Origin of the sequence: Marinobacter pelagius (genome assembly GCF_003315345.1) — a bacterium.
GTDB classification, from domain to species: Bacteria; Pseudomonadota; Gammaproteobacteria; order Pseudomonadales; family Oleiphilaceae; genus Marinobacter; species Marinobacter pelagius_A.
Map to the genome: position 1 here is coordinate 340,057 of NZ_QNRO01000001.1, position 108,094 is coordinate 448,150.

A 108,094-nucleotide genomic window follows, 5' to 3' on the forward strand; every position below is an offset into this window, starting at 1 on the left:
CGAGGCTGGTCAACGCCGTAGCGAGGTTGTTATATTATAACAATTTCGAGGCCCATTACCGATGCCGGACATTTCCCGCCCAATTCCAACCAACCTGATCCTGGGTTTCCTCGGTGTTGGCAAGACCACCGCCATTCTCGATCTGCTCCGGCACAAGCCGGAATACGAAACCTGGGCCGTACTGGTCAACGAATTCGGCGAAGTCGGCATCGATGGCGCGCTGCTGGAGACCGAAGGGGCGTTCGTCAGGGAAATACCGGGCGGGTGTATGTGTTGCGTGGCGGGTTTGCCCATGCAGATCGGCCTGAACCAGCTGATCCACAAGGCCCGACCGGACCGGTTGCTGATAGAACCCACGGGGCTCGGACACCCTTCCCAGATTCTGGACACCCTGACCAGCGAGCACTACCGGGACATCCTGGCGATCGGCCCTGTGATTACCCTGGTTGATCCCCGCAAGCTGGAAGATCCGCGGGTCCTGGACAATGTGCAGTTCCGGGACCAGGTCGCCGCCGCTGATATCCTGGTGGCCAACAAGACTGACCTGTGTACCGACGCCCAGCTTGCGCACTTCGATCAGTGGGCCGCAGCCCTGGGGCCCGCCAAACAGCAGGTGTTGCATACCCGGCATGGGCAACTGTCACCTGCCTGGCTGAATGGCAAGGCGGAGCCCCGGGACGTGAGCGATCCCCACGCCCACCATCACCACCATGGCAAGGCTGCGACGCCGGTACCGGATATCGAAGAGGAACCCTGGCAACTGGTCAGTAACCGGGGGCAGGGGCATTACAGTCTTGGCTGGCGGGTTCACCCGAAACTGGTGTTCGATGAAAACCTGTTGATGGCCCTGGCCATGGATGAGCGTATCGTGAGGCTCAAGGCCGTGGTGCATACCCTGGACGGCTGGCGCGCGATCAACATGGTGGATGGGGCGCTGTCGGTATCGCCGTCCGAGCCCCGTGAGCTGACCCGGATCGAGCTGATCAGCGCGGTTGAGCCCGACCGCCAGGAATTCGATCAGGCGCTCCGGTCTTCAGCGGGGCTGGACTGACCATGACCAGTGCCGAACTGCCCCGTTGCCCGGTCTGTCTCGAGGGTCATCCGGAATTTTTCCGGCAGATCGGCCAGCAGGTCTACCTGCGTTGCCCCACCTGCCTGGCGACCATCATGGCACCGCAATCCCGGCTGACTCCCGGGGAAGAAAAGCAGATCTATGAATTCCATGAAAACGACCCGGAAGACGTGGGCTACCGGAGATTTCTTACAAAACTGGCCGATCCACTGACGGAACGACTGCCACCCGGGGCAGAAGGACTGGATTTTGGCTGTGGGCCGGGCCCGGCCCTGGCCGGAATGCTGGAGGAGGCCGGTTTTGCCATGGCGCTCTACGATCCCTTCTTCCACCCGGACATGGCGAGTCTGGACCGATCCTACGATTTCATTACCTGTACCGAAGTGGTGGAGCATATTTACGAGCCCGCCGAGGTTTTCAATCTGCTGGACCGGTTACTCAGGCCTGGCGGCTGGCTGGGCATCATGACCTGTTTCCAGACCGACGATGAGCGATTCGATAACTGGCACTACCGTCGGGATCCGACCCATGTGGTGTTCTACCGGCAGGCTACGTTTGAATGGCTGGCACGGAAGCATGGCTGGGCGCTGGAAGTTCCCTTGAAGGATGTGGTGCTGCTGAGAAAAGGCCGATAATCACCGGCCTCTTCACTGCGTGGATACCGGGCAGGATGGCAGGGCTGGACAGTTCTCGCTGTCGCCGGTTTGCCCGGTACCGAAGGCTGCCTCTTCCTTGCCAAACCGCTCCGGTGCCAGGCTCCGGGCGCAGGAAAGCGCGGCTGTGGCCTGTACCGGGCAATCCGCCTGATCCAGGGTATACGCCAGATTGTTCCAGCCCTCGGCGTAGTCCGGAAATTGCTCTACCACCCGCCTGAAATGGATCACCGCCCCGGACCACTGCTGTTGCCCGTAGGCCAGATTACCCTGGGCCATGATGGGCGCCGGTTGTTGCGGCCAGGTTTGCTCCGCGGTCTGGTAGGCGCTGAGCGCAGCCCGGCTATGCCCGGTGGACTCTAGGTCATGGGCGGCCCTGAGGAAGGCGAGGGGGTCTGCCGTGGCCGGTATCTGCTCCGGAGGCAGAACCACGACGGCCCAGCGCTCGGCCCGGCTCCAGGTGGCGTGGAAAGCCTTGTAGGGCATGGCGTAGTGCTTGCGGGTATCCGTGTTCAGGATGATGGTTTCATCGTCACGGTCAAAACCCACCACAACGGCAAAATGCCACTGAGGCCACCAGTCGATGAGCAGGTTCTGCATGACCAGCACCGGATTACCGGCACTGACTTCCTCGAGAACGGCCTCAAGATTCGGCTCCAGCGGGTACACGACCATGTTGTGTGAGCGGGCACCGGCCACCATCTCAACCTGCAGCGAGCCCTCACGGCCCGGGATGTATACGAGTTCCCTGAGCACATCCGGGTCGGTTTCGAGCCCATGGCTGTTCAGCATCATGGCCAGGGAAGCAGGGCCGCACTGGTACTTCTCCTGGGCGTAGAAGGGCACATCTTCCAGAAGGACACGGTCGGGTAGTACGGGCTTGCCAGCAGCGGACTCAGGTTCCGGCCAGGGCGGGGTGGAGGCACAGCCTGCCAGCAGGACTAGAACCGCAAGGGCTGCAATCCTGCCGGCATTCCTCAGTCGATACATCAAAACGTTCGATCAGCGGATACAGTTGATGAACGAGAAGAGGTCTGTGGCGCAGAGCATGTCGGTGATGATGAATACCAGCAGGAACAGCACGATAATCCCCACCACGTCCTGGCCGGCGGGCGCTTCTGCCAGCTGTTGTTCGAAATCGGCCAGCTCGGCCGGTGTCAGATTCTGGATCCGATCCGCCACCTGATCCTTGCTCACGCCCATCTCGGCCAGCTTTTCCTGTACTTCCTGCTTTTCCAGCATGTTCAGGAGCTGTTGCCGGTCCAGTTCGACCTGCTGCTGCTGGATGATCTCTCCGGTCCCGACCATGCCGGCATGGGCGGTGGTGGAAAAGGTAGTGGCCATGGCCATGAGTACGGCCATCACCAGTGAAACCTGCTTCAGATAATTACGTATCTCGGACATTCCAGGCTCCTTTCTTGTGTTGTCGACTAAAACAGTAGGTTCAGATATGTATTCATTCAACATACAAAATTGTCATGGTCGCCGGACTTCAAGGCGCCGTTCAGGCCAGTGCAGGATCGCTGACCGGCGAATCATCTTGCTCGCAAGCTGGGGAAAGGCCTCCTCTATCACCCCGGCGGCGAAGTCCCCCAGAAAGTCCGACTTGAGAACAGCACGCGCTTTCTGGGGCCCGGGTTCCGTATAGGGTGCTGACGAGAGTAGTAAAAAACCGTCATCGGGAATCCGGCCGCTGTCCATGTTGTTCTGGATGATGCCGGCGGCCTGGCGGATTGGGTGGGACAGATCCGGGCTCGCGGAACGGGTGAATGACACCCAGAGGTGTCTGTGTCGCGTACGGCAGGTGTATGCGCCCGTCCATGCACTTCATGGCAATGATCAGGGTGTCGTGTTCTGCCAGGTAGCGCTGGCGGGACAGGTAGTTGTCAGGGCTGCAAAAGCTGGCGGAGTGTTTGCGGCTGACCTCCATCAGCCAGTCGATGCGCTCATTGATGGGTCGCGTGTGTATTGCCGTGGTCATTGGCTGGGGCCCTGATGCTCAAGGTTTTTCTAAATTCTACTATACGTGACCCCGCTCTCAGGTAAACAAACCCTTACAAAAAACGCCGGCCGGCAACTGTCCCATCACTGGTTCGCTTTCTAAACTAGTCGGATCAATCATTTACAACGAAGTTGCCTGTGAATCCGTTATCACATCCGTTATCGAGCCTGTTCAGTCTGCGTTCGCTCGTGGTCGCCCTTGCGGCTGTTTTTATCGTGGCCGGCGAACAGATCCCCTGGGTGGCCTGGCTGGACAAGGAGCTCCTTGAATTTCTGGGCTCTGAAGAATCCGGCGGTCTCGATCTGCCGGTCTGGGGCCGGCTTGCGGTTGATGCCGGCCTGGTAGTAACCGCGGGCTACCTGGTCTTTGCCATCCCCCGGATGGGTGCTGCTGTTTCGTTGCCGGTGACACTGCTGCTGGGCGGTGGCCTCCTGGTGCTCCAGGCGGCGCTGATGTTCTATCACAACCTCTGGCTACCCCTGGGAGAGATCAACACCCTGCTGGCGTTCGGGTATGTGATCATGCTGTTCTGGTTGCAGCCTTACCGGCAGATCCGGTCGCTTACGGAAAACGCCAGGGAGGCTCGGCTGAGGTTAGGCCAGCTATTGCTGGACCAGGGACAGACGGATGAAGCCCTCGAGGCTATCGCCAGCTGCCCGGAGGGCGAGGAAAGCCTGGATCTGCGTTACCGTATCGCCCTGCAGCAGGAGCGCAAGCGCCAGTATGACAAGGCGATACAGACCTACCGGGCCATCGTCTCCCGCAAGAAAAAATTCCGCGATGCAGACGAACGGCTGGCCGCGCTGGAGAATCTTGCCTCCGGGTCGGCAGGAGCGGCAGCCGGCAGCTTCGACGCTACCCAGACTCTGGTGATGCCGGACCAGTCGGTCAGCCGGCCTACGCTGGGGCGCTATGAGATCCAGCGGGAACTGGGCCGGGGCGCCATGGGGGTAGTGTACCTGGGCCGGGACCCTGCCATTGCCCGCACCGTCGCTATCAAGACCCTGAGCTACCACGCCTTTGAAGGTGAGGAGTTAAAGGCTCTCAAAAGCCGTTTTTTTCGTGAGGCCGAGGCGGCGGGCCGGCTCAGCCATCCGGCCATCGTCACCGTTTACGATGTGGGAGAAGAGGCGGACCTGGCCTATATCGCCATGGATTACGCCCGGGGCCGGCCCCTGAGCGAGTTTGGCCGGGCCGGCCGGCTGTTGCCGCTGGCGACCGTGCTGGACGTGGTCGCGCAGGTGGCGGATGCCCTGGCCTATGCCCACGAACAGAAGATCATTCACCGGGATATCAAACCGGCGAACCTGATCTACGATCCGGACAGCGGTGATATCCGGGTTACCGATTTCGGAATCGCCCGGATTGCTGATGATTCTGTCACCAGGACCGGAAGCGTGATGGGTAGCCCCCTGTACATGTCCCCGGAACAGTTGAAAGGGCAGAAAGTGACGAGAGCCTCGGACATCTACAGCCTCGGGGTTACCCTGTACAAACTGGTGACCGGGGAAACCCCATACCAGGGGGACACCCTGGCCAACCTGACCTATCAGATCCTGAACAAGCGCCCGCGCAGTGCCCGTTCGCTCAATCCGGATCTGCCCAACGGTGTGGTCAGGCTGATCAACAAGGCGATCCAGCGTGAGCCTGACAAACGTTTCGCCACCGCTTCCGAGATGGCCGAAGCACTCAGACGCCAGGCACAGCGCGAGGCAAGGGAGGTAACCTCCTGATGGACTATGACATTGCCGGCGACTCCCACGTAGGGTCGGTGCGCCAGACCAATCAGGACCGGGTGGAGTGGCGGCGCGGCCATGATGGCCGTCAGGTTTTGCTGGTGCTGGCGGATGGTATGGGAGGCCACCAGGGCGGCGAATTGGCCAGTCAGCTGGCGGCGGCGGCGGTGCTGGATTCGTTACTACCCGCGCTGTCAGCCTCGGTGGTTCCAGATCCGGTGGCTGTCCGGGAACGGCTGGACGCCGCCTTTGGTCTGGCTACGGCGAGAATACAGGAAGAACAGGCCAGGGACGCCCGACTGGAGAAGATGGGCACGACCCTGGTGGTGGCCTGGGTCATCGATAGCACCGCCTTTATCGCTCATATCGGTGATTCCCGCTGTTACCTGATTGCGGACACCGGCCCCCGGTGCCTGACCCGGGACGATACCGTGGTCCAGAACATGATCGAGGATGGCAGCATCAGCGAAGCCGAAGCCCCGAGGGTACCGTTCCGGAACGTGCTCACCCGGGCCGTGGGTGCCTCCGACGACGCCACGCCCAGCTTCCGGGTGCAGGAACTGGCACCGGGGGAGGGGCTGCTGCTGTGTTCCGACGGACTCACCGGAGCGCTGCCGGAGGCCCGGTGGGCCGAAACTATCGGGCAGTGCACGGAGGCAGATGATGCGGTGCAGGCGCTGATCGACCAGAGCCTGGAAAACGGCGCCGGAGACAACGTCTCCGTTGTTTTAATGATGTTGAAGGACTGAGGAATACGAGAATGGCATCACTTTCACAGCTGGTGGACAACGTGGTGGTCCACACCTTTGAGCTGGAGCAATCCCTGACCCGGATCGGACGGCGACCGGACAATGACATCCGTATCGACGAAATTTCCGTGAGTGGGCAGCACGCTGTCATTGAAGCGTCACCCAATGCCTATCTCGAGGGCACGATTGATTTCTACATCGTCGACAGCAACAGCACCAATGGCACCTTCGTGAACGATCTTCGCGTGGAGGGGAGGCAACGTCTCAACAGTAACGACATGATCCGGGTTGGCTGGAATGAATTCCGGTTTATCGATGAGGATGAGAACACTCTGGAGAAGACCGCCTATATCCTCGACTGACCAGCGGTCTTCTGTCCGTCAGGCCTTATTCTTCAAGACCAGCTCGGAGAAGCGCTGCAGAAGCCCACTTGCCTCGGGAGCCGGTGCGACCTCATCGAGCAGGGCCTGCGCATCCAGCCCTTCCCGGTCCAGATCCGGCGCCTGGACTTCCAGGTAGGCCCGCATGATGGTATCGGAAAACTCCGGGTGGAACTGCACACCCCAGGCGCATTCGCGGACCCGGAACGCCTGGTGGGGTTCAAAATCGGACTTGCCCAGCAGCACTGCATCAGGGGGCAGTCTCAGAACCGACTGCTTGTGGGTCAGCTGTGCCCGGAAGCGCTCGGGCATCGAGTTGAACAGGGGATCCTGCCCAGCCTCGGGAAACAGTTCGACGACCCTGGTGCCGGTTTCACGGCCCTTCGGGTGGTAGCCCACCTCTCCGCCCAAGGCATGGGCCAGCAACTGGTGGCCGTAGCATACGCCCAGCACCGGCACGCCGGCGTCCACGGCCTTTGCCAGCCACGCTGCGGCCTTCTCGCTCCAGTCTTCCCGGTCACTGACCATTGCAGGTGAGCCGGTCACCACGATTCCGTTCCATTCTGTTGGATCCCCGGGTTGTTCACCCTCGGGAAGATTCACCACGGTAAGATCGAGGTCGGGAGCCAGGCCCCTGATGAACCAGTCCTCGAAATCGCCAAACCGGGCCCGGATATCGGCGTAGGTGGTCCCGGTTTTCAAAATCAGAACTCGTGTCTTTTCCATCTGTCAGTTCACCGATAGTGCAGGGTAAGTGGATACATGTCGGTTCGGGCAAGCATTGTAAGGAAATGTAGTTTCGTGGATCCAATCCCGGGAACCGTTCGTTAATTTGCGTACTTTTCCATAATTTAACCGGAACGGCGGTCCAGAATTCAATGAGTACATCCTCAAGGTTGTTGTTTTTCGTTCTTTCGACGGTTTTGATTGCCGGTTGCGGCGGCGGATCCGGTGGCGGTGAGTCATCGGCCTCCGCTGTGTCGGACAGCACCGAGAGGAACCGGTCTGCGCCCGAAGAACCGGTCACAATCCTGGTGAACGGTTGCGAGGTACAGGAATACCAGGCGGTGATGCTGGAGTATGTGAATGCGGCTCGCAGTCAGGGCCGCCAGTGCGGAGCCGAGTTCTTCCCCGCGGTCGAGCCGCTGGTCTACAACTGCCCGGTTGAAGGGGCGGCGAGCAAACACAGCAATGACATGGCCCAGAACAATTTCTTCAGCCACACCGGCTCGGATGGTCTGCGGGTCGGGGATCGCGTTACCGAAACCGGCTACGAGTGGTCTGTGGTCGGCGAGAACATTGCCGCAGGCTTTGATGATGTGGAGTCGGTCATGACCGGCTGGCTGGAGAGCCCGGGGCACTGCCGGAACATCATGGACAGCCGGTTCACGGGCGTTGCCGTAGTCAGGGTCGATAGCCGGACGGCTGATTATCCGAATTACTGGACCCAGGTCTTCGACAGGCCCCGGTAACGGGGCCTGAATCCCGCCCGGTTAGTCGCTGACTTCGGCGTTGTGGTAAACGTTCTGGACATCGTCCAGTTCGTTCAGCATGTCGAGGAATTTCTCGAACATGGGCACATCATCGCCCTCTACCGGGGTGGTGGTTTTCGGCAGGAACTGGATTTCGTCCACATCGAACTCGATACCCTCGAAAGCGGCTTCCAGGGCCTGCTTGGCCTTGGCGTATTCCGTGTTCGGTGTGAATACGGTGATGCGGCCGTCCTCGTTCTCGATATCCGTCACGTCCACGTCTGCTTCCATCAGGGCCTCGAGTACTGCTTCTTCATCCTGACCGGTGAAGGCGAAAATCGCGCAATGATCGAACATGTGGGCAACGGCGCCCGGGGTGCCGATCTTGCACTTGGTCTTGGTGAAGGCCAGACGGACATCGCCAAAGGTGCGGTTCGGGTTGTCGGTGAGGCAGTCGACGATGACCATGCAGTTGCCGGGGCCGTAGCCTTCGTACCGGGCGGGGGAGTAGTCCTCGCCGCCACCACCCTTGGCCTTGTCGATGGCCTTTTCAATGACGTGGCTCGGCACCTGGTCCTTCTTGGCGCGGTCGATAAGGCCGCGTAGCGTCAGGTTGGCCTGGGGGTCAATGCCGCCGGACTTGGCGCACATGTAGATTTCGCGGCCGTACTTGCTGTAGACCTTGGTTTTTGCCGCAGCCGTCTTGGCCATGGACTCTTTTCGGTTCTGGTAGGCTCTGCCCATCTGACCTGCCTCTTCTTGCTGTTCAGGAAAACGCCGGATTTTACTCAACAAAACGGTTGGGGAACAGGTTTAATGCCGTTGTGCTGGTTCGAGAGGGGAAACGGGGGGCGACAGGGCCGCCGCCCGGAGGGATCAAATGTAGTCGGTCGGTGGGGTGTAGTTGTCCGGGCTCATCAGGTCGATGCCGCACGGCACATCCGAAACCCAGTTCAGGAACCGCTCCACCATCTCGGGACCTTCGAAACGTTTGCCATGCTGGGGCACGATCATGCTTACTTCCAGTCCCCGAACCATGTCGGCCCAGAGGCGGCAGACTTTCTGGGAGGCGATGTAGCGCTTGTGAAAGCCGATCATGCTGGGAATGTGGCGGTCGAAATCCTGGACCGGTTTGTGATCATCCTCGCCGCCCAGCGACGCACCAAGGTCACCGGAAAAAAGGATCTTCGAGACCGGATCGTAGAACTGCAGGTTGCCGACTGAGTGCATGAAGTGCGCCGGCAGGCAGGTGAGGTAAGTATCACCGAAAGGCACTTTCGCGCCGCCGTCCGGAATGCTCACAATGCGGTCGTAGACGCTGCCGGTGAGCTGGTTGGTCACATAGCTGGAAACCAGATGCGGCAGGAATCGGGCCCACAGCCGAGACGTCACAATCTTGGCGCGGGTGTGGACGATCCAGCGGTCGATGGCGCCGATGATGTCCGGATCCTGGTGGGACGCAAAGACGTAGTCCATGTCCTTGATGTTCATGTAGCGCGAAGCCGCCACCGAGAGTGGGGTGTAGGTCAGGTCTCCGCCCGGATCGATCAGGGCTTCGTGCTTGCCGTCAACGACCAGGAACTGGTTGGACTGGACGCCCTCACCGGTCACCAGGGAATCGAACATCAGGCATTTGTGGTGTCCGTTATCGAACAGGACAATGGGCTCTGCTGCCATTTCGGTCTCCCGCCAGGATTTTGTGTGCGGCTTATTAGCCGGATATTGCAACCTGGCGGGAGATTACAGAATTGATAAATGCAAATTTTTGCCTCAGGTCAATTGTGTGACATTTATCAAGTAACGATTTGTTTTCGACCGGACTCTCAGGCCAGTTCCGGCACCCGTTTGATTCCCCGGCGAATTCCCTGTTCCAGAGCACTGGAGACCACCTTTCCGGTGAACGGCACGATGTCCTCGAAGCTTATGGTGTAATGCACCCGGGTCTGGCCGTCCGGGGTGTCCTCGAAGCGAATCCGGCCCAGGTGATTGCGTATCGGGCTCATGCTGGTGACCGTGTATTCGATCAGCGTTTCCGGCTCGAAGCTGAGAACGGTTTCCTCCAGGCCTATGGGCCCGATGCCGATCTTGCGGACCGAACCGATGCCGTTGGGATCGGCCTGGTCGCTGTCCCGGATCCGTCTGACGGGAGCACCCAGCAGCTTGCCGAAGCGCTGGTGGTCGGCAAACAGGGCGAACACCCGTCGTCGCGGGATGTCGAAGGTTTCGTCGATTTCTATCGTGTACTGTGCCATGGCGCAATCTCTTGTTATTGGCTATGGCCCCAGAGTAACGGTTTGACGTATTCAACAAAAGTCGTAGACGAGCCACTCGATCACTCTGGCCCTCAGTGACGGGCCGTGTGCCGGTAATCCCTTGGCGACTGGCCCATTACCTTCTTGAACAGGCGGGAAAAATAGTAGGCATCGTCGTAACCCAGGCGGCGGCTGATGTCGGCAAAACTCAGGCCGGTGGTATCCAGCATCTGGCAGGCTCGTTCCACTTTCAGGTGCAGAAAATGCTGGATCGGCGAGGTGCCGGTCTGTTCCCGGTAACGGGTGGCAAAGTGCGCCGGGGAAAGGCCGGCCAGATCCGCCAGTTGTTCGAGGGTCAGGCGCTCCTCCAGGTGCTCGCGCATGTAGTTGTGGATGGTGTCCAGTTCAGACTGGCGTTCCTGGCTGGTTTCATCCGCGTTCAACGGCACCGCAGCCAGTAGCTGGCGCAGTCGGTTGGCGGCATGGATCAGACCACGGGTGCGGAAGCCGGTCTGGCGTACCGAGAGCAGACCGTTGAAATCCACCAGCAGCCGGGGCTGCCGGCCCAGGTGGCGGATGCGGGTAGGGCCATCAAATCCCATGTAATTACGGAAGTCCTCGGCCAGCGGACCGGTGTAGTGCACCCAGTGGATGGTCCATGGATTATCCGGATCGGCGGTATAGCGATGGCTGGCCCCGGCCGGCAGCAACAACAGGTCACCGGCTTCCACGGTATAGGGCTCGCCCGCGACGTTCAGGAAAGCCTTGCCTTCCGTGCAATAGATCAAAAGATTGTCGCGATGGTGCTCCCGGTGCATGTGGTGGCCCGTGGCCTTGCGATAGTGGCCAAAGGCCAGGGGGTAGAGTTCCCGGGTCAGGGGATGGCTGGCCAGCAGGCGGACGATGGGCTCTGGTACCACATAGCGGACGCTGTCCGGTGGTACCGGCCACTGTGAGGTTTGCGCTGTGGATTTGGCGTTCTGAAGTTTGCTCATCGAAAAATAATCCATTATGGGCGAAATTTAGTCAATCACCCATTGGCAATCCCCGTGCTAGGATTTTTCCAATCGTGGCCGAACCCGTTCCCGGGCGGCTTTACCCACATAACAACAAACAGGGATACCGACATGAAGAATGTTCCCCAGTACATTGCCGGTGAATTCGTCCAGAGCCAGACCAGCAACTGGATCGACGTTACCAATCCTGCCACCAACGAAGTGATCGCCAAGGTGCCGTGCGCGACTGAAGAGGAAATGCGCAAGGCCATCGACAACGCCGGTGAGGTGTTCAAGACCTGGAAGGAAACCCCGGTATCCGAGCGGGCCCGGGTCATGCTCCGTTACCAGGCGCTGCTGAAAGAGCACCACGACGAAATCGCTGAAATCCTGTCCCAGGAAACCGGCAAGACTTTTGACGACGCCAAGGGTGATGTCTGGCGTGGTATCGAGGTGGTTGAGCATGCCGCCAACGTGGCTTCCATGATGATGGGTGAAACCGTCGAGAACGTGGCCCGCGAGGTGGACACCCATTCCTGGATCCAGCCGCTGGGCGTGTGTGCGGGCATCACCCCGTTCAACTTCCCGGCCATGATTCCGCTGTGGATGTTCCCGATGGCCATTGCCTGCGGCAACACCTTCATCCTGAAGCCTTCCGAGCAGGATCCGCTGACGCCGATGCGTCTGGCCGAGCTGTTCGAGGAAGCGGGCGCACCCAAGGGTGTCCTGCAGGTGGTCCACGGTGCCAAGGAGCAGGTTGATACCCTGCTGACCGACCCGGCTATCAAGGCCATCTCCTTCGTTGGCTCTGTTCCGGTCGGCCGCTACATCTACGAAACCGGCACCCGCCACATGAAGCGTGTTCAGAGCTTTGCCGGTGCCAAGAACCACATGGTGATCATGCCGGACGCGGACAAGCAGCAGGTCATCAACGCGCTGGTGGGTGCCTCCGTGGGCGCCGCAGGGCAGCGCTGCATGGCGATCTCCGTCGCTGTGTTCGTGGGCGAGGCCCAGCAGTGGATTCCGGAACTGAAAGAAGCCATGGCCAAGGCCCGTCCGGGTGCCTGGAACGATTCCGGCGCCAGCTATGGTCCGATCATCAGCGCCAAGGCCAAGGATCGTATCGAGTCCCTGATTGCCACGGGCGAGGCCCAGGGTGCCAAGCTGATGCTGGACGGTCGCGGCTGCACCGTTGACGGCCTGCCGGACGGCAACTGGGTAGGACCGACCCTGTTCAGTGAAGTCACTCCGGATATGGACATCTACAAGGAAGAGATCTTCGGACCGGTACTGTCCTGTGTGAACGTGGACAACCTAGGCGAGGCGATCGACCTGATCAACCAGAGCCCCTACGGCAACGGTACCTCCATCTTTACCAACCACGGTGGTGCTGCCCGTCGCTTCCAGCACGACATCGACGTGGGCCAGGTGGGTGTGAACATCCCCATTCCGGTGCCCCTGCCGTTCTTCTCCTTCACCGGCTGGAAGGGCTCCTTCTACGGTGACCAGCACGCCTACGGCAAGCAGGCAGTTCGCTTCTATACTGAGACCAAGACGGTAACGTCCCGCTGGTTCTCCAGCGAAGCGACCTCCTCTGAAGCCAATTTCTCCATTCAGCTTCGTTAAAGCGTTGAGGGTGAGGTCTTGGGCCGGAATCTTTTCCGGCCCCTTCTTTTTACCCTTTTGACATGACAGGAGCCTGGTAATGGACTTTAACCTGACCGAAGACCAGCTGGCGTTCCGGGATGCGGCCCGGGCCTTTGCCGAGAAATCCATGGCCCCCCACGCCGCCCAGTGGGATGAGGAACACATCTTCCCGGTCGACGTGATGAAAGAAGCTGGCGAGATGGGCTTCATGGGCCTTTACACTCCGGAATCCCTGGGCGGCATGGGACTGTCCCGGCTGGATACCTCGGTGATCGTGGAGGAACTGGCCGCAGCCTGCCCGTCCACCGCCGCTTTCATTACGATTCACAACATGGCGACCTGGATGGTGGCCAGCTTTGCTTCCGATGATCTCAAACAGGAGTTCGTGCCCAAGCTCGCCAGTGGCGAATGGCTGGCCTCCTACTGCCTGACCGAGCCCGGTGCCGGCTCCGACGCGGCCAGCCTGCGCACCAAGGCCGTGCGCGATGGCGACAGCTATGTGATCAACGGCAGCAAGATGTTCATCTCCGGCGCCGGCAGCACCGACATCCTGGTACTGATGGCCCGGACGGGGGATGCCGACAGTGGTTCCAAAGGCATTTCCACCTTTGTGATTCCCGCCGACGCTGACGGTGTTTCCTACGGCAAGAACGAAGACAAGATGGGCTGGCACAGCCAGCCGACCCGTCTGGTCAGCCTGGAAAATGTGCGTATTCCCGTCAGTAACCGGGTGGGCGAAGAAGGTGACGGCTTCGCCATCGCCATGAAGGGCCTGGACGGTGGCCGCCTCAATATCGCCACCTGCTCACTGGGCGGCGCCCAGGCCGCGCTGCTGCGGGCCCGCAACTACATGCACGAGCGCGAGCAGTTCGGCAAGCCACTGGCGGCGTTCCAGGCCCTGCAGTTCAAGCTGGCCGACATGGCCACCAACCTGGTGGCGGCCCGGCAGATGGTGCGCCTGGGTGCGTTCAAGCTCGACAGCGGCGACCCGGAAGCGACGCTGCACTGTGCCATGGCCAAGCGCTTTGCCACTGACGCCTGTTTCGACGTGGTCAATGAGGCGCTACAGCTGCATGGTGGCTATGGTTATATCCGGGAATATCCGCTGGAGCGCTATGTCCGGGATTTGCGGGTGCACCAGATTCTGGAAGGTACCAACGAAATCATGCGCCTGATCATTGCCCGCCGGTTGTTGGACGACGGTGTGGCTGAGGCGATTCAGTGAGTTGAACGTGAAAACGGGGTCAGAAGAAAGCGTTCTTCAGACCCCTCGTGCAAGTTCGAGTCAAACTCGGGGTCAGAAGAACACTTCTTCTGACCCCATGTTCACAGGAAGGAAAAACAACATGAGCGACCTCATCCAGCTCGAAAAACGCGGACACATCGCAATCCTGACCATCGACAACCCGCCGGCCAACACCTGGACGGCGGACTCCCTGAAAGCCCTGACTAAAACCATCCAAGAGCTCAACGAAGATAAACACATCTTCGCGCTGGTGGTCACCGGGCAGGGCGAAAAGTTCTTCTCGGCCGGTGCCGACCTGAAATCCTTTGCCGACGGCGACAAGGCCAACGCCAACTATATGGGCCAGCTCTTTGGCCAGGCCTTTGCCGCCCTGACCGCCTTCCGCGGTGTCTCCATCGCCGCCGTCAACGGCTACGCCATGGGTGGCGGCCTGGAATGCGCCATGGCCTGTGATATCCGCATCGCTGAAGAACACGCCCAGATGGCGCTGCCGGAGGCCAGTGTGGGCCTGCTGCCCTGTGCCGGTGGCACCCAGAACCTGCCCTGGCTGGTGGGTGAAGGCTGGGCCAAGCGCATGATCCTCTGTGGTGAGCGCGTTGATGCCGACAAGGCCCTGAAAATCGGTCTGGTCGAGGAAGTGGTGCCCGCCGGCAAGGGCCTGGAGAAGGCGCTGGAGCTGGCCGAGGGTGCGTGCAAACAGAGCCCGTCTGCCGTGGCTCGCTGCAAGAACCTGATCATGAGTGCCCGGGACGGTCGCAGCCACAGCGATGGCTGGCGCATGGAGCGGGAGCTGTTCGTGGAGCTGTTCTACACCGAGGACCAGCGGGAAGGCGTGAACGCGTTCCTTGAGAAGCGCAAACCGCAGTGGAAGAACCGGTAACCGCCGGGGCGAGGACTGTTATGAGCGATCAACCGATTGTCTTTGAGGAGTGGAAAACCGCCGACGGTTCCATGATTGCCGTGGCCCGGCTGAACACTCCGAAGAATCTGAACTCACTGTCCATGGACATGATTCACCTGCTCAAGCCCCAGCTCCAGCGTTGGGCGAAGGATCCGCAGGTGTGTGCCGTCTGGCTCGAGGCCGAGGGCGACAAGGCGTTCTGCGCCGGGGGCGATATCGTCTCCCTGTACCGCAGCATGACCGAACCGGGCACTGCCAGTGAGGGCGAGCGGTTCTTCACCGAGGAGTATGAACTCGACTACCAGATCCATACCTTCCCGAAACCCCTGATCTGCTGGGGCAACGGTATCGTGATGGGCGGCGGTATCGGACTCATGGTCGGCGCCTCCCACCGGGTGGTGACCGAGAACTCGAAAATGGCCATGCCCGAGGTGAATATCGGTCTCTATCCCGATGTTGCCGGTGGCTGGTTCCTCAACCGCATGCCGGGGCGCACCGGCCTGTTTCTTGGCCTGACCGGCGCCAGGATCAACGCCTCCGACGCGTTGTTCGTGGGTATGGCCGACCGTTTCTTGAAGCACAGCCTTAAGGAGCGGGTGATCGAGGCGCTCACAGCCAGTGAGTGGCGCGATGACAGTGCCCACGCCGTGGTTGGCCGGGTGCTCCGCCAGTACGAGCAGCACAGCCAGGATGCCCTGCCGGAGTCACCGGTTCGGGAGCACTTTGACGAGATCAACAGAGTGACCGATGCCGACTCCCTGGAGCAGGTGGTTAATCAGCTGACCGAGCTGGGCAGCCGCGAGGACTGGCTGGGTAAGGTCACCAAAGGGCTTGGCAATGCCTCGCCCACCTCCCTGGCGCTGGTGTGGCGACACCTGCATGGCTGCCGGCACGACAGCCTGAAGGAAGTGCTGGACAAGGAACTGGTGCTGTCCTGCAACTGCCTGAAGAAGGGCGAGTTTGCCGAAGGTATCCGGGCACTGCTGATCGACAAGGATCTGCAGCCCCGTTGGCGCTACGCCTCGCTGGAAGAAATGGACAGCGACTGGCTCGACGACTTTTTCAACTGATTGCCGGATCGGCCGCGGGGAGCCGCGGCCCACTCATCGGAATACAACAACAAGGGGAAGAGATATGGCAAAGATTACCTTTATCGGTCTGGGCAACATGGGTGGCCCCATGGCCTCAAACCTGGTCAATGCCGGCCACGACGTAACGGTGTTCGATCTGTCCAAAGCGGCGGTCGAAGCCCTGGTGGGCGAGGGTGCCAAAACCGCGGACACCGCTGAAGCAGCCGCCCAGGGCGCGGAGTGCGTGATCACCATGCTGCCGGCCGGCAAGCACGTGGAAGCGGTTTACCTCGGCGACGACGGCCTGCTGGCCAAGCTGCCGGCAGGAACCCTGGTCATCGATTCCTCCACCATCGCGCCGGAAACGGCCCGTGGTGTTGCCGAAGCGGCTTCTGCAAAGAACCTGGATTTCATTGACGCCCCGGTCTCCGGTGGTGTCGGTGGTGCCAAGGCCGGTACCCTGACCTTCATCTGCGGCGGTGAGGAAAGCACCTTCAACCGCGCCAAGCCGATCCTCGAGGCCATGGGCAAGAACATCTTCCACGCAGGCCCCCACGGCTCCGGCCAAGTCGCCAAAATCTGCAACAACATGCTGCTGGCGATCCTGATGGCCGGTACCAGTGAGGCACTGGCCCTGGGTGTGCGAAACGGCCTGGACCCTGCCGTCCTCTCCGAGATCATGAAGCAGAGCTCCGGCGGCAACTGGGCCCTGAACGTCTACAACCCCTGGCCGGGTGTCATGGAAGGTGCACCCGCCTCCCGCGACTACCAGGGCGGCTTCCTGGTCAACCTGATGACCAAGGACCTGGGCCTCGCCTTCGACAACGCCGTCAAGAACCAGGCTTCCATCCCCATGGGCGCCCTGGCCCGCAACCTGTTCCAGCTCCACGCCGGACAGGGCAACGGCGAGCTGGATTTCTCCAGTATCCAGCGGCTTTATAAGCCCGAGTGATTGGGGAGGGTGAACCGGTGAAAACGGGGTCAGTCCAGCCTCAGGGGTCTGATGAAAACCTTCATCTGACCCCAAGTTCACCTTAACCCAAAGCTACCGGGAGAAGTCGGGGTCAGAAGAAAGCGTTCTTCAGACCCCAAGGCCATGCATGCTCAGGGGTCTGATGATCTCGTTCATCTGACCCCATCTTCAATCCCACCCCCAAACTCTGGATTTTCTCCAAACACGCTGGTACCTTTCCCAACTTCGCGGGCTCCCCATCAAGGATCCGATGGCACCATCTCCCGCGGATACAACGGACAACCCCATCTTCAAGGACTGAAGACATGCCCCAGGCAAGCGGACTGCAGTTCACCGCCCGTGTCGGTGACTTCCCCTCTGATCATTTCGCCGTGGTCGCCTTTGCGCTGACCGAGAGCCTCTCCGAGCTGTTCCAGGGCCGACTGGAGCTGGCCAGTACCGACCCCGATGTTTCTGCCGACGCCATGCTGGAACAACCCGTCGACCTGATGGTCTGGCAGGACGGCCAACCCCTGCGCCGCTTCACCGGCGTGGTCAACGAATTCGCCCGGGGTGATACCGGCCACCGCCGCACCCGATACGAAGTCGTCTTCCAGCCCCCGCTGTGGCGCCTGGGCCTGATGCACAACAGCCGCATCTTTCAGTCCCAGGGTACCGATACGATCATCCGCACCTTGCTGGAAGAGCGGGGCATCGTGGAGACGATCTTCGACCTGAAACGTGCCCCCGAGGAACGGGAGTACTGCGTCCAGCACCGGGAAAGCGACCTGGCCTTTATCGAGAGGCTGGCGGCGGAAGAAGGCTGGCGCTACCGCTACCAGCACGGCAGCGTGGACGGGGAAGAGCGACCCGCTCTGATCTTTGCCGATCATCACGGCGATGCCCCGAAACTGGAGTCGGCAACTTACAATAGCCAAGCCGGGGGCAGCATCCGGCAGCCGTGCATCTTCCGCTTCCAATACCAGGAGCGGGTCCGCGCCGCCTCGGTGGCCCTCAAGGACTACACCTTCAAAAATCCCGCCTACGCCCTGATGCACGAACAGGGCGCGGCTAACCTGAACCACCGCGAAGACTACCAGCACTACGACTACCCCGGCCGCTACAAAACCGATGCCAGTGGCCAGCCCTTCACCCGGGCCCGCCTGGACGCCCTGAGAAACGATGCCTCCACCGGCCATGGCGAAAGCAACCGACCGGATTTCACCCCCGGCGCCAGACTCCCGCTCACTGACCACGACAACGAAGCCCTGAACCGGGAGTGGTTAATCACCGCCGTCACCCACACCGGCAAGCAACCCCAGGCCCTGGAAGAGGAGAGCGGCCAGCAACCGACCACTTACCACAACTTTTTCAACGTGGTTCCGGCGGACAGAACCTGGCGACCGAGGAGCACGCACAAACCTCTCATGGATGGCCCCCAGATCGCCATCGTCACCGGCCCGGAGGGCGAGGAAATCCACTGCGACGAACACGGCCGGGTGAAGGTCCGGTTGCCGTGGGATCGGCGCCTGCGGCCAAGCGAGGTAGAGAGCGGGAAGAACGACGAACACAGCAGTGCCTGGTTAAGAGTCAGCCAAGGCTGGGCCGGCGGCCAATATGGTTTCATGGCTCTGCCGAGGATCGGCCACGAAGTGATCGTCAGCTTCCTGGACGGCGATCCGGACCAGCCGATCATCACCGGCCGAACCTACCACGCCACCAATCAGCCACCGTACGAGCTACCGGCGCATAAGACCCGCACCACCCTGAAAACCAAGACCCACAAGGGCGAGGGAAGCAACGAACTGCGCTTTGAGGACGAGGCTGGAGAAGAGCAGATCTACATTCACGCCCAGAAAGACCTGGACCTGCTCACCGAGCACAATCGTACCGAGGTCATCAAGAACGACAGTCACCGTACAGTCGGCAACAATCACTTCAGCCATATTAAAGGCGACAGCCATCTCACGGTGAACGGTGAATTCCGGGAAAGTTTCGGTGCCGACTACTGCCTGACCACCAACGGCAATCACTACAGCAAACAGGGCGGAAATCAGCTGGTGGAGGTGGGCACCGAGATTCACCACAAGGCCGGGCTGAAAATCATCATCGAGGCCGGAGCCGAAGTCACTCTCAAGGCCGGCGGCAGTTTTGTGAAGGTAGACCCAGGTGGTGTCACCGTCTCGGGCCCCCTGGTACGGATGAATTCCGGGGGTGCACCGGGCAGCGGCACCACTGTTGAGGCCCGATCACCGGATTTGCCGGAACAGGTCAGAACGTGAAACGCATCGTTATCTGGGGGTAGTGATTTCCGTCTAAAGGCAAATAATGGATACCCGCAACACTCCCTGACACGCCCGGGAATCTCACCTATCCTGACTGGATACCCCAAATTCAGCAGACCAGGGAGGATTCCCCATCCATGATCCCGAACACCATGAAAGCCATGGTTCTTACCGGTCACGGTGATATCGACAAGCTCGAATACCACGACGTTGCCACCCCTCAACCGGGACCGGGCCAGGTCCTGGTCCGGGTGACGGCAACCGCCAAGAACAACACCGATCGCAAGGCGAGGGAGGGGCTCTATCCCACCAAAAAGGGCGAGATGACCTCCTTCAAGATGGGTGGCAAGCCAACCCTGACCTTTCCCCGTATCCAGGGCGCCGATATTGCCGGTCGGGTAGTCGCTGTCGGTGATGGGGTTGATGAGAATCGCATCGGAGAGCGCGGGCTGCTGGATTTCAACATCTATGCCGATGGTAGACGGGACATCAACCTCACTCCGGACTACTACGGCCATGGCGCGGACGGCGGTTTTGCCGAATACGTCGCATTGCCCTCCGATCAGTTCCATCACATTCCGAATTCTGAGTTGTCCGATGCGGAGCTGGCGGCCATGGGCATGTGTTCCTACCAGACCGCCATGCACATGCTGACCTCGGCCAATATCCGGGCAGGGGAGCGGGTGCTGGTCACCGGCGCCAGCGGCGGCGTAGGTACTGCGCTGATCCAGTTGTGCCGCATCATGGGGGCGATCCCCTATGCTCTCAGCAAGATGGACAAGGCGGACGCGCTAATGGCCCTGGGTGCCGAAGCCGTGCTGGATCGCTCGAACATGGACAGCTTCGAGGAGCGGGTGAAGGAGCAGACCGGAGGCAAGCCCATTGATGCGGTCATGGACCTGGTGGGCGGCGAGATGACCGATCGCTTCATCGACACCATGATCTTCGATATGAATGCCCGCGCCACCTACCCGCGGCTGAGCATTGCCGGCGCCAGCGGCGGTAACATCAGCGAAATACTCTGGACGCGCATCTATCTCTACCAGGTGCAGATTTTCGGTGTCTCCCACGGCACCCGGGAGGAGGCGGAACAGCTAATGGCCTGGATCCGGGGCGGCCAGCTCAAACCGGTTCTGCACGGAGCCTTCCGGCTCTCGGATCTGCATCGGGCTGAGGAGTACTTTGTTAACCGGGGCAGTAATTATCTCGGCAAGATCGTGATCGTTCCCGACGCCCAGTGGGAAGAACACGGTAAACCCTACGCCCTGGAGAACGCCTGATGAAGCCGGAGCTGACCATTCAGTTGATCGATACCCATGCCGGCGGCGACGTCAGCCGGATCGTGACCGGCGGCATTGACCTGTTGCCCGGCGACACCGTGCGTGCCCAGATGGAGTACCTGCGGGATGACGCCGACGGCCTCCGGAAACTGCTGCTCGAGGAGCCCTACGGTATTCCGGAAATGTCGGTGGACCTGCTGGTGCCGGCCACGGATCCGCGTGCGGCAGCCGGTTACATCATCATGGAGGTGATGGGTTACCCGATCTATTCCGGTTCCAACACCATCTGCACCGCCACCGCCGTGCTCGAAGCCGGTATCGTGCCCAAGCAGGAGGGCAAGCAGAGCTTCATGCTGGAGTCGCCGGCCGGACTGGTTCAGATCGAGGCCACTGTGCATGACGGCGTGGTCGAAGCAATCACCTGCGAGGGGCTGCCCAGCTATATTCACACCTACAAAGCCAGCATTGAAGTGCCTTCTCTGGGCAATGTGACCTACAGTGTCGCCTACAGTGGTGGCTTCTACGCCTTGGTGGATGCGAAAGAGCTGGGCTTCGATCTGACCCTGGACGAAGAGCGGAAACTGGCGGAAACCGCCCATGCCATCGTTGAGGCCATCCAGGCGGAGCGGGGTTTCTCCCATTACACCCTGGGTGATGTCGGCCCGCTGCCGTTCCTGCACTTCATGGGGCCGGAGGAGCACGTTGCGGAGGGTTATTACCGGTCTCGCTCGGCTACCTATGTGCATCCCGGGGTCATCTGTCGCAGCACCACGGGCACCGGCACCTCGGCCCGCCTGGCACTGATGAATTACGAAGGCAGGATCCGCCCTGGCGACAAGCTGGAGACTGTCTCCCTGAGGGAAACCGGCTTTATCGGCGAGTTCACCTCGGTGGAAACCGAGGGCGAGTACCAGGTAGTGAAAAACAGCATTACCGGCAAGGGCTACGTGATCGCCCGCTCCGATATCGTGGTGAACTGCGATGACCCGATGGTGGACTGTGACGGCCTCCATCATATCCTTTCAGCCCGCCATAAAGGTGATATTACGCCAAAGTCCTGATCTACCGGCCCGTTTGCGGATGACGTGATAAAACGACCGCAAACGGGCGGGCTATTAGTCTAAGGTTTACCTTTACGTAAAGTGAAGCCTGTGCTAAACCTTGGGCCTGTGCAGTCAAAGATAAAAACAACAGGAGTTCACGATGAGCCTTCCGAAATACACCGATGTGTACAACAACTTTGATGCAGCCGCTCTGGAAGCGGACATCCTGGACGGACGTCTTGATAGCGGCTTGAACGTATGCCACGAGATCTGCGACAAGTGGGCCACCGACCCCCAGAAGGTCGCCCTGTTCTACGAAACTGCAGACGGTGGTGATGGCACCCTGACGTTTGCGGAGCTCAAGGCCGCCTCCGCCCGCTTTGCCAACTATCTGAAATCCCGGGGAATCGGCAAGGGTGACCGGGTTGCCGGCCTGTTGCCCCGAGGCCCGGAACTGCTGATTGTTATTGCCGGTGCCCTCCGGGCTGGCGCGGTCTACCAGCCGCTGTTTACCGCGTTTGGCTCGGGCGCCATCGAGTATCGCCTCGAGCGTGCAGGCACCAAGCTTGTTGTCACTGACCCTGCCAACTACCCGAAGCTCACCGAAGTGAAGAACTGTGCCCCGGTGCTGTGCGTTAATGCCAGTGAGACCGGCGCCGATGTCCAGGATTTCGAGGAAACTCTGGCACAGCAGTCCGACCAGTTCGAGCCGGTGATGATCAAGGGTTCCGATCCGTTCCTGCAGATGTTCACCTCCGGCACCGTCGGCAAGGCGAAAGGTGTTGCGGTGCCCGCGAAGGCACTGCTCGCGTTTTACGTTTACATGAAGTACGCCATCGACCTGCGTGATGACGATGTGTTCTGGAACGTGGCCGATCCGGGCTGGGCCTACGGTCTTTACTACGCGGTGGTCGGCCCGCTGATGATGGGCCACGCCACCCACTTCAACCCCGGTGCCTTCACCCCCGAATCCACCTACGACATGATCCGCAAGTACAAGATCACCAACCTGGCGGCGGCTCCCACGGCCTATCGCCTGCTCAAGGCCAACGATCAGGTGCTGCCGGAAGGCGAGAACCTGGGACTGCGCGTGTGCAGCAGCGCCGGTGAACCTTTGAATCCGGAGGTGGTCAACTGGATCAAGAATCGTCATTTCTGCCCGGTCAAGGACCATTATGGCCAGACCGAGACCGGCATGACCTGCTGCAACTTCCATGGTCTGGAGCATCCGGTGCGCGAAGGCTCCATGGGTTATTCCTCACCGGGCCACAAGGTGGTTGCGCTGAACGAGAAGAACGAGGAAGTAGGCGAGGGCGAGATCGGCCAGCTGGCTGTGGATGTGAAAGCATCTCCGCTGTTCCACTTTGATGGCTACACCTGGGGTGAGAAAGATCCGTTTGTGAACGGTTACTACCTCACCGGTGACATGGTGATCTGCCACGGTGACGGCAGCTTCTCCTTCAGTGGTCGTGATGACGACATCATTACCACCGCCGGTTACCGGGTTGGCCCCGCCGACGTGGAGAGCACTCTGCTTGAGCACGCCGCCGTCGCCGAATCGGGTGTGGTGGCGAAGCCGGATGAGAAACGGGGTGCTATTATCAAGGCTTACGTGGTCATCAAGAGTGGTCAGGAGCCGGCTGATGACCAGGCCCTGAAGGACGAGCTCCAGGAACTGGTCCGTCGTCGCCTGTCCACCCACGCCTTCCCGCGGGAGATCGAGTTCGTGGATGAGCTGCCGAAGACCCCGAGCGGCAAGATCCAGCGATTCGTACTCCGTAACCGTGCCAAGGACGAAGTCGACGCATGATCATCACCTTCGAAGAGCTTCAGGCGTTCCTCGAGGAGCAGTTTCCGCAGGGTGAGGCATTCGGCACCCTGCAGAAGCTCGGGGACGGCTGGGCCGAGATGCGCCTGGAGGTGGACGAGGAGCACCTGCGGCCCGGAGGCACTGTCTCCGGGCCTGCGATGATGGGGCTGGCGGACGTAACCATGTACGCCGCCCTGCTCAGCAAGATCGGGTTGGTGCCCCTCGCGGTGACTACCAACCTGAACATCAACTTCCTCAGGAAGCCGGCGGCCCATGCCGCCATCTGGGCCCGCGCCAACCTTTTGAAGGTGGGGCGGACCATGGGTGTCGGGGAAGTGTTTGTCTATTCCGAGGGGGTGGAGGAGCCGGTGGCGCATTCCACCATGACCTATTCGATTCCCCCGGAAAAATACAGAAATTAGGTATTGACGTTTACGTATACGTCAATCTACTCTGTAGTTAATTCAGAAGTACAACAATAACAAAGGGTATAGTGGCTCATGAGTGAACAGTACGTTCTCGAGACCCGTAACCTGGTCAAGGAGTTCAAGGGGTTCGTCGCCGTCGATGACGTCAACCTCAAGATCCGTAAAGGCGATATCCATGCGCTGATCGGCCCCAATGGTGCCGGCAAGACCACGGTTTTCAATCTCCTGACCAAGTTCCTGATCCCGACCAGGGGGCAGATCCTCTATAAAGGCGAGGACATCACCTCCCTGAAGTCCGCCGCCATCGCCCGCAAGGGGGTGGTTCGCTCCTTCCAGATATCGGCAGTATTCCCGCACATGACCGCGCTGGAGAATATCCGCGTTGCATTGCAGACATTCGAAGGCAACTCCTTCAGCTTCTGGCAATCCGGAGCCCGCCTGAACAAGCTCAACGAACGCGCCATGGAATTGCTGGACGCGGTCGGGCTGACCAGTTTTGCCAATACCACCACCGTCGAGTTGGCCTACGGCCGGAAGCGGGCACTGGAGCTGGCGACCACGCTGGCGATGGAGCCGGAAATCCTGTTGCTCGACGAACCGACCCAGGGTATGGGCAGCGAGGACGTAGACCGTGTGGTCGAGCTGGTGCGCAGTGCTGCCAAGGGCCGGACCGTGCTGATGGTGGAGCATAACCTGAGTGTGGTCAGCAAGTTGTGTGACCGCATTACCGTACTGGCCCAGGGTGCCGTATTGACCGAAGGCGACTATGAAACGGTCTCGGCCGATCCCCGTGTACGCGAAGTCTACATGGGCACCGATGGCAGCGGAGAGCGGGGCGCCGCCGACACCAATCCTGCCAGTGCGGAGGCCGCACAATGAGCCACGGACCGGACAAGGAATACGAACAGCTGCGGGTTTCCGGACTGCACGCCTTCTATGGCGAGTCCCATATCCTGCATGGCATCGACATGGTGGTTCACCGTGGTGAACTGGTGACCCTGCTGGGGCGCAATGGCGCCGGCCGCACCACGACCCTGAAAGCGATCATGAACATGGTGGGTCGTCGCACCGGCTCTATCATGATCAACGGGGAGGAGACCATGTCCTGCGCTCCCCATCACATTGCCAGGTTGGGTGTCGGGTATTGCCCCGAACATCGGGGCATTTTTTCGTCACTCAACGTTCAGGAAAACCTGACCCTGCCACCGGTGGTGCGCAGTGGCGGGATGAGCCTGGAAGAAATCTACACCATGTTCCCGAATCTCTACGAGCGTCGGTTCAGCCAGGGCACCAAGCTTTCTGGCGGCGAACAGCAGATGTTGGCCATGGCGCGCATCCTGCGTACCGGAGCCAACATGCTGCTGCTTGACGAAATCACCGAGGGCCTTGCCCCGGTGATTGTGGAGAAGTTGGGGGAGGTACTGACCGCCCTGAAAAACAAGGGGCTGACAATAGTACTGGTGGAGCAGAATTTCCACTTCGCTGCGCCATTGGCCGACCGCCATTACGTGGTCGAGCATGGCCAGATCGTAGAGGAAATCCGTGCCGATGAGCTAAGTGCCAAACAGTCGGTGCTGGACAGCTATTTGGGAGTGTAACCCGGATAGAACGAGAGTAGAAAAGCAACAACAACCCGAACCAACGCAAGTACAGTAGCGGAGATACAACAATGACAATGATGAAAAAGCTTCTGACCTCAGCCGTTGCCTCAGCCCTCATGGTGGGTGGCGCCCAGGCCGAAATTTCCGGTGATACCGTCAAGATCGGTTATCTTGCCGACATGTCCGGTACTTATCGTGACCTGGCTGGTCCGAATGGTCTCAAGGCCATGGAGATGGCGATTGCCGATTTCGGTGGCAAGGTGAAGGGCGCCGAGATCGAGGTGGTCAGCGCCGATGACCGTAACAGCCCGGATGTAGCCTCCAGCACCGTGCGTCGCTGGGTGGAGAATGAGGGTGTCGACATGGTCGGTGGCCTCGTTGCCTCATCCGTCACCATTGCGGCCACCAAGATCCTGGAAGAGAACGACAAGCTGGGCCTGGTGTCCGGTTCTGCCGCCTCCAGCATCACCAACGAGCACTGCACCCCCAACCACATTCACTACGTATATGACACCTACGCGCTCTCTATCGGTACTCCGACTGCGATCGTGCAGGAAGGCGGCAAGACCTGGTATATCCTGACCGCGGACTATGCCTTCGGCCACGCCATGGAAGCGGACGTGACCCGGGTTGTTGAAGCCAACGGCGGTGAAATCGTCGGCAGCATCCGTCATCCGTTCCCGACTCCGGATTTCTCCTCGTTCATCCTGCAGGCCCAGGCTTCCGGTGCTGATGTTATCGCCCTCGCCAACGCCGGTGCCGATACCACCAACGCCATCACAACCGCTGCAGAATTCGGTGTGACCCAGGCGGGCCAGACCATCGCCGGCCTCGTTGTATTCCTCAGTGATGTACACGCACTGGGTACTGAAGTGGCCCAGGGGCTGCAGCTGACCACCGGCTGGTACTGGGACATGAACGATGAGACCCGCGCATGGGCTGATCGCTTCCTGGAAGCAACCGGCGCCCGGCCGACCATGGTGCACGCGGGTATCTACTCCAGTACCATGCAATACCTGAAGGCGGTGGAAGCGACCGGTTCTGACGACGCCCAGACCGTCCGCAAGCAGATGATGGAAACCCCCATCAACGACATGTTCGCCAAGAACGGTCGTATCCGCGAGGACGGACGTATGGTGCATGACATGTACCTGGCCCAGGTGAAGACTCCGGAAGAGTCCACCGGCGAATGGGACCTCTACGATATCGTTCGTACCATTCCGGCCGAGGAAGCCTACCGCCCGCTCTCCGAGAGCAAGTGCAAACTGGTAAACAACTAAGCAAGGCTGCAAGAACGGAACTCCCCGCCCTGGTGCGGGGAGTACCCGGGAACCTGCAGAGACGAAAAGTCCAATAAAAACGTCTGTGCTGCTTTTGGAGTTAGCAACATGTCCATGATTTTCGGCGTCCCTCTCGCTGTGCTCTGGGGCCAGCTATTGATCGGTATTATCAATGGCGCCTTCTACGCCCTGTTGAGTCTTGGTCTGGCGGTGATTTTCGGATTGCTCAAGATTATCAACTTCGCCCACGGTGCCATGTATATGCTGGGCGCCATGTGCACCGTTCTCCTGTTCGACTACCTGGGGATCAACTACTGGGTCGCGCTGTTTCTGGCGCCGGTGCTGGTGGGGCTTGTCGGGGTCGTGATTGAGTATTTCCTGCTACGCAGGATTGCAGGCCAGGATCACATTTACAGCCTGCTGCTGACATTCGGTGTGGCCCTCATGTTGCAGGGTGTGCTGACCAACTTTTTCGGGGTGTCCGGCCTGCGGTATTCCATGCCGGATACCTTCCAGGGAGGCATGAATCTCGGTTTCATGTTCCTGCCTTATTACCGGGCCTGGGTCATCGTGGTTGCGCTGCTGGTGTGCTTCGGAACCTGGTTCATGATCGAGAAGACCAAGCTCGGTTCCTATCTGCGCGCGGGCACTGAGGATGCGCAGCTGATGCAGGGCTTCGGTATAAACGTGCCATTGCTGGTGAGCCTGACCTACGGTTTCGGTGTCATGCTTGCCGCCTTTGCCGGTGTACTCGCCGCACCCATCTATTCGGTGACTCCGGTGATGGGGTCCCACATTCTCATCGTGGTCTTTGCCGTGGTGGTTATTGGTGGAATGGGCTCCATCGGGGGCGCCATTATCACAGGCGTGCTCATGGGGGTGGTTGAGGGCCTGACCAAGACTTTCTATCCCCCCGCTTCGTCGGCCGTGATTTTCCTGGTTATGGTCGTTGTATTGTTGATTCGGCCCACCGGTTTGTTTGGAAAGGAGGCATAACATGACTCAGCCCGTCAATCAGGCCGAAATCCACCAGGCCATCCTCGAACAGCAAAAAGCGGACGACCGCAAGCGGCTGATGGCAAACGGAGTACTGTTGCTGCTCCTGCTGGTTGCGCCGTTTCTGATGTACCCCGTTTTCCTGATGAAAATCCTGTGCTTCGCACTGTTCGCCGTCGCGTTCAACCTGCTGTTCGGCTTTACCGGCCTGCTTTCCTTCGGCCATGCTGCCTTCCTGGCCGCCGGCGGCTATACCACCGGCTATCTGCTCAGCAATATGCCGGGCCTGACAACCGAAGTGGGGATTCTCGCCGGAACCCTGGTGGCAACCTTGCTGGGGCTGGCCTTCGCGCTGATTTCCATCCGCCGGCAGGGCATCTATTTCGCGATGGTGACCCTGGCCCTGGCCCAACTGGTGTTTTTCTTCTTCGTTCAGTCGGAATTCACCGGCGGTGAAGATGGCATGCACGGTATTCCGCGTGGCGAACTGTTCGGACTGATCAGTCTCGATAACAACCTGAACATGTACTATTTCGTGCTGACGGTGTTCATTGCCTGCTACTTCCTGGTTCAGCGAGTGGTGGGAAGTCCCTTCGGACAGGTGCTCAAGGCCATCAAGCAGAACGAACCCCGGGCCGTGTCCCTGGGTTACAAGGTGGATCGTTACAAGGTACTGGCGTTCGTGATCTCGGCGGCACTTGCAGGGCTTGCGGGCTCCATGAAATCCGTGGTGTTCCAGCTTGCATCCCTGAACGATGCCCACTGGCACATGTCCGGTGAAGTCATCCTGATGACCCTTGTGGGCGGCATGGGCACCCTGCTGGGCCCGGTGGTCGGTGCGACCTTTGTAGTCAATGTTGAATACCAGTTATCCCAGGGGCCATTGAGAGACTGGGTGGATCCCATCCTCGGTGGGGTATTTGTTTTGACGGTGCTCGCCTTCCGCAGTGGTATCGTCGGGGAAATCCAGAAGTTCATGAAGAAGAACCTGGGTTAGTCCTGACGCGGAGTCAGACCAGGGGTCGGGGTCAGATGAAAAGCAAGCTTTTCATCTGACCCCATTTTCATGCCTGTCCATCCTCCTATTCACATTCGTTCCTCCCCATCCCGGTTACAAAACGCTGCAATAAAATGTGCCTGCTTTCTTGACGTGTACACTTGCCTTTCCTATTAGTTTGTATTACCTCACCAATTTATTAACAGAAATACATGTTAATCCCACCAGGTCCAGACGGAGCTGGAAACCCAAGAATCAAGAAAAAGGGGAAATGGCGGGATGGAGAGAGCTACTGTTGTGCTGGTGGACGCCACGCAGTATGGGGCGGACCCGGAGGTCGTCAGGGTAATTGAGCGGCACTTTCCGATAGTCAGAGTTTCCGCGAAGGAAGATCTGGGTTCGGTATATGCCAGCCATAACCGTGTGATCAGCTGTTTCGAGTTCGATTTTCCGGACATATCCAGCCTGTCCTTGCTGAGCGAGGCCAAGCAGGAGCACACCTCTGTGCCTGTGGTGATGTTCACCCAGCAGCACTCGGAGGCCCTGGCGGTATGGGCCCTCCGTAGTCGTGTGTGGGACTACTTTGTCAAACCGGTGCAGATGGACAGCGTGCTGGATTCCCTGCAGAGGCTGGAAAAGCTGGTCGGTAATCGCAGGGATCGCTCCGAACGGACCACAATCCTCAAGTCCCAGCCTCTTCCCGATGACGCCCGCTTCAAGAAACACAATTGCGAAGAAAAGATTGTCGAGTCAGCTGTTGCCTTCATTGAGCAGCATCTCTCCGAAAAGCTGATGCAGGCGGACATTGCCGAGCTCTGCGGCAGCAACAGCTACCAGTTAAGCCGTGCCTTTAAACGGGCCCATGGCATAACCTTCCAGGAGTTCATCGTCCGGCGCCGGATCGAGAAGGCGACCGAGCTGCTACAGAACAACAGTGCCTCCGTAATTGATGTGTGCTGGGCGGTGGGCTTCCATGATGCCTCCCATTTCACCCGGATGTTCCAGCGTCATATCGGCATGACACCCAGCCAGTACCGCCACAAGTGCAATGCCCTGCGAGAAGAGGCGACTGCCTCACCCCAGCTTTCTCTGTACAAATCCCTGGAGCTCTGACAGGCGCGTCCACAAGGCCACGTCTGATTAACCCGGAATTGCCTGTGCGTATTCTTGCGGCTTCCAGGATCCTCCTTTTGCAAAATCCTCCTATTGTTTCGCCGGAATACTCCTAACTGACTTCTGAATAACTTCTTATGCTGAAACTACAGCGCACGGAGATGGCGCTGTGCCATCAAGGAAGTATGTCTAACGACTGCAGGAGTTATGAGATGAAAAACTTCAAGGAAAAAGTAGTTGCGTTTCTTCGGGATGAGGAAGGTTTGGAGCTGTCCGAGTATGCGGTGGCTGGAGCACTCATTGTTCTGGGTGCGGTAGCCGCATTCACGTTGCTAGGTGGGAACGTCGCTACTGTGATCGACACCATTGCGAAGAAAATAGTCGTACCAGCGTGAGTGTGATTGATTTGGCGTGACTTAGACCAGAGGAGGGGGTTTCCCCTCCTCTGATGTTGCAAACGGTTCGTGGGAGGAAGCATGGATCAACTTAGTCTTTTAATAGCGACAACTCTCCTGTTCGGACTGCTTGGGGCGGTTTATTTCGACTTTTCTACTCGCCGTATCCCGAACGTTTTAACCTTATCAATGGTTGTGCTTGGGATAACTTTGCACAGTATCGGAGCCCAATGGCAAGGAGTGGGGTTTGCGCTAATGGGGCTGTTTGTTGGCCTGTTATGTTTCCTTCCACTCTATTTTTTTGCGGCGCTTGGCGCGGGGGATGTCAAGCTTCTCGCCAGTGTTGGTGCTCTGATTGGCCCCAATGCCGTCTTTTTAAGTGCTGTTTTGACACTGCTTGTCGGCGGAGTTTTTGCCTTGGCGTTTATTGCCTGGAAAGGCGGGCTATTTGTGATGGCCCGTCGGTATTGGTCAATGTTTTTATCTCTTGCCTACTTACAACCGACTTACATAGCCCCTGAAGAGGGCGAGGCTGCAGGGTTGCGAATGCCTTATGCGCCCGCAATAGCCTGCGGAACAACCCTGTCATTTCTTTTGTAAGCAGGACAATCAAGGATAGCGAAGGAGCAAGCAATGGACGCCGAACTCTTGTTAACCGACTACAGGGATTTACATCCAACAATGGGTGATAGTGTAGGTCGACCACATGGCCTGGAGGAAACTGGTCTCGATCACTTCTTCGTAGCCGATCTTTTGATAAAGCATCTGGGTCAGGTCAGCAACCAGACCCTCCAACATCTGTCCCGGAATATTTCACTGCCCGGAGCAATTCTGGAACCCGTTATCGCTCACCTGCGCCAGGAAGCTAAGGTTGAAAGCAAAGGCGCCGACTTCTCGGAGGGCGGCGTGCGCTATGCCCTGACAGACCGTGGTCGTGCCGCTGCTCTCGAGGCGCTTTCCCGTGATGGCTACTGCGGACCGGCGCCGGTCACTCTGGAAGCCTATTCCAAACTGGTTCGCCGGCAATCGGTCTCCAAATGCGTGGTCACCGAAGACGATATCCATCGTCTGTTCCAGGACACCGTGATCGATGAAAACCTCTTGGCCCAGCTTGGGCCGGCGGTGCACTCCGGCCGCGCCATGTTCATCTATGGCCCCGCAGGCAGCGGCAAGAGCTACATCACCCGTCAACTGGTGAAGCTGCTCGCGGGCCCGGTGCACGTACCTTATTCGATCCTCGTGGGCGACACAGTCATCAGCCTCTTCGACCCCGAGTTCCATCATCCGGTCCATGGCGAGCAGCAGGACCCGGTGCACCTCGGCAACGGTCACGATCCCCGCTATGTCCTGTGTCACCGCCCGGAAGTGACCACCGGCGGTGAGCTCACCCTGGACATGCTGGACCTGAAATTCGACGAACAGCGCAAGCAATACCAGGCACCCCTTCAGTTAAAAGCCAGCAATGGCATGTTGCTGATTGACGACCTCGGAAGGCAGCGGGTATCCCACGTGGACCTGCTCAACCGCTGGATTGTGCCCATGGAGGAAAAACGGGATTTCCTCAACCTGAGGGCAGGGCAGCACTTTGCGGTTCCCTTCGACATGCTGCTGATCTTCTCTACCAACCTGAACCCGCTGGAGCTTGCCGACGAGGCGTTTCTCCGGCGCATTGGCCACAAGATCGGATTCAAAACCCTGGAGCCAGAGCCGTTCCTGCGGCTGTGGCAACAGGTCTGCCAGACCATGGGGATCGAAGATGATTCCGAAACAACCCGGTACATGATGACAGAGCTTTACCCGACCCAGGGCAATATCCTGTTGCCCTGTCATCCCCGGGATCTGCTGGGTCTGGTCAGTGATTACTGCAGGTACCGCGGGTTACCGGCCCGGCTCACTACCGAATCCATTCGGTGGGCCTGGCAAAACTACTTCGTGCAGCTGGAAAACGTGGGGTGACCGCTATGTTCAAGTCAAGAACCGTTCTGATGCTCTCTTTTGCCCTGATCATGGGCCTGGGCGCCGCCTACCTGGCCAGGGGCTGGGCGCTTGACCGATTTGCGTCCCCGACCTCCGAGGATGGTGTACCTGTAGTCGTGGCAGCCTTGCAGATTCCCTTCGGCAAGAAGGTAGAAGCCAGTGACCTGAAAGTGGCCACCATGCCGAGATCGATGGTGCCGTCCAGTGCGCTGACCGAAGCCGAATCAATTGAAGGGCAGGTGGCGACCACGACTATCTACCCGGGTGAAATGATCCTGAAGGAGAAGGTGGCCGCCTTTGGTGGTGGTAGTGCTCTGTCTGCGGTGATCGCGCCGAACAAGAGGGCCGTGACTGTCCGGGTCAATGACGTTATCGGTGTTGCCGGCTTTCTGATGCCCGGCAACCGGGTGGATATCGTCGCCGCGAAGCGAAACGGTAACTACCGCTACGAGTCCCGGACACTCCTGGAGAACGTCAAGGTGCTGGCAGTTGACCAGACTGCTTCTCCTGAAAAGGACAAGCCGGTCATCGTGCGCGCAGTCACACTCGAGTTGAGCTCAGACGAAGCCGAAGAATTGGTCAAGGCCACCCAGGAGGGCATGATCCAGCTGGCCCTGCGCAATCCGTTGGATGACAGCGTGAGCCCGCCTCCGGAACCGGTCAAGGAAGAAGTGGTGGTTGAGGCCAAGCCGGCTCCAAAACCTGCACCTCGTCGGGTCGTCGCCACCAGTTCAAGGGTGACCATCATCCGTGGGACCGATGTGAGTACCTCGAGGGTTTCCATGTAGGACGGATTTGAATGCAGCGGTTGCCGGAGGAAGGCAGCCGCAAAGGAAGTAACCCAGGGAGAGAGTGACCATGACAATAAACATGAAGAAGCTGTCACTGCAGGGATGCCTGATCGGGCTGTTCCTGCTCTTGTCCGCCATCCCGGTCGCAGTAAAGGCCCAGGTGATGCTGGCAAGCGGAATGGACCGGCAAGTGGTGGAAGTGGCCCTGAACCAGTCCCAGATCCTCTATCTCGAGCAACCCGTCGCCAAAATATCGGTTGGTAATCCCGAGATCGCCGACATCCTGATCCTGCGTTCCCGTCAATTGTATGTGGTAGGCAAGCAACTGGGGTCTACCAACGTGACCCTGTGGGACAACAACAACCAGGTAGTTGCCGCTGTCGGTATTGATGTAACCCACGACCTGGAGGGCCTGAAAGCCAAGCTTCACCAGGTTCTGCCCGGCGAGGAAATCGAAGTTCGATCTTCCCAGGGTGCGATCATCCTCAGTGGTGAAGTCAGCAGCTCTGCACGCATGGCCGCCGCACTGGATCTGGCCCGGAGTTTCCAGGGTGGGGACGACGGCAAGGTTCTGAACATGATGCAGGTGGGCGGTGCTCAGCAGGTAATGCTGGAGGTGCAGGTGGCGGAGGTCTCCCGGGACTTCCTGAAGCGCATTGGTGCCAAGTTCGAAGCGATGAACGCCAACTCCCTGCTCACCATCGGTGCCGGCAACAACGGAACTGCGCTGGCACCGGCAAGTTCACTGTCCGGTGGCGGCACCGGTACCCTCACTCCCTTCGGTCCGCCGGCAACCCAGATTCTCAGGGAACCCCTGACTTTCGAGAGCACCGGGCTGTTCGCCAGCTTCATGGACGGCGATACCCTGTTTGACCTGGTGATCGATGCCGCCCAGGAAAATAATCTGGCGAAAGTTCTGGCTGAGCCGACGCTCACCACCCTGACCGGCCAGGAAGCCACCTTCCACGCGGGTGGTGAGTTCCCGATTCCCGTGGGCAGCGGGCAGGACGACGGCGTCAAGATCGAGTTTAAAGAGTTCGGGATCAGTCTGGGATTCCTCCCCACCGTGCTCGATTCCGGAATGATCAGTCTCAAGCTGAACATCAAGGTCAGTGAGCTCAGCAACCAGAATTCCATCGTGCTGGAGGTGCCGGATACCGCCGCGACCTTCTTTATCAACGCGCTTACCAGCCGCAGTGCCTCCTCGACGGTCGAACTGGCGAATGGGCAGACCATCGGTGTTGCCGGCCTGATCAACGAGAATCTACGGGAGCGTGTGAACAAGTTCCCGGGCCTGGGCGATCTGCCGATCCTGGGTCACCTTTTCCGGAGCCAGGAGTTCGTCAAGGGCAAGACGGAGCTGGTGATCCTGGTCACGCCCCACTTTGCCAAACCGGTGGATCGCAAGCAGTTCAGCCTTCCCACCGATTACTTTGTGGAGCCCTCGGATCTCGAGTTCTACCTGCTGGGTTACATGGAGGGCAGGCGCAAGCCCGGTGCTGAATCCGCATCCGGGGCGCAAGGAAGTGTGGAAGGACAATTCGGACACGAACTCTGAGGTGGAAACCATGGACGCATATCAGCAAACAATCAAAGCGGTAATGACAGGGCTGGCCACGGGCATGCTCCTGGCAGGGTGCGCGTCACCCAGCTCGGAAGATCAGTTCGGCAATTCCGTCCGCCAGATGATAGCCGCCCAGAAGTACGTTCCGCCCGGCCAGGAACCGCCCGAGCTGCCGGTGCTGGATGGCCGGAAGGCTGAAGCTGGATACAACAGCTACATCAAGGATACCGGCAAGCCCGAAAGACTTGGACCGGATATGAGTGGCGGCGTTGGCATGGGGCTTCAGCGCTGATAGGGAGGATGGACCATGGACGCGGTCAATAAGGCAAGGAACTTTCAGCAAGGCGCCATCCTGCCCATGGTCGCCATTTCCCTGGTGGTCATCCTGGGGATGGCGGCCCTGGCGCTGGATATCAGCAATGCCCACCTGGAGAAGACGCGGCTTCAGAATGCCCTGGATGCCGCGGCGCTGAGCGCGGCCAAGGTGCTTGACCAGACCGCAAATACGTTGCTGGCGGATGCAGCCGGGCATACTACCTTCGACGCCAACACGGCGGCGCCGGGTAATGCCGGCCTCGGTGACGCTTCGGCCAGTGGCAATCTCACCCTGGTCCTGGAATTCTCCAATACGCTGAACCCCTTTGTACCGGGCACGACACCGGCACAGTACGTCCGCGCCCGCGTCGACAACTATGACGTGTCCGAGTGGTTTGCGCCGGTGCTAGGGATCAATGACCTGGCCATTGCCGGTACTGCTGTAGCCGGCCCCAGTCCGACCATCAAGACCGCTTGCAACGTGGTTCCCATGATGGCTTGTGGAACACCGGGTGAAGACAATTATGGCTATTCCAGAGGGGAAGTGGAGCAGCTAAAAATTGGCTCCGGCACCAGTTCCGAAGTCGGTAACGGAAACTTCTACCTGATTCGCCTCGACGGCAGTAGCGGCGGTGCAGATGTCCGCGAGGCCGCCGCTGGCAAGTTCGATGCATGTCTGACCACGGGTGAGGATGGTGATATCGAAACCGAGCCCGGTAATACCGTTGGCCCGTTTGCCCAGGGCATCAATACACGCCTGGGCATCTACAACGGCCCCGTGAGTGCGGCCGAATATCCTCCGGATTGGTTTACCGAACATGCTCCCTATAACGAAGCCGATTACATCGCTGAAACGGCCCCGGCATTTAATCTCGACTGGTATTTGGAGAAATACGAGACCGTTAATCCTGATTCACAACTCACCGGCCAACCGGGCCGACGGATCCTGACCATGCCCGTGGGCAACTGCGATGGCCTCGCCAACGGCCAGAGTTCCGTGGAGCTGCTGGGTTTCAGCTGTTTCTACATGATCGACAAGATGAACCAGGCCGGCCAGGCGGTTTTCTATGGCCAGTTCAAGGATGACTGCGGCGGCAGCGGTGTACCCGGACCCGATCCCGGCGCCGGACCAGGCCCCCGGATTATCCAGTTGTACAAGGACCCGGATACCTTCGACAGCTGAGGGTGCCGAAAGCGGGAGGGAAGTGACGACATGGACGCATTGAACAAGATCGGCAAAAAACAGAAGGGTATTGCCACCCTGGAGTTTTGGCTGACCGCGCCGTTTCTGCTGCTGGTCGTGTTTGCGGTGAGTGAGTTGGGTTGGGCGTTCAGCCAGTACCACACCATGACGCGGGCGACCCGTGACGGCGCCAGGCACGTTTCCTCATTGGCCATGAATGGCAGCATTGGTCTCATTCTCCTGGACAGCAACCTGGTGCAGCAAACCAGCAATCTGGTGGTTTATGGCAATACCCTTGGTGCTGGTGACCCCCTTCTGCCCGGATGGTCCGCCGGTGATATCACGGTAACCAAACCGGATGCCGCACACGTTACCGTGAGTGCCACCTACAACTACATCCCGCTGATCGGCCAGATTCCCGCTTTTTATGGGGGAGAGCCGATCAGCATGGCCTTTGAAATGCAGAGCACCGTGCAGATGAGGGCGCTATGAACATCACAAAGCAGTCGGGTTTGCACACCGTGGAGTTTGCCGTTGTCGGGGCCATGTTCTTCATTCTGCTGTTCGCCAGCATCGAGTTCGGCCGGCTGATGTTTGTCTGGAACACGCTGGACGAGATGAGCCGGCGTGCGGCCCGGGTGGCGGTGGTCTGCCCCATAGAGCACAGCGCTATCCGCCGGGTTGCCATGTTTGATGAGCCGGGCACATCCGGTGAGAGCCCGATACTAAAGGGCCTGATGGAATCCCATATCTCCATCGACTATCTCACCTCCACCGGCGGTGTTTTGGCTGACCCGGCGGGAAATTATCTCGATATTGCCTTTATTCGCAGTGAAGTGAGCGGTTTTCAGCACCAACTGATCATTCCGTTCTTCTTCCAGACCTTCGAGCTGCCTCCTTTCGTGACGGTTCTGCCGCGGGAGAGCCTCGGTGTGTCGCGGGAAGGCACCGGTTGTTTCGGGACCATCAGTTGAACAAGCAAGGAAGGGCGAAGCCATGAAAGCACGTATTACCGTTTTGATTGCCGGGCGCAATGCCCAGGAATTGCAGGAGCTTGAAGACATGCTCGGCGACCAGCCGGGCCTTGCCCTTAGCAAACGCCTCATTACCAACGGACATTCTGATCCGCTCTATAACGTCAAGGAATTGCCGGATGCTCTGATCTTCTGCACCACGTCCGCCTGGGAAGACGAACTCCGATCCCTGGACGATCGGCCAGTCACCAGCCGTGTGCCAACCGTGGTGACAGGGCCCGAAAACATGACGATCATGCGTACCGCCATGCGAGTGGGCGCGCGGGACTATTTCAGCTTTCCGGCACCGAAGCAGGAGGTTCTGGAATCCCTGGTGCGGATAGCGGCTGAACTGGCGCCGGATTCTGATTCCAGCGGTGGAACATTTGCCGTGATCAATGCCAAAGGTGGGTCCGGAGCCAGCACCATAGCTGCATCCCTGGCTCATAGTCTGGCAGAGCGGATCGAGCAACGGGTGGCCCTTCTGGATATGGATCTGCAATTCGGCAACCTGGCGTCGGCCTTTGATTTGCACGAGGGTGGCGGGTTGGTGGACGCCATCCTGAGAGCAGACAACATGGACCTGATGGCCCTCGAAGGCCACATGCTCAAGCACAAGAGCGGTCTGCATCTGCTCGGCAATGGCTCTGATCAGCTTGTTGTGCCGGGGGACATCGATGAGGGCCAGCTGCAGAAACTGCTGGCGCTGCTGCGCACCGGTTATGACCACACAGTGATCGACCTGCCCCGTCAGATCGACAGCGTGACCGGGCTGTTACTGGAATCCGCGGACCGGGTGCTGCTGGTACTCCAGCAAAGCATTTCCCATGTTCAGGATGCCCGCCGTTTACTTCACTACCTGACCCGCTACATGGGGGTATCCGCCGATAGGATCGGAATTGTGGTGAATCGCTGGGACAAACGGCTGGCACTCACCGCCGGTGACATCGAAAAGGCCCTGGGTATCGGGGATATGACCTTTATTCCCAATGATTACGCGAAAGTGGCGGAGAGCTCGAACCTGGGTGTTCCGCTGCTTGAAGCCGCACCTGGTTCCCCGGTCAGCCGGAGTATGGTGCGGATGGCGGAAGCGCTGAGTGGCAAGAGAGTGGTTCCACAGTCCGGCCTGGGCCGGATGTGGCGGAAACTGGCAGGAGCCTGAGGAGAGTGTCATGGAACTGAACCGACTGAACGAATTTGGCAAGGGCGAGCCGGAGCCACCACTGGTTCACAACGGCAGTGGCCCCTCACTGGCCCGCAAAGCTGAGGAAGAGCAGGAGCGAGCCTGGAAGCAGAAAATCCATCAGAAACTGATGAAGGTTCTGGACCTTTCGCTCCTGGGTACCCTGGGTAAAGAGGAGGCCGAGCGCCAGTTACAGGAAATCGGCCAGCGGCTGATGGCAGAGGAGTCCATTCCGCTCTCGCTGACCGCTCGCCAGCGCATCATTCGCCAGATTCAGGATGACATTCTGGGTCTTGGCCCCCTGGAGCCGCTTCTGGCTGACAAGTCCATCGCCGATATCCTGGTCAACGGCCACGACAGTATCTATGTCGAGCGCAACGGCAAGCTGGAAAAGGTGGATGTGAGTTTCCACAGCGACACTCACCTGCTGAACATCATTGACCGCATTGTTTCCAGTGTCGGTCGCAGGATTGATGAATCCTCTCCGATGGTGGACGCACGCCTGAAGGACGGTTCCCGGGTCAACGCCATCATTCCGCCGCTGGCCGTGGACGGACCGCTGTTGTCCATCCGCCGTTTCTCCATCGGTCGCCTGTCCATGGAAGCGTTGATGGAAAAAGGCACGCTGACCGCACCCATAGCCGGTCTGCTCGAGAGTATTGTGCGGGGGCGGTTGAACGTTCTGATTTCTGGCGGTACCGGTTCTGGTAAGACCACGCTGCTGAACGTTTTGTCTGGCTTCGTTCCGGATAACGAGCGGATTGTCACCATCGAAGATTCGGCGGAACTCCAGCTCCAGCAGCCACACGTGGTGCGGCTGGAGACCCGGCCTCCGAATATCGAGAACAAGGGCGAAGTGACCCAGCGGGATCTGGTCCGCAACAGCCTGCGGATGCGGCCTGACCGCATTATCGTCGGCGAGGTCCGTGGCGCTGAAGCCCTGGATATGCTCCAGGCTATGAATACCGGCCACGACGGCTCCATGACCACGCTGCACGCCAACGCCCCCAGGGATGCTCTCACCAGAATCGAAAACATGGTGTCCATGACCGGCACCACCATGCCGGTCAAGGCGATCCGTTCCCAGGTGGCATCCGCCATCGATGTGGTGCTCCAGGTGGAGCGCCAGGAGGACGGTACCCGCCGCCTGGTCAGTGTGCAGGAAATCAACGGCATGGAGGGGGACGTGATCACCATGTCCGAGCTGTTCAATTTCCGGCGCGTGGGCCGGGATGAGGAGGGCAAGGTGATAGGTCATTATAAGGCCACCGGCATTGTGCCCCGCTTTCACGAGCATCTGCACCAGCGGGGCATCGCAGTGCCCCTGTCACTTTTCGATCCCGATTTCGAGGACTGAGCCATGGAAGCGTTGGGAGACAAACTCTGGATATTTCTTGCCCTGGTGTTCGTGGCAGTGTTTCTGCTCTCCCAGGGCCTGGTGATTCCGGTTTTCGGTGAAAGTCGGGGTGCCCGCAAGCGGCTTAATGAGCGCATGCATAAAATGACTCAGGGGGATGAGGGCCAGAAACGGCTCTCCCTCATGCAGGAGCAGTACCTTCGGGACCTGTCACCCCTGGAGAAGCGCCTGGAATCCATGCATCTGCTTCAGCCACTGGTCAGTCTGATCGCCCAGAGCGGTTACCAGACCAGAGCCTACCGGGTGTTGTTACTGGCGCTTCTGCTGGCGGCCGTCGCGGCCTTCGTAGGCTTCAGCATGACCAAGGCCTGGTGGGCGCCGATGGTGCTGGCACCACTGGCCGCCAGTGCGCCGTTCCTCTATCTGCGTAACAAACGCAGCAAGCGGATTGCCAAGATCGAAGAACAGCTGCCGGACGTGGTGGATGTCATCATCCGGGCCCTGCGGGCGGGGCACCCGTTTATCGAAGCGATCCGGCTGGTTTCCACGGAAATGCCCAGCCCGGTGAAGGAGGAATTCCAGAAAACCTTCAACGAGATCAACTACGGCGGTGATGTGCGGGCGGCATTGTTCGGTCTGCTTCAGCGGGTGCCCAGCGTTCTGGTGATGGCACTGATCACCGCCGTTCTCGTGCAGCGCGAGTCCGGGGGCAACCTGGCGGAGGTGCTGGAAAAGATCGCCGGCGTGATCCGGGGGCGCTTCCGGTTCCAGCGCCGGGTGCGCACGCTCTCCGCAGAGGGCAGGATTTCAGCCTGGGTCCTGACCATGACGCCGTTTGTGCTCTTTGTACTGATCTCGCTGGTGAATCCGGACTACATGCCCATGCTTATCGAGAGCCCGCGAGGCGCCGACATTGTTCTGATAGCACTCATTCTGATTGTGATCGGCGTGTTCTGGATCAAGAAGATCCTCAATATCAAGGTGTAGGAGAAGCCAGCCATGGAATACGTGATCGGATTGCTCGATACCGTCATTCAGGACCGCCAGATGGCGCAATATGCCTTTATCGGATTGATGGCGGTGGCCGTGTTCTGCCTTGCCCTCGCTGGCATGTACCTGGTCTCCACCATGTTCCATCCGGTGCGCAGTCGACTGCACAATGTGGTCGCTCCGGAGGCGGCCGAAGCGCAGCGCGATGGTCCGGTATCCTCGTTCATGAGATCAAACGCGCCCCGTTTTCTTCCCAAGAAGGAAGGGGACCGTAATCGCACCCGGGAGCGACTGATACACGCAGGTTTCAGGAATGACAGTGCTCTTGCCAACTTCTATGCGATCAAGACCTTGCTCATCGTGGGGCTGCCATTGGCGGTGTTCTTCGGTCTGCGCTGGGTGCCCGGGCTCACCACCATTGAAGTCGTCCAGGCGGCGGCCGGTGCCATGTTGGTTGGCGCACTGGGCCCCAACTATGTACTGGCCAAGATGATCGAACGCCGGAAGCGCCGGTTATACAACGGCTTTCCGGATGCGCTGGATTTGCTGGTGGTCTGCACAGAGGCCGGTTACGGCCTGAAGCCAGCATTGCAGAGGGTTGCCGATGAGCTGGTGATCGGCCATCCGGAGCTTTCCGAAGAGCTGTCCCTGGTAAACAGTGAAATGCGCGCCGGGGTGGATCGGGTCGATGCCCTGAAGAACCTGGCGGATCGTACAGGCCTTGAAGAGATCGGAGGCCTGGTGGCATTGCTCAGCCAGAGCCTGCGCTTCGGTACCAGTATTGCGGAATCCCTGAGGATTTACTCGGAGGAGTTCCGGGACAAACGTATGCAACGGGCGGAAGAGGAGGCCGGCAAGGTGTCCACCAAAATGGTGTTTCCGCTGGTGCTGTGCATGTTCCCCGCCTTCTTCGTGGTGGCCATTGGCCCGGCCGTAGTCGGATTGCTGGATCACTTCCAGGTTTACTGATGTTCATAACAAGAAAGGGAGAATTTGCCATGATCGGACAATGGAAGAATGTCTCGGCTGGTACGAACGAAAGCAGCTTTGCCCGGGCAGGGCTGCGAAAGCTTGCCGATGCCGGGCTGATCACTATGTTGCTGTTCCTGGGTGGCTGCGCCGGCGGCCCCCAGGTAAAAAGCGGAAATGCCTTTACAGACCTTTATGATGGCAAGTCCGAGTTGACCTTTTCCACCCTGATGCCGGTGGAATCCGCTGAAGAAGCCATAGCCCGCGGCGATGCGGCCTATCGGCAGGGGAAACTGGATGAGGCGGTGTTCGAGTACATCCGCTCCCTGGAACTGGATCCGGAGAATGCGGATACCTTCTACAAGGTGGGCGCCATCAATCAGCACAAGGGTGCATCGGACAAGGCTGCCTCGGCATTCCAGCTTGCCCTGCAACTGGAGCCCGACCATGCCGGTGCCCTTGAAGGTCTGGGCCTGATGCTGATGAAACAGCGGCAGCATGACAAAGCCAAAACCCTGCTGGAACGATCGGTGGCTGCAGATGAAAACCGTTGGCAGGCATTCAATGCCCTCGGCATCATGGCCGACCTGCAGGGTGAATTTGCCGCCGCGAGAACCTACTACGACCGGGCCCTGGCGATTTCTCCCCGCAATGCGAGGCTCCACAACAACCTGGGTTACTCCTTCTACCTGATTGGCCACTGGAATCGTGCGGAATACCAGTACCAGACCGCGCTGAACATCGATCCCGAGCACGAGCGCGCCTGGCGCAACCTCGGCCAGCTCTATACCCGGCTGGAGCGATTCGATGAGGCCCTGGAAGCGCTCATCAAGGTGATGCCGGAAGCGGATGCCTGGAATACCATCGGCTATATCCTGATGAACGAAGGCGACTACCGGCAGGCTGAAGAGTTCTTCAGCAAGGCCGCCAAGACCTCACCCAGTTACCACGTGACTGCCAATGACAACCTGGCCCAGGTGAGGCGGTTGATTGCGCGCAGTGGGGATTGAGGATCAGGCGTTGGGGACGGTGAAAATGGGGTCAGATTAAAAGCGCTGACGCGCTTTTAATCTGACCCCTTCTTGGGTTTTGCCCCGGAGTCGTCCCCATTACCGCGAAATCACCAATTTCCACTGTTTAAATTTGTAAACACCATTTGGACCTTACCGCAGGAACTCGCCCACTCAACTCTTCCTCTTGTTCAAAATATAACCATAAAACATGAGATTAAGCCCCGCCTCCCAGCCCTCACCCCTGTAACCTTCGATGTCCCGATGTTACCTACCGTAAGCGCCACTTTCCTGACGAATTCCAGCAGATAAAAAGCCAACCCGATCACATTTTGATCAGAAAAGGACGCAGTATGATTTGCCCAATTCGTCAATAAATTGGTGCAGAAAGATGTCATATTGCGGCAAAAATTTATCGAAGCAGGGGCTGCTGGTTCTTTCGGCGTCCGTTTTTCTTTCGGGCTGCTTCAAGGATATGACGGCCAGCGAAAACAGCTCCGTAGCGCAGATTCAGGAGCCCGGAGTCGAGGTTGCCGGTGCGGCCATGAAGGGTGTTATTCAGCAAGGTATCGTTACGGCGAATCGGTTGCTGGCGGACAAGGACGGTTTTTACACTCCCGACCGGTTGGCGGCCAAGCCTGTGCTTACCGCTGATGACGGCAGTTATGACCTGCGCTTGCGGGGCAAGGCCGACGGCTGGGCTCTGGTTGAGCTACAGGCGGATGGCAGCACTCGCATGATCTGCGACGTGGTCCCCCAATGCGACCAGGCCGGTGCTGAGGCGGTCGCGTTCGGCCAGCCGATGCCGCTGGATAGCCAGTTCAGCTTGCGCGGTGCCGGTGACCTGACCACAGAAACTGTGCACCTGACGCCGCTGACCCATCTGGCGGTCACACTGGCGGAGCGAAGCGCCAACGGTCTGTCTCCGGAAGCCCTGTCTGCTGCCTACCAGACGGTTGAAGGCTGGTTCGGGCTCGCTCCCGGTTCGCTTCGTCTGGCTCCGCCGGATCTGACTCGACTTGACGACCTGGGCAGTGTTTCGGCGGATGCACTGCAGGTGTCCATCGCCAATGCGGCTTTCCTGGCCCTGGTAAATGACAGCGCCCAGTGGAGCACCATCTCTGAGGTGTTGAACAACATGACCTCCCAGATTGCGGCTAGCGGACGGATAGAAATCATGGGAGATGGCGTTAATGTGGCGCTGGCGGACGTGGTCAGTGCCGCAGCGCTGCAGTCCTCGGAGCTCCAGGCCACCGTGGCGTCGAGTGTGATCAGTCAGAAGCTTGTTGTTGTGGAGTATCGTAATGTCCAGCGCTTCAAGACCATTGCTGATGTGTACTCGGACTCCGACACTGCCGTTGCTGATTCAGGAGACAGTGCGGGGAGCAGTGAAGGTACGATTGGTAGTGGTAGTGACACCACCACCGGAACAACCGAGTCACCGGTAACCGAACGCGTCCAGGAGCCGACAATCCCGGCGAACGCCGCTCTGCTGAGCTGGACCGCACCGCTCACCCGCGAGAACGGTGAGAGCCTGACCATGGGTGAAATCGCAGGCTTCGAGGTGGTCTACGGGACCAATCCGGACAGCCTCGACCAGAGCCTCGCAATCGGCGACGCCTCGGTAGATGAGCTCCTGGTGGACGAATTGACCGCTGGCACCTGGTATTTCGCCATCCGCACCCTGGATACCGATGGCAACCGCAGTCGTCTGTCCGAGGTTGTGTACAAACAGATCTGATTGGAACTGAGCGGCTGCCGCGCGCCAAAGGGAAGCGCGGCAGCCGGAGTTTCCCGTCCTGGCGTTTTATTTCGCGGTAATGGTGGTCATCACCAGTTTGCCGTCCTTGCGGACCGGACCGTCTTCCTTGGCCCCCAGGGTGTACTCGAAGGTGCCTGTTTTCATACCGCCATCCTCGCCGTGAACCATCAGCATAAGCATGTCGCCAGGCTTGACCTCTTCGGTCAGTATGGCAGCGACGTCCATGTTTTTGCCTTTCTTCAGGGGCGCGTGGCCGACAACCGGGCCGGGTTTCATGTCTTCACCGGTGCGATGAATTACCAGCCAGCCGTTTTTCCCGGCATTCACTTTCTTCGCGGTGACAGTGCCGGCAGCAACGCTCTGGTCATCCGCCCACACCTGGGCACCGTCCATTTCATGATGGCCGGCCATCGTGGTACCCGCCATCATGGCGCCGGATATCAGAGTGGCTGTCAGCAGGGCGTTTTTCTTACCGTGTTTTTTCATGACGTTCTCCTTATGCTTGGTTTTGACCCACCTGTGCAGAGGGATTCGAGATGGGTGTACATCGGCTACGGGAGAACGCGGCGGAAAGTTGCAGTTGGGAAAAAATATTTTCAATCTGAGCGCCCGAGGTGCTTGCGCCACCGAACCGGCGGCGAGCCGGTCCATCGTTTGAAAGCCCGGTAGAAGGTACTGACTTCGGCGAACCCCAGGGATTCGGCTATCTCCGGGAGGGCGGCGCTGGTCTCGGCGACCGCCTGAAGTGCCTTCTGGCGCCTGACTTCATCGAGCAAACCATCAAAGGTTTGGCCCTGGTCCCGTAGTCGACGGGCCAGGGTCCGCTCGCTGATGCCAAGTACCTCGGCTGCATCAGCCCGACGGGGAAGCATTGGCCCCACCCGGGCGGCCAGCCATCGCTGTAATTCCGCAACCGAGGCACTGTTCATGGTCAGGGCCTCCAGGCGGGCGCTGGTGTAGCGCTCATGAACCTGTGCCAGTTGGGGATCTGCCTGGGGCAGGGGCTGATCCAACACAGTGTTTTCTATCAGCACACCACTGAAGGCCTGCTCGAACTCCACCGGGCAATTGAATACCGTCTGGTAACCCTGAGCCGGACCAAGGCGGGGCTGGCTGAACTGGACGCGGGCCGGTTGCATCCGGGTTCCTGTCACCCAGCTGGCAAAGCCAACCACGGACGCTAGCACCGCCTCGATCTGGTGGGGGCTGAACGCCAGCTTGCCCTGGCGGGGATGGTAGACCAGCCAGGTGGCGGCATTGCCGGCAACAATCTGGAATCGACCGCCATCGGATATCAGCCGTTGAAAGCGCTGAACCATCGCAATGGCCTCGCGCAGGGTTGCGGCAGACTGCAAGGCAAAACCCACCCCGCTGATGCTCATGGGAGTGAACTCTGCACCCACCTTCAGCCCGAAACCGGGGTCGCCGGTGCAGCGCTCCGCCGCATGCCACAGGCGGGTGATGTCATCGATTGGCCAGCGTTCCAGCTCGCAGGCGGACACCGGAATGTCGGCTTCTGCCAACAGGGTATCCGTGTCCACGGTGAGGCGTTCGGCCGCTCCGATCACGGTATTGACCCAGCCCATGGAGACGGTGGCCTCTAGTGTCAATTTTGTTGGCCTCTATTGTCAATTTTAAAGCCATGGTACCGGTATATCGTTGAACCTGACAACTCATTACTAACGGGTCGGGTACGCATTATGGCCAAGGTGATTGCTTCAGACATTCTGGTGGTTGGCGGCGGGCTGGCGGGCATTGTCACCGCTCTCGAAGGCCTGCGGGCCGGGAAAACTGTCACCCTGGCTGACCGTGACACCGAGGAACGCATGGGCGGCCTGGCACTCTGGGCCTTTGGCGGCATGATGCTGGTGGATACACCCTTGCAGAAGCGAATGAAGATTGCGGACACGCCGGAAATCGCCCTGGGCGACTGGCTCAGCTTCGGCGAACTGGCACCCGATGATGAGTGGCCGCTGCAATGGGCTCGCTACTACGTCGAGCACTCCCGCAGCGAGGTCTACGACTGGCTGAGCAACGAAGGCATCAAGTTCCTTCCCGCCGTGAACTGGGTGGAGCGGGGGCGCTTTGGCGATGGCAACCGGTTGCCCCGTTACCACGTTGTGTGGGGTACTGCCCGGGAACTGGTCCGTTGTCTGCTGGCAGCCCTGCACCGTGAGAATACCGCCGGCAGACTCACCCTGTTGCACGAGCACCGCATCACCGAACTGGAGCATGAGGCCGGCAAGGTCAGCGGTGCCCTGGCCATCAACGAGGCTACTGGTGAAGAGGTGCGCCTGGCGGCTTCCTCTGTGGTTCTGGCAACCGGCGGCATCAACGGTAGCCATGAGCAATGCCGGGCCAACTGGCCCGGTGACCGGCCGCAACCCGCCCGCATGCTGAACGGGGCTCATCCTTATGCCGATGGCCGCATGCATCACTGGGTTGCGGACAGTCTGGATGGCCAGATCATCCATGCCGGGGAAATGTGGAATTACGCCGCCGGTTTCCCGCATCCGTACCCGCACTTTCCGGGCCACGGGCTATCCACCATTCCCTGTAAATCGGCCCTGTGGCTGAACCACCGGGGAGAGCGGATCGGCCCGGAGCCCCTGGTGACCGGGTTCGACACCCACTGGTTGTGCCAGCGGGTGGCGGAACAGGAAAAGCCCTGGACCTGGCACCTGCTCAACTGGCGCATCGCCGCCAAGGAGTTTGCCATTTCCGGCGCCGAGCACAACGCCCGCATCCGGGACAAGCAGTTCCCCCAGTTTGTGAAAGAGTTGTTGCTGGGTAACCACGCGTTGGTTCGCCAGATGCAGCACGAAAGCCGTGACTTCCTGGTTGCGGATACCCTCGCCGACCTGGCCGGTAAGATGAACGCGCTGACTTGCTCCAACGATATCGGCCCGGAGACACTCCAGGCCACCGTTGATACCTTCGACGCAAACTTCGCCGCCGGCACCAGTCTGCACAATGATCCCCAGATTCGAATGATTCAGCACGCCCGGGAATGGAAGCCGGACCGCCTGCGTACCTGCAAGCCGGCCCCGCTGCAGAAACCGGGCGCCGGCCCCTACATCGCCATCCGCATGCAGCTGATCACCCGCAAGAGCCTGGGCGGCCTGCAAACCGATCTGCACAGCCGGGTCCTGAACGGGCAGGGTTCACCCGTGCAGGGTCTGTACTGCGTGGGGGAGGCGGCCGGCTTTGGTGGCGGTGGTTCCAACGGCAAACGATCGCTGGAGGGCACCTTCCTGCCCGGCTGCATCATGACCGCGCGGGCGGCAGTTCGGTCGATTGTTTCAGGCAGCTAGATCGAATAACACTGAATTACGAAAGGTTGGAGAAAAACAATGACAAACGGCGCACAAGCCCTGATGAAAACCCTGGTGGATGCCGGCGTGGAAGTCTGTTTCAGCAACCCCGGCACCAGCGAAATGCATTTCGTGGCAGCACTGGATGATGAGCCCAAAATGCGGGCGGTCCTCGCCCTGTTCGAGGGCGTAGCCACCGGCGCCGCCGATGGCTACGCCCGCATGGCCGACAAACCCGCCGCCACGCTCTTGCACCTGGGCTGCGGGCTGGGCAATGGGCTGGCCAACCTGCATAACGCCCGGAAGGGTAAGGTGCCCGTGGTGAACATTGTTGGCGACCACGCCACCTACCACGTGAAATACGATGCCCAGCTGCAGTCTGATATCGAGACCGTTGCCCGCAACGTTTCTCCCGGGTTTGTACGCACCGCCAAAAGCACTGAAACCCTGTGCCAGGATGCCGCCGAAGCCATCGCCGCAGCTCGCACGGCGCCTGGGCAGGTAGCCACACTGATACTGCCGGCCGATGTGTCCTGGGGTGAGGGCGGCGTGCCCAGCGCACCTCTGGCACCGCCGACACCGGAGCCGGCAGACGATGCCACGGTAGAGGCTATTGCCTCCGCCATCCGCTCCGGCAAGAAAACCGCCCTGTTGATGGGCGGCCATTCCCTGCGCGAACCGAGCATGCTGGCAGCCGCCAAACTGGCCGCACACAGCGGCGTTACCCTGCTGGCAGAAACCTTCCCGACCCGTATAGAACGGGGCGCCGGCCTTCCTTACATCGAGCGCCTGGCGTACCTGGCTGAGCTGGCTACAGTGCAACTGACGGATGTGGAACATCTGGTTATTGTGGATTCCAAGGCGCCGGTCTCCTTCTTCGCCTATCCCGGCAAGAAGAGCTACCTGGTGCCGGATACCTGCCAGGTGCATACCCTGGTGGCCCCCGACCAGGACATCCTGGCCAGCTTGAACAAACTCAACGACGCCGTCGGTGCCAGCCAGGCGGAACCGAGGCTACAAACCGAGAAACGGCCGGGCCGGCCACGCGGCAAACTGACGGCCGAGAAGGTCTGCAAAGCAGTAGGTGAACTGATGCCGGAGAACGCCATCATCGTTGATGAGGGCATCACCTCCAGCCTGATGCTCTCGGTGATGACTGCCGGCGCCCCCCGCCACGACATGATCACCCTCACCGGCGGCGCTATCGGTCAGGGACTGCCCAACGCGGTCGGTGCTGCCGTGGCATGCCCGGACCGGCCGGTAATCGCGCTGATCGGCGATGGCACCGCCATGTACACCATCCAGGCGCTCTGGACCATGGCCCGGGAACAGCTCAACGTCACCTCCATTATTTTCAACAACGCCTCCTATTCGGTGTTGAACATCGAGCTGGAGCGGGTAGGTGCGGAAGATGCGGGCGAAAAAGCCAAATCCCAGCTGGACCTGCGCGGCCCGGTGATCAATTTCGCCGAGGTGGCCAACGGTATGGGCGTCCACGCTGTGCGGGTACACACCGCCGAAGAGATGGCAAAAGCCCTGGAATACGCCCAGAAAATGCCCGGGCCACACCTGATCGAGGCGATGATTCCGGAATCCCTGAGCGGCGTGAAGCGTAAGATTCTGCCGTGGATGCTGCGCTCGCTGCCCAGCCTGCCGCTGTCGGTGTCGAGGGCATTGAAGCGCAAGCTGGCGCCGTAAGTGGGAGTGGTTTTTCAGTTCAGTAAAAAGAAGACAGCCCCCGGCTGAATGCCGGGGGCTGTTGCTTTCCGGGGAGTAGAAGACTGACTTACTACTTCAGCCCCATCTCCTCGATCGAGATCTCCCGCATCTTGAACTTCTGGATCTTCCCGGTCACGGTCATCGGGAATTCGTCCACGAACTTGTAGTTCTTCGGGATCTTGAAGTGGGCAATCTTGCCCTTGCAGTAGGCCTGCAGGTCGTCTGCGTCTACAGGGTCCGCATCCGGGCGCAGCTTGACCCAGGCAATCAGTTCCTCGCCGTATTTCTCGTCGGGGATGCCGGTGACCTGTACTTCCTCGATGGACGGATGGGTGTAGAGGAACTCCTCGATCTCTTTCGGGTAGATGTTCTCACCGCCCCGGATGACCATGTCCTTGATCCGGCCAACGATCTGGATGTAGCCGTCCTCGTCCATGGTGGCCAGGTCGCCGGTATGCATCCAGCCGGCGTCGTCGATGGCTTCGCGGGTTTTTTCCTCGTTGTTCCAGTACTTCAGCATCACGCTGTAGCCACGGGTACACAGCTCACCGATCTCACCGCGGGGGACCACGTTACCGGTGCCCGGATCAACGATCTTGGTCTCCAGGTGTGGCTGGGTGCGGCCCACAGTGGTGACCTGCTTCTCGAACGGGTCGAGGGAGCTGGTCTGGGTGGAAACCGGGCTGGTCTCGGTCATGCCGTAGGCAATCTGGACCTCTTTCATGTTCATTTTGCCGTTGACCTTCTTCATCACCTCTGCCGGGCAAATGGAGCCGGCCATGATGCCGGTGCGGAGGGTGGAGAGGTCGTAGGTCTCGAACTCGGGCTCGGCCAGTTCGGCGATGAACATGGTGGGCACGCCATACAGGGCAGTGGCTTTCTCCTGGTGCACGGCCTGCAGGACTGACTTGGGCTCAAAGCCTTCACCCGGATAGATCATGGTGGAGCCGTGGGTGATACAGCCCAGGTTGCCCATAACCATGCCGAAGCAGTGGTACAGGGGCACCGGAATCACCAGGCGATCCTTTGCGGTAAAGCGCTGGCTCTCCGCCACAAAGTAGCCGTTGTTCAGGATGTTGTGGTGGGTGAGGGTGGCGCCCTTCGGGTTGCCGGTGGTGCCGGAGGTGAACTGGATGTTGATGGGGTCATCAAACTGGAGCTGGTCCTGACGCTCGTACAGCTCCTGCTCGGACACCTCGCCGGCAAAGCCCAGGAATTCCTTCCAGGTCCACATGCCGTCGTGTTTGTCTTCATGCACGTTGATCACGGCACGCAGGTCCGGTACGTGGTCGGCCTTGAGTTTACCGGGGGCGCTGCGCTTCAGTTCCGGCGCCAGCTCGTAGATCATTTCCCGGTAATTGGATGCCTTGAAGCTGTCCGCCGTCACCAGCACAGTGATACCGGCCAGGTTGAGGGCGTATTGCAGCTCATGCACGCCATAGGCGGGGTTGATGTTCACCAGGATGGCGCCCACTTTCGCGGTGGCGAACTGGGTCACGGTCCACTCGTATCGGTTCGGGGACCAGATGCCCACCCGGTCGCCACGCTTGACGCCGATGGCCATGAAGGCACGGGCGGCCTCATCGACCTTCTCCACGAACTCTTTGTAGGTCCACCGGATGTCCTGGTGCAGGCACACCAGGGCTTCCGTATCCGGATATTTCTCTGCGGTACGGTCCAGCATTTCACCGATGGTCATGCCCAGCAGGGGCACTTCTGCGGTTCCGCTGGTGTAGCTTGGTAGAGTCTTGCTCATATCTCTGCCTCCAATTGTTGTTGTATTCGAGGGCAAGCAAGTCTGCGTACTTGCTAGCGACTCTGGCTGTGATACTCGGGGTTTGGTTGCATATCGCTGGCAATGGCCACGCGGTTGGACATGTTGTAGAAGCCGACCAGGTTGCTCAGATCCCAGATGCCCCGGTCGCTGAGACCAGCGTCCCGCAGGGCCTGGATGTCGTCTTCGGTGACGGTGGCCGGTGAGCGGGTGAGGTGGGATGCGAAATCCAGCATCGCCCGCTGGCGCTTGTCGAGTTTGGCGCTGCGGTAGTTCATCACCATGTGCTCACCCAGCTGGGGATCGCCGCTCAGTACCCGCACGGCGGCGCCGTGGGCTACCAGGCAGTAGAAGCACTTGTTCTCGGAGGAGACCACCACGGCCACCATTTCCCGCTCGAGCTTGGAGAGTTCGCCTTCGCCGAGCATGAGCTCGTTGTAGAGGCGGGTGAAGCCTTCCAGCTGCTTGAGGTTCTGGCTGTAGGCGGTCAGTACGTTCGGGATCATGCCGAGCTTTTCCTGGCAGATCTGGAAGTACTTCTGGGTGTCTTCCGGCATGTCGCTGATCTCCGGGATGGGGAGATCCAGGGCTACCACGTTTTTATTCTTATTCATTTGCAGGTTCCTCCAAGCGCCTGGCCGACTTTCGAGCCGTTATGGCGATTCAATTGCTGGCAAATCCAGTCACCGGTGGCGACCAGTTTGTCCAGATCGACACCGGTTTCGATGCCAAGACCGTTGAGAAGATATAGCACGTCTTCCGTTGCCACGTTCCCGGAGGCGCCCCTGGCATAGGGGCAGCCGCCCAGGCCGGCAACGGAGGCGTCGATCACGCTCACGCCTTCTTCCAGCACCGCATACAGGTTGGCCAGGGCCTGGCCGTAGGTGTCGTGGAAATGGGCGGCCAGGCGTTCCATGGGAACGTGTGCGGCCACTGCTTCCAGCATACGCTTTGCTTTCAGCGGCGTACCTACGCCAATGGTATCGCCCAGGGAAATCTCGTAGCAGCCCATGTCGTAGAGGGCTTTGGCGACTGTGGCGACCTGTTCCGGGGCAATGTCGCCCTCGTAGGGGCAGCCCAGAACGGTCGAGACGTAACCGCGTACGGGGATGTTGTGCTTGCGGGCTTCCTCGACCACCGGTGCAAACCGCTCGAGGCTCTCGGCGATGGTGCAGTTGATGTTCTTTTTGGTGAAGGATTCGGAGGCGGCACCAAAAACGGCGACCTCGTCGACCTTCGCGGCCAACGCGCCTTCAAACCCCTTCAGGTTGGGGGTGAGGGCGGAGTAGCGGACGCCGGCTTTGCGGTTGATGCCGGCCATGACCTCGGCGGCATCGCCCATTTGCGGCACCCACTTGGGCGACACAAAACTGGCCGCCTCGATGTGGCTCAGGCCGCTGTCGGCAAGCCGGTCGATCAGGCCGGTCTTGATGTCGGTGGCGATGACCGGGCCGGGTTCGTTCTGCAGACCGTCCCGGGGGCTCATCTCCACCAGTCGAACCTGTTTCGGAAACGCCATCACTCAGCCTCCTCGGTTTCGATGGCAATGAGTTCGGCACCTTCGGACACCTGGTCGCCTTCGGCGAAGAAAATCTCGCTCACCACGCCGTCGGCCGGGGCCTTGATGGCGTGCTCCATTTTCATGGCTTCCATGATGACCAGGGTCTGGCCGGCGCTGACCTTGTCGCCCACCTTGGCCTGAACCGCAACGATTGCGCCGTTCATGGGAGCGGCCAGGCTGCCTTCACCGGCCATTTCTTCGAAACCGTAGGTCTCACGGTAAACGGTGCACTTGAAGGTGTCGCCTTCGTAGAACAGGACCAGCTGGTTATCGTGCAGGTTCCCGTGAACACTGATCCGGTGGCCGTTTACCACCGCCTGCAGGTAGTCGTCGTCCAGTTTGGCGTTCAGGTAGTACACGCTGTCGCCCACGAAGACCTGGTAGCGGTCGTCCCGCTCGAGGATCTTGAGCTCGTGGATCTCCTCGCCCACCTGCAGTTTCAGCGGCTGGGCGTATTCCGAGTTCATGCGCCAGCTGTTCTTGCGGCTGAACGGCGACCAGGGGTCCGCGGTCACTGGCTCGGAGGATTTGCGCTGCTCCAGCACGAAGCCGGCGGCCAGCACCAGGGCCTTGTGGGTGTCGAGCCGGGATTTGGGGAACAGCAGTTCCTCGTGGGCACTGATGAAGTTGGTGGTCAGGTCCGCTTCCCGGAATGGCTGGGCGTCGGCCAGGGCGTGCAGGAACCGGATGTTGGTCTTCACCCCGGCAATACGGTAATGCTCCAGCGCCTGGACCATGCGGTTGATGGCCTGGTCCCGGGTTTCGTCCCAGACGATCAGCTTGGCGATCATCGGGTCGTAGTGGATGCTGATCTCATCGCCTTCGGTGACACCGGTGTCGACTCGCACGTGGGCGGATTCGTCCGGGGTGCTCAGGTAGCGCAGTGTCCCGGTGGCCGGCAGGAAGTCCTGGTCCGGGTCCTCGGCGTAGATCCGGGCTTCCAGGGCATGGCCGCGGGTTTTGACTTGATCCTGGTGCAGTGGCAGGGGCTCGCCCCAGGCGACCTTGAGCTGCCATTCCACCAGGTCCTGGCCGGTAACCATTTCGGTAACCGGGTGTTCTACCTGCAGACGGGTGTTCATCTCCATGAAGAAGAAGGAACCGTCCACGTCGTACAGGAACTCTACGGTGCCGGCGCCCACGTAGTTGATGGCCTGGGCGGCGCGCACAGCGGCTTCGCCCATGGCCTTGCGGGTTTCCTCGGTCAGGCCCGGGGCCGGTGCTTCTTCCAGGACTTTCTGGTGGCGGCGCTGGACCGAGCAGTCCCGCTCGGCCAGGTAGATGCCGTTGCCGTCCTGGTCACAGAAGACCTGGATTTCCACGTGCCGTGGCTGGGTCAGGTAACGCTCGATGAGCATGTCCGGGTTGCCGAAGGCGTTCCTGGCCTCACGCTGGGCGGCAGCCAGGGCATCATCGAACTCGGACATGTTCTCGACCACCCGCATACCCTTGCCGCCACCGCCGGCGACGGCTTTCAGCAGCAGCGGGAAACCGCACTTTTCGGCTTCGGCGCGGAGCAGGTCCGGAGACTGGTCCTTGCCATGGTAACCGGGTACCAGAGGCACGCCGGCTTTTTCCATGATGGCCTTGGCGGCGGACTTGGAGCCCATGGCCGCGATGGCGGAAGAGGGCGGCCCGATAAAGACAATGCCGTTGGCTTCACAGGCCTCGGCGAACCCGGTGTTCTCGGACAGGAAGCCATAGCCCGGGTGGATGGCCTGGGCGCCGCTCTGTTTGGCAATCTCGATGATCTTCTCGGCTCGCAGGTAGCTCTCGGAGCTGGGCGCCGGGCCGATATGAAACGCTTCGTCGGCCATGGCCACATGCCGGGCGCTGGCGTCCGCGTCGGAGTAGACCGCGACACAGCGGATCCCCATGCGGTGGGCGGTCTGGATGATCCGGCAGGCGATTTCGCCCCGGTTGGCTATCAGAATCTTGCTGAACATTGTTGTTATTCCTCCGGAACCCAGTTGGCCTTGCGTTTGTTCAGGAAAGCGCTCAGTCCTTCCTGGCCTTCCACGCCCACGCGGATGTCTGCGATGCGATGTGCGGTATCGTCGATCACGGTTTCATCGATCGGCTTGTGGCTGACGGCAAACACCAGGTCCTTGGCGGCTTTCATGGCCTCAGGGCCGTTGATGGCCAGCTGCTGAAGCATTTCGTTGCAGCGCTGCTCCATGGCCTCCACGTCGTCGCACACGATGTGCACCAGGCCATACTCCTGAGCCTGTTTTGCGGTAAAGACCTCGGCGGAGATGAAGTACCGGCGGGCCTGGCGCTCGCCAATGGCGCGCACCACGTAGGGGCTGATGACTGCCGGAATCAGGCCGAGCTTCACTTCGCTCAGGCAGAAGCTGGATTTCTCGGTGGCAATGACGATGTCGCAGCAGGCGGCAAGTCCCACGGCGCCGCCAAAGGCCGCGCCCTGCACCAGGCCGATCACCGGCTTGGACAGGTGGTTGAGTACACTCATCAACCGCGCCAGTTCCCGGGAATCGTCCAGGTTTTCCTGGTGGGTGTTCTCGGCCATGCGGCGCATCCAGCCCAGGTCCGCGCCGGCAGAGAAGTGTTTGCCTTCGGAGCGCAGGATCACCACTTTGGTCTGGCTGTCGGCATTTACGTCGGTCAGCGTATGGATAAGCTGCTGGATGATGACGTCGTCAAAAGCGTTGCGCTTGTCCGGGCGGTTCAGCACAACCTCGGTGACACCGCCTTCGCGGCGTCTCAGCAGAACCGCAGATTCCTGTTCTGACATGATCTTTCTCCTCGGTTACATGCGGAACACGCCGAAGCGCGTGGGCTTCGCGGGCCGGTTCAGCGTGGCGGAAAGGCTCAGGGCAACCACTTCCCGGGTCTGGGCCGGGTCGATCACGCCGTCGTCCCAGAGGCGGGCACTGGCGTAATAGGGGTGGCCCTGGTGCTCGTATTTGTCGGCGATGGGCTTCTTGAATGCCGCCTCATCTTCCGCACTCCAACTCTGGCCCTTGCGCTCGAGGCCTTCGCGGCGAACCTGGGCCATAACGCCGGCGGCCTGTTCGCCGCCCATGACGGAGATGCGGGCGTTCGGCCACATCCACAGGAAGTCGGGGCTGTAGGCGCGGCCACACATGCCGTAGTTGCCGGCGCCGTAACTGCCACCGATCAGCACGGTGATCTTGGGCACTTCGGCACAGGCCACGGCCATGACCATCTTGGCGCCGTGTTTGGCGATGCCCTCAGACTCGTACTTCTGGCCCACCATGAAGCCGGTGATGTTCTGCAGGAACAGCAGCGGGATGTTGCGCTGGCAGCAAAGTTCGATGAAGTGCGCGCCTTTCTGGGCAGACTCGCTGAACAGGATGCCGTTGTTGGCGACGATGCCCACCGGGTAGCCGTGGATGTGGGCAAAACCGGTGACCAGAGTCTGGCCGTAGTAGCGTTTGAATTCGTCGAATTCGGAGCCGTCGACGATGCGGGCAATGACGTCGCGTACGTCGAACTGCTTGCGCAGGTCGGTGCCGACGATGCCGTAGATTTCCTCGGCGTCGTACAGTGGTGCACGAGGCTTCTGGACTTCAACCGGAACCGGCTTGCGGCGGTTCAGGTTGGAAACGCAGCGGCGGGCGATTTCCAGGGCGTGGGCGTCGTTCTCGGCGTAGTGGTCGGCCACGCCGGAGATCTTGCAGTGCACGTCAGCACCACCAAGGTCCTCGGCGCTCACCACTTCACCGGTCGCGGCTTTTACCAGCGGCGGGCCGGCCAGGAAGATGGTGCCCTGGTTGCGGACGATGATGGATTCGTCGGCCATAGCGGGCACGTAGGCGCCACCGGCAGTACACAGGCCCATGACCACGGCGATCTGGGGGATGTCGTCGGCAGACATGCGAGCCTGGTTGTAGAAGATGCGGCCGAAATGGTCACGGTCCGGGAAGACTTCGTCCTGTCTCGGCAGGTTGGCGCCGCCGGAGTCGACCAGGTAGATGCAGGGCAGGCGGTTTTCCAGGGCGATTTCCTGGGCCCGCAGGTGTTTTTTTACGGTGAGCGGGTAGTAGCTGCCGCCTTTGACCGTGGCATCGTTGGCGATGATCATGCATTCGGTGCCGGAGACGCGGCCGACGCCGGCGACGACGCCTGCAGCGGGGACTTCTTCGTCGTAGACGTTGTAGGCGGCGAACTGGCCGACCTCGAGGAACGGGGAGCCGTCGTCGAGCAGGCGGTTGATGCGTTCCCTGGGCAGGAGTTTGCCGCGGTCGGTGTGGCGTTTCTGGTAGTCGGGGCCACCGCCTTGCTGGATCTTGGTGACTTTTTCCCGCAGGTCCGCTACGGCTGCTGCCATGGACTCTTTGTTGACCTGAAACTCTTCAGATCTTGGGTTTATTTTGCTTTGGAGAATGGTCATTTTCCCAGCCTTCTTTATCGGGGCATCCGGGGGTGGCGGGCGGTCCTCCCGGGAACCGCTACGAGCACGTCCATGTGCGCTTGTTTCAGGCCATCCCTGGCCTTCAACATTCCCGGGAGGACCACCCGCCACCCCCTCGGCTTACCGTGGGAGTTATAGTCCGTGAGTCGATCGGATCGGGCGTTTGTTACTTATTAAGGAACAGCTCGCGACCGATCAGCATCCGGCGGATTTCGGACGTACCGGCACCGATTTCATACAGCTTGGCGTCCCGCAGCAGGCGGCCTGTCGGGTATTCATTGATGTAGCCGTTGCCGCCGAGCAGCTGGATGGCGTCCAGGGCCAGTTTGGTGGCCATTTCGGCGGAGTAGAGGATGGCACCGGCGGCGTCCTTGCGGGTGGTCTCGCCGCGGTCGGCGGATTGGGCCACCATGTAGACGTAGGACTTGGAGGTATTCATGAAGGTGTACATGTCCGCGACTTTGCCCTGGACCAGTTCGAATTCGCCGATGGCCTGGCCGAACTGTTTGCGCTCGCGGATGTAGGGGACCACCACGTCCATGGCCGCCTGCATGATGCCCAGCGGGCCGCCGGAGAGGACGAGGCGTTCGTAGTCGAGGCCGCTCATGAGGACTTTGGCGCCGTTGCCTTCACCACCCAGAATGTTTTCCTTGGGAACCTTGCAGTCTTCGAACACCAGCTCACAGGTGTTGGAGCCGCGCATGCCGAGTTTGTCGAGTTTCTGGTGGCGGCTGAAGCCCGGGTAGTCGCGCTCGACGATGAAGGCGGTGATGCCCTTGGAGCCGCCTTTCGGGTCGGTCTTGGCGTAGATGACGTAGGTGTTGGCGTCCGGGCCGTTGGTGATCCACATCTTGTTGCCGTTGAGGACGTAGTGGTCGCCTTCGTCTCGGGCGTGGAGTTTCATGGAGACGACGTCGGAGCCGGCGTTGGGCTCGGACATGGCGAGGGCGCCGACGTGTTCGCCGCTGACCAGTTTGGGCAGGTACTTCTGTTTCTGTTCTTCGGTGCCGTTGCGGTGAATCTGGTTAACACACAGGTTGGAATGGGCACCGTAGGAGAGGCCAACAGAGGCGGAGGCACGGCTGATTTCTTCCATGGCGATGACGTGGGCCAGGTAGCCCATGTCGGAGCCGCCGTATTCTTCGCTCACGGTGATACCCAGCAGGCCCATGTCGCCCATTTTCCGCCACAGGTCCATGGGGAATTCGTTGTTGCGGTCGATTTCTTCGGCGCGCGGGGCGATTTCGGAGGCAGCAAAGCCGTTGACTTGCTCACGCAGCATGTCGAGGGTTTCACCGAGGCCGAAATTCAGCTCTGAGTATTGTGATTTCATCGTTGGCTACCTTCTTGTTAGGAACGCTTCGTGTTTGGTTTCCGTCACTTCTGGGCAACGGCTTCTTCTGTCTCTTTTGAAACCAGTCCCTGTTCTTTTTTCTTCTGCTCCAGGTCGGCCAGGGCTTCTCGGCACCTGGCCTCGGCGGTGTCTATTTCCATTTCCGCCTGGGCTATGTCGTTCTTCTGCTGTTCCAGCATGGCCTTACGGGCTTCCAGGATCTCCAGCATTTTCAGCAGCTGTTTTTCATTGCCGGTCAGGGTCTCGTCCCAGAGGTCGAAAAGTTCCTTGGTTTCTGCAAGGGTGAAGCCCATGCGCTTACCGCGGAGAATCAACTTCAGGCGCACCCGGTCCTTGGTGCTGAAAATGCGTGTCTGCCCGCGGCGCCTGGGTTTGAGCAGGCCCTGATCCTCATAGAAGCGGATGCTTCGCGTTGTGACATCGAACTCCTGGGAGAGCTCGCTGATGCTGAAGGTTCTTTTTTCGACCATGACGATTTCCTTTTTCGACTAAGGTTAGATAAAGTTTACGTAAACGTAAAGTGGTTTTCTGGTCCGATTTCACACAAGCGGATTACAAAAAGAGGAGTGAACGATGGATTTCAATAATGTACCGGCCATTGTAACAGGTGGAGCCTCCGGTCTTGGTGAGGCGTCGGCCCGCGCACTGGCGGCTGCAGGCTGCAAGGTGGCGATCCTGGATGTGAATAAGGAGCAGGGTGAGAAGGTGGCAGCCGAGCTCGGTGGCATCTTCGTTGAGTGCGACGTGACCTCCCCTGAAAGCGCCGAGGCTGCTCTTGGCGCGGCCCGGGATGCACACGGCCCCTGCGGCATCGCCGTCAACTGCGCCGGTATTGCCCCGGCCTCGAAGATTCTGGGTCGCGATGGCGTGATGCCTCTGGAGAAGTTCAGCAAGGTTATCCAGGTCAATCTGATTGGTACCTTCAATATCCTGAGACTGGCCGCAGCGGACATGGCCCAGCGTGAGCCCAATGCCGATGGCGAGCGGGGTGTGATCATCAACACCGCTTCCGTGGCGGCGTTTGAAGGCCAGATCGGGCAATCCGCCTACAGCGCCTCCAAAGGCGGTGTGGTTGCCCTTACCCTGCAGGCCGCCCGTGAGCTGGCCCGGGAAGGCATCCGGGTGAACACCATCGCGCCGGGTATCTTTATGACCCCCATGATGGCCGGTATGCCCCAGGAAGTTCAGGACAGCCTGGCCGCCACCCTGCCGTTCCCGAAGCGCCTTGGCAAGCCGGAGGAATTTGGCATGATGGTGGACCAAATGGTGCGCAACCCGATTCTCAATGGCGAGGTGATCCGCCTCGACTGCGCGCTGCGCATGGCACCCAAGTGATTTGACGAACAGGATCCGCCACAAGCGGATCCTCAATACCCACGTGATCTGCCAAAAGCGATCTGATAACCACAGGTGAGCGACATGACCAATCCTGTCGATCAAGAAGAACTGGCGCTGTTCCGGGACTCTGTTATCAAGGCCCTGGAAACTGAAGTGGCGCCCCATTACGAAGCATGGGAAAAGTCCGGCATCGTCCCCCGGGAACTCTGGAACACGCTCGGCAATGCCGGGATGTTGTGCGTGGATGTGCCCGAGGAGTGCGGTGGCTGCGGCGCGCCTTTCCAGTACTCGGTTGTCGTCGGTGAAGAGCTGGCCCGCATGGGCTTCGGTGCGCTTTCCACCAACGTCATGGTGCATTCCGACATCGTTGCGCCATACCTCAGCCACATCGGTAACGAGGAACAGAAACAGCAGTGGCTGCCGAAAATGGTCTCCGGCGAAGCCGTCGGCGCCATCGCCATGACCGAGCCGGGCGCCGGCAGTGACCTACAGGCCATCCGCACCAGCGCGGTCCGGGACGGGGATGATTACATCCTCAACGGCTCCAAGACTTTTATCACCAATGGTCAGCATGCCGATATGGTCATCGTCGCCGCCAAAACCGACCCGAGTGCCGGTGCCAGGGGCATCAGCCTGTTCCTGGTGGACACCTCCCTGCCGGGCTACAGCAAGGGCCGAAACCTGGACAAGATTGGCCAGCACTCCGGTGACACCTCCGAACTGTTCTTCTCGGACATGCGCATCCCGGCCTCCGCGTTACTCGGCGAAGAAGGGCAGGGCTTCGTTTACCTGATGCGCGAGCTGCCACGGGAACGCCTGGTTATCGGTGCCCTCGGCGTTGCCGCCGCCCGTGGCTCCCTGGATATGACCATCACCTACACCCAGGAGCGGGAACTGTTCGGCCAGAAGCTGGCCCAACTGCAAAATACCCGTTTCGAAATCGCGCGCATGGAAACCGATTACCGAGTGAACAAGGCGTTCGTGGACCAGTGCATCCGGGAATATGAAGAGGGCAAACTCGACGCCCCCACCGCCTCCATGGCCAAGTACAGCGCCACTGAGATGCAGTGCCGGGTGGCCGATGGCTGTCTGCAGCTGTTCGGCGGCTATGGCTACACCACGGAGTACCCGATTTCCCGGAACTTCATCGATGCCCGGGTGCAGCGCATATACGGCGGCACTTCCGAAGTGATGAAAGAAATTATTGCCCGCTCTGTACTGGGCAAAGCCTGACATCCAGGTGTTTAACCCGGATTAGTTGAAGGCAACTCGAAATTCCGGGGTCCGAGCAGGGGGATGCCTTGCCGGGACCGTCCAAAACATGGATGTTTTGGTCGAGCGTACAGGGACGTATTCACAGCGAGTCTCGGCAAGGCATCCCCTTGATCGGGCCCTGCCCCCAATTCAGGAGGATTACCAGATGAACAGCAATGACGTAGTAATCGCAGGATCAGCAAGAACCCCGATGGGCGGCATGATGGGCTCCCTGAGTTCCGTCCGCTCCCCGGATCTGGGTGCCATCTCCATCAAGGCAGCCATCGAACGCTCCGGTCTCCAGCCGGCGGACATCCAGGAAGTCATCATGGGCTGCGTACTGCCAGCCGGCCTCGGCCAGGCACCGGCACGTCAGGCGTCCCGTGCCTCCGGCATTCCTGACAGCTCCGGCTGCACCACCATCAACAAGATGTGTGGCTCCGGCATGCAGGCGGTCATCATGGCCCACGACCAGATCAAGGCCGGCACCAATAACATCATGATTGCCGGCGGCATGGAAAACATGAGTCAGGCGCCGTACCTGTTGCCCAAGGCCCGCGCCGGCATGCGGATGGGTCACGGCCAGGTGATGGACAGCATGTTCCTGGACGGGTTGGAAGACGCCTATGAAGGCGGCCTGATGGGTGTGTTCGCCCAGCGTACCGCCGACAAATTCGACATCAGCCGTCAGGCCATGGACGAATTTGCCATCGGCTCCCTGCAAAAATCCCTCGCCGCCATCGAAAATGGCTGGTTCAAGGACGAGATTGTTCCGGTGCCTGTTTCCGGCCGAGGCGGTGACACCGAAGTGGATACCGACGAGCAGCCGGGCAACGCCAAGCCGGAAAAGATCCCGCAGCTGAAGCCGGCGTTCGCCAAAGACGGTTCCGTGACCGCCGCCAATTCCAGCTCCATCAGTGACGGTGCTTCCGCCCTGGTACTGGCTTCCGCGGCTGAAGCCGACGCTCGCGGTCTGACTCCCCAGGCCCGGATCGTGGCCCACGCCACCAACGCACGCCTGCCGGCCGAGTTCACCATCGCGCCGATAGGCTCCATCGAGAAGGTGCTCAAGAAAGCGGGGTGGACACTGGACGATGTCGACCTGTTTGAAATCAATGAAGCCTTTGCCGTGGTCACCCTGGCGGCGATCAACGAGCTGAAGCTTCCGGCGGAGAAAGTGAACGTCCATGGTGGCGCCTGCGCCCTCGGTCACCCGATCGGTTCGTCCGGCTCACGGATCATCGTCACCCTGATCAATGCGCTGAAACAGCGTGGGCTCAAGCGTGGCGTGGCTTCGCTCTGCATCGGCGGTGGTGAAGCTACGGCTGTGGCCATCGAACTGATCTGATTTGGTTTACTGTTTCTCGTAGCCTGCCGGTTTGGGGGGCGGGCTTGCGGGGTGGCAGGTGGAGTTTGTCCTGGAAAAAGAACTCGCTTCGCTCAGACACCTTTTTCCGGCGAAAAATCCACCTGTCACCCCGTGCCGAGATACCTTGGGCTAATTCAAGCTACTCATCCCTGCTCTGAAACTGTCGTGGTTCGATTTTCAGTTTTTTCAGACGTGAGGACAGGGTGGTCGGTTTGACGCCCAGCAGTGCCGCGGCGCCATCGTCGCCGAATACCCGGCCGCCACTGATTTTCAGGGCCTGTCTGAGGTTCTGTTTCTCCAGCTCTCTGAGTTCCTGTTCCGTCATCAGCTCACCGTTGAAATGCCTCGCCGGCGGTATGTGTTCCGACGTGGATCTGGCCGTGGAATCCGGCCCCTGCAGGTCCAGATCCAGTCGGCCGTCCGCCGTGATCACCTGGCGTTCGATCACGTTTTCCAGTTCCCGAACGTTACCCGGCCAGTGGTAGGCTTTCAGGGTTTCGACGTCCCGCTCTCTCAGTGCCAGTGTTGGCCGGTTGAATTTCTGACAGGCCCGATTCAGGAATTCCTGGGCGAGAATCGGGATGTCTTCCAGGCGCCGGCGCAGCGGCACGGATTCAATCGGGAAGACATTCAGACGAAAATAGAGGTCCTCCCGGAAGGTTTTCTGCTGAACCTCCGATTTCAGGTCCCGGTTGGTGGCCGCGATCACCCGCACATCCACTGCCCGGGTGCGATTTTCGCCCACGCGCTCGAATTGTTGATCCTGCAGCACCCGCAATAACTTGCCTTGCAGTTCCGGGGGGATTTCACCCACCTCATCCAGAAACAGAGTGCCACCGTCGGCCAGTTCAAACCGGCCTACGCGGTCACTGACGGCGCCGGTAAACGCGCCCTTGATGTGGCCGAAGAATTCACTTTCGAACAGATCCTTGGGAATCGCAGCGCAGTTCACCCGGATCAGGGGCCGGTCCCGGCGGGTGCTGGACTGGTGTATGGCGCGGGCGATCAGCTCCTTGCCGGTGCCGGATTCGCCGGTGATCAGCACGTTGGCATCGGTGGGGGCGACCATGCCGATACGGCGCACAATGGCCTTGATGGCGTTGCTCTGGCCAAAGATTTCGTGGAAGTGGTATTCGGCGCTGAGTTCCTCCTGCAGGTAGGCGTTTTCCATTTCCAGTCGGTGCTTGAGGCTCTCCACTTCCTCCAGGGCCTGCTGCAACTCCTTTTGTGCCTGCAGGCGGGGGGAAATATCCCGGAACACCACCACAGCACCCACTGGGTGGCCATTATCCAGGATGGGCGTGCTGGTGTACTCGACAGGAAACCCGGTGCCGTCCTTGCGCCAGAACCAGTCTTCGCCCACCCGTTTCACGCTGGCGTCCCGGAAGGCGGCGTAAATGGGGCACTCTTTCAGGGGATAGAGACTGCCGTCCTCGTGGGAGTGGTGCACCACCCGGTGAATGACCCGGCCCATAAGTTCGTCAATACGCCAGCCGAGCATCCTTTCCGCTGCCGGATTGGCGAAGGTGGTGCGGCCCTCGGCATCCACCCCGTAAATGCCTTCCCCCACGGCGTGCAGGATCAGCTGGTTTTCCCGCTCCATGTCCTTGAACAGTTCCTCTACCCGCCGCCATTCCAGCAGGCCGCCACGATGGTAGTGGTTGGCGTCGTGCCGCTCGCGCAGTGTGCGCAGATGGCGCCGGTCCCGAAGCAATAGCAGCACGTTCTGCGATTCGGCCTCGCCAACCCGGGAGGAGGATATTTCCAGCTCTACGGTGTGGCCGTCCCGGTGCCTGATCACGAAATCCCGGCTCCAGCCATGGCTGCGGAACAGGGTTTCCTCGGTGAAGGTAATGAGTTGTGGTCGCTGGTCCGCGAACAGGTGGGTGCAGGGGGTGTCTGTCAGGGATTGTCGGTCGGTGCCGATCATCCGGCCCATGGCGCTATTCGCGGCGAGGATCAAATCCCGCGCGGCATCCACAAGTAGTGCCGCCTCTGGCAGATGGTCAATCCAACTGGTCGTGCTGATAGGGGCAATAGGGGCAATGGTGGTCTCGGTGTTCATGGGGGTGTCCTGTGCTGTTCCCAATAGGACAGAACAAACCCCGTGCCAACTACGAAAATTCGGTGTTCCCGACACGAAAAATCGTGAATTACGAAAGATCGTAGCTGCGGCTGTTCGTCAGATCTTTGTAAAAAATCAATAAAAACAAAGAAATATAAAAACATCTGTAGTTGGCACGAACCCTGCGATAGCTCTCCCAGAACGCGTAGCCCGAGCCGCATGAGTCTTGCTGACGGTCCCGAGCCGCAACCTTGTCGCACCGTATGTGTGCAAAAACCATCCGAGAGTAGGGAGAGTGCCCCATGACCACGAAGAGCCTTGGCAATCCGTTTGACGGTGACCAGTCACTGATCCACGCCAAAACCTGCGGTTGTCCGGAATGTAAACCCGGACAGGAAACGCCGTCGGTGTCCCTGAACCTTCAGCAATCACCAAGCCAGGATGCAGCGGTCTCTGAAAGCGCCATGGATTCCGAGGCCATGATGGATCGTGCTATCGAAAGCGCCGTCGTCCGTTCCGTGTTCGGTCACAACGACCACAGCCGCCGGAGCTTCATGAAGATGATGGGGGCAGGCACCGCGGCCGCGCTGCTGGGCAGCGTGTTCCACATGGAGAAGGCCAAGGCCGCCGTGAAGGAATCCCTGGGCAAGCTTGAGAAAACCAAACTGAATGTCGGCTTTGTGCCCATCACCTGCGCCACGCCGATCATCATGGCGCATCCCATGGGGTTCTATGAGCGCTACGGCCTGGATGTGACCGTCACCAAAACCGCGGGCTGGGCGGTGGCCCGGGATAAATCCCTGGCGGGCGAGTACGACGCTTCCCACATGCTCACACCGATGCCCCTGGCGATGACCATGGGCGCCGGCTCGATCCCTGAACCGTTCATCATGCCGGCGGTTGAGAACATCAACGGCCAGGCCATCGTTCTGCACGTGGATCACAAGGACAAGCGAGACCCGAAGGAGTGGAAAGGTTTCAAATTCGGCGTGCCGTTCGAGTATTCCATGCACAACTTCCTGTTGCGCTACTACCTGGCCGAAAACGGCATCGACCCGGACAAGGATGTGCAGATCCGTGTGGTTCCGCCACCCGAGATGGTGGCCAACCTGCGCGCCGGTAACCTGGATGGCTACCTGTCTCCGGACCCGTTCAACCAGCGGGCCGTCTGGGAGAAGGTTGGCTTCATTCACATGCTGACCAAGGACATCTGGGAAGGGCATCCGTGTTGTGCCTTCGCCTGCAGCCAGCAGTTCGCCACCGAGAACCCGAACACCTACGGTGCGCTGCTGCGCGCCATCATCGACGCCACCCAGTACTCCAACAATCCGGATAACCGGAAGGAAATCTCCGAAGCCATCGCGCCCAAGAACTACCTGAACCAGCCGGTGCCCGTGATCCAGCAGGTGCTCACCGGCTATTACGCCGATGGCCTGGGCGAGGTGAAGAACGTACCGGATCGTATCGACTTCGACCCGTTCCCCTGGCACTCCATGGGTGTCTGGATCCTCACCCAGATGAAGCGCTGGGGTTATATCGAGGGTGATGTGGACTACAAGGGCATCGCCGAGCAGGTCTACCTGGCGGGAGAGACCGGCAAGCTCATGGAAGAAATGGGCTATAGCGCGCCGGACAAGACCTACAAGACCCACACCATCATGGGCAAGACCTTCGACCCGGACAGCCCCGAAGAATACGCCCGCAGCTTCGCGATCGGGAGGGTGTAATCATGGCTTCCCTGAACGTTCGGGCAGCGCTGCTGTCGGTGTCGTTCCTGATTCTGGCGCTGGGGCTCTGGGAAATGGCAACCCAGCCGCCAGAAGCAGACGCTGCCATGACCGAGTACGAACGCCTGATGGGCGGTGCGGACCAGGAATCACGGGTGCCGCCGCCCTCGGAAGTTATCAAGCTGGCCTGGGCGGAGTTGTCCAACCCGTTCTATGACGCAGGCGCCAACGACAAGGGCATCGGCATCCAGCTGGCCTACTCGGTGTACCGGGTACTGACGGGGTACCTGGCGGCCATGGCTATCGCGTTGCCAGTGGGCTTCCTGATCGGCATGTCGCCGCTGATGTACAAGGCCCTGAACCCGTACATCCAGGTGCTGCGGCCCATCTCGCCCCTGGCCTGGATGCCGCTGGCCCTGTTCATTATCCAGGATTCCGACGCCTCGGCCATTTTTGTGATCTTCATCTGCTCGATCTGGCCGATGTTGCTGAATACCGCCTTTGGTGTGGCCAACGTCCGGCAGGACTGGGTGAACGTGGCCCGGACCCACGAACTGAGCCCGATCAAGACAGCGCTGACGGTGATCCTTCCGGCTGCCGCACCCACCATCCTGACTGGTATGCGCATCTCCATTGGCATTGCCTGGCTGGTCATCGTGGCGGCGGAAATGCTCGTGGGCGGCACCGGCATCGGCTACTACGTGTGGAACGAGTGGAACAATCTGGACCTGGCCAGTGTGATCTTCTCCATCCTGATGATCGGGGTGGTGGGCATGCTGCTGGACCTGGCCCTGGGCAAGGCCCAGAAACTGGTGGAATACAAAGAATGAGCAGTCCGGCACCGGGCAAACCGGTGCCGGCCTCAATCCTCCGAATGGAGACCTGTTATGAGTAAATCATTCCTGGAAGTAGATGGTCTGTCCAAGGTGTACCCGGACGGCCAGGGCGGTGAGCTGACCGTCTTCGAGGATATCCGCTTTGCCCTGGAGAAAGGCGAGTTCGTCTGCATCATCGGCCACTCCGGTTGCGGTAAATCCACCATCCTGAACGTACTGGCAGGCCTGGACGAGGCCAGCGCCGGCAACGTGGTGATGAACGGCAAGGAAGTGAAAGGGCCGGGCCTGGAGCGCGGTGTGGTGTTCCAGAACTACAGCCTGCTGCCCTGGAAAACAGCCCTGAACAACATCGTGTTTGCTGTTCAGGCCCGTTGGCCCAAGTGGTCCAAGGAAAAGGTGAAGGTGCACAGCGAACGCTACCTGAAAATGGTAGGCCTGGACCACGCCCTCAACCGCAAACCGTCCCAGCTTTCCGGCGGCATGCGCCAGCGGGTCAGTATCGCCCGGGCCTTCGCCACCCAACCGGAACTCCTGCTGCTGGACGAACCCTTCGGGGCGCTGGATGCGCTGACCCGGGGCGTGATTCAGGACGAACTGGTCAAGATCTGGGAAGAAACCCGCCAGACCGTGTTCATGATCACCCACGATGTGGACGAAGCCATCCTGCTCTCCGACCGGATCTTTCTGATGTCCAACGGCCCCAATGCCCGCATCGCCGAAAGCGTGAAAGTGGACATCCACCACCCGCGGGCCCGGGCCACCATCTTCCAGAACCCGGCCTACCACAAGACCCGGGACTACCTGGTGGACTTCCTGGTCAACCGAAGCGGGTCGGCGCTGCCGGAAAAAGACGGTAGCCCGAAAGTCGTCGAGCTCGCCAAAGGCGTTACCCAGTCCACACCAGCGTCTGCTGAATCTGAAACCGAATCCGAAACTGCCGCTCGCGCGGTGAATGCCTGAAATCAAGAGCCAAAAGAGGAAATCGACATGATGAACAAAGAACTGATGACCGCCAAAATCCTGGAAGCCAAAGTCTCCAAGGGCATGACCTGGGAAGCCATCGCCGAGGCCATCGGCATGTCCCCGGTGTTCACCACCTCGGCCGCCCTGGGTATGAACAGCCTCACCGAAGACAAGGCCTTCGCGCTGTGTGAAACCCTCGGCCTCGACAAGCCGGTAGCGGAAGCCCTGCAGGTGTGTCCAAAGAAGGCCTGGGACAGCGCCATCCCGCAGGATCCGCTGATCTACCGTCTGTATGAAATTGTCGGTGTCTACGGAGACACCATGAAGGAACTCATCCACGAGAAGTTCGGCGACGGCATCATGAGCGCCATCGATTTCACCATGGATATCGAGAAGGAGGAGAACCCCAAGGGTGACCGAGTTGTGGTCACCATGAACGGGAAGTTCCTACCGTATAAGGCCTGGTGATCGGCGGGTAGTTTTCAGTGAACCTGGTTCCGCTCCCAGACTGGTGGTTTGGGGGCGGGCTTGCGGGGTGGCAGGTGGAGTTTTTCTTGGAAAAAGAACTCGCTTCGCTCAGACACCTTTTTCCGGCGAAAAATCCACCTACCACCCCGCGCCGACGTGCAACACGGGTTCACCGGCTTAAAGACGTTTCGTTTTCCTTCCACTCCGGAAATATCGTTTCTGCCCGTCGGTAGGGGGTGGGGGTATCTTTTCTGACAGGGAAAAGATGTCTGAGCGCAGCGAGTTGTTTTCCCCGAAGAAAAGATACCCCCACCCCCGTACCTGCCCGCCAAACCTCAGGCTAGAGCGAACGCCACTCCCAACTCAGGCCGAACGAGACCGTGCCAAAGATCCCGAAGCGAGGGCAACCTCGGCAACCGTATGAAGCTTCTCCAGCTGTGACTGCAACATGGCAATGGGCCGTGTGCCCTCCAGTGTGAGGGCAATGTCGAGGTGCTCGCCGGCAGTCTCCACGGCCATGGTGGCAATCCGGAACCCGCGGATGCGGACCACCTGGCAGAGCCGCTCCAGGGCCGCGGCCTCCTGGGTCATCCGGCAGTTAATGGTATAGCTGGGTGTTGAAGGCTGGCTTTGCGGGTTCATGCAACTTGCTCCTTGCTGGCTTTGGACGGACGTCGGGTTTCGTCGATCATGTCGGTGTTGCTGGCGCCGGGTTTAACGATGGGCCAGACGTTGTCTTCACGGCTGATAGCCACGTGCAGCAGCATCGGGCCGTTGTAGGCCAGGATAGTCTCGATGCCGCGGCGGATCTGGTCGGTGCGTTCGATGTGCAGGGCCGGGATGTCGAAGGCGCGGGCCATGGCGACGAAGTCGGGGTTGTCGTCCAGGTTTATCTGGCTTTCCCGGTTGTCGTAGAACAGCTCCTGTTGCTGGCGGACCATGCCCAGGCACTGGTTATCCATGATGATCAGTTTCAGCGGCAGGTTGTAGCGGCGGATGGTGGCCAGTTCCTGGGCGTTCATCATGAACGAGCCGTCGCCGGTGACGTTGATCACCGTGCTGTTGCGGTCCGCGAACTGGGCGCCGATGGCCGCGGGCAGGCCGAAGCCCATGGTGCCCAACCCACCGCTGGTGAGGTGGTGGCGCGGGTGATCGAACTCATAGTGCTGTGCCACCCACATCTGATGCTGGCCAACGTCACAGGCAATGACGGTGTCGTCCGGGGCGATGCGTGAGAGCTGGCGGATGAAGGCCGGGCCGGTGATCGGGGCCAGGGGCTCTTCGTTGTCGGCGGCGTGGAAGCCACCGGTGGTGTGCCAGGTGCGGCATTGCTTCTGCCAGTCACTGATGGCCAGCGGTTTGCTCTCCAGGGCGCTGGTCAACTCTCCCAGGATGGCATTCAGGTCCCCGCGGACGGCCAGGTCGGCCGGACGCAGCTTGTTGATTTCGGCAGCATCGGCATCGATGTGGATCATCTTTGCGTTCGGGGCGAAGCCGTCCAGTTTGCCGGTGGCCCGGTCGTCCAGGCGGGCGCCGATGACCAGCAGCAGGTCGCACTCATCGACGGCCCGGTTGGCAGCCCGGGAGCCGTGCATGCCCAGCATGCCCAGGTTGTAGGGATTGTGTTTGCCCGGGTTGCCGATGCCCTTGAGGGTCACAACCGCCGGCAGGGCCGATGTTTCGGCAAAAGCACGGAAGCTGTCCTCGGCGTGGGCCAGGCTGATGCCGCCGCCGCTGTAGAGCAGCGGCTTGCGTGCGGAGTGCAGCATGGCCACGGCTTCAGTCAGGTCCGGGCAGGCTGCTTCACAGGACTCGGGCTGAGAGAAGGGCGCGTCGGCCACTTCGGTCAGCAACAGGTCCTTGGGAATATCAATCCACACCGGCCCCGGCCGGCCACTCTGGGCCAGTTCGATCGCCTCTTCCATGATCGCGGGCAGGGTGTCCGCGTCGTCAACCAGGTAACTGTGCTTGACGATGCCCAGGGTCATGCCCAGAACGTCGGTTTCCTGGAAGGCGTCGGTGCCGATCAGACCGGAGGGTACCTGGCCGGTGATCACCAGCATCGGAATGGAATCCCGGTGGGCGTTGGCAACGCCGGTGATCAGGTTGGTGGCACCGGGCCCCGAGGTGGCAATGCAGACGCCCAGCTTGCCGCTGGCCCGGGCGTAGCCGTCGGCGGCCAGGGCGCAGGCCTGTTCATGGCGACACAGCACGTGTTCCACACCCACATCGTCCACCAGCGCGTCGTATAGCGGCATGATGCAGCCGCCCGGATACCCGAAAACCGTGCTGACGTTGTGGCGGTGGAACGCTTCAAGAATGTGCTGTGCGCCGTTCATGGTCGTTTTTCCCTTTTTTTCTTTGCCGCAAAAAAGAAACCCCCGGGACCTTTCGGTGCCGGGGGTTTCTGGTGTCTTGTCAGGTTTGTCGCTATCTCACCCGCTTGTCCACGCAGAAGCCCCCGGACGGTACCACGACCACCAGGACAAGCTTCACAAGGACAATCACTGCGTTGAGATTCATGAAATCGACAGTCTGCTCTGAATTCGTAAAAGGATTCTGTGTAGAATCTACCCCACGTTTTTGATCGGATGCAACCGTTAATTGCCGGTTTTTTCGTAAGGCTGGCACAAGGTTTCCCATTCCGTTTACCTGTTCACCGTTTTCAGGCACAGCGAGCATTCAATGACGAAAGCAAGATGGGGGTCCCTCGGGTTATCCCTGCTGGTGGTGGTTCTTCTTGTTATCTGGATGATGACCGGCGAAGTCAAAGTCTCATCGGACCAGGCGCCCGAGCGGCAGCCGGATCCGGAGGCGGAGCTGACAAGTGTCCAGGTGGATACACTGCAGGCTCGCCTGCACGAGCCCGGACTCCGCCTCCAGGGGCAGCTTGAGCCCTGGTTCTCCGTCAGTCTGAATGCCCGCGTGGCGGGGACTGTCGAGAAGGTGACCGCCGATCTCGGGCAAACCGTGAGCGATGGGCAGGTTCTGGCGCAGATCTCCGACGATGGCCGTCTGGCAATGGTCACACGTTGGCAGTCGAGGGTGGAAAAGCTCGAAGCGGATCTGGTGGCGGCGCGCAAGCTGCGGTCGGAAAACTTTACCTCGCAATCGCAGCTGCTGGGTCTGGAAAGCGAACTCGCCGCCGCCCGTGCGGAACTGACTGCAGCCCGCCTGGCCGTGGAGTACCTGACTCCCGAGGCTCCCTTCAAGGGCATCATCAATGCCCGGCACGTGGACCCCGGTACCCTGGTGCAAGTCGGATCACCGCTTTTCGAGCTGGTGCGTATCGACCGTCTGAAAGCGACCGGCCAGATTCCGCAGCAGTCGGTCAGCCAGATTGCCGTCGGGCAGCCGGTCCGGATTGATCTGCTGGACGGTGGCCAGCTCCAGGGCGTGGTGACCTTTGTGGCCAGCGCGGCCAACCCCGAGACCCGGAGTTTCGCGGTGGAGATCGCCGTGGAGAACCCGGATCTGAAGCGGGTCGCCGGTGGCAGCGCGAGCCTGCGGATTGCCCTGCCGGAAGTGAAAGCCCTTTTCATTTCTCCGGCCCATCTCAGCCTTGGCGATGACGGCCGTCCGGGCGTCAAATATGTGGATGAGAATAACCGGGTGGTCTTTGAAACCGTCCGATTGCTCAGTGTCTCCACCGAGGGCGCCTGGGTGACCGGTTTGCCTGACGAGATCCGTCTCATCACCCGCGGTGCCGGCTTTGTCAGTGAAGGTGAGCAAGTCAATCCGGTGGAACGTTCGGGTAACAGGGGCTGATCGGTATGCGGGCACTGATCTTTGCAGCGATGGACCGGAGCAGGACGACGCTGCTGACCCTGTTGTTCCTGATACTTGGCGGCATCGCGGCGTTCAACACCATCCCCAAGGAAGCCAATCCGGATGTCACCATCCCGATCATTTACGTCTCCATGACCCTGGACGGCATCAGTCCGGAAGACGCCGAGCGCCTGCTGGTGCGCCCGATGGAACAGGAGCTGCGGTCATTGGAAGGCATCAAGGAGATGCGCAGCACCGCCTCCGAGGGCCATGCCTCGGTGATGCTGGAGTTCGATGCCGGCTTCGATCCGGACATGGCACTGCAGGATGTCCGGGAGAAGGTGGATACCGCGCGGACCAAACTGCCCGAGGAAGCCGACGAGCCGCGGGTGAACGAGATCAATGTGTCCCTGTTCCCGGTGCTCTCGGTGGGCCTGTCCGGGCCGTTGTCCGAACGGGAGCTGATCACCATTGCCCGCCGGCTGCAGGACGCCATTGAAGCCATTCCCGAGGTACTGGAAGTGGAGATCGGTGGCGACCGGGAAGACCAGCTGGAAGTTGTGGTGGATCCCCAGGTGCTGGAGAGCTACGGCATTGATTTTGACCGGCTGGCCTCTCTGGTCGCCCGGAACAACCAGTTGGTGGCGGCAGGTTCCCTCGATACCGGTAACGGACGCATGGCCCTTAAAGTTCCGGGCGTGATCGAGAACATCGAGGATGTCATGTCCATGCCGGTGAAAGTGGACGGAGACACGGTGGTGACCTTCGGCGATGTCGCCATGCTTCAGCGCACCTTCAAGGACCCCACCGGCTTTGCCCGGATCAACGGGGAGCCGGCACTGGTGCTGGAGGTTTCAAAACGTTCCGGGGCCAACATCATCGAAACCGTGGACCAGGTCCGGGAACTGATCGAGCAGGCCCGCCCGCGTTTGCCTGAGAGCCTGGATATCCGTTACATCATGGATCAGTCGGACGAGGTGCAGGACATTCTCTCGGACCTGCTCAACAACGTGCTGACGGCCATCGTGCTGGTGATCATCGTGGTGATTGCGGCCATGGGCCCGCGCTCGGCGCTTCTGGTCGGGCTGACCATTCCCGGTGCCTTCCTGACTGGAATCCTGGTGATCTGGGGCATGGGGTTGACGCTGAATATCGTGGTGCTGTTCAGCCTGATTCTGGTGGCTGGGATGCTGGTGGATGGTGCAATCGTGGTGTCCGAGCTGGCGGACCGGAACCTGTCTGAAGGTGGCACCGTGCGCTCCGCCTGGGCCGAGGCAGCAAGCCGCATGGCCTGGCCGATCATTGCCTCCACCGCGACCACCCTGGCGGTATTCGTACCGCTGTTGTTCTGGCCGGGCGTGGTGGGCGAGTTCATGAAGTTCCTGCCGATCACCGTGATCATCTGCCTGAGCGCGTCCCTGGCCATGGCTCTGGTCTTCCTGCCGGTGCTCGGGAGCGTCAGTGGCGGGCGCCGGGCCCGTGCGTCCCATGCCGATGGCCGTATGATGGCCGGGTACCGGCTGGTGTTGTCCCGTCTGCTGCAATTTCCAGGGCTTACGCTGGTGGGCGTGCTGGCCGTGATCGTGGTGATCTACGCCGCCTACGCCCGCTTCAACCACGGCGTGGAATTCTTCCCCAGTGTGGAGCCGGATTCGGCCCAGGTGCAGGTTCGGGCCCGGGGCGATCTCTCGGTCTGGGAGCGCGACGCTATTGTCCGGCAGGTTGAGCAGCGTCTTCAGGGGATGCCCGAGGTGAAGGCGCTCTACGCCCGCTCCATGCTCAGTAACAATACCCGGATGGCGCCGGATGTCATCGGGGTGTTGCAGTTCCAGTTCACCGACTGGTTCACCCGACGGCCTGCCAGCGCGATTCTGGAGGATTTCCGGGAACGGACGGCCGATATCCCCGGCGTCGAGCTGGAGTTCCGCAAACAGGAGGGCGGGCCGGCCGAGGGCAAGCCGATCGAGATCCAGGTCAGCAGTCGTGATTCCGCCCAGCTCAACGGTTTTGTGGATGCCGTCGAGGAACGCATGCGTACCCTGGACGGGTTCGTGGAAATCGAGGACGACCGCAGCCTGCCGGGCATTGAATGGCAACTGAAAGTGGATCGGGAAGCGGCGGCGCGCTTTGGCACCGACGTGCTCAGTATCGGCAGTGCCGTGCGCCTGGTTACCAACGGCCTGGTGCTGGCGACCTATCGCCCCGAGGACGTCCGGGACGAGGTGGACATTGCCGTGCGGGTCCCCAACAACTGGAGGGAACTGGATCAGTTACAGCGCCAGACCATCAATACCCCCCGGGGCCAGGTGCCGCTCTCGCAATTCGTCACGCTCGAACCCGGGAACAAGACCGGCAGCATCGTACGGGTTGACGGTCAGCGAACGGTAACCATCAAGTCTGACCTGGCGCCGGGCCGCCAGGTGGATGAAATGCTACGGGTGTTGCAGGAACAGATGCCAGAACCCCCGGAGAACGTCACCGTTGCGTTCGCCGGGGAGAGCGAGGACCAGCAGCAGGCGGCGTCGTTCCTGACCACGGCGTTCCTGGTCGCCATCGGCCTGATGCTGCTGATCCTGGTGACCCAGTTCAATTCCCTGTACCAGACCTTCCTGATCCTCTCGGCCATCGTCCTGTCTACTGCCGGTGTCCTGATCGGGTTGCTGCTCAATGGCCAACCGTTCGGCATCGTGATGGTGGGGATGGGGATCATTGCCCTGGCGGGCATCGTGGTGAACAACAACATCATCCTGATCGACACTTACAACCAGATGCGTCGGGACGGGTTGTCACCCTATGAATCGGCACTGGAAACGGGCTGCCTGCGTTTACGGCCGGTCCTGCTGACTGCGATCACGACGGTTCTGGGCCTGATGCCCATGGTGCTGGGCATTAACGTCGATCTGCTCAGCCCGTCCCTGGGCCTTGGTGCGCCGTCCACCCAGTGGTGGACTCAGCTCTCCAGCGCCATTGCCGGAGGCCTGGGTTTCGCCACCATCCTGACCTTGCTGCTGACACCCTCCCTGCTGGTACTGGGTGAGAAAACCGGGCGGAAGGTGCGCCAGATCACCGGCCGGTTGCAGCCGGAGGCGGGGTAGAGCCATGACCAAAGGCAACCCGCTCCTGGAACTGTACCGTGACGAACAGCTGCTGGTGGTCCACAAACCTGCTGGCCTTCTTGTGCACCGAAGCCCGATCGACAAACATGAAACCGAGTTTGCCCTGCAGTACGCGCGCTCGCTGAACGGGGGCGAGCATGTCTATCCGGTGCATCGTCTGGACCGGCCTACGTCGGGGGTCCTGGTGTTTGCGCGGGATCCTGACACCGCCCGCAGCCTCGGCCTGGCCATGATGTCCGGGGAAGTGGGCAAGACCTACCTGGCCATGGTTCGTGGCTGGCCACCCGGCGAGGGCGAGATTGATCACCCGCTGCGGGAAGAGCCGGAAGACCGGCGGCTGAAAGGACAGGAACAGCCGGTCCGGGAGGCACGGACACGCTACCGAACCCTGGCCACCGCCGAGATTCCGGTTGCCATCGAGAAATATCCGTCCAGCCGCTACGCCATGGTGGAGCTGTACCCGGAAACCGGCCGCAAGCACCAGCTGCGCCGGCACATGAAGCACATCAGTCATCCCATCATTGGCGATGCCAACCACGGGCGCGGGCGTCACAACCGTTATTTTGCCGAGCGTTTCGGGGAAGGTCGGCTGATGCTGGCAGCCACCCGGATGGGTTTTGCCCACCCGGTGACCGGCAATCTGATGATTTTCGAGGCTCCGCTTGAACAGAGTTTTCTGCAGGTGATGTCGATATTCCCGGGCTTCCGTTACCCTCCGGCCGACGCGGTTCCTTCCGCCTGAACCTGCTGAGCCTGCTGCCAGAGTCCCGGCCAGGGCTGCTCCGTTTCAAGGGCAAAGGCAAGGTCCAGCAAGGTGGCTTCCCCGCCGTGCCTGCCCATCAACTGGACCGACACCGGCAAGTTGTCCTCCGTCAGCCCCGCCGGCAGTGAAATGGCCGGTGCACCGGTGGCATTGGCCAGAGGGGTGAAGTTGACGTATCGGGTGAGCCGGTCGAACAGGGTCTCGAAGGGCACATCGGGGCTCAGATGGCCCAGGGGCGGCGTGGTGTGGCCCAGCACCGGAGTCAGTACCGCATCATAGCCGTCCATGGCCCGGGCATAATCCTTCGCCGAGCGCCTGAGCCGCCACAGGGCACCGGGTAAACCCCAGAAGTTACGTTTGAACATCGTCGCCAGGCCATTGGTGAGGCCATCCACCTTGCGCTTGTCGAAGGCCGGGTTGAGCAGTTTGTGGCCGTTGGCCTTCACTCCGAAGGCAAGGAGGGCCCAGTACAGGGCAAAATCATCCGGGAAGCTCTCAGGCACCGGCACGGCAACGGGGACCACCTGATGGCCCAGGCGTTCCAGCCGTTGGGCGGTGTCCTCCACGGTGTTCCGGGTTACATCGTCGGTCCGGTGGCCATTGATCGAATCGACCACCAGTCCGATTCGCAACTTTCGGCCGGAGGGTCCGTCAACCCGACCTACGCGAGGCAGTTTCGGGTTTCGGAACCAGAGTTCGGCCTCGGCCAGGAAATTCGCGGTGTCCCGTACCGAACGGCTGACAATGCCATCGCTGATGATGTTGATGGGCAGGGAATGAACCGCATCGTTGTCCACCAGCCGGCCCCGGGTGGGCTTGAGTCCCACCAGGCCACAGCAGGCAGCGGGGATGCGGATCGAACCGCCTCCGTCATTGGCGTGGGCCATCGGCACCACGCCGGCAGCCACCAGGGCGGCGGAGCCACCCGAGGAAGCGCCTGTGGAGTAAGCCAGATTCCAGGGATTGCGGGTCGGTTCGGCGTGGGCCGGCTCCGTTGTGGCGTTGAATCCGAACTCGGGCAGGGAGCTCTTGCCAAGGCAGACATAACCCTGAACCAGCAGCTGCTGGGCAAAAGGGCTGGTGTCCTTTGCGGTGTTGTCGGGGATGGCGGCCGAGCCGTGTCGGGTGGGTAGCCCGGCCACGTTGAGGTTGTCCTTGATGAAGGTGGGCACGCCCCGGAAGAACCCTGGATTGCCGCCCGGGCGTTCATTGTCCAGACGCCTGGCCGCTTCCAGGGCCAGATCATAGTTTTCCGCCACTACGCCATGCAGCTCTGGCTCGACCAGCCGGGCCCGTCGGATCGCCGCTTCGGTTACCTCGGCATTGGAGACTTCCCGGCGGCGGAGTCGTTGCGCGATGCCAGTGGCGTCGTCATGCCCCAGGGCGTCAGCGGAGAAGGCGTGGACACTCTCTGGCAGGTCTGGGCTGGACATGGGATAAGCTCCTTGAGAATTCTTCTGCAACTCTATCCCAATCCCTAACGTGACGACATGTCATTTCAGGTAGTAAAAAGACACTTTTCATCAGTGGTTTCAGATAATAAGCTTGCAGATCAATTCTGCATTAAGCGCACCTGATGGATCTTATCGAACCGCTGGTCAGGCATTTCCTGGGCATCTTTTTCCTGATGATCGGCCTGCAATTCGCCGGCCGGACGCTCGGGCTCTATGACCGGCTCAAGTTTTCCCATATTAGTTATGGCAAGCGTGGCTCCGCGCCCTGGTGGCACCGCCATACCTTCAACCTGTTCCGTGCGGCTATCCTCGGCGTGTGCGTGGTGCGGATGTTTGCGGACATTGATCCGTGGTTGGGAGTGTTTGGCCCGCTGTACCATTGGCCGGTGTTGCTGGTGGGAATGCTGTTGCTGCTGGTGTCCTTTGCCGGCATAAACTACCTGCAGGCCTACATGCATGAGGACTGGCGCTCCGGCATTGACGCCGGGGAAGGGCGCCAGAAACTCATCACGCAGGGCCCGTTTGCCCGCAGCCGCAATCCGTTGTTCCTGGCCGTCATCACCGGCCAGCTGGGTTTCTTTCTGGCATTGCCCAGCGTCTTTTCCCTGGTTTGCCTGATTACCGGGGTCACGGTGATCATGAGGCAGGCGAGGGAAGAGGAGAAGGCTCTGGCACGGCAATTCGGCGAAGCCTACGAGCAGTACCGGAGCCGGGTGCCTCGCTGGTTCTGAGGGTTAACCGGCTTTCTTGCGGGCCTCCTTGATCACATCGTAGGCATGGCTGATCTCGCGGGTCCGTTCCTCGGCCATTTCCCGCATGCTTTCGGGCAAACCCTTGCCGGCGAGTTTGTCCGGATGGTTTTCACTCATCAGTTTGCGGTAGACCTTCTTGATTTCCTCGTCACTGGCGGACGGTGATACGCCCAGTGCCTTGTAGGCATCGTCGAGCTGGTCGCTGGTGGAGCGCTGGCCGGCGCCCGCCTGGCCGGCATGGGCACCGCGCAGCATGGCTTCCAGCTGGTCGACCTGGCTCTCCGGCAGTCCCAGCCGGCGGGCAATACGCACAAGCATCTGGTGCTCTTCCGGATGGACCACGCCGTCGGCAGCCACCGCGGACACCTGTACCTGGAGAAACATCTGCAGCAGGGCCGGTTGGCGGGCACTAACCCGCATGAACCGGTCCAGCTCGGCATCCAGGTCAAAACCCTCTGATTTGCCCCGGTTGAAGGCCTGTTTGGCGGCTTCCCGCTGCTTATGATTGAGCCGGAACCGCGCGAACATGGACTCGGCCATCTGGATCTCGTCCCGGGTGACCACGCCGTCAGCCTTGCACAGCGCCCCCATCACTGCGAACACCGACTCCAGGAATCCACTCTGGATGTTCTGAAGTTTCCCGATCAGGCGGGCCTTGGCGCGGTTGAACAGAAACGCGCCGATGGCGGCACCGATAAGAAATCCGGTGAATTTTCCGAATGCATAGCCAATCAGGCCGCCGATAATGATTGCAAACAGCATCAGGTTGTCCTTGGTCCAGCGAAAATACGACTTGAGAATATACGTGTTTTTCAGTTCCGATTCATGAACTGGCTTTCATCCACCTCATCGATCTGTTCCGGTAGAAGGTGTTGCTCACCATAGCGCCGGTAGGTGCCGGAGCGCACAAACAGCTCAAAGGTCTCGCGATCGATGTGGCCGTTATTCACCATGCCGGCCATGATAGCCAGCGCCTGGGTCAGGGTCTTGCCTTCCTTATACGGGCGGTCGACGGCGGTCAGTGCCTCGAACACATCCGCCACGGCCATGATGCGTTCCGGGATACCCATCTGCTCGGCGGTCAGGCCGCAGGGATAGCCCTGGCCATCCATCCGTTCATGGTGAGTGCCGGCAAGACGGGGCACATTAGCCAGCCGGTCGGGCAGGGGCAGGGCGTCGAGCATGCAGATGGTCTGCACGATGTGCTCGTTGATCTTGAAGCGCTCCTCAGCGGTGAGGGTGCCCTTTGCCACCGTCAGGTTGTGGATTTCGCCCCGGTTATAGGCATACTCGGGCAGTTTCATGTCAAAACCCCAGACATTGCGGGGATCGTCCTTCTCAACCGGCGGGCGGTGATCGCCCCAGGGCTGGAGATGCTCGGGCTTATCGGCCAGCAGGTGCTCCGTGACGGGCAGGGGTGGTTCGGGGACATCAGCCAGTCTTTGCTGTTCATCGGTGGACAGGCCCAGGCGGTCGCTTAAATGTCTTTGCCAGGTCTGTTGGCCAATGGCCCGGATGCGTTCGATGTCCTGGTGACTCATGGATTCGCCACCCTTGTTGGCCCGGGCCAGGAAGGCAAACTCTTCCTGCAGCCGGGACCGGGTGCGGTCACGCTGCTCGCGGGCAACGGCCTCATTCTCGCCCTCAAGGATCGCCTGCAGGTAGGTGATCTCGGCGTCCCTGTGCAGTACCTCGAAGCGGGTGCGGATCTCGTGAATGCGATTGTGTAGGGTTTCCAGCTTCACCGCCTTGTCCACCACGTATTCCGGGCTGGTGATCTTGCCGCAGTCGTGGAGCCAGGCCGCCAGTTCGAATTCATGGCGTTCGTCATCGCTCATGGAGAAACCGGCAAACTGGCCTTCGTTGCTGGCCTCGGCTTCCGCCAGGATCATCTGCGCCAGTTTCGGAACCCGTTCGCAGTGCCCGCCGGTATACGGGGATTTGGCGTCGATGGCATTGGCCACCAGCCGGATGATGCCTTCCAGCAGGGCCTGCTGGCTTTCCAGCAACTCCCGTGTCTCGATGGCCACGGCGGCGGAGCCGGCGATCTCATCGACAAAGACGATGAGGTCATCGCTGAGGTGGGTGTGTTCTCCGTGCTCCATTTCGATCACCAGCACGCCCACCAGTTTTTTCCTGCGGTTACGCAGGATCGCGAACACAGGATGGCCGCCGATATGCTGACGTAGTTTACGAATCAGGTCGCTGTCGTCGATGCTGGTGTTGATGTTTTCAATGCGGTCAGGGAGTTCGGAGTGCTGGTCCACGGCCAGGCGCAGCTCCTGCTCCTGTTTGCTGAACAGGTAGATGCCACCGCGCTCCTGGCCGACGATGTGGATGATCTGTTCGAGGATATCCTGCAGCAGCTGGTTCAGATCCTGGCCCCGGTTCAGGACCGAGGCAATGTTCTGGAAGCTGCGGATGGTGCTGGACATGTCGTCCAGCGCCACGCCCAGCTGATGGGCTTCGCGGATGTGGGAGTCCGAGCGAACCTGGGTATCGAACCGGAAACGGGACAGCCTGCCAACCTGTTCGGTCAGCCTCTCCAGGGGGCGCCCTACGCGCCGGCCAAGGAACCAAGCGACAACGAGCAGAGCGATACCAATGCCCCCGGCGATCAGGGTTTGCCGGGTCAGCGCGGCCCAGACATCGGCCAGCAATTCGTCCGAGGGAATGGCCACGGCCACCTGGAGCTGTTCGTCCGCCAGAGCGTTCAGCGGTTCCCGAATGCCATACCAGGTCTTGTCTTCTGCATTGAAAAGGCGGACCGGCGTTCCGGCTACCGGCTGTCCACCCTGGTCCAGTACCGTTGAGATGACGTTACCTGCTTCCGTCCGGCCGGAAGAATCGGCGAGCACCTGGCCCTGCTGGTTGACGATCGCAATGCGGGTGCCTGGTGTCTGGCGCAGCTCGTTCAGATGACTGCTCAGGTCGGTGACGGTGACATCGATGCCGAACACGGCCGAACCGGCTCCGGTGCCGAAGTCGCTGCTGCGGTGCGAGAGCGTGAGGCCGGTTTCCTGGGTGGTGAAGAACACATAGGGAGCGGAAAGCTCGGTCTTGGGGGAGTCTGCTGCCGCCTCGAACCAGGGTCGCGTTCTCGGGTCAAAGGTGTAGTTGGGCACCTGTCTGCGAGCGATCAGTTCTATCCCGGCATCGTAGAACTGCCACTCGCCGGTAACCGTGCCGGCTTCCCGGGTGACGGTCTGCAGCAGGAAGTGGGTGCCGTCAGGCGCATCCGGGAACTGCAGGGCGCCGGAACTGCGAACCTTGCGCAGCAGGAAGAAATCCCCGTCGCCCCAGCCGGCATAGACAGCACTGACAATGTCGCTGCTTTGCAGTATGTCGGCCAGTACGTCGAGGCGTTCAATTCGCTCGTCGTTGGTCAGGCTCGTGGCCAGGGGATCATGGCTCAGAACGGCGAGGGCCGTTGAGGGTGGGGCGGTGATGGCATTGATACGGTCATCGACACTGACCGCCAGCTGCCTTGCGGTAGCGCTGGCCGCCGAGACCTTGGCGCTCTCCATGCCATGGAAACTCTGCCCGAGAAGCACCAGGGCAAGCACCAGCATGCCGGAGGTAATCGCCGAGGCAATCAGTAAAGCCAGGGAAATCTGGGCCGACTGGCTCTTGACGTACATCGTTCATCCTTACTTGAAAACCCGGTTAAAAGGGTAGACTGTTTAGTCGGAACTTTCCGGTTTTTCCATACAAAGTCGTAAGTTATGACACTTGATCTGTTTGATGGCGAGGGCGTTGAACCACGCCGGGAAACCATTGCCGAAGGCGCGGTTATACTCAGGGGATTTGCAGGTGAGGTGGGGCAGGGATTAATGGCCGCCATTGATTTGGTCGCCTCACAGTCGCCGTTCCGCCACATGGAAACTCCGGGGGGCCATACTATGTCTGCCGCGATGACCTGTTGTGGTGAGTTTGGCTGGGTCACCGATCGGCGGGGTTATCGCTACGAACCCCGGGATCCGGTCACCGGGCAGGCCTGGCCCCGAATGCCGGAGCTGTTTCTGAAGCTCGCATCAGAGGCAGCGGCGGAGGCAGGGTTCGAGAATTTCGTGCCGGATGCCTGCCTGATCAACCGCTACCAGCCGGGGGCGAAAATGGGTTTGCATCAGGACCGGGACGAGCGGGATTTCAGCCAGCCGATTGTGTCGGTGTCGCTGGGTCTGCCCATTGTCTTTCAATTTGGTGGGCCGCGGCGCAATGACCGGCCGGTGCGAGTGCCGCTCGCCCATGGTGATGTGGTGGTCTGGGGTGGCCCGGCCCGGCGCCACTATCACGGAGTCCTGACCCTGAAAGCGGGTGATCACCCCCTGACCGGCGCCCACCGGTACAACCTGACGTTCCGGAAGGCCGGTTAACCTCCGCCCGGCTACTGAAACCACGCAACCGCCAGGCCAGCCACCAGGGAGACCACCATCGGCCCGCCTACGAGCAGTCCGGTCCGGCGGTTACCGATGCCCCAGGCCATGCCTGATTTCACCAGGTTGTTGACGGCAGCGGCCAGGACGATCCCGACAACAGCAGTGCCCATCGCCAGGGAGTCGTTGGACATGCGGGTGAGTGACAGGGTGATGGCATCGACATCGGCGACACCGGAGCTGGCCGCCAGCAGATAAATACCGGCATTGCCCAGCCAGTTCTTGAGGAATTCACCAAGCAGGAGAATGGCGGTCAGCAGCATGCCGAACACCAGGGCCGAGGTCAGGTCCAGCGGGTTTTGGTTCAGGGTCGGCTGGGAGACTTTCAGTTTTTCCGAGTTGCGGCGCCAGATGAGCAGGGCCGGACCATAAAGCAGGGCTGTCATGATCACAACCGGCCAGATCAGCAGCGGCAGCAGATCGCGGTTGATGACAAAGCAGTACACCAGGATGCGGGGAAACATGGTGCCGCAGGCAATCAGGATACCGGTGGCAAACTGCGGGCTCAGTTCCGGATTACGGGCCGACTGCCGGGCGAAATGCAGGGTCAGTGCAGTGGACGAACTGAGCCCGGCAAACAGGCTGGTAAAGAGGATGCCCTTGCGGGCGCCTGCCACCCGGATTGCGAAATAGCCGACAAAGGAGATGGAGGCAATCATTACCACCATCCACCAGATTTCTCGGGGGTTCAGCACCCCTCCGGGCCCCATGGCTTCATTCGGAAGCAGAGGCAGCATCACGACGGAAATCAGCAGCAGTTTCAGGGCCGCATCCAGTTCGTGGGCCTTGAGTTTGTTGACCCAGCCGTGAATCTCCTCCTTGTTGTCCAGAATGATGGCAGTAACCACAGCCGCTGCTGTCGCCATGACCGGGTCCACGACCACGGCGATGGTGCCGAAACAAAACGTCAGCACCATGCCGACCATGCCTGTGATGCTGAAGTTGCGGATGTGCTCCAGCCGTTCGCTGTAGGCAACAATGGCCATGGCCACGACACAGACCAGCAGGACCGGGAAGGCCCATTCGGTGATCTCCCGTGCCAGTACGCCGGAGACGCCACCAAGCAAGCCGATAAGGGCAAAGGTCCGGATGCCGGCGATGCGCTCTCCGGACTTCTGCTCCCGGGCATCCCAGCCCCGTTCCAGGCCAATAATGGCACCGAGGAGCAGGGCAACCGCAAGGTTGATGATGGTCTGGTTGGACGTGATGAACTGGCTCGCTACGTCATCCATGTCTGGGCAGAAACTCCGGATTTTGCTGTCGCTGGGGATTAATTCGACGGGCCTTTTTCAAGAGTTTTACTGTAATGGCAGGTGTTTGCAAACCCGCCCGGAGGTTCTGTTGATGTTGCTCATGTCTCTCCTGATAAATGCCGGGATTTGTTTGACTTCGAACAGGCGGCAGATAAGGTGGTCATTGGCATGAAACGGACACAAAAACGATCATAACGATTCCGAAGGCGAGGTAGACATGTTGAATGTAGTGGCCTGTATTGATGGCTCCCGCGCGGCACCGGCAGTGTGTGATTACGCAGCCTGGGCAGGGCGGCACATGGATGCGCCCCTGTTACTCCTGCATGTTCTGGATCAGGAACGTTATCCGGCGGAGCCGGACCTTGCCGGCAGCATCGGCCTCGGTAGCCGGGAGCACCTGCTGGATGAGCTGGCAGATCTGGATCGCAAACGGGCAAAGCTTGCGTTGGAGCACGGCCACCACTTGCTGGACGAGGCTGAGCAGCGTGTCAAAGAGGCCGGCATTACCGACGTGACCAAGCGCCAACGGCATGACGAGCTCACCGAATCCCTGCTGGCACTGGAGAACCAGACCCGCTTGCTGGTCATGGGGCTGCATGGCGAGAGCAGTTCAGACCGGGACATTCACATCGGCAGCCAGCTGGAGACGGTGATCCGCAGTGTCCATCGGCCCATTCTGCTGGTGCCGGATGAATATACCGAGCCCAGGAGTGCAATGCTGGCGTTCGATGGCAGCGCGACGGCCTTCAAGGGTGTCGAACTGTTGGCGGGCAGCCCGGTATTGAAGGGCATGCCGTTGCACCTGGTGATGGTCGGCCCCGATACCAGCGATCGGTGGGAGCAGCTGAAAAAGGCGGAAAGCATGCTCTCGGGACTGGAGAGCGAGATTACCCTCGCGATCCGTGCCGGCGATGTTGAACCGGCCCTGCATCAATACCAGGAAGAGCACGATATCGACATCCTGGTGATGGGGGCTTACGGCCACTCGCGTATTCGTCAGTTCCTGGTGGGCAGCACCACCACAACCATGCTCAAGACGGCACAGAAGCCCCTGGTTATCCTGCGCTGATTCGCACTTCTGTGCCCTGATGGCCGGCCCTCAGGTCACATTCCCGGCGGCAACGCCGGACGCCCAGGCCCACTGGAAATTGTGGCCGCCCAGATGGCCGGTGACATCCACCACTTCCCCGATGAAGTACAGGTTCGGCCGGTCCAGGACCGCCATGGTCTTGGATGAGAGTTGGCGGGTGTCGATGCCACCCAGGGTGACTTCGGCTGTTCGGTAGCCCTCGGTGCCCGCCGGCTTGATGGTCCAGTCTCCCAGGGTTTGGGCGACGGTTTCGATATCGGCGTTCTTGTACTCCTGTAGCGGGCCGGTCCAGCCGTGGAGCTCGTTGAAAGCGCTGGCAAAGCGTTTCGGCAGGTACTCGGCCAGATACTGGGCGACGGTGGTGCGGGGTTTTTGCTTGCGCAGACCCATCAGGTCGTCCTCGATCCGTCGGGTCGGCAGCAGGTTAATGCTGATGTCGTCGCCCGGAAACCAGTAACTGGAAATCTGCAGCATGGCCGGGCCGCTCAGCCCCCGATGGGTGACCAGCATGGGTTCGCGAAAGTGCTGGCGGTTGCACTCGGCGTCCACCGGGCTGCTGATTCCGGCCAGCGGCGCCAGCTGGGTTTTCAGCTCCGGCTGGAGCGTGAAGGGTACCAGCCCGGCGCGGGTGGGGAGCACTTCCAGGCCGAATTGCCGGGCGATCTCGTAGCCGAAGGCGGTGGCGCCCATGGTCGGGATCGAGAGCCCGCCGGTGGCAATTACCAGGGATTCGCAAGTCAGTGCGCCACTGCCGGTTTTCAGGTGGTAGCCCGCATCTGTCTCATTGACGGAAGTAACGGACGTCTTCAGCCGGATTTCGGCCCCGGCCCATTCACACTCGGTCAGCAGCAGGTTCAGGATGTCCTTGGCGCTGTCCCGGCAGAACAGCTGCCCCGGGGCTTTCTCCTCGTGTTCGATACCGTGGCGATCCACCAGTTCCAGGAAATCCTGAGGGGTATAACGCTTCAGCGCAGAAATGCAGTAGTGCGGGTTATCAGACAGGAAATTGGCCGGCGTGCTGTTCAGGTTGGTGAAATTGCAGCGCCCACCGCCGGACATCAGGATCTTTTTCCCGGGCTTGTTGGCGTGGTCGATCACTAGTACCCGGCGCCCCCGGTAGCCCGCGGTGGCGGCGCACATGAGCCCGGCGGCACCGGCGCCAATGATGATTACGTCGTAGTGGGATGCCGAGGATGCTGTCATTACTGCCCGCCGGTGTGAGTGAACGGCGGGCAGTATATCAGTCTCAGGGCAGGTGTACGGAACCTTCCATGTAGAACGCGGCCTGGCCGGCGATATCGATGCGCTCGCCCTTCAGTTCACAGCGCAACAGGCCGCCCCGGGCTGACAGCTGCCGCGCCTCAAGGGACGATTTGCCCAGCTGGCTTGCCCAGTAGGGTACAAGCACGCTGTGGATGGAGCCGGTCACCGGGTCCTCGTCGATACCCGCGCCGGGGGCAAAATAGCGGCTGACAAAGTCGCAGCTCTCGCCCCGGGCGGTGATGATCAGCCCCTGGTTGCCGAGGGACTTGAGCTTGCGGAGATCGGGCTCGGCCGACCGGACCGCCGCTTCGTTTTCCAGCACCACCATGTAGTTGGTGTCGTTGGGCACGTAGAACGCGGTCTCCGGTGCGCTCTCGAGGGCCTCGTGGATGATGTCGGGTGTCTGGCGCTCCTCGAAGGCCAGGTTGGGGAAGTCGAGCACGAGCCAGTCCTTGTCCCTGCGAACGCCCAGATGGCCGCTCTTTGACTGCAGGATGATTTTCTCCCTGGCCCAGTCCAGCTTGTTGAAGATGACCCAGGCGCTGGCCAGCGTGGCATGACCGCAGAGGGGCACCTCCACCGTGGGCGTGAACCAGCGGATGTGGAAGTCGGCTTCATCCGTCTCGGGCAGCCGGACCAGGAAGGCGGTTTCGGACAGGTTGTTTTCCATCGCCAGGGCCCGGAGGGTGTCATCCGGCAACCATTGGTCCAGAGGCATGACAGCGGCCGGATTGCCGCCGAAAACACGGTCGGTGAAAGCATCGACCTGGAAGATCGGGTGCATCATCGGTTTTTCTCCTCGAGTGTGCGTCCAGCGTAATCATGGGCCTTGTATCTGGCAAACTGTTCCAGTTCGCCCTCGCTGTACAGGTGCACCTCAGGCGTGGGGCGGCCGAGTGTCAGAATCCTGTGCCCGTGGCTTGCCCGGTGGATGGTGAACCCGAGGTCTTCCAGCCATTTCCGGGTGACCTCCGGCCGGATAGTGCCCAGGGGCAGGGTGGGTGATGCCAGTCCCAGTAGATCCTTGCGGGTAGAGGCAGGGATGTCCGGGAGCAGGACAGGAACGGCTGAGTGCCGTGCAGGAACAGTGGCGGATCCCATGGTGAAACTCCTTCTTCTATGAGCTTGTCATCATTGTCCTGCTTCGCTGACAGGCATAACAGATTCAGTTAATCTGTTTTTGAATCGGTACAGATGAGTCTCACACCAGTCTGTACCGATTCATTTGCTGCCGATCTGTACTGCCCCATTGCCGGACAGGTCTGGTGCAATAACAAGGGAGATACAAGGCAGGAGGGAGACCGCATGGGCGTTCTATACAGCCAGGTGGCGGATCAGCTGCAGGCGCTGATCCAGGAAGGGGTGTACCGGCAAGGCGACCGGTTGCCCGGTGTACGGGTATTGAGCCGGCAGTTCGGAGTGTCGATTTCGACGGTATTGCAGGCCCACCAGACCCTGGAGGCACGGGGATACCTGGAAGCCCGGGAGCGCAGCGGCTATTTCGTGCGCCTGCCGGTCCAGGATGTGCCGGAGCCCAGGATGCCAAAGCACCGGAGCCGGCCGGTCCCGGTGACCGCGCGGGAAATGACCCTGGATCTGTGTGCGGATGAGCAGAAACGCATGGTGCCGCTGGCCACCGCGATTCCTCACCCGGATTACCTGCCTGTACGGCAGATCCAGCAGAGCACGCTGTGGGCGGCACGTCGGGGCCTGGAAACCCTGGATTATGCCTTTCCCGGCAAGGAATCGTTCCGCCGCCAGATTGCCCAGCGCATGGCGGCAATCGGCGTGCCGGTGACGCCGGACGATATCCTGGCAACCAACGGCGCCCAGGAAGCCATCATTCTGGCCCTGCGGGCGGTGACCCAGCCGGGGGACATCGTGGCGGTGGAGTCGCCGTCGTTTCCCGGTATTCTCCAGGCGCTGGAAGTGGTGGGACTGCGAGTTATTGAAATTCCCACCCATCCCTCGGAAGGCCTGAGCCTCGAGGGCCTTGAGTTGGCCTTGGAACAGTGGCCCCTGAAGGCCTGTGTGGTGGTGACCAACCACAGCAATCCCATGGGGGCGCGCATGTCCGATGAGCGCAAGAAGCAGCTGGTGTCCATGCTGGCGGCGGCCGATGTGCCTCTGATCGAGGATGATATCTACGGCGACCTGTACCACACCGGTGAGCGGCCCCGGCCCGCCAAGGCGTTCGACCGGGCTGACAACGTGATCTATTGCAGTTCGTTTTCCAAGACCATTTCCCCGGGCCTGCGCCTGGGCTGGATGATCCCTGGCCGCCACATGGCCAGCACAAGTATTTCGTGAACCTTGCGACCTCCTCGATTCCCCAGCTGGCGGTCGCCCACTTTCTGGAGCAGGGCGGCTATGATCGGTACCTGCGGTCAGCGCGGCAGCACTACCGGGAAGCGACCGAGCGCATGCGCTCGGCGGTGGCCCGCTCGTTCCCGGAAGGCACCGCGGTGAGTCGGCCCCAGGGCGGGTTTGTACTCTGGGTGCAGCTACCGGAGGGGGTATCCGGAACGGAGGTGTACCAGCGGGCAAGGGCGGAGAACATCAACGTGGCGCCCGGCCTGATGTTCTCCACCACCAACAAGTTCGATAACTGCCTGCGCCTGAACGGCGGAAATCCCTGGACCGGCACCATCGAAAAGGCCGTCGCCAGGCTAGGTGCACTGGTCCACGAGGAGATAGGCCGCTAACGGTCGCGGCGCAGATCCAGTGGATCAACCAGGCCCGCCGCAATGGCGATGCCGGTCACGTCCGGAAGTCGTTCGGCGCCCAGGCGTTTCATGACCCGGGCCCGGTACAGGTCGATGGTCTTGACACTGACTCCCAGCTGATCGGCGATCTCACGGCTGGTGTAGCCCTGGGCCAGCGGCAGGAAGACATCCCGTTCCCGCCGGGTGAGGGTATCGATCAGTGCCTCGGTGCGGGCATTGCCGTGGAAACGCTGGCCGCTCTGGCGCTCCTGGAGCGCCTGCTGGACGCTGTCGAGCAGCAGCTGCTCGTTGAACGGTTTCTCGATGAAATCAAAGGCGCCGGATTTGAAGGCCCGGACCACGATGGGTACATCCGCGTGGCCGGACACGAAAATGATGGGCACCTCCAGCCCCCGTTTCTGCAGCTCTTCCTGCACGTTGAGGCCGCCAAGCCCGGGCATCCGCACATCCAGCACGACACAGCCGGCGTTGGTCTGCCCCACCGCATCGAGGAACTTGCGGCCATCGCTGTAGGCCTCGACCCGCAGCCCCACTGACTCGAGCAGCCACTGGGTCGACTCGAGCATGCCGGCGTCGTCGTCGACCACGTAGACGGTGGTGGGCGGGTTACTGGGTGATTCAGTCATTCCGGGAAATCTCCGTTGTTGCAGTCTTGTTCTTGTTTCCGCTGGCGGGGAAGCGGCAGGTGAGGGTAAGGCCACCGGTCTTCGCCGGCCTGGCATCCAGGAAGCCGCCAAAGCCTTCGATAATGGAGCGGCTCATGGACAGGCCAAGGCCCAGACCCTGGGGCTTGCTGGTGTAAAAGGGCTGGAACATCTGGCGAATTTCCTGCTCGCCCAGCCCGTCGCCCTGGTCGGTGACTTCGATCAGGGTCTCGTTGCGTTCATTGATACGGGTGGTCAGTATGATCTCGGCCGGGTTTGCCTGATCCGCGCTGTCTGCCTTCCGGGCCTCGACCGTCGCTTCAATACCGTTACGGATAAGGTTGATCAGGACCTGCTCAAGCAATACCGGATCGGCAGTGATGACCGGAGCGGCGTCAGACAGGCGCTCCCGGATCCTGACCCGGCTCTTGTCGGCTTCCCACTGGCAAAGTCGGGCCACATTGCTGACCACGTCGTTGAGGGAAATGGGTGCAGTTCGTTTCTGGCCCTTGCGCAGGAAAGCCCGGAGCCGCTTGATAACTTCCGAAGCCCGGTTGGCGTGGTGCACGATCTTTTGCAGGCCATCGTCCACCCGGTCCAGGCATTCCGGATTGGTTTGGGCGTTCTTCAGATAGCGCTGGCTGGCACTGGCAAAGTTCACGATGGTGGCCAGTGGCTGGTTCATCTCGTGGGCGATACTGGAGGCCAGTTCGCCCAGGGTTGCCAGTCGTGCGGCATGGGCCAGTTCGTCCGCCAGTCGCCGGCTGTTTTCCTCGGATTCCACCCGGGCGGTGATGTCCCGTGACACGCTGATGACTTCCACCACCGCACCGGTGTAGGTCTCGCGGATGGCGCGGCTGGCGATCTCGAACCAGCGCTTGCTGCCGTCCCGGTGCAGGATCTCCAGGGTCAGGGTGGCGTAGCCATCGTCCCGCAGGTGGTTACGGGCTTCCACCAGCTGCTCGACCACGTGATCGCCCCGGAACACCTCTTCCAACGGCTTGCCCCGCAGCTCCTCGGGCCAGTAGCCGAGCAATCGCCATGATGCCGGTGTTGCATCGATGAACCGGCCGTCCGGGGCGTGACGGGAAATCAGATCGGTGGTGTTCTCGGTAATCAGCCGGTACAGGCGGTTGGACTGCACCGCCTGCTCCCGGGTGCGAACTTCCTCGGTGGCATCCCGGCCCCGGAGCAAGACCTGGTTGCTGGCCTGATCGGGTATCAGCGTCCAGAGCAGGATATGGCCGGGTATCCGGGATTCGACATTCTCGATGGCCCGGTTCTGCTGCAGGGAGGAATGCACCAGGGCCTGCGTATTGACCGGGAGCAGGTCCACCGCGCTTTCAAGGCCGGCACTGCTCACCAGGTCGATAGCGCTGCGACTGGCCTTCAGCAGGGCAGAGTGCCTATCAAGGACCAGACCGGGTTGCGGGTCGGCGTTCGGCAAACTAAATACCGTATCAGGGGGAAAATCGGTCATATCATCGTTGTTATAGTAATTGCACTATAATACCTTGGTGTAGTTTCTAGTATTTGTCCCATCAAATACCATTTTGACCAGCGTGAATTATAGCCAGATTAGCGATTTTCCTGAATACGCCATAAGAACAACAGAGCTCCAAGAGGAACCCGTTATGACCTCGATTTTTGACCAGGGCCTGGCGCCCGTCGATGCCAACTACGCCGTCCAGTCGCCGATTGATTTCATCGAGCGCACCGCGAGTGTTTATCCGGAATACCCGGCCATCATTCACGGCGCGATTCGTTACAACTGGGCACAAACCTATGAGCGCTGCCGTCGCCTGGCCTCGGCCCTGCAGGGGCGCGGGATCGGTCGTGGGGATACCGTCGCCGTGATGCTGCCGAATATCCCTGCGATGGTGGAATGCCACTTCGGCGTGCCCATGATCGGCGCCGTGCTCAATACCCTGAACGTGCGCCTGGACGCTGACGCCATCGCTTTCATGCTCGAGCATGGAGAAGCCAAGGTGGTGATCGCGGATCGCGAGTTCGGTCAGGTCATCAAGGATGCCATTCGTCACCTGGAGCACAAGCCGCTGGTCATTGATGTGGATGACCCGGAATACGGTGAGGGCGTGCAGGTCAGCGATCTCGATTACGAGGCGTTCCTGCAGGAGGGTGACCCGCAGTTCCAGTGGAACTTCCCCGAAAACGAGTGGGACGCGGTTTCCCTGAACTACACCTCCGGTACCACCGGCAACCCCAAGGGCGTGGTCTATCACCACCGCGGGGCTTACCTCAATGCCCTGGGTAACCAGGCCGTCTGGTCCATGGACATGCATCCGGTCTATCTGTGGACCCTGCCGATGTTCCATTGCAACGGTTGGTGTTTCCCCTGGACCGTTACCGCCATGGCCGGCACCCATGTTTGCCTGCGCCGGGTGGACCCGGAGAAAATCCTGCAGCTGATCCGCGATCACCAGGTCACCCACATGTGCGGCGCGCCGATCGTTCTGAATGCGCTGCTCAATGCGCCGGCAGCCGCCAAGGCCGGGATTGATCACGAGGTGAAATCCATGACCGCCGGTGCGGCGCCCCCCGCCCAGGTGATCGGGGCGGTAGAAGAAATGGGCATCAAGGTGACCCACGTTTACGGCCTGACTGAAGTGTACGGCCCGGTAACTGTGTGTGCCTGGAAGTCCGAGTGGGATGAGCTGCCGCTGCATGACCGTGCCCGGAAAAAGGCACGCCAGGGCGTTCGCTACCATACCCTGGCCGGCACCATGGTCGGTGATCCCAACACCATGGAACCGGTGCCCAAAGACGGCAAGACCATCGGCGAGATCTTCCTGCGCGGCAACACCGTGATGAAGGGTTACCTGAAGAACCCGAGCGCCACCGAAGAGGCCTTCCGTGGTGGCTGGTTCCACACCGGTGACCTGGCGGTGTGGCACGAGGACGGTTACCTGGAAATCAAGGACCGCCTGAAGGACATCATCATCTCCGGAGGAGAGAACATCTCCACCATCGAGGTGGAAGATACCCTGTACCGCCATCCGGCTGTGCTGGAAGCTGCGGTGGTTGCCCGTCCGGACGAGAAGTGGGGCGAGACTCCCTGCGCGTTCATTACCCTGAAGCCGGAAGCCGGCGAGGTCAGCGAAGAAGAGATTATCACCTTCTGCCGCGAGCATCTGGCCCGCTTCAAGGTACCGAAAACGGTCGTCTTCACGGAGCTGCCCAAGACCTCCACGGGCAAGATCCAGAAGTTCGTGCTGCGGGATCAGGCCAAAGAGCTGGACTGATCTGCTGACCGTCTGCGCCAGCCCGGCGCAGACAGTTATTCCCTCTGTGTGTCCTTGGGAGGTATCGGCATGGCCATGCCTCCCTTTTTTGTTCTCTTCGGCTGTCGGCGCTTTGTCATTTAATGACAAAGTGTCAGTTATTTTGCCCGGATACCTTCCGTCGGTTTCGTGATCGGGTTTACACTGAGCCTCTGGTTACGTTTTGTCCGTTGTTGATTGCATAACAAAAACATTCCCGACAACAGGAGGCCACCATGTCAGTCAGCTCGACCCCGGAAGGGGTGTCTGTCTCACCCCGGCACATCCATTTCGATGTCAGCGAGGATCTGAAATCCTTCTGGCATGGCAACGACGCCTTCCGCACCGCCTTTTTCAATGCATTGTCGCTACAGTTTCCCGATGGCGAGCAGCAGTTCATCAATGCCGTGCGCCTGTATCGGGACCGGATTGACGATCCCAAGCTCAAGCAGGAGATCCGGGGCTTTATCGGTCAGGAGGCTCTGCACAGCCGCGAGCACAAGAGCTACAACGAGGCACTGAAGTCCCGTGGCTATGACATTGATGCAATTGACCGGCGCTTCCTGAAGCACATGGAGTGGGTAGGAAAGTTGCCCCCGAGCCGGCAGCTGGCGGGCACCTGCGGCGCCGAGCACTACACCGCGGTCCTGGCCAATGCGATCCTGAAGAACCCGGAGTGGATGGAGGGCGCCACGCCTGCCATGAAGCAGCTCTGGCGCTGGCATGCCATCGAGGAAACCGAGCACAAGTCCGTCGCATTCGATGTCTACCGGGCCTGCGTGGGCAATGAGCGGCTGCGCCGGATCGTGTTCCTGTTCGTGACCTGGAATTTCTGCAAGTACACCTTCCTGAATACCTGCAGCCTGCTGCGCACCGACGGCAAGCTCTGGAGTGTCCGGACCTGGCTGGGCGGGCTCAATTTCCTGTGGGGCAAGCCCGGGGTCATTCGCCAGTGCCTACCCGAGTTCCTGGCCTACCTGCGCAAGGACTTCCACCCCTGGCAACAGGACAACCGGCGGCTGCTGGCCGAAAACCTGCGGGAACTGGAAGGTCTGGGTGTGCCGAATTGAGCGGGTGCTGAAATTCCGCCCCGCTTATGTAAAACTTGGCGACTCAAAATAACGATAAAATAAAGGGCGTTCCCGTCGAGGAATCGTCCGCAGCTGGAGAGTCTCACCATGCGAGTAGGTTTGATCGTTGATTCCGCGTGTGATCTGCCCTATGAGTTCAGTCGCAAGCACGACCTCTTTATCCTCCCCGTGACTGCTGTCATCGACGGCCAGACCTACATCGACGAACACGACCCGGTACGCACCCAGGAGTTCTACCAGAGCGGGCTGCTGCAGAAAGGCCATCATGCCGAGACCCAGGCCTTCACCGAGGAACAGATCCATGACCTGTTCATGGAGAAAATCGTCACCCAGTTCGACGTTGCCATTTGTGAAACCGTCACGCGAAGCCGCAGCCTGATTTTCGAGAACGCCACCAAGGCGATGAACAGTGTGCTGGCCAGCTACGAGAAGGCCCGGGCAGCCGCCGGCCGGGACGGCAAATTCTCCATGCGGGTGATCGATAGCAAGCAGATTTTTGCCGGCCAGGGGCTGCTTGCGGCCCATACCCTGAGATTGATCGGCCAGAAACTCTCCAAGAACGCCCTGCGCCATGAGGTGGAGTCTTTCACCGACAAGATCTACACCTGCGTCATCCCCAGGGATCTGCACTACATCCGAGAGCGTGCCCGCCGCCGCGGCGACAAGAGCATCTCGGCCCTTGTCGCCTTCCTGGGCAAGGCACTCAACATCACGCCGGTGATTTTCGGGCAGGGCGCCGAGGGCCAACCGGTGGCGAAAACCCGGAACTTTGACGTGGCCGTGGAGAAAGTCATGAACTACGCGGCGGCGCGGGTCGATGCCGGCCTGCTGACGCCTTACGTCAGCCTCTCCTGCGGGCTGACCTGGACCGAAATCGAAGACCTGCCCGGCCTGAACCGGTTGCGGGATGCCTGTGAGCGCAACGGCGTGGAGTTGCTGCTGTCCCAGATGGGGATCACCAGCAGTATCTACGTCGGTCCGGGCAGCCTGTGTCTCGCCCTGGCGGCAGACCCTCATACCTTCAACGATTTCCAGTAACTGCGGGCACGGTCCTGTCGATGCTTCCTCAGCTGCTTGGCCTGTCCGCATCCGTGATTCCGTAGTTTGGGCAAACCCCCGGAGGCTGGCTTCGTGTTAGCCTCGGGGTTGCTGTTTCCATCGCCCACAAGGATTGAACCTATCATGACCAAGTCCGCTGGCACTCTGGCCGAAAGGCTGTACGAAGAGCATGTCCGCCATGAGATGGCTGCCCTGAAGGGGGCCAAATTGAAGAAATTCCTCGAGCGGGAGCTGGACGAGCTGCTGGACCATGCCGGACGGATCACCCTGAACCGGGTAGCCGGCATTGATCAGGTGATGGGCGTGATCGAGCGCGTCGTCGTCGACATGGAGCTGGATGCCGGCATCCCCGAGCTGGCGGCCGAGATGGCGACGGAGGTCATGAACTCGCCGGTCCAGGCCGAAACCACGCTGGGGGAAATCATCTCCCGGGAGCAGGCCACCGGATTCCTGGAGGAGGCTCTTGAGCTGCGCCAGCAGCGGGAACGGGTCATCAGCGAGATCATGGCCCATCCGGTCTACCAGGAACTGGTGTCCAATGTGGTCTATCACGGGCTGGTCAACTACCTTTACGAAGACAACCTGATCGCCCGCTCCGTACCCGGGGTGGGCTCCATGATGAAGTTTGGCAAGAAGGTGGCCAACCGGGCGGTGCCGGGCCTGGACGAGACTTTCGAGCGGCGCATCAAGGCCTGGCTCGCGGACAGCCTGCCCGGCCTGATCGCACGCAGCGAGGCGTTCCTGCACCGGGCGCTCAGCGATGACGAACTGCGGGACAGCGTGATGGCCGCCTGGGTGGCGGTGGAAGACAAGACCATCGCTGAGCTTCGTGAAGGATTGGGTGACGTCGAATTGCAGGAGTTCGTGGTCCTTGGCTATGAGTTCTGGTTGCAGTTCCGCAAGACCGGGTACTTTGAAGGCTGTGCCCGGGCCGTGGTGGAGCACCTGTTTGCGAAATATGGCGACCGGCCGGTGACAGACCTGCTGAATGATGTGGGGGTCACCCGCGAGGTGATTCGCACCGAAATCGAGGCCTACGGGATTCCGGTTATGGACGTCCTGCGGGAAGAGGGCTATCTTGAGGCCCTTGTGCGGCGCAGGCTTTCCTCGTTCTATCGTTCTGCGGCGGCGAAGAAACTACTGGCCGGGGAGGAGTAGCGACAAGCCCCGGTAAATTGGGGGTAGCGTGTTTCCTGACCTGATCTGGACCTATCTGATTGCCATAACCTTGCTGACCATCACGCCGGGCGTGGACACCTTGCTGGTGTTGCGCAATACCGGGCGGGGTGGCCTGAAAGACGGTTGTGTCACCAGCGTGGGTATCTGTAGCGGGCTGTTCATCCACGCCACACTCTCCGCGCTGGGTATCTCCATACTGTTGGTGGAGACGGCGTGGGCCTTCAACGCCCTGAAGTGGCTCGGTGCCCTGTACCTGGTGTGGCTTGGCATCGGTTCCCTGCGCCAGGCGTTCCGGGGCAGGGTGGAAACCGCCCTGGTCCAGGTCCGGGAAGCGCGAAGTGCCAGCATGGCCGTGTCACTGCGGGAAGGATTGCTCTCGAACATCCTGAATCCCAAGACCGCGCTGTTCTATATGGCGTTGCTTCCCCAGTTCGTGGATCCGGCGGGTAACGCCTTCCAGCAGTCGCTGGTCTTGGCGGCCCTGCATTTCGTCCTGGCCATGGTGTGGCAATGCGGGCTGGCCTGGATCGTGGCCACCTTTCGCCACCTGCGGGCCAGTGCGCGGCTGAGCCGGGCACTCAATACCCTCACCGGCGGGTTCTTCGTGGCCATGGGCGCAAAGCTCGCAACCACCTGAGCAAAGCGACAGCCACCGACCCATAAAAAAGGGAAACCGCGGCTTCCCTTTTCGATCCGTAACCGGAACTCAGCGCTCCAGATACTGCAGTTTGTCGGGCTTGCCGTCCCATTCCTCGGCGTCCGGCAGAGGATCTTTCTTCTCGGTGATGTTCGGCCACTTGGCGGCCAGATCGGCATTGATTTCCACGAACTGGACCTGATCCGCCGGAAGCTCGTCCTCGGAGAAGATCGCTTCGGCCGGGCACTCGGGCTCACACAGCGCGCAGTCGATGCACTCGTCCGGGTCGATTACCAGAAAGTTCGGGCCTTCATAGAAGCAGTCCACGGGGCAGACTTCCACGCAGTCCGTGTATTTGCACTTGATGCAGTTATCAGTAACGATAAAAGCCATAGTCAGATCCCTGGTCGTAGAGTGTTCAGTCTCATCAGGAGCCGGATAGTGCGAGCCCCTACCTTATAATTTAGTGCGCGATATTGTAGGGAGCGGTCCCTGAAGGGGCAAGCCTTCGCCTGCTATATCCTTATTACATAGGTCATTTCCGCGCAATTTTCCTGTTATTTATTCATTAACTCCCTCAGCTCGTAAAGCCGGTTCAGGGCCTCTCGCGGCGTCAGGTCATCGAGGTCCAGCTTATTGAGTGCTTCTTCCACGGCGCTGGGCTCGAGGCTGGCAAACATATCCCCCTGGAGCACAGGTTCGCTCACCGTCTGCCTGGCTTTGGCCGGGCTCCCGGAATGGCCGGACTCGGGCTGCTCCGGTACCCGGTCAGTCACAGGGGTACTGGGTGTGGCACTGCCCTCGAGATGGCTCAGCTGCGCCTTGGCATTGCGGATGACATCCTGGGGCACGCCCGCCAGTTGGGCGACCTGCAGGCCGTAGCTCTGGCTGGCGGGGCCATCATGAACATTGTGAAGGAAGACGATGCTGTCGTCGTGTTCGGTGGCGGTCAGGTGCACGTTGACGGCATGCTCCAGATCATCAGCCAGCTGGGTCAGTTCGAAGTAGTGGGTTGCGAACAGGGTATAGCAGCGGATGTTCTTCGCCAGGTGCTCGGCGGTGGCCCAGGCCAGGGACAGCCCGTCAAAGGTGCTGGTGCCCCGGCCCACTTCGTCCATCAGTGCCAGGCTGTGCTCGGTAGCGTTGTGCAGGATGTTGGCGGTTTCGGTCATCTCCACCATGAAAGTAGAGCGGCCACCGGCAATGTCATCGGAGGAGCCCATGCGGGTGAAGATGCGGTCCACCGGTCCGAGCACCGCCCGGTTGGCGGGCACGAAGCTGCCGGTGTAGGCCAGCAGGGCAATCAGGGCCGCCTGACGCATGTAGGTGGACTTACCGCCCATGTTCGGGCCGGTAATGACCAGCATTCGCCGTTTGGTATCCATCAGGAGATCGTTGGGCACAAACGGTTCGTCCAGTAGCTGCTCGACCACCGGATGCCGGCCTTCCTCGATGTCGAAACCCGGCTGGTCGGTGAATTCCGGCGCGGCAAAACGCAGGGAGGTTGCCCGTTCGGCGAAGTTGCTCAGCACATCCAGCTCCGACAGGGCCTGGGCGGCATCCTGCAGCGGTGCCAGCTGCTCGGCGACGCTTTCCAGCACTTCGTCGTAAAGGGCCTTTTCCCGGGCCAGTGCCCGGCTCTTGGCGCTCAGGGCCTTGTCCTCGAATTCCTTCAGTTCCGGGGTGATGAAACGCTCGGCATTTTTCAGGGTCTGCCGGCGGATGTAGTCTGCCGGAGCCTGGTCCGATTGCGCCCGGCTGATCTCGATGTAGTAGCCATGCACCCGGTTGTAACCCACCTTCAGGGTGCTGATGCCGGTGCGTTCCTTCTCCCGGGTCTCCACATCCAGCAGGTACTGGCCTGCGTTCTCGCTGATGTTGCGAAGCTCATCCAGCTCCTCATCAAAGCCCTCCCGGATGACGCCGCCATCGCGGATCACCACTGGCGGGTTGTCGATGACGGCCCGTTCCAGCAGGTCGGCCAGCTCCGGATACTCACCGATGGTGGTGGCCAGCTTGACCACGTGGTGGGAATTCACCGGTTTCAGGGCGTTCTGGAGGTCCGGCAGGGTCTGGAAAGCATCCCGGAGCCGGGCCAGGTCCCTGGGGCGTGCCGATCGCAGTGCCACCCGGGCCAGAACCCGTTCAATGTCGCCCACCTGTTTGAGCAGGTCGTGCACCGGTTCGTAATGGAAGCCGTCGAGCAAGGCAGAGACCGCCTGCTGGCGCTGGCGGACCACGTCCACGTCCCGGAGCGGGCGATTCAGCCAGCGGCGCAGCTCGCGGCCGCCCATGGCGGTGGCGGTGCGGTCCATGACCCAGGCCAGGGTATGCTGGTGGCCGCCCATGAGGTTGGTGTCGATTTCCAGGTTGCGGCGGCTGGTGGCATCGAGGATCACCGCCTCTTCCCGGCGCTCCCGGGTCAGCTTGCGGATATGGGGCAGGGCGGTGCGCTGGGTTTCCTTCGCGTACTGCAACAAGCAGCCGGCGGCGCAGATGGCCAGGTGCAGGTCTTCGCAGCCGAAACCGGTGAGGTCGCGCACCTGCAGCTGCTGGGTAATCACCCGGTGAGCCGTGTCGCCCTCGAACAGCCAGGGGCCCTGGCGACGGATGCCGGTGAACCCTTCGAGGATCTCGCCGTATGGAAAGTCCTCGCTGATCAGGATTTCCGCCGGGCGCAGGCGTTGCAGTTCGCCCTGGAGTGCTTCCAGCCCGTCCAGTTCCGAGACCGCAAAACGCCCGCTGGAAATATCCAGGGAGGCGAATCCGAACTGTTCCCGGTGGCTGTAGATGGCCACCAGCAGGTTGTCGCGCCGGTCCTCGAGAAAGGCATCGTCACTCAGGGTGCCGGGCGTGACGATCCGCACCACCTGCCGCTCCACCGGTCCCTTGCTGGTCGCCGGATCGCCAATCTGTTCGCAGATGGCAATGGATTGACCCGCCCGGACCAGACGGGCAATGTAACTCTCGGCGGAATGATACGGCACACCGGCCATGGGAATCGGGTTGCCACCGGATTGGCCGCGGGCGGTCAGGGTTATGTCCAGGAATTCTGCGGCCTTTCGGGCGTCTTCGTAGAACAGCTCGTAGAAATCCCCCATGCGGTAGAACACCAGCTCATTGGGATGCTCGCCCTTGATTTTCAGGTACTGCTGCATCATCGGGGTGTGCTTGGAGAGATCGGTCTGGGCTACTGACATGGATGGGTCCGGTTGCCTTGCTTTTGGATGAAGCCGTGAATTGTAAGAAAATAACGGCGGCGATGAAATGAAGGGTTTGTATCCCCATTTACAGGAAGGAGTGGATCATGGTGGCGAGCGATCAGGAACTGGAACAGGCCGGCGATCGTCTTGGTAAACTGCTGCAGGAGCAGGGGCGGACCATTGCTACGGCAGAGAGCTGTACCGGCGGCTGGGTGGCCAAGGTGCTCACCGATCGCGCGGGTTCCTCCGCCTATGTGATAGCCGGCCTGGTGACCTACAGCAACGGCGCCAAACAGGCCTTGCTCAGGGTGTCGGCGGATACCCTGGAGCAGCATGGCGCCGTCAGTGAGCCGGTTGTCCGCCAGATGGTGGCTGGCGCGGTTCAGGCTGCCGGGGTGGATGTGGCCGTGGCGATCAGCGGCGTGGCAGGCCCCGGTGGTGGCAGTCCCGACAAGCCGGTGGGGACGGTCTGGTTTGCCTGGGGCAGCGGTCTGGACCAGACCGAGGCCGTGGTGAAACACTTCGACGGTGACCGGGATGAGGTGCGCCGACAGTCGGTTTTGTTTGCATTGCAGGCAGTTACCGGCTTCCTTGAGGGGGCGTGACAATTTTCTTGATCCGGTTCACGGGATGAGGGGTTGGTCTCCCCGTTCGCTTGTGTTTTAATACTGTTCAAATATACAGGGAATCTGCTGGATGAGCACAGTGGTTTCCCTTCCGGATTCCGCTGCCAATACCTTGGAAAGACCTGGCAGCCCAGTCGACAAGGGGTTTTGTACCGATGGAAGACAACCGCAAGAAAGCACTTAGCGCAGCACTGAGCCAGATTGAACGCCAGTTCGGCAAGGGCGCCGTCATGAAGATGGGGGATCAGCCCCGTGAAGCCATTCCTGCGGTGTCCACCGGCTCCCTGGGGCTGGACGTGGCTCTGGGTATTGGTGGTCTTCCTTACGGTCGAATCTGCGAGATCTACGGTCCGGAGAGCTCCGGTAAAACCACGCTCACCCTGCAGGTGATTGCTGAAGCCCAGAAGGCCGGCAAAACCTGTGCGTTTGTGGATGCCGAGCATGCCCTGGATCCGGTCTATGCCGAAAAGCTGGGTGTCAACGTCGACGACCTGCTGGTGTCCCAGCCGGACACCGGGGAACAGGCCCTGGAAATCGCAGACATGCTGGTTCGCTCCAACGCCGTTGACGTCATCATCGTTGACTCCGTAGCCGCCCTGACGCCGAAAGCGGAAATCGAAGGTGAAATGGGTGACAGCCACGTTGGTCTGCAGGCGCGACTGATGTCTCAGGCACTGCGTAAGCTGACCGGTAACGTCAAGCACGCCAACTGCCTGATGATCTTCATCAACCAGATTCGCATGAAGATCGGCGTCATGTTCGGTTCCCCGGAAACCACCACCGGTGGTAACGCCCTGAAATTCTATTCCTCCGTGCGTCTGGACATCCGCCGCATTGGTTCAGTGAAAGAGGGCGACGAGGTGGTCGGTAACGAGACCCGCGTCAAGGTCGTGAAGAACAAGGTATCGCCGCCGTTCAAGCAGGCGGAGTTCCAGATCATGTACGGCAAGGGTATCTACCACATGGCCGAAGTGCTGGATATGGGTGTCAAGGAAGGCTTCGTGGACAAGTCAGGTGCCTGGTACTCCTACAACGGCGACAAGATTGGCCAGGGCAAGGCGAACGCCTGCAAGTTCCTGGAAGAGAACATGGATATCGCCAACGAGATCGAGGCCAAGGTTCGGGACAAGCTGATGCCCAAGCCGGAAAAGAAAGAAGCGGCCGCTGAAGCGCCGGCGGAAGCCAACGGAGAATTGCTCTAAGGTTCCGTTTGTCGGGGGAGGATGCCATGAAGCGACTGCTCATTGTTGCCCACGCGCCTTCCCCGAATACCCTCCGTCTGCGGGCCGCTGTCGAGAACGGCGCCCGTCATGAAGACATCGAGGCGGTCGAGGTGGTGGTCAAACCACCGCTGGAGGCCGGTCCCGATGACATCCTCTCCTGTGACGCCATCATCCTGGGTACCACCGAGAACCTGGGCTACATGAGTGGCGCGCTGAAAGACTTTTTTGATCGCAGTTACTATCCCTGTCTCGAGAAAACTCAGGGCTTGCCCTTTGCCTATTACATCCGCGCCGGCCACGATGGTACCGGTACCAATCGCGCCATCGAGAGCATCACTACCGGCCTTCGCTGGAAACTGGTGCAGGATCCGCTGATCTGCCGCGGGGAATACCGGGATGAATTCGAGGAGCAGTGCCGGGAGCTGGGCATGTATGTTGCGGCCAGTCTGGATGCGGGGCTGATCTAGGGCGCTTGTCTGGCTAGCCGGCGAGACGGTTGTAGAAGCCCTCGATGCGGGACAGGGCGTTGTCCATGGCCCGGGAGTAGCCTTTCTTGTTGAGGCAATAACTGAACTGCACGCTGACCCGGTAACCGGTCTGGAACGGCTGGCAATCCACCACCCGCGCGCCGACCCGTGACTCGCTGATGTATTTACCTTGCAGGTCGAGAAACAGTCGCGCGCCCGGCGCCATCGGGCGAGGGCATAGTACCGCCATGCCGTAGCGGTTGAGATCAAGACAGCTGACCGCGATGACATTCCTGCTTCGTCCAAAGAAGCCCCGTTCCTGCATACGCACCCTCAGGCACGAAGCCGGATAGCGGTCCTTGATTCTGCGATCGGCGGAATCATTCGTCATAACTGGGCATCCATTGCGATTCTTGTCTTGTGTCGGCCTGAACCATGGCCGGGTGAAGAAGTTTAGTGCCGGGATCGGCGGCTGAAAAATGACCAGATGTGGTTTTGTGCGCTGGTTAACAAAAGCCGCCGGAGCCGTGGCCGCTAAAACTTTAGCCGAAACGCGACATGGCGGCCTGCAGAATCTACAATGGGCGGCCAAATACCAGATGATAAATCATCAACGCATTCTGACTGTTACAGGAACACACATTGAAGTCATTGCCTCTGCATCAGCTGTACAAGTCCTGCGTACTTAAAGACCTGCCATTCAAAACCACCCGGCAGCTGGAACCCCTGGCGGAGATTGTCGGCCAGAACCGGGCCCAGGAAGCCGTCCGGTTCGCACTGGCAATGCCCCATGGCGGCTACAACGTCTATGCAGTCGGGCGTAACGGTCTGGGTAAGCGCACCATGATGCTCCGCTATCTGGAACATCATGTGGATACCGAGCAACAGAGCCATGACTGGTGCTACGTCGCCAATTTCGAAGAGCCGCGGGTGCCGAAACTGTTGCAGTTGCCGGGCGGCAAGGGTACCCAGCTCAAGCAGGACATGGAAAAGCTGATGTCGCGCCTGGTCAAGGTCATTCCCCAGACCTTTGACAGTGACAGCTTTCTGGAACGCTCCGAACAGCTCAAGAATGAGTACGCGCAAAAGCAGGAAGAAGAACTCGAAAAAGTGGCTACTCAGGCCAAGCGCAAGAAGGTGCGGCTCACGGTCTCGACGCCCGGGGGCTATCGTCTGGTGGCGATGAACGGTGAGGAACCGCACACGGCCGAGACCTTCCAGGCGCTGACCCAGGAGCAGCGGGACAAGTTCGAGGATTCTATCAACAAACTCGAGAAGAGACTGCGCCAGGCCCTGCGCAAGATTGCGGACTGGGAGCAGGAGTACGCCGAGAAGCAGCAGGCGCTGAACCAGGAGACTCTGGAGGGTATTTCCGGTCACCAGATTGATGAGCTGATCGAGAAGTACAAGGATCTGTCCGGTGTGGTCGGGTACCTGGAAGCGGTGCGTGCCGATCTGGTTGAAAACCTGGACATCTTCCTGGAGGACAACGACGAACAGGCGGCCATCGCCTATGCCTCCCTGGACAAGAAGATGCCGCGTCGTTACCTGGTCAACCTGCTGGTGCACCAGAAAACCAACGAGGTACCGGTGGTGGTCGAGGACAACCCCACCTATCACAACCTGTTCGGCTACGTGGAGAACGTCACCTACAAGGGCACCGTGTTCACCGACTTCTCCCTGATCCGGCCGGGCAGCCTGCACCGGGCCAACGGGGGCTATCTGCTGATGGACGCCATCAAGGTCCTCGAGCAGCCCTTTGTCTGGGACGGTCTGAAGCGGGCACTGCGTTCACGTTCCCTGCAGATCAACTCCCTGGAGCGCGAGATGACGCTGTCCGGGACCATTTCCATCGAGCCCGAGGCGGTGCCACTGGACGTGAAGATTGTGCTGTTCGGCGATCGGGAAACCTGGTTGCTACTGCAGGAATACGATTCCGAGTTCGCGGAACTGTTCCGGGTGACGGCGGACTTCGAGAACGAGATGTACCGCACCGACGACAGCCAGTTGCTGTACGCCAAGTTCATCGCCAGCCTGGTGGTGGAGAAAAAGCTGCTGCACTGCTCCAACAAGGCGGTGGCCCGGATCATCGAGCACAGCGCCCGCATGGCGGAGCATCAGAATCGTCTGTCCCTCCATGCGGCCGACATTGCCAATCTCCTGCGGGAATCGGATTTCTGGGCCCGCCAGGCCAAGGCCCGGCTGATCACCGAGGTGCATGTTGAACGCGCCCTGGAAAGTGCCCGTTACCGAAGCAGTCGGATCCGGGATCAGTTCTACGATTCAATCCGCGATGGCTCCACCCTGGTCACCACCACGGGCACCTGCGTGGGCCAGGTCAACGCATTGTCCGTACTGTCCACCGGTGGCTTCGAGTTTGGTCTTTCCAACAGGGTGACAGCGACCTGCTACTATGGAGATGGCGGGGTCATGGATATCGAGCGTGATGTGAAGCTCGGTGGCAACCTCCATTCCAAGGGCGTGATGATTCTCACCTCCTGGCTGTCCTCCCTGTTTGCCGTGGAGGATCCGATGCACCTTTCGGCCAGTCTCACCTTTGAACAGAACTATGGTGAGGTGGAGGGGGACAGCGCGTCGTTGGCGGAACTGTGCGCGCTGGTGTCATCGCTTTCCGGTGTGCCCGTGCGGCAGGACCTGGCTATTACCGGCTCGGTCAACCAGTTCGGTGAGGTGCAGCCCATCGGTGGCGTGAACGAGAAAGTCGAAGGGTTTTTCGCCACTTGCCAGCTCAAAGGCGGGCTCACGGGGACCCAGGGCGTGGTCGTTCCCGCCACCAACGTCCAGAACCTGATGCTCGACAGCGAAGTGGTCCAGGCCGTCCGGGAAGACAAATTTGCGGTCTACGCTGTTTCCCACGTGGAGGAGGCCATCGCGTTGCTGCTGGGTCGCCCGGCGGGCAAGGCCGACAAGAAGGGCCGGTACCCGAAGCAGAGTGTTTTTGGCATTATCCAGCAACGGCTTGAGAAAATGCGTGAACACGAACGCCAGGAACACGCGAAAGAAGAACATAAGGATCCGTCAATTCACTGACCGGAAACGACAAGAAAACGGACAGGAGAGAATACACCCATGACTGATATCCAGCAGACGGTATACGTAGTAGAGGATGACGAGGCGGTGCGGGATTCGCTGGAGCTACTGTTGAAATCCGACGGTAAGCCGGTGAAAACCTATGAAAGCGCCAATGCCTTTCTCAAGGATTATTCCGACAAGATGGCCGGCTGTATCGTGCTGGATATCCGGATGCCCGGAATGGATGGCATGGAGCTGCAGAAGAAGCTGAACGAGAAGCACTCGATCCTGCCGATCATTTTTGTCACCGGTCACGGTGATGTTCCCATGGCGGTAGACGCCATGAAAGAGGGCGCGGTGGACTTCATTCAGAAGCCCTACCGCGAGGAAGCCCTGCTGGAAAAGATCGAAGCTGCCCTGGAGCAGGATCTCGAGCAGCGCAAGACCCTGGACGAAAAGCAGGAGATCATCCGTCGTATCAAGAGCCTGACGCCCCGGGAGCACGAGATCATGGACCGGATGATCGCCGGTCAGGCGAACAAGGTGATCGCGATCGAGCTGGAGATCAGTCAGCGCACCGTGGAGATCCACCGTTCCCGGGTCATGCACAAAATGGGCACCCACTCCCTGGCCCATCTGGTTCGTATGGTCTTGTCCGTAAAGGACCTTATCGACTAACCAGGGTGGCACCGGCATCATAGCCGGACGTTTCTAACCGGCCACGTTTGTATGACTGAAGCTGTCTGCGAGAACTCCGAGGTGACGGTTCTGCTGGTTGATGACAACCCGCAGAACCTGAAAGTCCTCTACGAAACCCTGAAAGACAAAGGCTACCGGCTGCTCATTGCCAATGAAGGCGAAAAAGCGCTGGACCTTGCCCACCGGCATCAGCCGGAAGTGATCCTGCTGGATATCATGATGCCCGAAATGGACGGTTACGAGGTGTGCCAGCGCCTCAAGGCCGATCCCCAGACGGCTGATTGTGCCGTGGTATTCCTGTCCGCACTCGATGACTTGCAGGCCAAGGTCAAGGGTTTCAATCTCGGCGGCGCCGATTACATCTCCAAACCTTTCCAGTCCCAGGAAGTCATTGCCCGGGTCAAGACCCATGCCCGCGTCATCCGGCTCGAGCGGGAATTGCAGGCCCGCAACCGGGAGCTGCAGGGTGACCAGGCCCGGATTCTCAATTCCATCAGCGAGGGCATCTACGGGCTCGACGAGAACGGCATCATCGAGTTCGCCAATCCGGCTGCGGGCGAGATCGCTGGCGTTCCGGTTGACGAGCTGATCGGCCGCAACTTTTTTGACGCCCATTTTGCCACCGCATGGGACAACCCGGACGGACTGCCGGTTCAGATGACCTGCCGCCAGGGCCAGGCGGAGGGCCAGCGGGATATTCGCATGTTACGCATGGACGGTTCCGGCTTTCCGGCCGAGTACCGCGCCACGCCCAAGCTGGATAACGACGAACTTCATGGGGCTGTGGTGGTGTTCCGGGATATCACGACGGAACTGGAGAGCGAGCGGGAACTGCAGGAGGCCCGGGAACTGGTCCAGGAACAGCGTGATCAGCTGGCCCATACCTCGCGCCTGACCACCATGGGTGAGATGGCCGCCGGTTTTGCCCACGAGGTGAATCAGCCGCTGACCGCGATTACCAATTATGCCCGGGTCGCCAAACGCATGATGGGCAAGGAATCCCCGGATCTGTCCCTGCTGCAGGAAACTCTCGACAAGATCGAAGCCCAATCCCACCGGGCCAGCGAGATCATCCGCCGGATCCGTCGGTTCATGAAGAAGCCGGCGACCGGCAAAGAAGTGCTTTCGGTGCCTGCCCTGCTGGAGGATACCCGTCAGTTTGCGGAAGTGGACATGCGCAACAATGAAGGCGGTATCGAAGTTACCGTTGACGAGGAACTGCCTGAGGTTCTGGCCGACCCGATCCAGGTCCAGCAGGTAGCCCTCAACCTGATCCGCAACGCCCTCGAAGCCACGCGCTCGGCCGATTCATCGGTACCGGTGGAAGTCAGTGCGCGCCTGGCCGGAAACAGATGTGTGCGGGTCGAGGTTCGGGACCATGGTGTCGGCCTGCCGGAAGAGGCCGAAGAGAAGCTGTTCCATCCGTTCTACACCACCAAGGATGAGGGTATGGGAATCGGGCTGGCCACCTGTCGCTCGCTGATCCAGGCTCAAGGTGGCGAAATCGGCTTCGAGCGCCCCGAGGATGGCGGCGCCCGATTCTTCTTCACTTTGCCGGTTGCCGGTGCCGAGGGCGAGCCCTGCAAGGCGTCCGATAGCGCCGGCGAAAGCAAAAGCGAAAGCTAGCCCGGATTTCTCATAGCTACTCAGCAAGTCTCGCAGACTAGGCGGTTTACCGCCATGACCGCTCCGGTGCGGCTATTATTGGCTAATTGTTGATC

General features: G+C 60.3%; 98 protein-coding genes. 65 read left to right on the forward strand and 33 right to left on the reverse strand.

Features of this window, described 5'->3' with window-relative positions; translation table 11 throughout:
• Positions 1–61: 61 nt before the first annotated feature.
• Both DET50_RS01695 and DET50_RS01700 read left to right on the forward strand, forming a co-directional pair.
• A complete protein-coding gene (locus tag DET50_RS01695; protein ID WP_181799908.1) occupies positions 62–1,051 on the forward strand; it encodes a CobW family GTP-binding protein in 990 nt (329 codons plus the stop codon).
• Between the two features lie 2 nt (positions 1,052–1,053).
• Complete coding sequence (locus DET50_RS01700) at positions 1,054–1,707, forward strand: class I SAM-dependent methyltransferase (RefSeq protein WP_258546020.1); 654 nt, start codon at positions 1,054–1,056, stop codon at positions 1,705–1,707.
• 12 nt (positions 1,708–1,719) lie between these two features.
• Here the strand turns inward: DET50_RS01700 and DET50_RS01705 are convergent, their stop codons facing one another.
• The 3 genes from DET50_RS01705 to DET50_RS19555 form a co-directional block, all read right to left on the reverse strand.
• Positions 1,720–2,715, reverse strand: a complete 996-nt coding sequence (locus DET50_RS01705; RefSeq protein WP_113861147.1) for a PA2778 family cysteine peptidase — start codon at positions 2,713–2,715, stop codon at positions 1,720–1,722.
• A gap of 12 nt (positions 2,716–2,727) precedes the next feature.
• Positions 2,728–3,129, reverse strand: coding sequence for a PA2779 family protein (locus DET50_RS01710; RefSeq protein ID WP_113861148.1), 402 nt, complete (start codon positions 3,127–3,129; stop codon positions 2,728–2,730).
• 271 nt (positions 3,130–3,400) lie between these two features.
• Positions 3,401–3,706 (reverse strand): hypothetical protein, encoded by a 306-nt coding sequence (locus DET50_RS19555; RefSeq protein WP_258546021.1) that lies wholly within the window; start codon positions 3,704–3,706, stop codon positions 3,401–3,403.
• 158 nt (positions 3,707–3,864) lie between these two features.
• On the opposite strand from DET50_RS19555, the gene DET50_RS01720 reads away from it, so the two are divergent.
• The 3 genes from DET50_RS01720 to DET50_RS01730 are packed head-to-tail and all read left to right on the forward strand — an operon-like array spanning position 3,865 to position 6,574.
• A complete protein-coding gene (locus DET50_RS01720) occupies positions 3,865–5,460 on the forward strand; it encodes a serine/threonine-protein kinase (protein WP_258546022.1) in 1,596 nt (531 codons plus the stop codon).
• A complete protein-coding gene (locus tag DET50_RS01725) occupies positions 5,460–6,212 on the forward strand; it encodes a PP2C family protein-serine/threonine phosphatase (RefSeq protein WP_113861149.1) in 753 nt (250 codons plus the stop codon). The genes DET50_RS01720 and DET50_RS01725 overlap by 1 nt, the downstream gene beginning before the upstream one ends.
• 11 nt (positions 6,213–6,223) lie before the next feature.
• The gene (locus tag DET50_RS01730) at positions 6,224–6,574 is read left to right on the forward strand and encodes an FHA domain-containing protein (RefSeq protein ID WP_113861150.1); all 351 of its coding nucleotides are present in this window, start codon (positions 6,224–6,226) and stop codon (positions 6,572–6,574) included.
• Between the two features lie 18 nt (positions 6,575–6,592).
• On the opposite strand, the gene DET50_RS01735 is transcribed toward DET50_RS01730, so the two are convergent.
• Positions 6,593–7,318, reverse strand: coding sequence for a glutamine amidotransferase (locus DET50_RS01735; protein WP_113861151.1), 726 nt, complete (start codon positions 7,316–7,318; stop codon positions 6,593–6,595).
• A 152-nt stretch (positions 7,319–7,470) separates the two neighbouring features.
• Between DET50_RS01735 and DET50_RS01740 the strand changes: the two genes are divergently transcribed.
• Positions 7,471–8,064 carry a CAP domain-containing protein gene (locus DET50_RS01740; RefSeq protein WP_113861152.1) on the forward strand — a complete coding sequence of 198 codons (594 nt, stop codon included), beginning with the start codon at positions 7,471–7,473 and terminating at the stop codon, positions 8,062–8,064.
• 21 nt (positions 8,065–8,085) lie between these two features.
• Here DET50_RS01740 and DET50_RS01745 read toward each other — a convergent pair whose 3' ends face one another.
• The 4 genes from DET50_RS01745 to DET50_RS01760 form a co-directional block, all read right to left on the reverse strand.
• Positions 8,086–8,808 (reverse strand): YebC/PmpR family DNA-binding transcriptional regulator, encoded by a 723-nt coding sequence (locus DET50_RS01745; protein WP_113861153.1) that lies wholly within the window; start codon positions 8,806–8,808, stop codon positions 8,086–8,088.
• Positions 8,809–8,940: 132 nt separating this feature from the next.
• Positions 8,941–9,741, reverse strand: coding sequence for an oxygen-binding di-iron domain-containing protein (locus tag DET50_RS01750; RefSeq protein ID WP_113861154.1), 801 nt, complete (start codon positions 9,739–9,741; stop codon positions 8,941–8,943).
• Between the two features lie 146 nt (positions 9,742–9,887).
• A complete protein-coding gene (locus DET50_RS01755) occupies positions 9,888–10,316 on the reverse strand; it encodes an SRPBCC family protein (RefSeq protein WP_113861155.1) in 429 nt (142 codons plus the stop codon).
• Positions 10,317–10,408: 92 nt separating this feature from the next.
• On the reverse strand, positions 10,409–11,311 hold the full coding sequence (locus DET50_RS01760) for an AraC family transcriptional regulator (protein WP_113861156.1): 903 nt from the start codon (positions 11,309–11,311) through the stop codon (positions 10,409–10,411).
• 132 nt (positions 11,312–11,443) lie between these two features.
• Between DET50_RS01760 and DET50_RS01765 the strand changes: the two genes are divergently transcribed.
• The 31 genes from DET50_RS01765 (at position 11,444) to DET50_RS01915 (ending at position 44,448) form a co-directional block, all read left to right on the forward strand.
• Positions 11,444–12,937, forward strand: coding sequence for a CoA-acylating methylmalonate-semialdehyde dehydrogenase (locus tag DET50_RS01765; RefSeq protein WP_113861157.1), 1,494 nt, complete (start codon positions 11,444–11,446; stop codon positions 12,935–12,937).
• 79 nt (positions 12,938–13,016) lie between these two features.
• Entirely contained in the window at positions 13,017–14,183 is a 1,167-nt protein-coding gene (locus tag DET50_RS01770) for an acyl-CoA dehydrogenase family protein (RefSeq protein ID WP_113861158.1), read from the forward strand.
• 121 nt (positions 14,184–14,304) lie between these two features.
• Positions 14,305–15,084 carry an enoyl-CoA hydratase gene (locus DET50_RS01775; RefSeq protein WP_113861159.1) on the forward strand — a complete coding sequence of 260 codons (780 nt, stop codon included), beginning with the start codon at positions 14,305–14,307 and terminating at the stop codon, positions 15,082–15,084.
• 20 nt (positions 15,085–15,104) lie between these two features.
• Positions 15,105–16,175 (forward strand): enoyl-CoA hydratase/isomerase family protein, encoded by a 1,071-nt coding sequence (locus DET50_RS01780; RefSeq protein ID WP_113861160.1) that lies wholly within the window; start codon positions 15,105–15,107, stop codon positions 16,173–16,175.
• A 64-nt stretch (positions 16,176–16,239) separates the two neighbouring features.
• Positions 16,240–17,127 (forward strand): 3-hydroxyisobutyrate dehydrogenase, encoded by an 888-nt coding sequence (mmsB, locus tag DET50_RS01785; RefSeq protein ID WP_113861161.1) that lies wholly within the window; start codon positions 16,240–16,242, stop codon positions 17,125–17,127.
• Between the two features lie 326 nt (positions 17,128–17,453).
• Positions 17,454–19,409 (forward strand): type VI secretion system Vgr family protein, encoded by a 1,956-nt coding sequence (locus tag DET50_RS01790; protein ID WP_113861162.1) that lies wholly within the window; start codon positions 17,454–17,456, stop codon positions 19,407–19,409.
• Positions 19,410–19,549: 140 nt separating this feature from the next.
• Positions 19,550–20,692, forward strand: coding sequence for a zinc-binding dehydrogenase (locus DET50_RS01795; RefSeq protein ID WP_113861163.1), 1,143 nt, complete (start codon positions 19,550–19,552; stop codon positions 20,690–20,692).
• Positions 20,692–21,753: a proline racemase family protein gene (locus tag DET50_RS01800; RefSeq protein WP_113861164.1), complete on the forward strand. Its 1,062-nt coding sequence runs from the start codon at positions 20,692–20,694 to the stop codon at positions 21,751–21,753. The genes DET50_RS01795 and DET50_RS01800 overlap by 1 nt, the downstream gene beginning before the upstream one ends.
• A gap of 142 nt (positions 21,754–21,895) precedes the next feature.
• Positions 21,896–23,545 carry an AMP-binding protein gene (locus tag DET50_RS01805; RefSeq protein ID WP_113861165.1) on the forward strand — a complete coding sequence of 550 codons (1,650 nt, stop codon included), beginning with the start codon at positions 21,896–21,898 and terminating at the stop codon, positions 23,543–23,545.
• On the forward strand, positions 23,542–23,967 hold the full coding sequence (locus tag DET50_RS01810) for a PaaI family thioesterase (RefSeq protein ID WP_092006667.1): 426 nt from the start codon (positions 23,542–23,544) through the stop codon (positions 23,965–23,967). The genes DET50_RS01805 and DET50_RS01810 overlap by 4 nt, the downstream gene beginning before the upstream one ends.
• A 78-nt stretch (positions 23,968–24,045) precedes the next feature.
• A complete protein-coding gene (locus DET50_RS01815; protein ID WP_113861166.1) occupies positions 24,046–24,852 on the forward strand; it encodes an ABC transporter ATP-binding protein in 807 nt (268 codons plus the stop codon).
• Positions 24,849–25,571 carry an ABC transporter ATP-binding protein gene (locus DET50_RS01820; RefSeq protein WP_113861167.1) on the forward strand — a complete coding sequence of 241 codons (723 nt, stop codon included), beginning with the start codon at positions 24,849–24,851 and terminating at the stop codon, positions 25,569–25,571. Before DET50_RS01815 ends, DET50_RS01820 begins: the two co-directional genes overlap by 4 nt.
• 71 nt (positions 25,572–25,642) lie before the next feature.
• Positions 25,643–26,854 carry an ABC transporter substrate-binding protein gene (locus tag DET50_RS01825; protein ID WP_113861168.1) on the forward strand — a complete coding sequence of 404 codons (1,212 nt, stop codon included), beginning with the start codon at positions 25,643–25,645 and terminating at the stop codon, positions 26,852–26,854.
• A gap of 108 nt (positions 26,855–26,962) precedes the next feature.
• Entirely contained in the window at positions 26,963–27,850 is an 888-nt protein-coding gene (locus tag DET50_RS01830) for a branched-chain amino acid ABC transporter permease (RefSeq protein ID WP_113861169.1), read from the forward strand.
• Between the two features lies 1 nt (position 27,851).
• On the forward strand, positions 27,852–28,847 hold the full coding sequence (locus DET50_RS01835) for a branched-chain amino acid ABC transporter permease (protein ID WP_113861170.1): 996 nt from the start codon (positions 27,852–27,854) through the stop codon (positions 28,845–28,847).
• Between the two features lie 279 nt (positions 28,848–29,126).
• On the forward strand, positions 29,127–29,960 hold the full coding sequence (locus DET50_RS01840; RefSeq protein ID WP_113861171.1) for an AraC family transcriptional regulator: 834 nt from the start codon (positions 29,127–29,129) through the stop codon (positions 29,958–29,960).
• Positions 29,961–30,172: 212 nt separating this feature from the next.
• Positions 30,173–30,355: a Flp family type IVb pilin gene (locus DET50_RS01845; RefSeq protein WP_113861262.1), complete on the forward strand. Its 183-nt coding sequence runs from the start codon at positions 30,173–30,175 to the stop codon at positions 30,353–30,355.
• Positions 30,356–30,436: 81 nt separating this feature from the next.
• Positions 30,437–30,955 carry an A24 family peptidase gene (locus tag DET50_RS01850; RefSeq protein ID WP_113861172.1) on the forward strand — a complete coding sequence of 173 codons (519 nt, stop codon included), beginning with the start codon at positions 30,437–30,439 and terminating at the stop codon, positions 30,953–30,955.
• An 81-nt stretch (positions 30,956–31,036) separates the two neighbouring features.
• The gene (locus DET50_RS01855; protein ID WP_147252188.1) at positions 31,037–32,311 is read left to right on the forward strand and encodes an AAA family ATPase; all 1,275 of its coding nucleotides are present in this window, start codon (positions 31,037–31,039) and stop codon (positions 32,309–32,311) included.
• A gap of 5 nt (positions 32,312–32,316) precedes the next feature.
• Complete coding sequence (cpaB, locus tag DET50_RS01860; protein WP_220150117.1) at positions 32,317–33,120, forward strand: Flp pilus assembly protein CpaB; 804 nt, start codon at positions 32,317–32,319, stop codon at positions 33,118–33,120.
• A gap of 70 nt (positions 33,121–33,190) precedes the next feature.
• The gene (locus DET50_RS01865) at positions 33,191–34,681 is read left to right on the forward strand and encodes a type II and III secretion system protein family protein (protein WP_113861175.1); all 1,491 of its coding nucleotides are present in this window, start codon (positions 33,191–33,193) and stop codon (positions 34,679–34,681) included.
• A 10-nt stretch (positions 34,682–34,691) separates the two neighbouring features.
• A complete protein-coding gene (locus tag DET50_RS01870) occupies positions 34,692–34,979 on the forward strand; it encodes a hypothetical protein (RefSeq protein ID WP_147252189.1) in 288 nt (95 codons plus the stop codon).
• A 15-nt stretch (positions 34,980–34,994) separates the two neighbouring features.
• On the forward strand, positions 34,995–36,185 hold the full coding sequence (locus tag DET50_RS01875) for a Tad domain-containing protein (protein WP_113861177.1): 1,191 nt from the start codon (positions 34,995–34,997) through the stop codon (positions 36,183–36,185).
• Positions 36,186–36,215: 30 nt separating this feature from the next.
• On the forward strand, positions 36,216–36,677 hold the full coding sequence (locus tag DET50_RS01880) for a TadE/TadG family type IV pilus assembly protein (protein WP_113861178.1): 462 nt from the start codon (positions 36,216–36,218) through the stop codon (positions 36,675–36,677).
• Complete coding sequence (locus DET50_RS01885) at positions 36,674–37,159, forward strand: TadE/TadG family type IV pilus assembly protein (RefSeq protein WP_113861179.1); 486 nt, start codon at positions 36,674–36,676, stop codon at positions 37,157–37,159. The genes DET50_RS01880 and DET50_RS01885 overlap by 4 nt, the downstream gene beginning before the upstream one ends.
• 22 nt (positions 37,160–37,181) lie before the next feature.
• Positions 37,182–38,360: a CpaE/TadZ family protein gene (locus DET50_RS01890; protein WP_113861180.1), complete on the forward strand. Its 1,179-nt coding sequence runs from the start codon at positions 37,182–37,184 to the stop codon at positions 38,358–38,360.
• Between the two features lie 10 nt (positions 38,361–38,370).
• Positions 38,371–39,738, forward strand: a complete 1,368-nt coding sequence (locus DET50_RS01895; RefSeq protein WP_113861181.1) for a TadA family conjugal transfer-associated ATPase — start codon at positions 38,371–38,373, stop codon at positions 39,736–39,738.
• Positions 39,739–39,741: 3 nt separating this feature from the next.
• A complete protein-coding gene (locus tag DET50_RS01900; protein ID WP_113861182.1) occupies positions 39,742–40,725 on the forward strand; it encodes a type II secretion system F family protein in 984 nt (327 codons plus the stop codon).
• A gap of 12 nt (positions 40,726–40,737) precedes the next feature.
• Positions 40,738–41,697 (forward strand): type II secretion system F family protein, encoded by a 960-nt coding sequence (locus DET50_RS01905; protein ID WP_113861183.1) that lies wholly within the window; start codon positions 40,738–40,740, stop codon positions 41,695–41,697.
• Between the two features lie 29 nt (positions 41,698–41,726).
• Positions 41,727–42,707, forward strand: a complete 981-nt coding sequence (locus DET50_RS01910; protein ID WP_181799909.1) for a tetratricopeptide repeat protein — start codon at positions 41,727–41,729, stop codon at positions 42,705–42,707.
• A gap of 475 nt (positions 42,708–43,182) precedes the next feature.
• On the forward strand, positions 43,183–44,448 hold the full coding sequence (locus tag DET50_RS01915; RefSeq protein ID WP_258546023.1) for a DUF4998 domain-containing protein: 1,266 nt from the start codon (positions 43,183–43,185) through the stop codon (positions 44,446–44,448).
• 66 nt (positions 44,449–44,514) lie between these two features.
• Here the strand turns inward: DET50_RS01915 and DET50_RS01920 are convergent, their stop codons facing one another.
• Together DET50_RS01920 and DET50_RS01925 are read right to left on the reverse strand one after the other, a co-directional pair.
• Complete coding sequence (locus tag DET50_RS01920) at positions 44,515–44,955, reverse strand: DUF7282 domain-containing protein (protein WP_113861186.1); 441 nt, start codon at positions 44,953–44,955, stop codon at positions 44,515–44,517.
• Between the two features lie 110 nt (positions 44,956–45,065).
• Entirely contained in the window at positions 45,066–46,079 is a 1,014-nt protein-coding gene (locus DET50_RS01925) for an AraC family transcriptional regulator (protein ID WP_113861187.1), read from the reverse strand.
• A gap of 90 nt (positions 46,080–46,169) precedes the next feature.
• Here DET50_RS01925 and DET50_RS01930 point away from each other — a divergent pair, with 90 nt between their 5' ends.
• Both DET50_RS01930 and DET50_RS01935 read left to right on the forward strand, forming a co-directional pair.
• Positions 46,170–47,783, forward strand: a complete 1,614-nt coding sequence (locus DET50_RS01930) for an FAD-binding protein (protein WP_113861188.1) — start codon at positions 46,170–46,172, stop codon at positions 47,781–47,783.
• A 39-nt stretch (positions 47,784–47,822) separates the two neighbouring features.
• Entirely contained in the window at positions 47,823–49,481 is a 1,659-nt protein-coding gene (locus DET50_RS01935; protein ID WP_113861189.1) for an acetolactate synthase large subunit, read from the forward strand.
• Positions 49,482–49,572: 91 nt separating this feature from the next.
• On the opposite strand, the gene DET50_RS01940 is transcribed toward DET50_RS01935, so the two are convergent.
• From DET50_RS01940 to DET50_RS01975, 8 genes are all read right to left on the reverse strand, one after another.
• Positions 49,573–51,258 carry an AMP-binding protein gene (locus DET50_RS01940; RefSeq protein WP_113861190.1) on the reverse strand — a complete coding sequence of 562 codons (1,686 nt, stop codon included), beginning with the start codon at positions 51,256–51,258 and terminating at the stop codon, positions 49,573–49,575.
• Between the two features lie 53 nt (positions 51,259–51,311).
• Entirely contained in the window at positions 51,312–51,890 is a 579-nt protein-coding gene (locus tag DET50_RS01945) for a peroxidase-related enzyme (RefSeq protein WP_113861191.1), read from the reverse strand.
• On the reverse strand, positions 51,887–52,795 hold the full coding sequence (locus DET50_RS01950; RefSeq protein WP_113861192.1) for a hydroxymethylglutaryl-CoA lyase: 909 nt from the start codon (positions 52,793–52,795) through the stop codon (positions 51,887–51,889). Before DET50_RS01950 ends, DET50_RS01945 begins: the two co-directional genes overlap by 4 nt.
• Positions 52,795–54,783, reverse strand: a complete 1,989-nt coding sequence (locus DET50_RS01955; RefSeq protein WP_113861193.1) for an acetyl/propionyl/methylcrotonyl-CoA carboxylase subunit alpha — start codon at positions 54,781–54,783, stop codon at positions 52,795–52,797. The genes DET50_RS01950 and DET50_RS01955 overlap by 1 nt, the downstream gene beginning before the upstream one ends.
• 5 nt (positions 54,784–54,788) lie before the next feature.
• A complete protein-coding gene (locus DET50_RS01960; protein WP_113861194.1) occupies positions 54,789–55,592 on the reverse strand; it encodes an enoyl-CoA hydratase-related protein in 804 nt (267 codons plus the stop codon).
• A gap of 15 nt (positions 55,593–55,607) precedes the next feature.
• Positions 55,608–57,215, reverse strand: coding sequence for a carboxyl transferase domain-containing protein (locus DET50_RS01965; protein ID WP_113861195.1), 1,608 nt, complete (start codon positions 57,213–57,215; stop codon positions 55,608–55,610).
• Between the two features lie 187 nt (positions 57,216–57,402).
• On the reverse strand, positions 57,403–58,569 hold the full coding sequence (locus DET50_RS01970; RefSeq protein WP_113861196.1) for an isovaleryl-CoA dehydrogenase: 1,167 nt from the start codon (positions 58,567–58,569) through the stop codon (positions 57,403–57,405).
• 44 nt (positions 58,570–58,613) lie between these two features.
• The gene (locus DET50_RS01975; RefSeq protein ID WP_113861197.1) at positions 58,614–59,060 is read right to left on the reverse strand and encodes a MerR family transcriptional regulator; all 447 of its coding nucleotides are present in this window, start codon (positions 59,058–59,060) and stop codon (positions 58,614–58,616) included.
• Between the two features lie 103 nt (positions 59,061–59,163).
• Between DET50_RS01975 and DET50_RS01980 the strand changes: the two genes are divergently transcribed.
• From DET50_RS01980 to DET50_RS01990, 3 genes are all read left to right on the forward strand, one after another.
• On the forward strand, positions 59,164–59,925 hold the full coding sequence (locus DET50_RS01980; protein ID WP_113861198.1) for a 3-hydroxyacyl-CoA dehydrogenase: 762 nt from the start codon (positions 59,164–59,166) through the stop codon (positions 59,923–59,925).
• 84 nt (positions 59,926–60,009) lie between these two features.
• On the forward strand, positions 60,010–61,161 hold the full coding sequence (locus tag DET50_RS01985) for an acyl-CoA dehydrogenase family protein (RefSeq protein WP_113861199.1): 1,152 nt from the start codon (positions 60,010–60,012) through the stop codon (positions 61,159–61,161).
• A 187-nt stretch (positions 61,162–61,348) separates the two neighbouring features.
• Positions 61,349–62,530, forward strand: a complete 1,182-nt coding sequence (locus DET50_RS01990; protein ID WP_113861200.1) for a thiolase family protein — start codon at positions 61,349–61,351, stop codon at positions 62,528–62,530.
• Positions 62,531–62,690: 160 nt separating this feature from the next.
• On the opposite strand, the gene DET50_RS01995 is transcribed toward DET50_RS01990, so the two are convergent.
• Positions 62,691–64,616, reverse strand: a complete 1,926-nt coding sequence (locus DET50_RS01995; RefSeq protein WP_113861201.1) for a sigma 54-interacting transcriptional regulator — start codon at positions 64,614–64,616, stop codon at positions 62,691–62,693.
• A 302-nt stretch (positions 64,617–64,918) separates the two neighbouring features.
• On the opposite strand from DET50_RS01995, the gene DET50_RS02000 reads away from it, so the two are divergent.
• Genes DET50_RS02000 through cynS form a run of 4 tightly spaced genes read left to right on the forward strand, consistent with a single transcriptional unit; the run spans position 64,919 to position 68,610 of the window.
• The gene (locus DET50_RS02000) at positions 64,919–66,343 is read left to right on the forward strand and encodes an ABC transporter substrate-binding protein (protein WP_113861202.1); all 1,425 of its coding nucleotides are present in this window, start codon (positions 64,919–64,921) and stop codon (positions 66,341–66,343) included.
• Positions 66,344–66,345: 2 nt separating this feature from the next.
• The gene (gene ntrB, locus DET50_RS02005) at positions 66,346–67,173 is read left to right on the forward strand and encodes a nitrate ABC transporter permease (RefSeq protein WP_113861203.1); all 828 of its coding nucleotides are present in this window, start codon (positions 66,346–66,348) and stop codon (positions 67,171–67,173) included.
• 57 nt (positions 67,174–67,230) lie between these two features.
• Complete coding sequence (locus DET50_RS02010) at positions 67,231–68,139, forward strand: ABC transporter ATP-binding protein (RefSeq protein WP_113861204.1); 909 nt, start codon at positions 67,231–67,233, stop codon at positions 68,137–68,139.
• A gap of 27 nt (positions 68,140–68,166) precedes the next feature.
• Positions 68,167–68,610: a cyanase gene (gene cynS / locus DET50_RS02015; RefSeq protein WP_113861205.1), complete on the forward strand. Its 444-nt coding sequence runs from the start codon at positions 68,167–68,169 to the stop codon at positions 68,608–68,610.
• Between the two features lie 363 nt (positions 68,611–68,973).
• Here cynS and DET50_RS02020 read toward each other — a convergent pair whose 3' ends face one another.
• Positions 68,974–69,252 (reverse strand): ACT domain-containing protein, encoded by a 279-nt coding sequence (locus DET50_RS02020; RefSeq protein ID WP_113861206.1) that lies wholly within the window; start codon positions 69,250–69,252, stop codon positions 68,974–68,976.
• On the reverse strand, positions 69,249–70,949 hold the full coding sequence (gene ilvG / locus DET50_RS02025; protein ID WP_113861207.1) for an acetolactate synthase 2 catalytic subunit: 1,701 nt from the start codon (positions 70,947–70,949) through the stop codon (positions 69,249–69,251). Before ilvG ends, DET50_RS02020 begins: the two co-directional genes overlap by 4 nt.
• A gap of 346 nt (positions 70,950–71,295) precedes the next feature.
• Between ilvG and DET50_RS02035 the strand changes: the two genes are divergently transcribed.
• The 3 genes from DET50_RS02035 to DET50_RS02045 are packed head-to-tail and all read left to right on the forward strand — an operon-like array spanning position 71,296 to position 76,236.
• The gene (locus DET50_RS02035) at positions 71,296–72,378 is read left to right on the forward strand and encodes an efflux RND transporter periplasmic adaptor subunit (RefSeq protein WP_113861209.1); all 1,083 of its coding nucleotides are present in this window, start codon (positions 71,296–71,298) and stop codon (positions 72,376–72,378) included.
• A 5-nt stretch (positions 72,379–72,383) separates the two neighbouring features.
• Positions 72,384–75,473 (forward strand): efflux RND transporter permease subunit, encoded by a 3,090-nt coding sequence (locus DET50_RS02040; protein WP_113861210.1) that lies wholly within the window; start codon positions 72,384–72,386, stop codon positions 75,471–75,473.
• A gap of 4 nt (positions 75,474–75,477) precedes the next feature.
• Complete coding sequence (locus tag DET50_RS02045) at positions 75,478–76,236, forward strand: pseudouridine synthase (RefSeq protein WP_113861211.1); 759 nt, start codon at positions 75,478–75,480, stop codon at positions 76,234–76,236.
• Here DET50_RS02045 and DET50_RS02050 read toward each other — a convergent pair.
• Complete coding sequence (locus tag DET50_RS02050) at positions 76,203–77,690, reverse strand: amidase (RefSeq protein WP_113861212.1); 1,488 nt, start codon at positions 77,688–77,690, stop codon at positions 76,203–76,205. The two genes, DET50_RS02045 and DET50_RS02050, sit on opposite strands and share 34 nt — an antisense overlap.
• 143 nt (positions 77,691–77,833) lie before the next feature.
• Here DET50_RS02050 and DET50_RS02055 point away from each other — a divergent pair, with 143 nt between their 5' ends.
• Positions 77,834–78,442 (forward strand): methyltransferase family protein, encoded by a 609-nt coding sequence (locus DET50_RS02055; protein ID WP_113861213.1) that lies wholly within the window; start codon positions 77,834–77,836, stop codon positions 78,440–78,442.
• Positions 78,443–78,445: 3 nt separating this feature from the next.
• Here the strand turns inward: DET50_RS02055 and djlA are convergent, their stop codons facing one another.
• Together djlA and DET50_RS02065 are read right to left on the reverse strand one after the other, a co-directional pair.
• The gene (gene djlA, locus DET50_RS02060) at positions 78,446–79,225 is read right to left on the reverse strand and encodes a co-chaperone DjlA (RefSeq protein WP_113861214.1); all 780 of its coding nucleotides are present in this window, start codon (positions 79,223–79,225) and stop codon (positions 78,446–78,448) included.
• A gap of 50 nt (positions 79,226–79,275) precedes the next feature.
• Positions 79,276–82,104: an HD domain-containing phosphohydrolase gene (locus tag DET50_RS02065; RefSeq protein ID WP_113861215.1), complete on the reverse strand. Its 2,829-nt coding sequence runs from the start codon at positions 82,102–82,104 to the stop codon at positions 79,276–79,278.
• 84 nt (positions 82,105–82,188) lie between these two features.
• Here DET50_RS02065 and alkB point away from each other — a divergent pair, with 84 nt between their 5' ends.
• Positions 82,189–82,839 (forward strand): DNA oxidative demethylase AlkB, encoded by a 651-nt coding sequence (gene alkB / locus DET50_RS02070; RefSeq protein ID WP_113861216.1) that lies wholly within the window; start codon positions 82,189–82,191, stop codon positions 82,837–82,839.
• Between the two features lie 11 nt (positions 82,840–82,850).
• Here the strand turns inward: alkB and DET50_RS02075 are convergent, their stop codons facing one another.
• Positions 82,851–84,131, reverse strand: a complete 1,281-nt coding sequence (locus DET50_RS02075) for an MgtC/SapB family protein (RefSeq protein ID WP_113861217.1) — start codon at positions 84,129–84,131, stop codon at positions 82,851–82,853.
• 238 nt (positions 84,132–84,369) lie between these two features.
• Here DET50_RS02075 and DET50_RS02080 point away from each other — a divergent pair, with 238 nt between their 5' ends.
• Positions 84,370–85,221, forward strand: coding sequence for a universal stress protein (locus tag DET50_RS02080; RefSeq protein WP_113861218.1), 852 nt, complete (start codon positions 84,370–84,372; stop codon positions 85,219–85,221).
• A 30-nt stretch (positions 85,222–85,251) separates the two neighbouring features.
• Here DET50_RS02080 and DET50_RS02085 read toward each other — a convergent pair whose 3' ends face one another.
• The 3 genes from DET50_RS02085 to DET50_RS02095 are packed head-to-tail and all read right to left on the reverse strand — an operon-like array spanning position 85,252 to position 87,606.
• Positions 85,252–86,445, reverse strand: coding sequence for a BaiN/RdsA family NAD(P)/FAD-dependent oxidoreductase (locus DET50_RS02085; RefSeq protein ID WP_113861219.1), 1,194 nt, complete (start codon positions 86,443–86,445; stop codon positions 85,252–85,254).
• A gap of 43 nt (positions 86,446–86,488) precedes the next feature.
• Entirely contained in the window at positions 86,489–87,292 is an 804-nt protein-coding gene (locus tag DET50_RS02090; protein WP_113861220.1) for a PhzF family phenazine biosynthesis protein, read from the reverse strand.
• Positions 87,289–87,606: a hypothetical protein gene (locus DET50_RS02095; protein ID WP_113861221.1), complete on the reverse strand. Its 318-nt coding sequence runs from the start codon at positions 87,604–87,606 to the stop codon at positions 87,289–87,291. The genes DET50_RS02090 and DET50_RS02095 overlap by 4 nt, the downstream gene beginning before the upstream one ends.
• Positions 87,607–87,810: 204 nt before the next feature.
• On the opposite strand from DET50_RS02095, the gene DET50_RS02100 reads away from it, so the two are divergent.
• Entirely contained in the window at positions 87,811–88,815 is a 1,005-nt protein-coding gene (locus DET50_RS02100) for an aminotransferase-like domain-containing protein (RefSeq protein ID WP_258546024.1), read from the forward strand.
• Positions 88,812–89,210, forward strand: a complete 399-nt coding sequence (locus DET50_RS19560; protein WP_258546025.1) for an aminotransferase class I/II-fold pyridoxal phosphate-dependent enzyme — start codon at positions 88,812–88,814, stop codon at positions 89,208–89,210. Before DET50_RS02100 ends, DET50_RS19560 begins: the two co-directional genes overlap by 4 nt.
• Here DET50_RS19560 and DET50_RS02105 read toward each other — a convergent pair.
• Positions 89,207–89,857, reverse strand: a complete 651-nt coding sequence (locus DET50_RS02105) for a response regulator transcription factor (RefSeq protein WP_113861222.1) — start codon at positions 89,855–89,857, stop codon at positions 89,207–89,209. The two genes, DET50_RS19560 and DET50_RS02105, sit on opposite strands and share 4 nt — an antisense overlap.
• On the reverse strand, positions 89,850–91,355 hold the full coding sequence (locus tag DET50_RS02110; protein WP_113861223.1) for a sensor histidine kinase: 1,506 nt from the start codon (positions 91,353–91,355) through the stop codon (positions 89,850–89,852). Before DET50_RS02110 ends, DET50_RS02105 begins: the two co-directional genes overlap by 8 nt.
• Positions 91,356–91,509: 154 nt before the next feature.
• On the opposite strand from DET50_RS02110, the gene DET50_RS02115 reads away from it, so the two are divergent.
• The 5 genes from DET50_RS02115 (at position 91,510) to DET50_RS02135 (ending at position 97,122) form a co-directional block, all read left to right on the forward strand.
• The gene (locus DET50_RS02115; protein WP_113861224.1) at positions 91,510–93,138 is read left to right on the forward strand and encodes an acyl-CoA synthetase; all 1,629 of its coding nucleotides are present in this window, start codon (positions 91,510–91,512) and stop codon (positions 93,136–93,138) included.
• Positions 93,139–93,392: 254 nt separating this feature from the next.
• Positions 93,393–94,226 (forward strand): metal-dependent hydrolase, encoded by an 834-nt coding sequence (locus tag DET50_RS02120; RefSeq protein WP_113861225.1) that lies wholly within the window; start codon positions 93,393–93,395, stop codon positions 94,224–94,226.
• A gap of 108 nt (positions 94,227–94,334) precedes the next feature.
• Positions 94,335–95,285 carry a DegV family protein gene (locus DET50_RS02125; protein ID WP_113861226.1) on the forward strand — a complete coding sequence of 317 codons (951 nt, stop codon included), beginning with the start codon at positions 94,335–94,337 and terminating at the stop codon, positions 95,283–95,285.
• Positions 95,286–95,429: 144 nt separating this feature from the next.
• Positions 95,430–96,464, forward strand: coding sequence for a hypothetical protein (locus tag DET50_RS02130; protein WP_113861227.1), 1,035 nt, complete (start codon positions 95,430–95,432; stop codon positions 96,462–96,464).
• 28 nt (positions 96,465–96,492) lie between these two features.
• Entirely contained in the window at positions 96,493–97,122 is a 630-nt protein-coding gene (locus tag DET50_RS02135) for a LysE family translocator (protein ID WP_113861228.1), read from the forward strand.
• Positions 97,123–97,191: 69 nt separating this feature from the next.
• On the opposite strand, the gene fdxA is transcribed toward DET50_RS02135, so the two are convergent.
• Together fdxA and mutS are read right to left on the reverse strand one after the other, a co-directional pair.
• Positions 97,192–97,515 carry a ferredoxin FdxA gene (gene fdxA, locus DET50_RS02140; RefSeq protein WP_092004514.1) on the reverse strand — a complete coding sequence of 108 codons (324 nt, stop codon included), beginning with the start codon at positions 97,513–97,515 and terminating at the stop codon, positions 97,192–97,194.
• Positions 97,516–97,679: 164 nt separating this feature from the next.
• Complete coding sequence (gene mutS / locus DET50_RS02145) at positions 97,680–100,322, reverse strand: DNA mismatch repair protein MutS (protein WP_113861229.1); 2,643 nt, start codon at positions 100,320–100,322, stop codon at positions 97,680–97,682.
• 107 nt (positions 100,323–100,429) lie between these two features.
• Here mutS and pncC point away from each other — a divergent pair, with 107 nt between their 5' ends.
• The 3 genes from pncC to DET50_RS02160 all read left to right on the forward strand — a co-directional run bounded on the left by pncC (position 100,430) and on the right by DET50_RS02160 (position 102,641).
• Positions 100,430–100,930 carry a nicotinamide-nucleotide amidase gene (gene pncC, locus DET50_RS02150; RefSeq protein WP_113861230.1) on the forward strand — a complete coding sequence of 167 codons (501 nt, stop codon included), beginning with the start codon at positions 100,430–100,432 and terminating at the stop codon, positions 100,928–100,930.
• A 176-nt stretch (positions 100,931–101,106) separates the two neighbouring features.
• Entirely contained in the window at positions 101,107–102,153 is a 1,047-nt protein-coding gene (gene recA, locus DET50_RS02155) for a recombinase RecA (RefSeq protein ID WP_092004504.1), read from the forward strand.
• 26 nt (positions 102,154–102,179) lie between these two features.
• Complete coding sequence (locus tag DET50_RS02160) at positions 102,180–102,641, forward strand: flavodoxin family protein (RefSeq protein WP_113861231.1); 462 nt, start codon at positions 102,180–102,182, stop codon at positions 102,639–102,641.
• A 13-nt stretch (positions 102,642–102,654) separates the two neighbouring features.
• On the opposite strand, the gene DET50_RS02165 is transcribed toward DET50_RS02160, so the two are convergent.
• Positions 102,655–103,032: a PilZ domain-containing protein gene (locus DET50_RS02165; protein WP_113861232.1), complete on the reverse strand. Its 378-nt coding sequence runs from the start codon at positions 103,030–103,032 to the stop codon at positions 102,655–102,657.
• A gap of 251 nt (positions 103,033–103,283) precedes the next feature.
• Here DET50_RS02165 and DET50_RS02170 point away from each other — a divergent pair, with 251 nt between their 5' ends.
• Genes DET50_RS02170 through DET50_RS02180 form a run of 3 tightly spaced genes read left to right on the forward strand, consistent with a single transcriptional unit; the run spans position 103,284 to position 107,999 of the window.
• Positions 103,284–105,692 (forward strand): Lon protease family protein, encoded by a 2,409-nt coding sequence (locus DET50_RS02170; protein WP_113861233.1) that lies wholly within the window; start codon positions 103,284–103,286, stop codon positions 105,690–105,692.
• 39 nt (positions 105,693–105,731) lie between these two features.
• Positions 105,732–106,352, forward strand: a complete 621-nt coding sequence (gene fixJ, locus DET50_RS02175; protein ID WP_092004494.1) for a response regulator FixJ — start codon at positions 105,732–105,734, stop codon at positions 106,350–106,352.
• Positions 106,353–106,403: 51 nt separating this feature from the next.
• Positions 106,404–107,999: an ATP-binding response regulator gene (locus tag DET50_RS02180; RefSeq protein ID WP_113861234.1), complete on the forward strand. Its 1,596-nt coding sequence runs from the start codon at positions 106,404–106,406 to the stop codon at positions 107,997–107,999.
• Positions 108,000–108,094: the final 95 nt, after the last annotated feature.

Bases quoted from the DNA above. Each gene is read 5' to 3' on its own strand.
- ntrB (WP_113861203.1), top strand. From the start codon at position 66,346: ATGGCTTCCCTGAACGTTCGGGCAGCGCTGCTGTCGGTGTCGTTCCTG.
- DET50_RS01945 (WP_113861191.1), bottom strand. From the start codon at position 51,890: ATGAATAAGAATAAAAACGTGGTAGCCCTGGATCTCCCCATCCCGGAG.
- mutS (WP_113861229.1), bottom strand. From the start codon at position 100,322: ATGTCAGTAGCCCAGACCGATCTCTCCAAGCACACCCCGATGATGCAG.
- DET50_RS02090 (WP_113861220.1), bottom strand. From the start codon at position 87,292: ATGATGCACCCGATCTTCCAGGTCGATGCTTTCACCGACCGTGTTTTC.
- DET50_RS02050 (WP_113861212.1), bottom strand. From the start codon at position 77,690: ATGTCCAGCCCAGACCTGCCAGAGAGTGTCCACGCCTTCTCCGCTGAC.
- DET50_RS02075 (WP_113861217.1), bottom strand. From the start codon at position 84,131: ATGGATGACGTAGCGAGCCAGTTCATCACGTCCAACCAGACCATCATC.
- DET50_RS01830 (WP_113861169.1), top strand. From the start codon at position 26,963: ATGTCCATGATTTTCGGCGTCCCTCTCGCTGTGCTCTGGGGCCAGCTA.
- ilvG (WP_113861207.1), bottom strand. From the start codon at position 70,949: ATGAACGGCGCACAGCACATTCTTGAAGCGTTCCACCGCCACAACGTC.
- DET50_RS01815 (WP_113861166.1), top strand. From the start codon at position 24,046: ATGAGTGAACAGTACGTTCTCGAGACCCGTAACCTGGTCAAGGAGTTC.
- DET50_RS02165 (WP_113861232.1), bottom strand. From the start codon at position 103,032: ATGACGAATGATTCCGCCGATCGCAGAATCAAGGACCGCTATCCGGCT.
- DET50_RS01750 (WP_113861154.1), bottom strand. From the start codon at position 9,741: ATGGCAGCAGAGCCCATTGTCCTGTTCGATAACGGACACCACAAATGC.
- DET50_RS01775 (WP_113861159.1), top strand. From the start codon at position 14,305: ATGAGCGACCTCATCCAGCTCGAAAAACGCGGACACATCGCAATCCTG.
- DET50_RS02120 (WP_113861225.1), top strand. From the start codon at position 93,393: ATGTCAGTCAGCTCGACCCCGGAAGGGGTGTCTGTCTCACCCCGGCAC.
- DET50_RS01955 (WP_113861193.1), bottom strand. From the start codon at position 54,783: ATGTTCAGCAAGATTCTGATAGCCAACCGGGGCGAAATCGCCTGCCGG.
- DET50_RS01820 (WP_113861167.1), top strand. From the start codon at position 24,849: ATGAGCCACGGACCGGACAAGGAATACGAACAGCTGCGGGTTTCCGGA.
- pncC (WP_113861230.1), top strand. From the start codon at position 100,430: ATGGTGGCGAGCGATCAGGAACTGGAACAGGCCGGCGATCGTCTTGGT.
- alkB (WP_113861216.1), top strand. From the start codon at position 82,189: ATGACACTTGATCTGTTTGATGGCGAGGGCGTTGAACCACGCCGGGAA.
- DET50_RS01855 (WP_147252188.1), top strand. From the start codon at position 31,037: ATGGGTGATAGTGTAGGTCGACCACATGGCCTGGAGGAAACTGGTCTC.
- DET50_RS01765 (WP_113861157.1), top strand. From the start codon at position 11,444: ATGAAGAATGTTCCCCAGTACATTGCCGGTGAATTCGTCCAGAGCCAG.
- DET50_RS02000 (WP_113861202.1), top strand. From the start codon at position 64,919: ATGACCACGAAGAGCCTTGGCAATCCGTTTGACGGTGACCAGTCACTG.
- DET50_RS01780 (WP_113861160.1), top strand. From the start codon at position 15,105: ATGAGCGATCAACCGATTGTCTTTGAGGAGTGGAAAACCGCCGACGGT.
- DET50_RS01795 (WP_113861163.1), top strand. From the start codon at position 19,550: ATGATCCCGAACACCATGAAAGCCATGGTTCTTACCGGTCACGGTGAT.
- DET50_RS02010 (WP_113861204.1), top strand. From the start codon at position 67,231: ATGAGTAAATCATTCCTGGAAGTAGATGGTCTGTCCAAGGTGTACCCG.
- DET50_RS02080 (WP_113861218.1), top strand. From the start codon at position 84,370: ATGTTGAATGTAGTGGCCTGTATTGATGGCTCCCGCGCGGCACCGGCA.
- DET50_RS01770 (WP_113861158.1), top strand. From the start codon at position 13,017: ATGGACTTTAACCTGACCGAAGACCAGCTGGCGTTCCGGGATGCGGCC.
- DET50_RS01875 (WP_113861177.1), top strand. From the start codon at position 34,995: ATGGACGCGGTCAATAAGGCAAGGAACTTTCAGCAAGGCGCCATCCTG.
- DET50_RS01970 (WP_113861196.1), bottom strand. From the start codon at position 58,569: ATGAAATCACAATACTCAGAGCTGAATTTCGGCCTCGGTGAAACCCTC.
- DET50_RS01865 (WP_113861175.1), top strand. From the start codon at position 33,191: ATGACAATAAACATGAAGAAGCTGTCACTGCAGGGATGCCTGATCGGG.
- DET50_RS01805 (WP_113861165.1), top strand. From the start codon at position 21,896: ATGAGCCTTCCGAAATACACCGATGTGTACAACAACTTTGATGCAGCC.
- recA (WP_092004504.1), top strand. From the start codon at position 101,107: ATGGAAGACAACCGCAAGAAAGCACTTAGCGCAGCACTGAGCCAGATT.
- DET50_RS01915 (WP_258546023.1), top strand. From the start codon at position 43,183: ATGACGGCCAGCGAAAACAGCTCCGTAGCGCAGATTCAGGAGCCCGGA.
- DET50_RS01950 (WP_113861192.1), bottom strand. From the start codon at position 52,795: ATGGCGTTTCCGAAACAGGTTCGACTGGTGGAGATGAGCCCCCGGGAC.
- DET50_RS02100 (WP_258546024.1), top strand. From the start codon at position 87,811: ATGGGCGTTCTATACAGCCAGGTGGCGGATCAGCTGCAGGCGCTGATC.
- DET50_RS01755 (WP_113861155.1), bottom strand. From the start codon at position 10,316: ATGGCACAGTACACGATAGAAATCGACGAAACCTTCGACATCCCGCGA.
- fixJ (WP_092004494.1), top strand. From the start codon at position 105,732: ATGACTGATATCCAGCAGACGGTATACGTAGTAGAGGATGACGAGGCG.
- fdxA (WP_092004514.1), bottom strand. From the start codon at position 97,515: ATGGCTTTTATCGTTACTGATAACTGCATCAAGTGCAAATACACGGAC.
- DET50_RS01835 (WP_113861170.1), top strand. From the start codon at position 27,852: ATGACTCAGCCCGTCAATCAGGCCGAAATCCACCAGGCCATCCTCGAA.
- DET50_RS01710 (WP_113861148.1), bottom strand. From the start codon at position 3,129: ATGTCCGAGATACGTAATTATCTGAAGCAGGTTTCACTGGTGATGGCC.
- DET50_RS19555 (WP_258546021.1), bottom strand. From the start codon at position 3,706: ATGACCACGGCAATACACACGCGACCCATCAATGAGCGCATCGACTGG.
- DET50_RS01885 (WP_113861179.1), top strand. From the start codon at position 36,674: ATGAACATCACAAAGCAGTCGGGTTTGCACACCGTGGAGTTTGCCGTT.
- DET50_RS02020 (WP_113861206.1), bottom strand. From the start codon at position 69,252: ATGAACCCGCAAAGCCAGCCTTCAACACCCAGCTATACCATTAACTGC.
- DET50_RS01845 (WP_113861262.1), top strand. From the start codon at position 30,173: ATGAAAAACTTCAAGGAAAAAGTAGTTGCGTTTCTTCGGGATGAGGAA.
- DET50_RS02130 (WP_113861227.1), top strand. From the start codon at position 95,430: ATGACCAAGTCCGCTGGCACTCTGGCCGAAAGGCTGTACGAAGAGCAT.
- DET50_RS01980 (WP_113861198.1), top strand. From the start codon at position 59,164: ATGGATTTCAATAATGTACCGGCCATTGTAACAGGTGGAGCCTCCGGT.
- DET50_RS01870 (WP_147252189.1), top strand. From the start codon at position 34,692: ATGGACGCATATCAGCAAACAATCAAAGCGGTAATGACAGGGCTGGCC.
- DET50_RS02105 (WP_113861222.1), bottom strand. From the start codon at position 89,857: ATGACTGAATCACCCAGTAACCCGCCCACCACCGTCTACGTGGTCGAC.
- DET50_RS02065 (WP_113861215.1), bottom strand. From the start codon at position 82,104: ATGTACGTCAAGAGCCAGTCGGCCCAGATTTCCCTGGCTTTACTGATT.
- DET50_RS01800 (WP_113861164.1), top strand. From the start codon at position 20,692: ATGAAGCCGGAGCTGACCATTCAGTTGATCGATACCCATGCCGGCGGC.
- DET50_RS01825 (WP_113861168.1), top strand. From the start codon at position 25,643: ATGACAATGATGAAAAAGCTTCTGACCTCAGCCGTTGCCTCAGCCCTC.
- DET50_RS01960 (WP_113861194.1), bottom strand. From the start codon at position 55,592: ATGTCAGAACAGGAATCTGCGGTTCTGCTGAGACGCCGCGAAGGCGGT.
- DET50_RS01965 (WP_113861195.1), bottom strand. From the start codon at position 57,215: ATGACCATTCTCCAAAGCAAAATAAACCCAAGATCTGAAGAGTTTCAG.
- DET50_RS01920 (WP_113861186.1), bottom strand. From the start codon at position 44,955: ATGAAAAAACACGGTAAGAAAAACGCCCTGCTGACAGCCACTCTGATA.
- DET50_RS01695 (WP_181799908.1), top strand. From the start codon at position 62: ATGCCGGACATTTCCCGCCCAATTCCAACCAACCTGATCCTGGGTTTC.
- DET50_RS01910 (WP_181799909.1), top strand. From the start codon at position 41,727: ATGATCGGACAATGGAAGAATGTCTCGGCTGGTACGAACGAAAGCAGC.
- DET50_RS01745 (WP_113861153.1), bottom strand. From the start codon at position 8,808: ATGGGCAGAGCCTACCAGAACCGAAAAGAGTCCATGGCCAAGACGGCT.
- DET50_RS01895 (WP_113861181.1), top strand. From the start codon at position 38,371: ATGGAACTGAACCGACTGAACGAATTTGGCAAGGGCGAGCCGGAGCCA.
- DET50_RS01705 (WP_113861147.1), bottom strand. From the start codon at position 2,715: ATGTATCGACTGAGGAATGCCGGCAGGATTGCAGCCCTTGCGGTTCTA.
- DET50_RS01700 (WP_258546020.1), top strand. From the start codon at position 1,054: ATGACCAGTGCCGAACTGCCCCGTTGCCCGGTCTGTCTCGAGGGTCAT.
- DET50_RS02095 (WP_113861221.1), bottom strand. From the start codon at position 87,606: ATGGGATCCGCCACTGTTCCTGCACGGCACTCAGCCGTTCCTGTCCTG.
- DET50_RS02180 (WP_113861234.1), top strand. From the start codon at position 106,404: ATGACTGAAGCTGTCTGCGAGAACTCCGAGGTGACGGTTCTGCTGGTT.
- DET50_RS01890 (WP_113861180.1), top strand. From the start codon at position 37,182: ATGAAAGCACGTATTACCGTTTTGATTGCCGGGCGCAATGCCCAGGAA.
- DET50_RS01940 (WP_113861190.1), bottom strand. From the start codon at position 51,258: ATGAGCAAGACTCTACCAAGCTACACCAGCGGAACCGCAGAAGTGCCC.
- DET50_RS01740 (WP_113861152.1), top strand. From the start codon at position 7,471: ATGAGTACATCCTCAAGGTTGTTGTTTTTCGTTCTTTCGACGGTTTTG.
- DET50_RS01810 (WP_092006667.1), top strand. From the start codon at position 23,542: ATGATCATCACCTTCGAAGAGCTTCAGGCGTTCCTCGAGGAGCAGTTT.
- djlA (WP_113861214.1), bottom strand. From the start codon at position 79,225: ATGCTGTTTGCAATCATTATCGGCGGCCTGATTGGCTATGCATTCGGA.
- DET50_RS02125 (WP_113861226.1), top strand. From the start codon at position 94,335: ATGCGAGTAGGTTTGATCGTTGATTCCGCGTGTGATCTGCCCTATGAG.
- DET50_RS01985 (WP_113861199.1), top strand. From the start codon at position 60,010: ATGACCAATCCTGTCGATCAAGAAGAACTGGCGCTGTTCCGGGACTCT.
- DET50_RS01725 (WP_113861149.1), top strand. From the start codon at position 5,460: ATGGACTATGACATTGCCGGCGACTCCCACGTAGGGTCGGTGCGCCAG.
- DET50_RS01990 (WP_113861200.1), top strand. From the start codon at position 61,349: ATGAACAGCAATGACGTAGTAATCGCAGGATCAGCAAGAACCCCGATG.
- cpaB (WP_220150117.1), top strand. From the start codon at position 32,317: ATGTTCAAGTCAAGAACCGTTCTGATGCTCTCTTTTGCCCTGATCATG.
- DET50_RS02110 (WP_113861223.1), bottom strand. From the start codon at position 91,355: ATGACCGATTTTCCCCCTGATACGGTATTTAGTTTGCCGAACGCCGAC.
- mmsB (WP_113861161.1), top strand. From the start codon at position 16,240: ATGGCAAAGATTACCTTTATCGGTCTGGGCAACATGGGTGGCCCCATG.
- DET50_RS02085 (WP_113861219.1), bottom strand. From the start codon at position 86,445: ATGACAGCATCCTCGGCATCCCACTACGACGTAATCATCATTGGCGCC.
- DET50_RS01790 (WP_113861162.1), top strand. From the start codon at position 17,454: ATGCCCCAGGCAAGCGGACTGCAGTTCACCGCCCGTGTCGGTGACTTC.
- DET50_RS01850 (WP_113861172.1), top strand. From the start codon at position 30,437: ATGGATCAACTTAGTCTTTTAATAGCGACAACTCTCCTGTTCGGACTG.
- DET50_RS02160 (WP_113861231.1), top strand. From the start codon at position 102,180: ATGAAGCGACTGCTCATTGTTGCCCACGCGCCTTCCCCGAATACCCTC.
- cynS (WP_113861205.1), top strand. From the start codon at position 68,167: ATGATGAACAAAGAACTGATGACCGCCAAAATCCTGGAAGCCAAAGTC.
- DET50_RS02045 (WP_113861211.1), top strand. From the start codon at position 75,478: ATGACCAAAGGCAACCCGCTCCTGGAACTGTACCGTGACGAACAGCTG.
- DET50_RS02115 (WP_113861224.1), top strand. From the start codon at position 91,510: ATGACCTCGATTTTTGACCAGGGCCTGGCGCCCGTCGATGCCAACTAC.
- DET50_RS02040 (WP_113861210.1), top strand. From the start codon at position 72,384: ATGCGGGCACTGATCTTTGCAGCGATGGACCGGAGCAGGACGACGCTG.
- DET50_RS02055 (WP_113861213.1), top strand. From the start codon at position 77,834: ATGGATCTTATCGAACCGCTGGTCAGGCATTTCCTGGGCATCTTTTTC.
- DET50_RS01905 (WP_113861183.1), top strand. From the start codon at position 40,738: ATGGAATACGTGATCGGATTGCTCGATACCGTCATTCAGGACCGCCAG.
- DET50_RS01880 (WP_113861178.1), top strand. From the start codon at position 36,216: ATGGACGCATTGAACAAGATCGGCAAAAAACAGAAGGGTATTGCCACC.
- DET50_RS01975 (WP_113861197.1), bottom strand. From the start codon at position 59,060: ATGGTCGAAAAAAGAACCTTCAGCATCAGCGAGCTCTCCCAGGAGTTC.
- DET50_RS01760 (WP_113861156.1), bottom strand. From the start codon at position 11,311: ATGAGCAAACTTCAGAACGCCAAATCCACAGCGCAAACCTCACAGTGG.
- DET50_RS01730 (WP_113861150.1), top strand. From the start codon at position 6,224: ATGGCATCACTTTCACAGCTGGTGGACAACGTGGTGGTCCACACCTTT.
- DET50_RS01900 (WP_113861182.1), top strand. From the start codon at position 39,742: ATGGAAGCGTTGGGAGACAAACTCTGGATATTTCTTGCCCTGGTGTTC.
- DET50_RS02035 (WP_113861209.1), top strand. From the start codon at position 71,296: ATGACGAAAGCAAGATGGGGGTCCCTCGGGTTATCCCTGCTGGTGGTG.
- DET50_RS01935 (WP_113861189.1), top strand. From the start codon at position 47,823: ATGACAAACGGCGCACAAGCCCTGATGAAAACCCTGGTGGATGCCGGC.
- DET50_RS01930 (WP_113861188.1), top strand. From the start codon at position 46,170: ATGGCCAAGGTGATTGCTTCAGACATTCTGGTGGTTGGCGGCGGGCTG.
- DET50_RS01995 (WP_113861201.1), bottom strand. From the start codon at position 64,616: ATGAACACCGAGACCACCATTGCCCCTATTGCCCCTATCAGCACGACC.
- DET50_RS01735 (WP_113861151.1), bottom strand. From the start codon at position 7,318: ATGGAAAAGACACGAGTTCTGATTTTGAAAACCGGGACCACCTACGCC.
- DET50_RS01840 (WP_113861171.1), top strand. From the start codon at position 29,127: ATGGAGAGAGCTACTGTTGTGCTGGTGGACGCCACGCAGTATGGGGCG.